Raw genomic sequence first — 115,343 nt, 5'->3', positions numbered from 1 at the left:
AACTGCTCCCAGTCAAAGTTTTTAGCACTTGGGATATGTCCTGCAACCTTATCCAGTGGCTCCACTTCCCCGCGATAGCGAGCTGCGGCACGGGCATCTAGCAATGTTGCTTGAACATCACCATCCACGATGGCTTTTACCGCCTCTCGCGGTGCATACAGGTGATCCTGCCAATCAAAATCAATGATCGTCGGTGCATATTTCACAATATCCTGCGTAAATGTTACTTTCTTCTCTAGAGCGCCCACGCCACCGTTGACAATCACAACATTCGGGAAGCCCGCATATGTTAGCATCCACCAAGCTCGCGGTGCGAAGGGTGATGCGCCCTGATCATAGACAACAATCTCATCCTCATAACGTAATCCTAGTCCTTGAAAAACAGACGCTAGCTTTTCCTTACTGGGCATCGGATGGCGACCATTGCTACTTTCCATATCCGATAAATCCTGCTCTAAGTCCATAAAAATAGCGCCAGGTGCATGTCCTTCTTCAAACAATAATTTGCCTGCTTCTTTGTTCTGCAAATCAAAGCGTGCATCCACAAAACGGACGCCATCAAGCTGAATTTCCTCAACTGTTTTGAATACTTTTCCCATTTGAATCACCTCATGCATATTGTAATTGTGCGTAAATTGATTTCCATGATGCTAAACGACTTTCCTCTTGAAGCACAAGTCGCTCTGTCGCGATTTGTTCTAATGCCTGATGGTAAATGTGCAGACGTAATCGCTCAGCTTCCTCACCGATATAGGTAATGGCCCATGTCATTAGCGAAACCTTTTGACCGTCTAAATAGTTTTGAGCATCTGGCTTCGTTAATGTTTCCAGCGCTTCACTTAACTTCATTTTTTCATTCTTCTCAAAGAAAGCCTTTTGATTGCGGAAGTGTGACTTCACTCCAGTATATTTCGCCATTTCTGCAAAAGGTCCTTCAAAATTAAGTAAATCGGGCTCAGATGATTCAAAGCCTAAAAATGAGAAGCTACGGTTTAATTCTTTCAGCTCACGTACTTCATCTTTAAAGCGTACTTGCAACTTCTTGCTAATGAACTGCGATAAACGGAAGTTCGTGACACGCATTTCCTGTGTAAAATCAAAACGAAGACTTTGCAGTACTTCTTTTAAGGCATGCTCTAATGCTTGCTGTGCTGGCATCGCCGCAAAGGTTGACGGATTGTAGCCTTCTTTAAAGAATTCCGGGTAGCGATAGTAGACACGCTGTAAGACGTAATACAGTAATTCATCTAATTCCTGCTTTGTCTCACTTTCCATCATGCTTGTATTCAGTGCACTAAATTTCGTTTTTATGTGCTGTTCAAGAGTTGTCAGTTCGGCTAATCGCTCATCCTTACGCTTTAAGTTATCTTCCGTTTGCGCAATTAAATCCCCTAAACGTTGTTCTGTTTTGTCGACTTCCTCCGCCAGAGCTTGCACTGCCAATGCACTCAGCTCATCATTTAAGAAGGTATGGAAATTCTCTTCAAATGGTGGCATGCCTGATGCAAAATCAGCACCCTCTACCTTTTCCTTCAGTGCCATCAAGCTGGACACGCCATATAGACGCGGGAAACGAATACCAAAACGTTGTAGCTCTGAACGTACATAGCCTTTGACATCCTCTTGCTCTTCTTCAGTTGTCGCCAAATCAATGGCATTGACAATAAAGAACATCTTATCTAGCTCAAAAGCATCCTTAACTCGCCCGAGCTGGATTAAAAACTCACGGTCAGCTTTGGCAAAGGCATGATTATAGTACGTAATAAATAAAATGGCATCTGCATTACGAATATATTCAAACGCAACGCCTGTATGACGTGCATTGATGGAATCTGCTCCTGGTGTATCCACTAACGTCACACCCATGCGTGTCAACGGACTATCATAATAGAAATCGATATTATCTACAAAGCAAGATTTGTTTTCTTGCGCAACAAATTTCTCAAATTCTTCGCGCTCGACACGTAACACTTTGCCAAGCTCCATTTTAAATGTAGGATAGCCTTCCTTATAAGCACGAATAAATGATTTATGGACGTTTAATCGTTCATCTGATAGTTGTACCGCAAGGCCTTCCTCTGCACGATTTAGGGCTTCATCTAGCGAAGCAACCGATAAGCCGATTGCAGCATATGAGCTTTGAATATCCTCTAACATTTGTGCCGCTGTTTTCAACTGCACATCTGCTGTTTCATGCGGATGTTCTGCTGTGACAGGGCGAATTTTATTGATGGCTGCTGTCGTTGGATTTGGTGATACTGGTAAAACCTTTGCACCCATTAATGCATTCGAGAAGGATGATTTCCCCGCACTAAACGCACCAAATAACGCAATGGTAAAGTCTTTCTTTTGTAAGCGTTCCACTTTATTTTCTAGATAACTTGCTACCTCAGCAAAGCCCTGTACCTCTTTGACTGCATTGGCCGTATGAAGTGCACGTTTAATTACACCATCGATTGGTAGGCTTGTAGCACTAACAACTTGCTGTATTTCTTCTTCCTGAAGTGCTACTTCTTTTGGTTTTAACATTGACTCATCAAATAAGCGGATTTCGGCTAATGCCTGTGCAAATGCTTTTTCCCAGAAAGCCAACTGGTTATTCGCTTCCTTACGAATTTCATTGCTTGCCTGATGCATGACGCCTGCACTATATTGTTGGTAACCTTCGATTTCTAATACCGCATTGATGGCATCTACTTTATCTTGCATGCCAGCCATTTTTAATTTTGCTGGTGCGGCAGTTTCAGTAGCGACCGCTTCTAACGTTGTAGCTTGCGTATCTTTCCACTTATCCGTTTCCTGAATATAATAGCGTTTAGTCGCCTCCGCTACACGGTTAGCAAAGTTCAACACGGCATCCCCTGTTAATAGCGCACCGATTTGCACTTGCTGTTCAATCAGCGAAAATGGCAAGTCAAACACATAGCCATCAATAGCCTCTGCACGCTCTTCACTTAAGGCGCCTACATCCTTTAACGCCTTTTTCATCAGTCCTTTTAAATGACCAGTTATTTGGGCATGTACGACTGTTTGATAGCTACTAAACGCTTCCTCTTTACGGCGATTGCGCTCTTCCTCGGTTTTTTTCTTCGCTGAAAATAAGCCTCCGACCTTAAAGCCTTCCTGCTTACTTTCTAGATAAAGACGTAATTTATCACGTAAATCTGCCGGCATAATCGCTGCATTCGCAAGTAACTCTTTGCGTTCTTCTTCAAACGTTTCATTCCATGCTTCAATGGAGAATAATTCAACCTGACGATTCAGCTTATTGTATTGTTCTAATATATCTTGATGGTTTGCCCAATCATCGGCGCTTAAAATGTCTTCATCTAAATCTAAACGATCTTGTCTTTCTTCTATTAAATAATTGTCATGCTCACTTTGCAATAAACGTAGCGTATTTGTTGCTGTTTGCACAAGTTGATCTTGCCAATCATTCATACTATCCATCACGATTTTCTTGACGGCTTCAAAATCATTATTTGGATGCTCAGGTTCTCTTAAAGACGTGAAAAATACACCCTTTGGCTCAACGCCCCATGCAGAAAAGGAGTGATGAACAGTGGCCTTAAACTCTTCAAAGCTTAATTCATTCTCTTTATGCTTATCAATCATATTGACGATTAAATAGACATTGGGATTGTATTTCATTAATTGCTTAGTAAATTGAAAGTTCAACTCGGATTGAACGTGATTGTAGTCCATTGTATAAAATACAATATCAGCAATATGAAGTGCTGATTCTGTAGACATGCGGTGGGCATCATCTGTTGAGTCAACACCTGGTGTATCCATAACGGTTACGCCACTTGGTAATGTCGAAGTGCTATGGCCAATCTCAATCTGTGATACCAAATCACCATTCTTGCTTAGCTCTTTTACCGTTTTAAAATCATAGCCTGCTTCAAATTTTACGGGCTTTTCATTATGCATGTAAACAATCGCATAATCTTCATCCGATTTATGGACCTTTACGATGTTGGCACTTGTCGGAATCGGACTGGAAGCCAATAAATCTTCGCCAGATAAGGCATTAATCATGCTCGATTTACCCGCAGAGAAATGGCCGGCAAAGCCAATGACATATTCTTTCTGCTGTAATTTTCGTGCAAAAAGCGATGTTTTCTCCATGCGCTCTGTATCACCATTATGCTGATATATTATGTATTGTAATGAAGCTTGCTTTAAAAGCCCCTCAAGTTGTTGATCAAATTCTTTCATAAAAACAGTAACTCCTTTACCCTTTAGTTATTCATATTTAGTATTCTACCTTATTCGACATTCAAAGTATAACACTAATTTACTTTAAAAAGCATATATATCAAGGTTTTAGACGCAATATTCGTCTTTCCTTTCATACAAGATACTGCATAAAAAAGTATGATTTGGCAGGTAAATCTTTAAAATTTTGATGCACAACCAATCATAATAAGAGTTTCCATCATACTCTAAGTTAATGAATATTTTTGTCCGATAGATTTGTTAGTGTATGACAGACTGATTCTCGCCCTTACTGGAGGAAGCTTCAAGGAAACTATACATTGTTGGCTTATCAATAAGAGGGAGGAAGTGATTAACCTATGAAAAAACAAAAAAGGCATATGAAAAGAGTGCGGGATTTAGAAGATCATTCATGTGAAGAGAGCATGCCTTGCATGCAGCGTATCATAGCAGTGAACGCTGCATGCATCAGCAACCCTCCCCCAGGGAATAACGCTGAGGGAAATATCATCCCCATCATAAATAGATACTTTTATATTCCAGAGGAAGATATTGATTTAACAAATGGCGTCACAATACCTGCGAATTTATTTTATGGGGATGATGGCAATCCAGTAACTGAATTTATGCTTTTTCGTCCAAATGGATATGTGAATCTTTACATCAATGCTGTTATGCAAGAAGGTGGGATTTACACAGTCACGACAGATTCCTTAACATTAAATCCTTATGCTACGACCATTTTTGCAGGGACTCCGATTATCTTGGAGTCCCTCGGATTCACAACGACATGATGGCTGCCGCTAGCATGAAAGGAGGTGAAAAAATGGCACTTTCCATAATTAATATTAATGTCAATGTGACTGGCACTTCGACAAGATTTTTTAATATATTAGCTACAACTTTAACAGTTGCTGACGGTACCACTATCCCTGCTACTGCCTTCCTAGATGATAGTGGGGTTGCCGCAACTGCTTTTCCAGTCGTAACGAATGGTTACTATAACTTCTATGTTAATGGTGTCTTACAAGAGGGCGAATCGTATACAATTTCTACAACCGAGTTAACCTTTAACGCGGTTACAGGCACTATTTCTGCTGGCACGCCATTGGTAGTTGAGGCTGTAGAATTTGTGACAACAACTTAACTGGCAAGCTTTATTAGGGTTTCGTTATGCTGTTTGATAACCATCATATAATGAAATCACTAAGATTCCTGCGCATTATTATTAGAAAATGATTCACACAAAACGACTGCGGAACTTGGACGTCCAGAAAGTGACCTCGGTTTTCTACAAACGGATAGATAAACAGAAATTAATCGCTGCCGCTAGAATCATCTTCGCGACAACAGTGTGAGTAGAACGAGCGATTGATGTAGGATAAGCTGGTCAGTGACCAAGGGACTGACCCGATATATAAGACAAAGGTAAACAATCATCCAACCAGTTGTCGGTATTGAACCGGCAACTGGTTATTTAGTTTCACTTGTATTCAAATATAGTTAGACGTTTGCTGTTGTAGTATTTCTTAAATCGACTAAGAAGAATGGTTCAGACTTTAGTGCAAGATAGGGCATTATCAGTGGCGTATGGTAACGTATTATGCTTATGAGCATGCCCTTTTTTGATAATGAATACGACTAATAGAATGTGTATACTGAACCTTGATTACTGTGCAGTGTACATTCTTCAGCTAAAGTTACAAGTTGAGATATGATATCTTGATATAAACTGAGCGTAGCGCCTTTTAGCATTTGTCAGGTTCGCTTACCTCAGTAATTCATTAAACGATATCGTTAGGTTGTTCCAGTTTGTTTTACTTTCACTTGATACGGCAACGATATTTTTGCATGATGTGTTACGGTTATTTATACAATAAAATCTGTAACTAAAATCATAATCAATGATACTAGCCAAGCTAAAGTTGTTGGTACAGACCATACCATAATTTGCTCTTTCGTATCTGTAATGCCAAGCGAACGGTTGACTACCCAGAATAATGTATCACTGAAGTATGAGAACACCATAGCGCCTAATGCAGCAGCTTGTGCAGCTAATACCATGTTAACATCTGGAATAGCCATTAAAATTGGTGCTGAAATTGAAGCGGCTGTTATCATAGCAACAGTACCACTTCCTTGAATCAATCGAACAAGTGAAGCGATAATGAATGGAATTAAGACAGCTGGCAATGGAAGAGAGGCTACTGAATTACCGATATAATCGCCAGCACCACTTTCACGTAATACGAAACCAAACGCTCCTCCCGCACCAGTAATTAATAATATAACCCCGGCACTATTCATACCTTCTTCCAAACGACCTAAAACTTCTTTACGATCCCATTGACTAGCTAATGTATAAATCGAAGCAATTACTGCTAAACCAACTGCAATAATTGGTTGACCTAAGAAGATTAAATAGTCAAAAATGCCACCGGTAATTTTAAAAGCTGATAACGTTGTATTTAAGAAAATTAACACGATTGGTAATAAGATTGGAAAAATTGAACGGAACAATGATGGTAATTCTTTATTACGCTCATCTGATAATTTAACAAAATCTTGATACGTATATTCTTCGTCTTGTCGAATCCAATCCGTCCCATCTTCGTTTGGAATTTGATTGATGCGCTTACCGAGCCATTTCCCATAGAAAATACCGACAAGCATTATTGGCACAGCAAAAATCAATCCATAAATAATCATTTGTCCAACATCAACATTGAAAATCCCTGCAACCCCTAATGGACCAGGTGTAGGGGGAACCGCATGGTGTGTTGCCGCTGCACCAATTGCTAATGGAATGCCGATAGCTACTACAGATTTACCAGTGTTTCGTGCGACAGATTTAATTAATGGTGTTAAAATAATAAATGTAGAATCTACGAAGATTGGGATTGCCACGATGTAGCCCGCCAAAGCCATCGCCCATTCTTCTTTTTTTCTACCAACAAAACGAATCAGTTCATAAGCTAATCGTTCTGCTGCTCCTGATACTTCTAAAATACGTCCCATCATTACGCCAAAACCAATAACGATACCTATTGAACCTAGCGTACTGCCAAATCCACTAACTATCGCATCTGAAACAGCTTTTGGTGCCATTCCACCAATAATTCCTGTAGTTGCCGCTGAAATAATTAATGCTAAAAAAACATGAATCTTTGTTTTCACAACTAGAAATACTAATAAGATTACGCCAATAATAAGACCTAGTAAAAGCGTTGTTTCTGTTGTCATATTGTAACCCCTTTCATTTTTATATAAGAAAAAAAGAGGAAAGGAATATTCCCTCATTTCTCTTTAATCAAAGTGATTGTCTTGTAAATTTCGGTGCATATTCAGCAGCAAGCTTGATGCATTCATACATACTTACTTCCGAAGCTATATTTTTCCAAGCAATATCAAATGCTGTTCCGTGATCTACGGATGTACGTAAAAACGGTAAGCCATTTGTAATTGAAATTGTACGGTGGAAGTCCGTCATTTTTGCAGCGATATGTCCTTGGTCGTGATATAAAGACAGAACAGCATCATAGCGACCATTTAGTGCCTGATAAAAAACAGAGTCTGCCGGAACAGGCCCAACGGCATCGATACCAGCAGCGACTGCTAATTCAATCCCTGGTTTGATTTCTTCTACTTCCTCCATTCCGAATAACCCCCCTTCACCAGCATGTGGGTTTAAGCCCGCTACTGCAAATTTACGACTTTCAACACCTAAACGTGCTAATGCTTTGTCACAACGCACTAAGTAATCGTATACACGTTCTTTTGTCATTTGTTTAATGGCATCCGCAACAGATAAATGACGTGTTAAGAAGAAAATACGCATCCCCTTTACTTGAAACATTGTTAGTGGATCTTTGGATTGTGCTAAGTCTTCCAGCATTTCTGTATGTCCGATATACTGCACTTTCCCAGCTTTTAATGATTCTTTATTAATCGGTGTAGTTGCTAAAGCTTTGACTTCACCATTCATTGCTAGTTCTACTGATTTTTTAATAAATTCAAAAGACGCCCTACCATTTTGAGCTGATACTTGACCCGGTTCAAATGCATCCATATCGACGTTGGCTAAATCGATGATGTCAATGGTACCGAATTGATATTTACCATCTAATGGTGTGGAAACCACATTGACTGATAATTGTACGCCCGTTACATCGATGGCTTTTTGAACAATGCCTGCATCACCGACTACTAATGGCTTGCACATTGTATAAATCTCTTCCTTTGCTAAAGATTTCACAGTAATTTCTGGCCCAATTCCTGCTGCATCGCCCATTGGAATAGCGATAATTTCTCTAATAGTTGTTGTCATATTGTTACTCGACCTTCTTCCTTGTTATTTATTAAATATTGAATGCACTCATCAATCGAATGCTTGTCACCCACTGTTCCGCCTTTTGTTACGACAGGAATCCCATCGAATGTACCACCGATAAATCGCCCAAATGCTGCCCGTGGTAGCACTTCGTCATATAGTTGAATCGCTTCTGCACCACTGATTGCACAAATAGCCGCTGTAACATCCCCGCCGCTAGAAAACGAACCGCTAATACGAGATTTCGCATGTTGTAGAACTTGATTTGTTATCATGGCTAAGCCCTCTGTAATCCGTTTTGCTACTATTTCTTCTGGGACATTTTGTTCCTTTGCAAGCGTCCATAAATCTAATTTTTCTGTTCGTGGTGAATAGGTCGTGATGATTAATACATCTTCACTAAATAGCTTTTCGAATGCTTCCGCTGTAGCACGTGCAATTTCCTCGTCCCAGCTAGATGAAACGGAGGCAAGTTGTTGAGGATTGACGTAAACTGGGTTGGCATTGCGTTTATCAATGACGTATTGTAACTGGTAACCTGTTAATGAGGTAATGCTTCCAACTGTCACGATAATTTTATTATTTTTGACAGATTGGGCGGTCTTGGCATAGCCGTATGCCGCTGTTAATGGCCCAGGATCGACCGGCATTACATCGAAATCTTTAATAGTCACCATTGCCTCAGCGATGACATCAATATCTTCATTCGATATAGCATCTATCACGATAATACGACTACCTTCTTCAATCTGTTGTACTAGTTGTTCACGTAATGCTAGTTGTCCTTGTAACACACATGATAAAGTAATATGTGTAACTTTATGATGGCTTTGCTTTTGTAAAATAGACGGTACATGGGAATCCGTAATTGGATTCATCGGGTCTTTTGCAACATCTGTTTTTTCAACAGGAACCCCATCTACTAGTAAATAACCACCTGTTACGGAACGACCAGAGTCCGGATACGTCACGATGACAACCGCAATTCGATTTGCTTTGATCTCTAATAATGCATCAATCTCACTCCCCAAATTTCCACGTACAGTACTATCAATTCGTTTCGCAATAACATCTGCTCCCCACATATCTAGCTGCTTTTGAACACGGAGGACGCGCTGTGCAGCAATTTGTGGTTGCACATAACGACTATCTGTATCGAAACATAGCGCATTAAGCGCGCTATTTTTAGGGATTTCTCCACCGAATACTACAGTAGCACTACGAAACGCCTTTTTTGATAAACACACGCCCGTTGCATTAGCTCCTGTTAGGTCATCTGCAATTACGCCGATTTTCATTAACTCACCTCTTCTATGAATATTGAATATTCCTTATAAAGCTCTTTGATATCCGCTGGCAAAAGATGATCCGTAATTATTCCCGTTACGCTGTCTACTTTAGCAATTTTTGCAAACGCTTTCTTTTCAAACTTACTAGAATCGACTACTAGATAAACTGATTCAGAAGCGTCAATAACACGCTTTTTCAAAGAAGCCTTTTCAAAGGTAGTCGACATGATTCCTAAATTGGCATGTACTGCATGTGCACCTATAAATGCGATATCTACATGAATATTTCGCAACATTTCATCAGCTGTTACCCCGAACACAGCGCCTACATTTTTTTGAACAATGCCACCGAGTAATACTAATTCGTGCTCACTATCCATCAATTCAGCAGCAATTATAATATCGTTCGTTACAATCGTTAGGGGTTGTCTTGATTTTAACTGGCGTGCAATTTCTAAATTGGTTGTGCCAGAATCTAAAAAAACTTTCATGTCTTCTTTAACAAGTGACACTGCTTTTTCTGCAATTTCTATTTTTTGTGAACGTGCTTCAGAAAGTTTTTGATTGTAACTTACTTCTGTCATAATAGTTTGAGCATGTGTTGCACCGCCATGTGTACGAATAAGCTTTTTATGTTTTTCAAGTTCATCTAAATCCCGACGAATTGTCATGGCAGAGACACCAAGCATCTCAACTAATTCTAAAATTTCTACCCTGCCTTTTTTCTGAATTTCATCAATAATTTTTTTCTTTCGTTTTAAAGGTGTCATAGTAGTTCCCTTTCTGTACCTAAAAATCATTTGTTCACTTTGAACAAATTATGCACTTTTCTGATAATTAAGTCAATAACTTTTTGTTTACTTTGAACATTTAAATGTTAGTTTTTATCATTGATTCATTTCATGCGGAGCATTAAAGAGCGGTTAATGGCTGGAATCACCACATTCGTGCGCTTGATTTTTTTCGCTTTGCTAAACAAAAGGAGGAATGTAATTGGTAGCATTTACAAGTTTTTTTGTGAAGAGGGTGACCAAATAGTATGGCTATATAGGGATTTTTCTGAATGGATGGGGCTTGGAATGGCGTAGGTGGAAAGATAGAGAAGAACGTAACACCACTAGCTGGCGCTTTACGAGACATTATAGATGAACAGCCATCGCACTGAAGGATATATTACCTTCAAAAGACTGATGGGATAACCCACTTTGGCTGTATGTATGCTTTATTGCAGAATTGCCAGAGACCTATCTTTATGTACCAATTAAAGTCGCAGAAGGCATTCTTGATATCATGGAAACTTCATCCCAAAATGCACAAAAAAACTGGATGCAATCAGCTATTATGAATACACATTTACATATAAGAAAGTAAATTGATGGACATTATCACTACTTTATTAAACAAATTTTACTTTATAGATACATAGATATAACAAGCCCCTCGCCCCTCAACAAGTGGTACGTGTTTTAGTAAACGGAACGATTTATAGATGAACATAAAAAAGAGAAGGCATTTAAAGACTAGTCCATGCATCACCACAGTGACTGCTAACACGATTGAAACCAAAGTCACCAATGGGACTGCCTTTTAACGCCTTCCATTCACCTGGGTGTTATTGCCCGTTTAAAAAAATAATCAAAGGAATAATTGGCATGGTGCCCGAAGTAAAAGTCGGCTGTTCATTCATTTTCCTCGATTACCACACCAATCAGCTTAGCTTAGGCGTCATTTTCTTTCTAAGTTGTCAAACTTACCTTACTTAACGATTCAGCTCATATATTTTTTTGGCAAAGGCGAGTGCATGTGGGCCGTCCCCGTGTATACACAGTGTTTGGGCGGAAATTTTGATTTTCTTTTGTTGCACAGACATTACCTCATTCGTTGTGAAAATACCTTTGACATGTACTAGCATTTCCGCCTCTGTGTGAATCAGCGCATTTGGTTCCAATCTACTCACTAATGTACCGTCATCATTGTAATTACGATCTGAAAAAGCTTCCTCGTACACCAGTAATCCTTGTTCTTTTGCAATAGTGGCCATCTTACTGCCAGACAAGCAATATAAAATATATGCTGGGTTTACGTCATATACCGCCTTGACAATCGCTGTTGCCTTTTCGAGATCATTTGCACTTTGATTATAAAGCGCCCCATGCGGCTTGACATGATGGAGTGTTCCATTTTCTACAGTAACAAAAGCTTGTAATGCCCCTATTTGATAGACGACCATATTGTAAATTTCCTGTGCACTAAAATCCCGATTACGCCGACCAAATCCTTCGACATCAGGATAACCTGGGTGTGCGCCAATATGGACATTTTTTCGGATGGCATTTCTTACAGTACGATGCATTATTGTATGATTACCAGCATGATAGCCACATGCAATATTAATGGACGTCACATAATCTAGAATTGCATCATCATTGTCTAATCTAAAAGCATCCGTGCTTTCACCCATATCACAATTTATATCAAATGGCATAGCTATCCCTCCGATAGTGCAAATTTCACAGTGTTAAACACACGCATTTGGGCAATTTTATGTAAGTCCTCTTCATGAATTGTAGCAATTATTGGATAGCCACCAACCGTTTGTGCATCTGCCATTAATACGATTGGCTCCCCATTTTGTGGCACTTGAATTGTTCCAAATTGTGTTGCCTCCGAAAGAATATCTTTCTTTTCCTTCAACTGCAGCACAGAACCTTTCAAGTAATAGCCCATCCGATTTCCCCCTGTCAATTGGAACGAATGCTGCAATAATTGCTGTTGACTTTCTTCGGTAAATAAATCAAAATGAGGGCCTTTAAAAACGCTTACTGTTATGGCGTCTTTAAATGTCGGACGAAATGGTGCATATAGACCCCTTGTAAATGGCATGGACGCAGATGACTCAGTTTCATGCCCATACAATATGCTACCTTTCCTTACCGAATCACCTATGGTCCCTAAGGGAAAACACGAATTACTGGCCAGTATTGGCGCTGTTTGAAATCCACCTTTAGGCGTTAGATACACGATTGACCCACAACTGACATTTTTTATCGTTAACCGATCTCCCTGTGCTAATTGAAAGGTCTTCCACATTTCGACAGGTACACCATTCACGCAACATTCGCTTTGTGCCCCTGTCAATACATAAGTACCTCCAGTTAATGCCTCAAATTCAAACCCACCAATAAATACTTCAAATGAAGTTTGGTTTTTGTCGTTATTTAAAATATAATGAGCTGCTTGGAATGATACTTTATCCATAGGTCCAGATCGAGGAATACCGTATGCCCGATAGCCGTATCTCCCTTGGTCTTGCATGCTACCATATACACCTTGCTTTTTCACTATAAGAAGTGGCTTCAACTGCTACACTCCTTTGCTCTTTATTTCACTATACTCCTGCTTTGTGATTTCATAAAACTGTACTTGATCCCCTAGAGAAAATAAAAAACTGTTCTTCTCGTGTACATCAAATAAAGTAAATGGTGTTTTGCCAATAATATTCCAACCACCTGGTGAATCGAGTGGATAAATCCCTGTCTGTGCACCACCAATGCCAACTGAGCTTGCTGATACTGATTTTCTTGGCTTCTTCAAGCGTGGTACAAACAATTGTTCATGTAAATCACCCAAATAAGGAAATCCCGGTAAAAATCCAATTAAATACACAAGGTATGCCTTAGACATGTGCATTACTTTTACCTCTTCATACGTTAAGCGCGTATAATCCATAACACGTTGCATATCTAAGGCAAATTCTTCATCATAGCAAATTGGAATTTGTAAATGGCGACTTGGTATTTCTTCGTTTGTTGTAGACATTTGCATAGCAAGCCATTGCTTTTGTAAACACTTTATATCAATTTTTTGATGGATATATGCCGTAACTGTGTGATAGCTAGCAACTGTTTCAACTAACTTGTGCTGTAGATTTTTTTGCAGAAACCAATTAAATTTTTGTACAGCTTGAAAATTTTCTTGGGATATTACTTCATTAAATGCAAAACGAACTGTGTATTGGCTAATCCACATAGTATGAGGGAAATTAATTATTCGCCGCACAAATTGCCTCTTTGATGCAGATTTCGATACTGGCGATTAAATCTTGGCTATTCCATCCTGGTATTTTGCCATGCTGAATGGCCAACTCAAAGGAAGCAGGAATATGGATGAATCCAGCGAGAACTCCTTCATGTTGCTGTGCGTAACGTAGCCCTTCATACATAATATTATTGCATAAATAGGTACCTGCTGTATTTGAAATTTCGGCAGGATAGCCTTCGTTGTGTAAGCGGTTCACCATGTTGCGGATAGGCAAATTCGTTAGATAGGCATCGACTCCACCGTCAAGAATGCTTTCATCCACTGGTGTATAACCATTATTATCAACCTCGCCATCTTTCACATTAATGGCAATTCGCTCTGGTGTAATCTTAAAACGTCCTCCAGCTAATCCTAATGAGATGATGATTTTAGGCTCTACTTCAGCAATATATTGTTGCAACTGCTGGGCAGATTGCTGAAAATCTACAGACAATATGCGTCCAGCAATCTCATAATCATCCATTACCTTTCCATCCAAAGCTTCTACAATTTGCATGGTTGGATTCATTGTATAGTCAAGAAATGGCACAAACCCTGTTATTAATATTTTTGTCATTTTATTCACCTAGATTTCTATTGGACGTTGTTTGATGATCCGCCCATTTTGATTTTGTTTATTGACTGGTGTCGAGACAGCTGCCTCGATAATTGCCTGATTGAATAACTTATGAGCCTGAATACATGAATTTAATTCCTCATCATACACAATTTCGTCTGCCACTTCTGATATTATATCAAGTGCCACCCATTGGGGGTAACGTAAAATACTTACAGAAGAGTATGTTGGTGTCACTTCCATCCCCCGGTGGAAATTAATATTGCCCATTTCTTCAATTGGGTATTTTTGAGGTTCCCACTTCGTACCATACTTATAATAACGATGACGCCAATAAGTATTTTCTTCAGCAAAGGTTGTGTCTTCAAAAATAGCATTCACTTTTTCAGCTACATGTTCTAAATTTTTTGCCTGAATCTCCCTTGTCCCACTATCTGCATAACGACCAATCCCATATATTTTTGCGCTTGGCAATGTATAGGAGACTGGAAAAATAGGTGGGCAAGCATAGCCAGCAAAAGGCTGTACCCATTCACGCGCAGGAATCCCATGATCATCTAGTACAATATCAGGTGCCCATTTTTTTAATATCATTGGTAAAACATTTGCCTCACCAAATACACTTTTTTGGAATTTCACATGCGCAAATTCTAATCCAACTGCATTGTATCTGGCTGCATGATGTTTCCATTTTGGATGCTCTTGTGTCAAAATCTTCATCAGCTCATAACCATCCGGGTTCGCTAGTGGAATCACAATCATATTGATTTTCTTTAAAATCTCTGGGTGCTGACGAATAACATCTTCCACTAGTTCTAATATAGCAGGTGTACTCGAAACTTCATTTGGATGATGCCCCGCTTCAAAAACAATCGTATGCTTGTCATTAGATTTCTTGAGCCCCGAAAAATAGTCACTAGTAATCGGTTCTGTCACTTCGATAAAGGGTATCAAGTTCCCTTTATACGACAAATCCGCAGTATTGATTTTGACTTCTGGCATGGTGTTATATCTACTTAATAGCTGAAAGTCATCTTTTATTTTGTGTTTTAATGGTTGTTCTACTTCAACAACTTGACGTTTTTGGCCAACGAGCATTTCAACACGGTCCATCCGTCCGTTATCATCAAATAGTATTCGCTTTGTTGTAGAGGCTATATATGCTTGTTCACGCCACTGATACAACTTTAGCAAGCTATTAATGGGCGCATAGATATCCTCCTGCATATGGATAAAAGGTACAACACCTCCTGGCGCCTTGTAAGGTCGATTCACTAGTCGGTCGCCCAATGCATAAAAATAGTCCAGCGTGTTGAAATATATATCCTCATACAACGCCTCAAAGGATGAATTTGCTTCTTGTTTAATAGAGAGTTCCTCTTCAATTCCAGAAGAGGTAAAGTCTATTTCAATTCGGTCAAAAAGCGGATACAGTTCCCCTTGACTGCTACTACTTTTATCAATAACTAATCGATCCACGACATGTGGTAAAAATCTATCTATATAGTATTTATAAAAGCGTTCTCGATCAGACAATATGGCTTTTTCTTGAATACAATCTTCCTCTTTAAATAATCTGTATCCTGCTGTAGTCGGATACGCTTTTTTATCTCCAGCTACATAATTCAATTCACTAATTAACGGGTTTAATACCGCTATCAATTGTTCATCTACATAGACACGATAAACGTGATGTTGTGTGGACGATAGTTCAAAATGAACATTCTCCTTCGGAACCCCATATTGCACTTCAATCAATTCGTCAATCGGATATAGTTCCATAATCCATCGATTGCGTAATTCTAAACCTTTTTGCTTGCTGCCATCCTTACAAACAATTTTCACCTGTGTAAAAGGTGTTTGAACTGACGGCAGTACTTCTTCTAATATCCAGTACAAGCCTGTTTTAAATGCCGAGCGCACATAGATAGTCTTTAGAGTGGGAAATTTATCAACTAAATCTAAACGATAGTTATCTCGTTTTTCTTTTGATGCCGTTATATATATTTCGGCATCTACTTCTAGTTGTGTTTCCATTTGTAATGCATTCATAATCGATGTAGCTTCTGATTCATCTTGCCACTTTTCTTCGTATAGCAGTTGAGCTTCATTAACTTGCTTGTCGTTTAATTCCCAAATACCAAGTAAACCACCTTCAGTGACGTGCTTTTCTTTTGTAATCGTATGAAGAACAGTTGGTAGACTTTCTTTCGTACCCATTATACGAATGGCGTTCGGAGCGACTAGTTCCATAATATTTTCGGTCCCTAGTTTAATGACAATGGACAAATTACGTTCTTCTTGCGTCACAACAGGAAAAGAAGCTGTCGTTGAATATAAGCCTAGTCGTAGCCCAAGATAACAAACTTCTTTCAAGAGTGCATGACTTTGCACTGCTTCTTGCAAATGCATTTGTACACTTAGATGTTGTAAAGGATGGGCCTCATCTTTTTCACCAGTACCATAAGCTGACCACAGATGACTTAAACTTTCATAATAGATAGCAGGAATCGTTTCACTTGTATCTGGCATACCCTCACACGCAACAGCGCTTAACAATGCCGATAATGACTCCTCTGTCTCATAATAAAAGATAAATGTTGAATTTTTTTTCATCACATATGTGGCATCATGGTGTTGAAAAATCATTGAGAAAGTTTGGTTGGCTGGTTGAAATAAATTAAAATCAAGTTCATTTGCTTCCAAGCCCAATCTCACACAAAAGTCGATTAATCCAACAGGTGCAAGATGAGACGGTAATTCAATATATAAGGAAGGTTTTTTTAACGGTTGATGCATACTAAATAAACTTGTGAAAATAGTTGTATTCATATTCATCACCTAAACTTTCATATTCGGATCTAAGCGGTCACGCAGCCAATCCCCTAATAAGTTAAAGCCTAATACTGTTAACATAATTGCAATACCTGGGAATACAGAAATCCACCATGCCGATGTCATATAGTTCCGACTATCGGCTAGCATGCCGCCCCATGAAGGTACAGTTGGTTCAACGCCTAATCCTAAAAATGTCAGGGAAGCCTCTAATAAAATAAACTCTGCAATACACATAGTAGCTAATACTAAAATAGAAGACGCAACATTTGGCAGAATATGCTTAACGATTATTTTGAAATGAGTTCCTCCAATAGCTTTCGCCGCTTGAATATACTCTTGTTCTTTTAAGGCCAAAATTTCTCCGCGTATTAATCGGGCAAAACTTACCCAATACGTAAGACCTAAAATAATAATGATTTTCTCAATGCCTGTACCAAATACACTCATAATAACAATCGCTAATAATATAAAAGGCAGCCCTAATTGAACTTCTGCCAAACGCATAATTAAATCATCCAACCATTTCCCAAAATAACCAGAAACAAGTCCTAAAACCGTACCTAACACAAGAGAAATGGCAACCCCGCAAATACCAACCAATAAAGAAATACGTGCCCCATAAATAATTCTACTCAACAAATCACGTCCTACTTGGTCTCCTCCAAGTAAATATTGTGATTCCCCTGTTTCATCCAACCATTTAGGCATATCTAGGCGTTGCCCTAAACTGGCAGCACCTGGATCATATGGCGCAATATATGGCGCAAAAATGGCACAAAATATGGCGGCTACTACTAGCACCAATCCGATCATCCCTGTCAAGTTCGCTTGGATATACTTTAAAATCTGCATCATTTTACTTGTCTTTTTAGCCGCTACTATTTCAGTCTCAATCGCCTGTGTCATTAATTGTCACCTCTTCCTGTCCGAATTTTCGGGTTAATCAATGAGTAGCATAAATCTACCATCAAATTGACCATGATCATTAATAATGCCAGAAGAATAATGCCACCTTGTACAACTGGATAATCCCGTTGATTGATGGAGTCAACAATTAAACGACCAATGCCTGGCCAAGAAAATACTTGCTCTACTATAACCGCACCACCTAATAGCCCACCAAACTGCAAACCAACAAATGTCACCGTTGGCAATAACGCATTCCGGAATGCATGCCTTACAATGACGAGCCATTCTCTAATTCCTTTAGATCTTGCTGTCGTGACATATTGCATTTTAAGTACCTCAAGCATCGATGATCGAATTAAACGCACTAAAATACCTGATAAAATAAGTCCTAATGCGATGGATGGCAATATCAACGAACTCAAGCCATCAAAACCTGATACAGGTAGCCATTTTAGCTGTACAGCAAAGATTAAAATTAACATAAAGGCTAACCAAAAGTTTGGAAATGAGATACCTAGTAGCGAGAAGATACGACCAAATATATCAATTGATTTTCCTTTATACACAGCTGATAGAATGCCAATAGGAACAGCGATTAATAACGCCACAGTCATACCACCTAAAGCAAGTGCAATCGTTGGCCATGCACGTTCTATCAGCATATCCAGAACGGGGCTATTGGAGCGATACGACGTACCAAAATCAAGCATGAATAAATCTTTCATAAAAATGATATATTGTTCCCACACCGGCTTATCTAAACCTAATTTAGCAGTTAACTCTTCTACGGCCTGCTGACTTGGTTCACCAGCACCGAACATAATACTTACTGGGTCTCCTGTTAAACGGATAGAGAAAAATATGATTAATGAAACGGCCATAATCACCAGCACCGTATGCGATAAACGTCTCAGTATATAGGAAAGCATAATTCCATCCTCCTAGTTTGAAATGAAAGAGATAGTATGCAAGCATACTATCTCATAACTTACTAATTACTCGACAGTAACCCCTTCAAATCTAAAGCGGCCATCATGTGGTGGTTGGAAATCTTTTACTCGCTTATTCACTCCGTATATTTCAACTTCTGAATATAAATTCACTTCTGCTGCATCTTCATATAATACGTCTGTCAGTTCTTTAAAGATTTTTTCACGTTCCGTACTATCATTCGTCGCACGTTCCGCAGTTAACAATTGTTCAACTTTATCGTTTTTATAAGTTGGATTCCAAAATTCTCCTTCGTGATACATTAAATAGGCAGTATTATCAAAGTCTAAAGTCCAACCACCCCAACCATTTTTATACATATGACCAGCGTCGCCTTTTGGTATTAATTCTGATTGGAAGGTTGTATTTTCTACACTATTAATAGATACTTTTAAGCCCACTTCTTGTAAATAGAAAGCGACTGCTTGTGCAATTTCTTTAAATGTTCCATCAGTACCCGGAATATAGAATTCTAATGTTGTTCCTTCAGCAACATTTGCCTCAGCAAGAAGTTTTTTTGCCTTTTCAGGATCATATGGATATGGTTGTAAATCTTTGTTATAGCCAAATGAAAGTTCACTTTGGAATGAGCTGATAAGTTTTCCATAACCACCTAAGATTTCTTTCACGATTGTTTCCTTATCAATGGCAAAGTTGATTGCTTGTCGAACTCGTACATCGTCTACAGGTGCTTTCGCTGTATCAAAGCGTATCGAGTATGCTGTAGGGGTAGGTACATCCATTAAAGTGATGAAGTCAGTACCTTCTGCGGTTGCTGCTTGAGCAACTTCTAAGCGTGTCATAATATCAATGTTACCTGTTTGTAATTCTGCTAATGCTGTCGCAGTTTCTGGAATGACTTTAAACGTTACTTTATCTAGCTTAATTGCGTCTTTATTCCAATAATCTGCATAACGCTCCACGACCACTTCTTTATCACGTTGGTAATCCGTCATCTTGAATGGACCTGTTCCGACAGGTTTCATATCAAAATTCTCTGCACTCTGTTCAGTAATGTATTTTGGTGGAACGATGACTGCACCGTAACCAGATAATTTCGTTAATAACACTGGGTCAATTGCCTTTAAATACATTGTTACTTCATAATCGCCAGTTACTTCTACACGATCAATCGATGTATAGTTTGAATATTGAGGCCCCTTTTGCCCCTCTTCACCAAGTAAACGGTCAAATGTAAATTTAACTGCTTCTGCGTTAAATGGTTCGCCATTGTGGAATGTAACGCCATTACGCAATTGGAATACGAGTGTCTTATCATCTACATATTCCCAAGACTCTGCTAAGCCGGGTTGAATTTCTAAGTCAAGTGAACGACTAACTAAACCTTCAAATACAGAAGTTCCAACCATACTCCAAGCCAATAGATATGTATCAATTGGATCCCAGTTTTGTGGATCTCCCGGAACACGAATGACTAATTCGTTGCCACGGGCTATTGCTGGATTTTCACCCTTCACTTTTCCATTATTTTTTTCTTTATTACCACTTTCTGATGTGTCACCACTACATGCTGTTAATACGAGCAGCATACATACAAGTAACAACGTGAACAATTTGTATTTTTTCATATACGACATCCCCTTTGTTGTTTGCTATTTATACACCATATGGATATGGCAACGAATAACCTAATTCAGCTGATATTGAAGCCGCTGTGGCCCAAAGCCCCTCTAAAAAACCATTTACTTTTTCTTTAGGTAATAGTGAATCTATTCCAGCGATACTGATGGAATATTCTACTTCACGATTGCTATTAAAAATTGGTACAGCTATTGAAATGGTGCCCTCTTCTAGTTCGGAAACACTGTAGGCATAGCCATTGTTTTTTCCAAATTCAATCAATTCATAGATTTCTTCGTCTGTTACCGGTGTTCCACTGGCATATTTTTTACGTGTTTTTTGTAAAACTTCTTGTATTTTTTCTTCTGATTGGAAAGATAAGATAATACGTGAACAAGCACCTGCGTACAGTGGCGCCCTTCTCCCTACTCTTGTATAAAGTAATACCGGTTTTAGACTTTCTATTTTTTCAATGTATAGACCATCTGTATCGTCCATCACGATTAACTGAACAGCTAAGTCAAATTTCTGCTGTAACATTTTCATATGTGGTATAGCAAGTGAACGAATTTCAATGGAATTAGCAGCAATAGCCCCCAATTCAATTAATTTATGTCCAAGAAAATAATGATCACTCAACACTAGTTGACCACCACTTTGAATATATGGGCGTTTTAACACCCCTAATTCTGTGAATGTCTTCAGAAATCTAAGTAAGGTAGGCTTTGGAATGTCTGTTTCATGTGCCAGTTCATCTAAACGCCAGGAAGGTTTTTCTTCCGTAAATAATGTCAAAATGTTAATGCCTTTTTCTATTGTTTTACTCATCATAATCGCTCCATTTTTTATTCATAAAGTAAGCAGGATACATCATGCTTCTCACCCATTCTTTTTAGGGTAGGAGGCGTCACTGTGCATATGTCCATACAATTAGGACATCTTGTATGGAATGTACATCCACTAGGTGGGTTTGCAGGATTTGGAACATCTCCTCTCAGGACAATCCGCTCTTTTTCTCTCGAAGGATGCGATTTTGGTAATGCCGATAGTAACGCTTTTGTATAGGGATGTTTTGGATTACTAAACAATTCATGCTTATCCGCTACTTCCACTAATTTCCCTAAGTACATAACACCAATACGATCACAAAAATGATGGACGACACTTAAATCATGTGAAATGAAGATATAGGTAAGATTCATTTCCTTCTTTAAGTCTTTCATGATGTTCAATACTTGAGATTGAATCGATACATCAAGTGCAGATACAGGCTCGTCCGCTATAATGAGCTTAGGATTTGAAACAAGTGCTCTCGCAATGCCTATTCGTTGTCTTTGACCACCTGAAAATTCATGTGGGAAACGATCTAATTGCTTTTGTGTCAGTCCCACCTGTTTAGCTACTTCATAAACTCGTTGTTTTCTTTCTTCTTTTGTACCAATCTTAAAATTAACCAATGGTTCTTCAATGATTTTATAGACCTTCATTCGAGGATTAAGGGAAGAAAAAGGATCTTGGAAAATAATTTGCATGTCTCGGCGTTTTTCACGTACCTTTTTCGGGCTTAGGTTTGCAATATTTTCTCCGTTTAATAAAATTTCGCCCTCTGTTGGTGTAAGTAATTGAATGAGTGTTTTTCCCATCGTAGACTTTCCACAGCCTGATTCACCAACTATGCCTAAAACCTCTCCTTCATTTACAGTAAATGAAATATCATCTACTGCTTTTAAATAATCTGCCCGTGATCCTTTTAAGTTGAAATATTTTTTCAAGTGTTTTACTTCTAATAATGGACTGACCATTTACATCCCCCCTTTTAATTCTCCGCTCTCATAAAGCCAGCAACGCACTGTACTGCCAATATTTGTTGTAAACAAACTTGGTTTATTCTTACATTTTCCTGTTGCATACTCACATCGATCGAAAAATCTACAACCTGCTGGCATATCCGCTGGGGCTGGTACAACTCCCTCAATTGAAGGTAAATACTCCTGCTCTGTCTCAATATCTGGCAATGAATTCAATAGACCCTGTGTATAAGGATGGAGAGGATGATTAAAAAGATCTAAAACAGTCGCTTCTTCAACTATTTCTCCTGCGTACATGACGATTACTCGTTCGCAAATTTCAGCAACGACGCCAAGATCATGCGTGATGATAATGATAGACATCTGTAATTTCTCTTGCAGGTCTTTCATCAATTCGAGAATTTGCGCCTGAATCGTCACGTCTAATGCAGTAGTAGGTTCATCTGCAATTAATATTTCTGGACCACATGCTAATGCCATGGCAATCATGACTCGTTGACGCATCCCACCTGATAATTGATGAGGATACTCATTCACTACTCTTTCTGGGCGAGGAATTCCAACAAGTTGAAGCATGTCAACAGCACGTTGAAGCGCCTCTTTTTTGGATATATGCTCATGACTAAGAATCATTTCAACTATTTGAGAACCAACTTTATAAACTGGATTTAACGAACTCATCGGTTCCTGGAAAATCATTGCTATTTTTTTCCCTCGAACGTTTCGCCATTCTTTTTTTGATTTTTTGTTAATTTGCATTTGGTCTATGTAAATGTCTCCATTTTGCCAATCCACTCCAGAAGGTAACAATCCCATTAGTGATAGCGACGTCATACTTTTACCACAGCCTGATTCGCCAACAATCCCTAAAGTTTTTCCTTTTTCAAGTTGTAATGACACGCCATTGACAATCGCTATGTCTTTTTTGTCTTGTTCAAATCCTATTTTCAAATCTTTGACTTCCAAAATGTTGACAGCCATTTTTAACCTCCGTTCCAATATGTGAAAAGCGATTCCATTTTTTAAAATTCTACATAAAAAAATAACCTATTTCAATAGTTTTCAGAAAAAAATAAATATTTAGTTTAATAAAATTATTCTATAAAAATAAATACTTTTTCTCTATTTTTCTTATTTTTTGTCGAATAAATAGGCTTTTGCAGATTTCCACTTTACATATAACCAAGGGATTTCGTTGATAAATCATTTTACAAATGTTGATTTTTTTGCACAAAAAAAGAGTATGACTCAAAAGAACTTTTGTGTCATACTCTCTTTATTAAAATAATAATCATTTTATATGGCAACAGCTAAAATACAAACTTTCCTATTTTATATGTGCAGTCGCTTGTTTCATGACGTATTTCCCCACGCCAATATAGATCGCCACTGTTACTCCAATGAATACGAATGTCATTGCTGACCGCTCCTTTTCTTATAGATACTTCAACTTAAAAACGAAAACTTTTGCACTATCTTATTGAATTTGAAAATCATTCTCACTAATATAATATAAATTTCAGCCTATTTCGTCAAGACATACTTTCATCTTACCCTTTTAACATGGTAAGATGTAGAAAAGTCGGAAAAAGGATGCGGTAATGATGAGTAATTCGAAGTACTTTCAAACTATTTTAAACGGGACAATCCATGCATTAAAATCGATACTACCCATGGATATCCAGGTGAAATCGCCAAGTATTATTTCTGAACCTTTTCAACAGCAACAAATGGGCGTATTAATTGGGCTTATTGGAGATTTAAAGGGCCGTGTTATCATTGATTCCTCTCCTGAAATATTCAGTGGCATTGGCAACACGATGTTTGGTATGCCTCTTGAAGGAGAAATGTTAGAATCCTTTACAGGTGAATTCGGAAACATGATTGCAGGTAACTTATGTACGGCTGTCGGACAACAAAACCTTGAAATTGATATTACGCCACCAACTGTAATGGTGGGAAACACGAAGTTATATGGGTTTGAGAAAGCCTTTGTCCTCCCTGTTACGATTCCAGACATTGGTGCACTAACGGTTCTATTAACCATTGAAGAAGAAGCATAACTAACTAGATTCTGATCTTGCAAACGATACATCTTATGCCATCGCATCAAACATTTATGCATAAAATTTGGCATTCGCCTACATAGGAGGGCAGCCCCTAGTGATACATACATCACTTAGGGGTTGCCCTCTTATTTTTGTGCAAACTACTGCTGAACGACCACGCACATCCATCTCAAAGCTATCAATCGTCGAACTACAAGATTAGGTCTCAATGCTCAGAACGTTTATTTATTTTTTTTATTGACACCTTTGAGCGAATGACTACTAAACTGTCTTTTTACCTATTGGTAAGATACCTTCTTTTGTTTTCGCTCTACATTTCACATTTTTTTCACACTTTGACCGAGAAAGTGTGATTTTTTTCACATCAAATCGACATAAATTTCTATATGATGACATTAAGAAAGTCCACTAAGAAAGCGTAGGAGGGAGCAACAATGGCAAATAAAAAGAAGTCAGAAGATAATCTTAAAGGTTCACTCTATGCAGTATTTGGAGTCGGCATCATTATTATTTTACTGTGGGTATACTGCTTCAATTTATTCATCGGCCGCTTTTAACTTATCACCGTAAATTACCTTTTTCATTCGGTGTTCAGTATGACAAAAGCAGTTAATTCACGTTAAAGTCTGTAAATATTTACCTATGTGTTTAGCCCCATGCCAAGCAGCGGGATGAACATTTCAGCAAGATGTCATTAATTTTAGAAAGAAGGGACAGAGATATATGCACTTACATAAGTATGAGAAATATTGGCTAGTGTTTGGCGTCACTACTTTAGTGGCATTTCTCGTTATTCTCGGCATTGGTGCATTCCATCAAGGCTCACATCCGAACAACGGTAAAAAAACACTAGATTACGAGAAAGCAAAAGAAATTGCACCATTTGATAACCCTGGTGTCCATAAAGTAGAGGGCAAGGATTGGGATTATGAAGTCGTTGTTTTAGCTTCTGCGTTCTATTACAATCCCCCTGAAATCGAAGTTCCACTTGGGGCAAAAGTGAAGTTTATCGGTACAAGTGAAGATGTAATGCACGGCTTTGAGGTTGCCGGCACAAATATTAATATGATGCTTGAACCTGGGTATATTTCCGAATATGTAACAGTAGTAAATAAAGTAGGAGAGTTTTTAATCGTCTGTAACGAGTACTGCGGTACAGGACATACGATGATGCACTCTATGCTAAAGGTGGTGGATCCAAATGAGTCTGAATAATAATTTGACAAAGGTGGATCGTCGTGACGCGAAGCTTGCAATGGCGCATATTTATGTCGCATTTATCGCATTATTATTAGGTGGCCTTGCAGGTTTATTACAAGTGTTTGTACGCTCTGGACAATTCACGTTACCAGCAGGTATTGGTTATTATCAAGTTTTAACAGTACACGGTGTGTTACTCGGTCTTATTTTAACAACGTACTTTATTTTTGGTTTCCAAATAGCCAGTGTAAGCCGTACTTCTGGCACGTTCTCAGCTGCTCAACGTCGTCTTGGCTGGATTGGATTCTGGTTAATGACGATTGGTACAGCTGCGGCAGCAACTATGGTGTTACTCAATAAAGCAACCGTTCTCTATACGTTCTATGCTCCTCTTCAAGCACACTGGATTTTCTACTTAGGCTTAACATTAGTCGTTGTAGGTTCTTGGGTTGGCGGTGCAGGTCAAATTTTACGTTATGCACAATGGCGTAAAGAAAATAAAGCAAGTGGGCAACCGAGTCCCCTACTATCATTTATGGTTGTTGTTAACAATCTGATGTGGTTTGTTGCCACGCTAGGTGTAGCCGTTTCTGTGTTATTCCAGCTACTGCCTTGGTCATTAGGTTTCATCGAACGTGTTGATGTAGCCTTATCTCGTACATTATTCTGGTATTTCGGGCATGCCCTTGTATACTTCTGGTTATTACCAGCTTATATGGTTTGGTATACGATGATTCCAAAGATTATTGGCGGGAAAATTTTCTCTGATTCTCTAGCTAGACTGGCATTTATTCTTTTCTTATTATTCTCTGTACCTGTTGGGATTCATCACCAATTAACTGAACCAGGTATTGATGGTACATGGAAATTCATTCAAGTTGTTTTAACATTTGCCGTTATTGTGCCATCCTTAATGACAGCCTTCTCCATGTTCGCTATGTTTGAATTACGTGGACGTGAATTAGGTGGAAAAGGTCTCTTCGGTTGGTTCAAAAAATTACCGTGGACTGATGTACGTTTCTTTGTACCTTTCATCGGTATGGTGTCGTTCATTCCTGGTGGTGCTGGCGGGATCGTCAATGCTTCTTATCAAATGAACCAATTAATCCATAACACCATTTGGGTAACGGGACATTTCCATTTAACAATCGCTACGGCTGTCGTGTTAACTTACTTCGGTGCTGCATTCTGGTTAATTCCGCATTTAACAGGTCGTACGCTCACAAAATCATTAAACAATCTTGGTAACTTCGCAGGGATTTTATGGGCAGTTGGTATGACAATCATGTCTTCTGCTATGCATATCGCAGGTCTTATCGGTGCACCTCGTCGTTCAGATTACTCTGAGTACGGTGGCGCCCAACAAGCATATGATTGGATTCCATATCAAATTGCACAAGCAGTTGGTGGTACAATTTTGTTCATCGCCATCCTAGTAATTATGTATATCGTTGTAAAACTAGCATGGTTCGCACCAAAAGGTGACGAAGAGTTCCCAGTAAGCGACGTACATGAGCACAGTGGCAAAACACCAGCCATTTTAGAAAACTTTAAACTATGGCTTGTTATTTTAGTCGCATTAATATTATTTGCTTACACAGTTCCACTGATTGATATTATTTCCAACTCACCTCCTGGCTCAAAAGGCTATAAACTTTGGTAACTCATGCATCCCGCATCTTCTTTATTAAAGCGATTTCTCTGTAATGAGAAATCGCTTTTTCTTTTAAAATAGAAGTATCTAGATGAACCCGTTGATTTCCGCTACGGCGGACGCTTTTCATAGGCTGGCTTCAGTCTCCTCGTTGCTATATCCTCTCGGAGCCTTTAGCTCTTGCGATTCCCGCAGGAAACTTTGCTCTGTAGCGAAAGGCGAATGGCGTCAGCTATAAATTAAAGGCGATGGATAGGATGACTGAAAATTTAAATCATGAACATCGTCAAAATAATAAACAAATTTAAGCGCGTCGCTAAGAAAACGCTAGATTGTGTTTTACACATTGCAAAAGAAGCATGGGATAACCCTCAAAGCTGGTCATGCAGATAATACTTACTTTTGCTTCAATGACTTTGAGAAACTTGCTAACTGAATATAGCGAAGTCCAGAAATGGTATAATAGTTGAATTCGTAGTAGCTCGTGGAATTTTAAGCGCAATGGAAAAGGCATTCAGAATATCATCATTCTGAATGCCTTTTATCGTCAAACTGAAGCGATTTCTCCGTAATAGAGATATCACTTTTTTATAGCTGATACAGTTTTGTATATTTGTCTTGTAAATAGTTTGCTAGATAGTGGCCATTCAAGCCTTCCCCTGTCGCCGCTTGGAGCAGCTCGAAAGGTTTTTTCAATGCACCATATTGATGGACCTTATCGCTTAGCCATTCACGAATAGGCAGTAGCTCGCCATTTGCTAGCAGGTCATCAAAGTTTGGAATATCCTTGTCCATCGCATGCTTCCACTGTGCCGCATAGATCAGACCTAAAGCATAAGATGGGAAATAACCAAACATGCCACCTGACCAGTGCATATCTTGCAGTACCCCTTGTGCATCTGTCTCAGGTCGAATACCTAAGTATTCCTCGTACTTAGCATTCCATACTTGCGGTAAATCTTTTGCTTGTAAATCACCATTGAACAAGTCGCGCTCAATCTCATAACGAATCATAATATGCAGCGCATACGTTAGCTCATCTGCTTCAATACGGATAAGTGACGGTTCCACCATATTAATGGCACGTAAGAAATCGGCTAATGCAACTTCACCAAATTGTGCGGGCGAATACTTTTGCAGACGCTCATAATTATGCTCCCAGAATTTTTCGTTTCGACCGACAAAGTTTTCATAAAACAATGATTGGGATTCGTGTATGCCCATTGATGTGCCTTGTGCTAATGGTAAACCATCAAGCTTGGCGTCAATATTTTGTTCATACATGGCATGTCCACACTCATGAATTGTACCAAATATCGCCGAACGGAAATCCGCTTCATCATATTTCGTAGTAATCCGGTTATCCCCATGATTTAAACCGATCATAAATGGATGGACACTTTCGTCTAAGCGACCCGCATCAAAATCATAGCCAAGTTGCGCTAAAATTTCTAGTGACAGCGCTCGTTGTTCCTCGCGCGGGAAATGCTTAAATAAAACGCTGGTATCTGGTTTATTTGATGATGCAGCAATTTTTTGTACCAGTGACACAATCGTTGTACGTAACTCGCCAAAAACGCGGTCTAAAATTTCCGTCGTCATTTCTGGCTCATATTGGTCCAGTAATGTGTTGTATGGCGAGCCATTTTTCATGCCCCAATAACCGATAAATTTCTTTTGCCAAGCGATGATTTCTTCGAGGTATGGTAAAAATAGCGCAAAATTATTTTCTGCTTTTGCCTCTTCCCAAACGGCTTCTGCTTTCGATTGCAAGATTACAAATTCCTTGTACTCATGTGCTGGAATTTTTTTATTATTGTCGTAGTTTTTGCGCACTTCCTCAACTAAGCGTAGTGTGACATAATCCAGCTCTTCCTTCTGCGCTTCAAGTACCGTAAGTAACTCCCCTAATACTTCACTCGTTTGCATGTCAAATAGTGAGGCAGATAGCGTCCCAATCACTTCTGAGCGCTGAGCGAGTCCCTTCTTAGGTGCCCCCGTGCGCATATCCCAATAAATTACACTGAGCGCTTCTTCATAATGTTCCATTTTCTTCACATAATCTATAAATCGTTGAACGGCCATGCCATCATCCCCCTTTTTCTCGCTATTATTTTATCATATTTTCGAAAATTTTGGATATTATGGACTTTTAAGTATTTAAAATATGTGCAATATCATTGTTGTGTGTTGATTTCCATGCTTGTTCACAGTTGATTTCGCACTATCCGAGCGGTGGTGGGACTTACCTGAGCGGTGGAACGCCTTACCTGAGCGCTCCCTCCACCTACCCGAGCGCTAGAGGTATTTCAATCACTCTTTTCAATTAATTTGAAAATGTTCAATTTTCATCCAGAGCTTTTCGAATATCATAATCATTTAGATTGATATCCAGAGCTATTCCTAGTGCCATCTTTGCTAGCTGCCCTCCAATAAAGGGGCCCATCGTCAATCCGGACGCACCAAGTCCGTTCGCCGTTATTAGACCATCCCAGCCAGGAATAGCCCCTATCACCGGTAGAAAACCAGGTGTAAAAGGACGAAAACCAACTCTTACCTCCTGAAAAATGCTATTTGCTAAATCAGGTGCTATATCTAACCCTTTATTCAGAATTTCTTGTATTCCTCCTGCTGTGATTCTTGTATCATAGCCTTCCATTTCATTTTCGTGAGTCGCTCCTATAACAATCTTCTGGTTATCAAAAGAAAGCAGGTATTGATCAGATGGCGGCATGACTACAGGCCAAGTGCCTGTGTCTTGTCTATCAGGTACTTGTAGATGCATAATTTGTGCTTTTTGAAAGCTAACTTTAAAGTGAATGCCTAATGGCTGCAGCAGTTGATTGGCCCAGGCACCTGCACAAACAACCACCATGTCAGACGAGAAGCTTGTATCACCGACAATTACTCCTGTAATTCGGTTCGACTGATATTGAAGCCTTGCATCCCCGTTTATCAGGACAGCCCCGTTCCTTTGGGCTGATCGAAGCAATGCATCGCGTAGCGCACGACCATCTACCCGTGCAGCACCGCTAATATGAACAGAATGATAATCTTCTGTTAACAAAGGAAAACGCTCATGGGTTTCTTTTTTATTAAGCTGGGTAATTTCACCGATTTCCGGTGCATCCACTTTTCGTAATTGTGCCCGCTCTCCCATCCTTTTTATTTTCTCCAAATCGTCATGAATACTAATTGCACCAACTTGAGCATAGCCTGTTTCTGCTTCACCCTCCCTTTCGAGCTCTTTAATCAACCCCGGGTAAAAACGTGCGCCGGCCTTAGCCAACTGGTACCATGCTTGATTGCGTCGCTGTGATAACCAAGGGCAAATAATACCAGCAGCGGCATCTGTAGCCTGTCCTTTATCTTTGCGATCTACAATTAGAACATCCGCACCCATCTTGGCTAACTGGTATGCTGTCGATGCCCCAAGAATTCCTGATCCAATAACAATGACTTTCTTCATGTTTACATCCCTTTCCTAAATCACTGTATCCATTATAACGAACTCCGCATGAAAGTATTGTCCTTACATTTACAATTAATATCTGTTAGGCAATCCTAAAACTCAAATCAGTACTTTTTAAACAGGCACCTTTTACTTTTCTACTCTCCTCTTTGCCAAACTTGGAGAAAATATATTTAATCAATTACTGCCGGCAGAATCTGTTCCTTAATCAGTGTCCATCTATCACGGGGATTCATGATGAAGGTAGAGGCGATGGCTACTACTAAGTCTTTTGCTGGGATGCAACAAATGACATGGCCACCATCACCTAGTGCTAAGTAGGCAGAAACACCGTCCTCCTCTCTTAACCACCAGAGATAGCCATAATTATTGGGATTCATCGCAGTGGATTCACTAATCCATGATGTCGGAATAATTTGTTGACTGTCCCACTGACCACCGTTCAAATAGAGCGTGCCAAAACGAGCCATATCACGTGCGCTGAGGGTAAGTCCCCATCCTCCAGTGGCATGGCCATTGGGGTCTTCCACCCAGCCTTTTACATTGTGTCCAAATAAATCTTCAAAGCCAAATGATGTCATGGCATACTGAGGGATTACTTTCATGCCAATAGCGCTGAATAGATGTTCATTGGCAAACGCTCGGGCATTCTTGCCTGTACTACGTGTGATAATCGCTGAAAGTAGATGTGCTCCTGATGTGGCATATTTAAACACACCGATTTTACCTTGTTCACCTAACATATCAAGAGTATATTTTACCCAATCTGCTTGTTGACACAACTTATCTAACGGCTCATGCCAGTCATCAAATGGATAGGGCGCAGTCATCGTCAGAAGGTGGCGTATAGTAATTTGATGTTTCTGCTTGTCAGCAGCATTAGCCACATATTCCGGGAAAAAATCTAGCACTTTCTGATCTACATTGTGAATATATCCTGCATGGATAGCAATACCGATGAGCGCTGATAGTATACTTTTTGTTACAGATGCCACATGATACGTGTCATCTGGACCAAAGCCATTATAGTATCTTTCATAAGCAATACTGCCATTTCTTACTACAACCATACCATTGATATTGCTGTACTCGGATTGTATCTTCTGTTCAAGCTCTGCAAGCTTTGCAGTGTCCATTTCCCCCATTTTAGGGTCTACGGCTTGCCATGTTGTAGTTGGCCCAACATTTTTTTGCATTTAGAAGTCCTCCTAAAGACGTTTTGGTTTTAATAGATTTTTTATGTTGTCGCTATTTTCTTTACAGGAAAATACACCTCGGTAATGATCTCCTCAGGAACAGTGACTTCATTAGGGTTGGTTATATACACTTCATACGGTGATTTCACCAATTCATAGCCCTCATTTGCTAGCCATTCCATCAAGTTTGCGTATACTGATGTCAATTCTGGATATGCCCCCTTTAAAACCGATTTCGCACAAAGGGTACCAGGCACATCTCTCGTTCCTGTTACAGCCTCCTTAATTGGGATTGCAAACTCTGTATCATTGCCGACAGGATTGAACTCTGGACTATGATAAAAAGTCATTGGCTTCCCAAGCAAGGTAAGTTTATCGATAGCAATCTTTTCATAGAGCTTGCTAAAATATGTCCCATATCCTGTCTCAAAGTCAGCACTCGTCATTCGTTGACGGCTATAAAGAAGAGTCATTGGCTGCGTTTCAACAAGCTGGACGTCAATTTTGTCAAGGTAAGACATAATGGGTATACCCTTCTCTAAATTGAGAATATCTGTGCTCATTTGTTTGACGGTATAGGCTAAGGCATTTAGCTTCTTCTGCATTGCATGTCTTTTGCAAGTAAAAGCCGCAGCAAGCTCCTCTTCTGCTTGATGTTCTTCCAGTTCCACAAGGGCTTTTATTTCCTCTAACGAAAAATGATAAGATTTTAAACGATTAATAAAGAGCATCTTTTTCAGTTGCTTGATGGCATAATACCGATAACCGTTGTCAGTATTAATGTCATCAGGCGTAATTAATCCAATTTCAGCATAATAGCGCAGTGTCTTAGTTGACACGCCGCAGATTTTTGAGAATTCTCCAATCGATAGCAAGCAGCCACCTCCATGTTCCGATGTTTATCAAAACCTTGTTCCATTCAGTTATACACCTTTCCCTTAGGGCAAAGTCAACTTCAATAATTTTGTTTAACGTAGGCTTGTACATAATTTTTAAATACGGTATTCCTTATTATAAGAAGCAAAATTGCAGGATGGATTTTTGCATTAGCTTTCACTTTCAGTAAATGTTTGAGCGGCTGATCTGAAACTCCTGCAAGCATGCGAGACAAATGAAACCACACACGAAACGTAAGCAAGGGAGGCTTGGCGTACGCCCATGCATAACGATGTATAGTTTTTTACTGACCGTCTATGGTGAGACCAAGCTTCTGCGTGAAGACAAAAAGAAGCGCCCTTCAACGCTTTCACGCTAGAAGAGAGCTTCTGATCTATATTAATTTTTGGGGGAATTCTAAACAAAATATGCAAATGGCGTTCAAGCGTAATTTCGATTGGTTTTGCAGTTCAAACATGTAGAGCAAAATCTTATAGTAGTATCTATATTTGGGGATAAATATAGATACTACTGGCTAAAGTAGGCTAGCTAGTGCCTTGCTCTGCCCTTATATATTTTGGCAAATGTTCAATACTTGATGTACCGCCTCTGCGGAATGATGCAGGGCTTGTTGTTCTTCTTTCGTTAGCTGTAATTCGATAACCGATTCGATGCCATTTCCGCCGAGAATTGTCGGTACACCTAAAAATAATTGGTGATAGCCGTACTCTCCTTCTAACAGGGCAATAGAAGGAATAATTTTCCGTTGATCTTTCATGATGATTTCCACCATTTGGGCACAGGCTGCGGCTGGCGCATAGTAGGCACTGCCGTTGCCAAGCAAACCAACGATTTCTCCGCCACCTTTTCGGGTGCGTTCCACTATTTGCTGTAATCTTTCTTGGGGAATCAGTTTTTCTAGTGGAATGCCTCCTGCATAAGAATAGCGAATGAGCGGCACCATTTCATCTCCATGTCCGCCTAATACGAAACCTGAGACATCCTCTGGTGCAATGTGTAACTCTTGTGCTACAAATGTGTTAAATCGGGCTGTATCCAAGACACCTGATTGGCCGATGACACGATTTTTCGGAAAACCAGTCTCTTTATAGCAAACATAAGTCATGGCATCTACAGGGTTGCTCAGTACGAGCACAATACTGTGTGGCGCATATCTTTTTATTTGCGCAGATACTTGTTTGATGATTTTCGCATTCGTTGTCACTAAATCATCCCGGCTCATGCCTGGTTTACGTGGAATGCCCGCTGTTATGACAACGATACTTGCACCTGCTATATCTTCGTAATTACTTGTTCCTGTTACCGAGACATTAAACTTTTCAATCGGTCCAGTTTGTAGTAAATCAAGCGCTTTTCCCTTGGTCGGATTGTCTGCTTCAGGAATATCTAACAGCACTACGTCGCCTAACTCTTTTTGTGCTAAAAATAAGCTTAACGTTGCTCCGGTATGACCAGCACCGATAACCGCAATTTTACTTTTTTGAAATGTCATACCGTTTCACCTCGGCCTTCATCAGCCACTGTTTCCGCTGTTTTTTTAGCGCGGGTTGGTAACGGTTTTTTCTTTGGTGGCTGTGGTCCATTGATCATCTGAAAAACATCATCATCTGGTCTAGGGATTACATGTGCACCTAGTAATTCACCAACACGCATTGCTGCCGCCTTACCAGCCTCGACAGCCGCCTGCACTGAGCCAACATCTCCTTTGACCACGATTGTTACAATGCCACCATCGACAAATTCCTGTTTCACAATGGTCACATCGGAAGACTTAATCATTGCATCGGCTGCTTCTAACGAGCCGATTAATCCTTTTGTTTCAATCATTCCAATTGCACTACTCATTTACTTCACCTCGCATAACTTCCGTAGAATCAATAATGCCAATAACGACTGCATCAATGGGCAATGGATTCTCTTTCATAATGTAGCGTGATGACCCACCACTTGTAATGAGCACATCATCTCCAACACCAGCCCCAATGCGGTCTGCTGCCACAATCTCAGTGCGAATCGGCTGTTGATTTGAGTCGATAGGTTGAATGATTAATAATTTTAAGCCATTTAACCCTTCTTCCTTCCTCGTCGCCCAAACACTGCCGATGACTCTTCCCATCTGCATGCCTTCACCCTCTTTACCCTAGGCTCGATTCTTCGCTTACCCAGTGCTAATCGTTAATGTTTTGTTTAACTCGCGTATTTTGTCATAGGCTAATGCTGTGACAATTGTCTTCTTTGAGACGATAATTTCTTGCGCATCTATTGCAAGTACTTCTCCTTGTGACAGCAACTTCTTGTCAAAATGGAAGATGGATTTTTCCTCAGTTAGCTTCACGACTGCTTGTCGTTCTATCGGTTGCAAGCTTTCTATAGCTGGGGCATTGACGATTTCAGCCTTGGCACCTTGTTGAATTAAACCCGCATTAGCTTCATCTGTATCAATATGCATTTCTAAGCGATAGCGCTCAGAAACACGAATAATGACATTCGATAAAATAATCGGTCTTATCCCTTCTACCTTGACCTGGACAGACTGCCCATCAGCAACTTGGAGTCGACTACTATCCTCTGGTGACATATGAATATGTGCTTGTGCAATAATCAGTCCTTCGGCAAGCGACACGCTACCCTTTGGTCCAATCAATGTAATCGGGCTAGAACCCTTTATATCTCCTGAAGTTCGCAAGGGTGGTTTGACGCCTATTTTCATGGCATCTGTCCAACTAATCTCTACTTGCGATAAGGCACGAGCTGGGCCTAAAATGCGTACCCTTTCTATAGAGCCCTTCGGACCTGCAATCAACACAGTTTCCTCCGCGGCAAACTGACCGGGCTGTGAAAGCTCGAATTTCGGCGTCAACTGATAGTTTTCACCAAATAACAGTTCCACCTCTGCTTGTGCTAAATGGACATGACGTGCCGATACACCAATCGGGATTTTTCCATCATGTTGCAAGGAAGGTTGACTTTTTAACACTTGCTGTAATACTTCTTCCACAATTTGTTGCACTAAATTTTCTTGCATCAGACCTCCTCCTTACGTCCATGATTTGATAATTTTTCCTTGTGCCTGCTGCTCAATAAAACCGGCATTGGCTTCATCTGTATCGATATGCATCTCTAAACTAAAATCTTCTGACACACGGACAACGACACCACGAAAAGTAACAGGTCGTTCACTCTCCACCTCAACAGCTACCCATTCATTATTTTCGACGTTTAATGCCAAAGCATCTGCTGGCTTCATATGAATATGCGCCTGTGCTATTATGACACCTTGCTGTATAGTCACTTCCTTATCTGCAACCATGATGTTAATGCTAGCAGAGTTTTCAATGTCACCTGATTGTCGCAACGGGGCTGATACTCCTAATTTCACAGCATCTGTTCGACTTACCTCTACCTGTGTTGCTGCTCTGACTGGTCCTAATACACGTACATTATGAATAACACCTTTTGGCCCCACGATGGACACCCGTTCTTTTGCTGCAAATTGGCCTGGTTGCGAAAGAGCAAAATCCCATGTTAATGTGGCATCGGGACCAAAAAGTGCCTGTAAATCTTCTTCACTTACATGTATATGACGAGCTGAAACGGCTACAGGGAATGTTTTTACCTCTGTTATCAAGCTAGCCACCTCTATATCTAGTAAACTTCTACATATTTATTAAGCTTCTGATTTTGGTAAGATTAACTCTAACTCGTTATGAGGACGTGGAATTACATGGACAGATAATAATTCTCCTACACGTCCTGCTGCTGCTGCACCTGCATCCGTAGCTGCTTTCACTGCCCCAACATCACCACGTACTAGTACTGTGACAATACCGCCACCAACATGGACTTTTCCTACTAAATTCACGCTTGCAGCTTTGACCATTGCATCTGCCGCTTCAATTGCTCCTACTAATCCTTTTGTTTCTACCATTCCTAATGCTGTACTCATTTGTCATTCCTCCAAGTAAATTAATTTTTTTGTAACACAATTTGTTTTAATACTTCATCTACGATTTGCTGAACCACTGCGTTATCCAAAGTCGGTTCTTGTGCCTTGATATTTTCTACTAGTGGTGTAATTTCGAACGCTGGTTTTGGTACTTCAACATCCTTAATGCCGTATGCCATGCGCTTGATATTCATTAAATGTCTAGCTGTAATGTTATCGGACGTTATATTGCCGCCAAATGTCCCACAGCCTAATGTGAAGGATGGAGCAAGGCCAGTCGTTCCTCCAACAGCACCGATGGATGAAAGCGTATTGACAACAATGCGTGACACAGGCAAATCAATGGCAAACTGCTCAGCTAAGGCTTCGTTTTCCGTATGAATTGCACAAGAATGTCCACGCCCACCAATATTCAATAAATCAATCATGACCTGTTTAGCCTCCGTACTTCCTTCTACTGTGTACAAGGCAAATATCGGAGAGAGCTTTTCAAGTGAAAATGGAATATTCTTCCCAATCATCGTTTCGACACCGACAAGTACTTTGGTGTCATCTGGCACCGTGATGCCAACCGAATCTGCTAAGCAGGATGCGGATTTCCCAACAATTTGTGGGTTGACTTTGCCGGGCACCGGTGAAATCATTTTCTCCATCTTCAATTTTTCTTCATCACTCAAAATATAAGCATGGTTTTTCTTTAACTCCGCCATGACTTGCTGTGCAATGCTGCGATCGACAATAATGGCCTGTTCTGTTGCACAAATGGTGCCATTATCAAATGACTTACTTTGTACAAGCTGACGCACGGCTTTTGCAATATTGGCGGATTTTTCGATATAGGCGGGCACATTGCCTGGACCTACCCCATAAGCGGGCTTGCCTGAGCTATAAGCCGCTTTCACCAACGCACCTCCACCAGTCGCTAATATTAAATGAATATTAGGATGCTTTAACAATTGCTGTGTTGCCTCCATCGACGACATCGTTAAACATTGCAGTAATCCTTCGGGTGCTCCTGCCTTTTCAGCAGCGATTCTACAAACATCCAAAGCTTCCTTCGTACATTTAACGGCATATGGGTGGGGACTTAACACAAGGCCATTTCTTGTTTTCAACGAAATAATCGTTTTAAAGATGGCTGTTGACGTCGGATTTGTCGTTGGCACAATGCCTGCAATAACCCCAAATGGGCTAGCAATTTCTGTAACTTTTTTCAGGCGATCGACACCAATAACCCCTACCGTCTTTAAATCTTTTATATCTTCATAAACATCTCTTGAAGCAACTTCATTTTTCATTTTCTTATGATTGGGTATGCCCATCCCTGTCTCTTGCACAGCCATTTTCGCCAATCGATCTGCCTCTTTAAAGGCTGCGTCTGCAACTGCCTTGACGATTGTATCTACTTGTTGCTGTGAAAATTGTAGGTAGGCAGCCTGTGCACTATTAGCACGGGTTACAGCATCTCTCATTTCTTGAATAGCTAATAAATCTTTATCTAATGTGGCCATAACGCCACCTCCTTTCTAAATCACTGGGTTTCTCGCCAAATTGTCAATGGCTTCCCTAAAAGCATCTGCTGCCGCTTGGCACGACGATTGACTACCACTTAATAAGCCACCACCAAAATTGGTTTCAGAAGGTGGGCCATAGAATACCTTGAGCTCTACATCTGCTGCCTTTAATGCGGCATCTAAGCCAACAACGGCTTCGAGCGGTGGTGCGATTAAGTAAGCAAGAGCTGTGCCCACTTTGACATTAGCCTGTTCAGCCAGATACGTTCCGCAACTCGCTACCGTATGCGCAAAAAGTGCATGCTGTTCATTGCCAAGAATCGCTTCAAAATACGTATCAAACTGTATTTTCTGCTGAATTGCCTCTAAACCACTGCGTATTTCATCTGGCGAGCTGCCTGCGATAATGCCAATCACTTCCCCAGATAACGGACCAGATGCATGCGCAGCACCTGCATAAAAGCTTTTCGCATAGACCACTTCGACATCTGCTTTTTTCGTTGCTTCGTCAAAGGCTACATAGCCAACATCATCAATGGTCAGCGTGACAATGCCAATGCTCGTGTGGTTCGGTTTTAAGGCTAATTGCTCGGCTAACTCGTTATTCACTCGAGGTATTATTTGCATGGCTAATAGTTGGGCCATTATTTTTTGAGGATTCAATGCGCATCACCTCTAACTTTCTTTTGCCACAAGACCAACACCACTTGCCTTGTACTGCAATATTTTTTCAACAACCGTTCCTAGATAAGCACCTGCCTCTAATGGCGGGATACCACCTTTATGGATGTTGGATATAACCATCCGATCTGCTTCTACTGTGCCAAATCTCGGCTTGTAGCAAAGATAGGCACTCATCGACTCAGCAGAGACAAGACCAGGCCGTTCGCCTATTAAATAAACAACTACCTCTGCTTGTAAAAGCTCGCCAATCTCATCCATTAGTGCCACTCGCCCTTTATCAATATAAAAGGTAGTTCCTATGTCAATATTTAAATTGCTTAAGCTCTGCTGTAAGGCTAAATAAACATCTTGGATATTGGCTTCAATTGCACTGGCACTTAAGCCATTCGAAATAATAATTTGGACTTGCGGATTATTTTGACATTTTGCTTGAATCAGTGCCTTTGATTCATCCGATAAACGGCGACCTAAATCCGGTCTTGTAATGTACTCCTCTTTGTCTGTTACTCTCGTTGTGACTTGGAAGACATTTAACTGCTTCAATAAATTGTCCGTCACTTCTCCATAGACCGCATCCACCGCAGCTGCATGATCGAGTCGAAACTTAAGCCATGTTTTCGTTTTAGGTCTAGTGCCTGCACGTCCAACCCCTATCCTTGCTGGTGTATGCTTTCTTGCGGCCTGTACACTTTCAGAGACGTTGTCATCTTCAAATTGAAATGTGGTGATAGGGGCTATACGGTCAGCCGGCTCACCAAAGCTTGGCTCATACGACTGTTGTGGCGTATGGGATGCATGGTTGTAAAGTTTAATCAATGTATCGTTAGGTGCTACAGTTGGCATTTCATGGGCAACATTGTCTGCATTCTCATCCAATTTACTTAGCGTTTCTTTTGATTTTTCGCTTGGCGTAACAGTATTTTTAGGAGCATCTGCTTTCGTACTCCCACCCATTTTTTCCATTACGAGTTGTGTTATCATCGATACTAATTGTTCATTCACGTTATTCACCTACCTTTCAAACAAAGATAAATCGCCTGCCCTCGCTGAAAGACGACCATTTTCATAAATCCCCATTTTTTCTAGCCACGCTAAATAGGCAGGGGTTGGCTTTTTGCCAAACGTTTGCAGCAATGTGGCTACATCGTGGAAGCTCATTGACTGGTAGTTCAGCATGACATCGTCTCCCATTGCCGCGGCAATGATAAAATTCACACCAGCCGCCGTTAGTAAAACGCTTAAATCCTCAATATCATTTTGGTCTGCTTTTATATGATTCGTATAACAAATATCGACGCCCATTGGGATGCCATGCATTTTGCCCATGAAATGATCTTCCAGACCAGCACGTATAACTTGCTTATTGTTGTATAAATACTCTGGGCCGATAAAACCAACAACCGTGTTGACGATATACGGATTAAAATGTCGGGCAAAGCCATAATTGCGTGATTCTAACGTGACTTGGTCAATGCCCATATGTGCTTCTGCGGAAAGCTCCGACCCCTGTCCCGTTTCAAAGTAAAATAAATTTGGCCCCGTACCAGTGCCTTGCTTTTTCACAAGCTCTTGTGCTTCTCTTATCATGTCAGCAGAAATACCGAACGAGCGATTCGCTATTTCTGTCCCAGCGATACTTTGGAAAATCATATCTGCTGGTGCCCCCTGCTTAATGGCCTTCATCTGTGTTGTAATATGTGCCAAGACACAGTTTTGCGTTGGAATCGACCAGTCATTGATGAAATCTTTCGTGGCATGCAAAACTTTTTTGACACTTTCTACTGAATCATCTACAGGGTTAATACCGATGACAGCATCGCCAATGCCATAAGACAAACCTTCTTTTAATGAGGCAATGATGCCATCAATATTGTCTGTCGGGTGATTTGGCTGTAAGCGGGAGGCCAGTGTACCCTTTTGTCCGATGGTACTATTACAGGTCGATAATATTTCTACTTTATTGGCCGCATGAACGAGATCTAAATTAGACATGAGCTTTGTCACAGCCGCAATAATTTCCGAATTCATGCCCTTACTTAAACGCTTTAACTCCCGATCACCTGTGTCATTCGACAAAATGTATTCTCGAAGTTGCTCAATGCTCCAGTTTTTAATTTCTCCATAGACTTGCTCATTGACGTCTTGTTCAATGATACGTGTAACTTCATCATTTTCTGGAGGAATTAGTGGATTTTCTCTAATGTCTTTTACTAATAGTTCACTTATTACTGCTTTTGCTGCAATTCGCTGTTGTACAGATTCGGCGGCGATCCCAGCTAGCTGATCGCCCGATTTTTCTTCGTTGGCCTTGGCCATGACATCTTTTAATGAATCAAAATTATATTTTTCTCCACCAAACATCATCGATAGTTTCACATTCATCCTCCTTTACTTTGAGTGGAATGCAAGTGTTTTGACAACAACAGGGACCACACCAGACGGTAGTACTTCCCCTATGTCGATATAATCACCTGTTTCTACTTTGATTTGATCGATGCAAATAATTGGGACAGTGCGATGAAGAGCTTGTATTGTTTGCCCTATGACCTTTGCATAATCTGATTGCATAACGATAATAATTGGCATTTCTTTGGAACTTCTTGCCGCTAATTGTTGCAAGATGACCTCACATAATCGATGGACATCTTGAAAACTTAAATAGGGTAAATGACTAAAATATAGGGCAAAAGGTGAGCGGTTCTCTTGTATTGAAAAAAGGGTGTCTGCTCTTTCTACAGCTGTTTTCACCACATGTTCAACCTCTTCCAATGGGCTATCCATATGGCAAGTAATAACAGGGACATTTTTTAATGGCAAAACATCGGCATTCACTTGAATCGTTGCACCACTAATTTCGGTTGTCTGTGTACATGCTCCGGTCACCGTTGCCCGTGACGTTTCCTGCGGTTTTAGCCATAAAAATGATTGTAGCTGCTCATGTTGCAACAGCATTTTCGCTAGTTTTTCGCCAATATCATCATACTGACGTTCACTACAATCATTTTCATAGAGACAAGCGGCAACCCCGCCGGAAAACATAATGGCATCTATCGGTTTATCCCAGTTGGGCAAATGCCCCAACAATAACGGATGCCGTTCATCTGTTAATTGCCCACTTAATGTCATTGCTAAAGTGTCTACCATTTCTTCCATACATCGAATGACACGCTTATCCTCTGCCGCATCACCAACGCTTAATGGATCGGGCCATATGTCCATTAATTTGCGAATGGGTGATGAAATCGATTGGACAACTCCATGATGAAATTCGATAAGTCGTCCACCGATATGTAATGTACATGTGCCAATGACTTCTCCAAATTGCATAACAGCAATATTTGCCGTCCCGCCACCGATATCAATATTGGCGATGACTTTCGCTGTATTCTTTGACTGCTGTAACGTGCCTGCACCTTTTGCTGCAATAATTCCTTCTAAATCAGGGCCAGCAGTGGCGACTAAAAAATGTCCCGCAGTGTTCGCGATAGCATGTATAACCTCGCTGGCATTTTGCTTTGTTGCGGATTCACCTGTGATAATAATTGCTCCGGTTGCAATATCTGCCGGTGCAATACCCGCCAGTTCATATTGCTGAAAAATAAACTGTTCTATTTTTTCCATATCAATTACTTCTTTGTTGATAAAGGGTGTTCTAATAATGGGACTTTGATGTAAAATCGTTTTTTCAATAATTTCTATTCGTGGCACATGTGTCAGTCCAGCTACGTTTTTTAGCAACAAACTACTGACAACCATCTTCGTTGTACTCGTTCCAATATCGATGCCTGCACTATAAATTTTCTCTGTCTTCAACTCACTTCACCTTCCATCCCCTATTGGCTATACATGAGATATGGACTATCACTATTGTTCACAAATTGGCGAATGTCTTCGTCACAATTGAGCTGAATCAGCGGTGCAATATACTCAATACCCAGCTTTTGCCATGCAGAGGTTTTTATGATAGGGCCATGTGTCATGACTTTTTTTAATAAGGTGGTGGCTCTCTCTACATCTGCAAGGGGTGCGTCAATTTTCGTAATGACGCCAATTTGTATTTTGGGAATCCCTAAGCTAAATTGCGGTGGGAAAACACTCCTTGATGACGTGGCATCTTGTAAATAGATGACATGTGTTACTTCGAGTGATGTCGCCATGATATTTCTGTAATACATTGGATTTTCAATATATTCTCCGGGTGTATCGACAATCCAGTCATCATAAACAAGTGCCTGTGTTTTATGGGCGAGTCCATCTTTCCCTAATAGTGCATTCATGAGCGTGGATTTCCCCGCCTGAACGCCGCCTATGATCATTACTCGATTTTTCATATGGCACATCCTAAGACTTCGTAATTTTTGATGGCGTATAGCCTAAGCTTTCCGATAAAAATCGATTTATCTCTAACATCGCCATTTCAACCTCAGACACACTACCCACAATAACCAGACTGCCAGTAAAACGATCTAAAAATCCTAGTCGTACATTTGCCGCCTTTGTCGCTAAATCACCCGCAATAATAACTGTTTCACTCGGTGTACAAGTCATAATACCTAGCGCACCCGCTTCTTGAATGCCCAGTTTTTGAAACATATCGGGATCAGGATTGGCGATTAGATGACTTAATGTTAGCTGTTTACCTGGAACGAACTCCTGAATAAAACGTTTTTTTTCTTCACTCACACATCATCACCTCTTCATCATTTTTGTCTTGCTATTCGGACTTTCGATCTGTTAAGTATTCGTCTGCTTTAATAATGCCCGCTTGACGATCCTCTTGTTCGAGCCTTAGGGCTGTTGGAACCGATAGTTTATAAGCTAGATAAATGGCAATAATACCTGCTAGTAGTTTCCCGGTAATAACCGGCAAGATAATCGTTGGTTGGAAATTCGCCGTAAACGATAAATGATCCCCTAGTAGGAAAGCCGCACAGACACCAAAGGCAATATTGATGACCTTATCTTTCGGTGGCATATCTCGAATAAGTGTGAACATCGCTAAAATATTGGCAATCGTCGCTAAAATACCAGCACTGCCTACAGAAGATAAACCTAATTTTTTACCAGCTGCTTCAAGCGGCACAGAAGCATATTTTCGAATTAAGTACACCATCGGGAACGCGCCCGCTAACATAATACCGATATACCCTGCTGTTTCTAATGCACGGAATTGATCGATTTCATCGGCCATGATTGGGTCAAAGCCCCACGCGCCAAAAATCTTAGTGAAAATGCCTGTGAAAATTTCCACGATGGAGAACACTAACACTAATTTAATCGCTGCATCCATCACACGTCCAAATAACATGAAACCTGTAATCATACCGTTTGGAATAAGCTTTAGACCAAGTGCAATCAACACGACAAATATAAACAGTGGCAATAAATTGATTAGTATTTGTAACACAGAGATGGCGAAAACATAGGTTGGAGCCTCTGTTGTACTAATTACTTCACGGACTTCCGTATTAAATAACACGATCATGATAGAAGAAATAAATGCACCAATCGGAATCGTTAATACACCAGCCATAATGCCTAGTGCCATATATTTATGATCACGCTTGTCCAACATCGCAAGCCCCATCGGAATAGAGAATACAATGGTTGCACCTGACATAAATCCGACAACCAAGGCCATAACCCAACCTTCATAGGATTCTTTCAAGGCATTGGCTAGCTGATAACCACCCATATCGGAGGCTAAAATAGTTGTTGCCGCAATGGCAGGATCTGCCCCAATCAACTCAAAAATAGGACTTATAAAATGACTAATAAACCAAGTTAAGTAAGGAATTGCAGCCATTATCCCTGCAGCTGGCACAAAAATATGGCCAACGGTATGGATGCCATTCATAAACTCTTTACCAATTCCATACTCTGCATCTCGAATTGCACCGATTGCCCCTAAAACAGCACAAATCATAATAATATAAACGATTACCGTTCCGATCATTGCCATCCTTCTAACCACCTCTCTTGTTTTTTATCTATATAAAAAAGACGCATTAAAGAAGAAATCTCTTTAAGCGTCTTTGCTTTAACTATTTACTTGTAGGGTATTTATATATCTCTCGGCAATGCGTACCATTTCCTGTTGCGTTTGCATACTCTCATTACGAATTTTCTTATAGGCCTCGTCCTCACTGAGGTTTTCTGCCTCCATCAGCAAGCCCTTTGCCCGTTCTATGATCTTTCGTTTCTCTATTTCGGTTTGAATATGCAACAATTCACCGTTTAAACGGTTGAATTTCTCAATTTGGTGAAAAGCAACCTCCAGCGCCGGAAGTACATTCTTCTCAGAAAACGGTTTCATGACATAACCAAGGATATTGTCTTGTTTCATGTAGAGTAATAATTCTTTTTCACTGTAGGCTGATATAAAAAGCACTGGTATACCGAGTTGCTGTTCAATGATTTTACTAGCTTTTAATCCATCCAGCTTCGGCATTTTAATGTCCATTAAGATTAGATGTGGCTTATAAGTAAAGGCCAGCTCTATCGCGGACTCTCCATTATTTGCCTGTGCTACGACCTCATAGCCATTATCTTCTAGCATAAATTTCAAGTCAATCGCAATGAGTGATTCATCTTCGACAATCATAACTTTCCTAGTCATTTACGATAAATACCTCCTCACTTACAGGAAACTGAATCTGAGTATGCGTACCTCTTTCACTAGGGACAATTGTAAATGTGCCTGCTAAATCATATTCAACGAGCCTTGTGATAATCTCCATTCCAAACGATGCTTTCACTTCCTGCATTCCAACGCCGTTGTCAGAAATATGGAGTGAAATAGTGGATTCGTTGTGAAAAAATTGAATGTCGATTATTCCTTCTGTACGACCAACAAATGCATATTTTAGTGCATTCTGTAGTAACTCACAGATGATGAGCGCAAGCGATACTGCTTTTTTGGAATGGCAAAATAATTGAATGTTTTCGTGATGAAAGGCTAATTGTATGGATGGTGAACTTGCTGTGCCAACCATTTTATGCCCAATCTTTTTAGACAATGCGATAACATCAACTTTTTCTTCCGCATTATCTTCATTTTCTAAAATAAGTTCATAGACAGATGAAATGCTATAAATTCGATTTAATGCCTCTTGAAACGCCGTGACATTTGATGCTGACAATTCATTACGCATTTGCAAGCGCAATAAACTCGTAACTGTTTGCAAATTATTTTTCACACGGTGGTGAATTTCTCGAATCGCAAACGTTTTCATCGTCAGTTCATTTTCTTTCAGCTTAAGCTCTGTAAGATCTTGAATGATGAGCAGTGTTACTTTGTCATTTTGATTGCGGATAGGTATTTTTTTTACGATAAAGGATTTACGGTCAAAGGTAATTTCTAAAAAAAATACATCATCACCTTCAGCATAGACCTCTTGTAAAAAAGGTAAAATCTTATCTAATGCAATCTGCTCAAAGGATTCTAATCCTGAAAGTTCGGATATAAAACGATAGCCGGCAGGATTGGTATAGATCACTTTGTTTTCATGATTTGTTAAAATAATCGATTCCACTAGCAAATCGGAAACAACTGGAATTGGCTGTAGATTTGGTGCTACGATATGCTCGATTAATGCAAATGGCATATTTTGAAAATCGTCTGGTTGTGTGAGCGTTTCCACTTGTTTTTCTTGAATCAACACAGCAATCACTTGCTGTAGCTCATTAAAGATTGGGATGACGTTTTGCTCAACCGTTAAGCCTTCCTGTGTAATAGCTCGTGGAATAGACGATTTTTCTCTATTTTTAAAAGCAGAAAAGACAGCTGGCTCAAAACTTTCAAAAACAAATTTTCCAATAACGGTTTTTTCATATAAACCATGTTGTTTCTTGGGGTAGGCCTCTGCCACGACAATTGCATGCGGTAAATTTTCCATCATGCAATCTATGAACATATAACAATCTGTCAATTCAGCATAGTACGATAGTGTAGCTTCAATCTCTATTAACTTCTCTATATCTGTTGCTGATAAGTTTGTATATTTTCTACACAATGATTGAATGTTCGACAGGTTTAAAACCCCCTATCACAAAAATAACCAACATTTAATTTGATTATTATAAATTTTCTTGTCATTATTATAAACCTTTTGCAAAAATATTTTCAATAAAAAAAATAATTTCTTTTACTAAAATAGATGCATTACTAAGGACTATATAGCTTAAAAGAGAAATATTCAACACTTTTTTAATCGAACCGTATATTTTTGCAACATTTTATTATTTTAATATAAAAAAAGTGATTCTGTGAAATTCACAAAATCACTTTTCCATGTTATTTAATTTCTGGACTTACAGCTAAAATATTCTCAAAAGATTGACGTTGTTTTGCTTCTTGTTCGTTCAGCAAAATATGAATATCTCCATGGTCATTGGACGTACGAATTAAACGCCCCATCCCTTGTTGTAATCGCAGTTGCATAAATGGTAATTCGACCTCTTCAAAAGCGTTTTCTGCAAAAGTACGCTTGGCATCAAATAATGGGTCATGTGGTGGGAATGGCAAATCATAAATAATGACGCGTGTTAGTGCTTCCTCCGGTAGGTCCAACCCTTCCCATAAATGATATGAGCATAATGTTCTAACAGTACCTTCTTGGAAATCGCGGACAATTGCAGAGAGCTCACGATCCCCTTCAAAAGCTATATACATTCGTTCCATAATTGGTAATTGTGCCTTAAAATCTAACATTGCCTGCTTTGATTTAAAGAGAATTAACGTTTTTTCACCATCTTTTAAAAGCTTTTGCACGCGTTCTGCTTTCTCCTGCTGAGATAGCTCGTGCAAGTAAATTTTCATCACTTCTTCATAGTCAAACGGTGAAGGAACAGAGAATGATTGGTAATTTCGGATTCCTAAACTATAGGCAATATAAGAAAAATCTTTATTCACCGATAATGTTGCAGAAGAAAATACGATTGGTAACTTTTTCGAGAATAGCTTTTCTTCTAAAACTTCGGTAATCAGACGTGGCATAATAACGAGTGTTTCTTCCCCATCTGTTTCCTCAAGCCAATCAACTGCATCACCTTGCGCTGTGAAAATGCGCAGGGATGCTTCGTATTGCTCTAGATATTCCTCTGCCATATTTAACTCATACTCTGGAATCATATACATTTCTGATTCAAAGACAAATTCTTCAAGTAATACTTCTACATCGGCAATTAATTGCTTGCCGTATGTTAATAGTGTCGCAGATTTATTGATACGTTTGCGCTCTTCTTCCGATGCTACGATATCGTCACGTAGCTGGTCGAAAAATAGTTCGTGATCGTCTTGTAATTTTTCCATTGCATACAATGTACGCTCACGCACACCATCTACCATTAAGCGCTCCAATAGTTGCACAATTGTTGTGGCCTGCACTTTATATGTCATAGCTTTTTGAGCAGCATATTCCAATAAATGGCCTTCATCTAGCACCATCATGGAAACTTCAGGTAGTAAAGCTAGCTGCCCTTCACGTTCACGTGATTCCTTTGTTGCTAAGTGTTCCATTAGGAAGTCTTGTGAGCAAATAATAAGATCTGTTGATTTACGATAATGTGCACGGTGAAGCGTTTGACCACATCGATTTCGCAGATCACAAACTGAACATTGCATAATCGAGTTATAATTTACTTTTTGCCAATCCTCGTCACTAACCGTTGGATAATCACTGCGATCTCCGTATGGTTGCACAGCAATCATCGAGCCTTGTGCGTACACGCCATCAGGAATCGAGAACGCAATATCATCAATCCATTCGTCCGTTTCCACCTTTTCGGCTTCCTCAAAACGTTTTAAACACAAATATTGGTCACGAGATTTTGCTAAGCGCACATCGATATCCAATCCGAGTGTTTTTTGTAATTTATAAATATCGCCGCCCTCTTTAACAAGCTGGTCGATTAATGTTTCATCTGCACAGGCAATCAGTGCCGGTTTTCCTGTATAACGTGCATACGATACAGCTGGCAGTAAATAAGCGATTGTTTTTCCTGTCCCTACGCCGGCTTCAGCAAATAGCACGCTTTTCTCTTTTAAGGCCTGCTCAATTTGATAGGCCATGAAAATTTGCTCATCACGGCATTCAAAGCCCTTTTCTGGTAGTTCATCATAAAGGACATCTCCCATCCAGTCACCTAGTGACTCGAAAAATGAGCGATCCTTCGTTAATACAAATGGTAAAGATTTACGCAATTGACGTTCCCCCTCTTACAATCTGCTCCTATTATACGCGACGAAACGGAAGATAAGAAAAAATCTCACCTTCCGTTAGCTACATAGTCACTCTTTTTTTGACTTTTGTCCCCAGAATTGATAATAATTCGTTTCGATAAAGCCATTGAATAATTTACGTTTCTTCGTCGATTGGCGACCATATAATTCTTCAAAGTTTTTCATTGAGGACAACATGTACACAGACCAAGTTGGGTAATTTTTCATGACCTGACCTAAATCGCGAATCACTTGTTCCACAACTTCAACATCACCAATACGCTCTCCATATGGTGGATTACCTATCATAACACCGTCTGTTAGCTGGGAAGTAAAATCACGTGCTTGCATTTGCTTGAACGTAATAATGTCGCCAAAGCCTGCTTCTAGTGCATTTTCTTGGGCAATGCTCACCATGCGATGGTCAATGTCCGAACCGATAATTTCAAGTGGTTGGTCATAATTCGCTAGGCTATCTGCCTCATCACGTGCCGCATCCCAAATTTTAGCCTTCATCCATGGCCAGTCTTCTGAGATGAATTCACGGTTATAGCCTGGTGCAATATTTTGTCCGAACATTGCTGCTTCTAAAGTAATTGTCCCTGAGCCGCAAAATGGATCAACAAAAGGACGATTTGGATTCCATTTTGAAATTTGAACAAGAGCCGCCGCTAATGTTTCTTTCAGCGGTGCTTCCCCTTGTACTTGACGGTAGCCACGTTTATGTAAGCCAGCGCCAGATGTATCAAGTGTCAGTGTAGCCACATCTTTCAAAATTGAAACTTCAATTTTATAAGTCGCACCAGATTCATCTAAAAATCCAAGACGTTTATAATGCTGTTTCATGCGTTCAACAATTGCTTTTTTTGTAATAGCTTGACAATCTGGTACACTAAATAATTTTGATTTTACTGATTTCCCGGATACCGGAAACGCCGCATCCACGGGTAAATATTTTTCCCAAGGTAGTGCTTTTACACTTTCAAACAATTGCTCGAAAGATGTTGCAGGGAATTGTCCCACAACGATTTTCACACGATCAGCCACGCGCAACCATAAGTTTGTGCGGGCAATGGCCGTTTCATCACCTTCAAAATAAACCTTGCCATTGTCGACTGTCGTTTCATATCCTAATGCCTGTACTTCTTGTGCCACAATGGCCTCTAAGCCCATTGCTGAAGTTGCTACTAATTTATAATTTGCCATACATTATTTCCTTCCTTGATGTTCAATTTCCCAAAACTCAATAAATTCGAGTAATTCGTCGAGTGGTAATGGTTTACTGTAATAATAGCCCTGAATAATATCACAGTTCATTTTACGTAGTATATCCACTTGTTGTGCTTGTTCTACACCTTCAGCGACAACTTTCATTTTTAAGCGATGCGACATTTGAATAATCGCATCCACGACTGCTTGTTTTTCATCCAGTGAGGATATGTGTTGAATAAAACTACGATCAATTTTTAAGCAATCGAGTGGGAATCGAACTAAATAACTTAATGATGAATAGCCTGTACCAAAATCGTCGATTGAGATTTTAAAGCCTAGCTGTTTGAGACGTACGAGCTTACTGACCGTTTCAGTCGCACTGTTCATCACGGTACGCTCCGTAACCTCAATTTCAAAGTTATTAGCTGGCGTGTTATAACGTTCTAATATTACTTGAATGGACTCTAAAAAGTTCGACTGTTTGAAATGAATGCTTGATATATTAATCGCAATTGGAATTTTCAGACCGAATTGCTGCAATTTTATAACTGCTTCACAAGCTTTTTCGATGATTATTTCACTTAATGGAATGATTAAGCCGGTTTCCTCTGCATATGGAATAAATTCTGCCGGCGATACAAAACCAAGGCTCTCATTATTCCAACGCACCAGTGCCTCTAAGCCTTGAATTTGTTCATTGTCCATTTCAATTTTCGGCTGGAAATACAGCTCAAATTCACGCTCATCTATGGCTTTCCGTAACTCAGAATCTAACAATAGTACACGCTGTGAATCTGTTTGCAGCTCATCAAAGTAAAACGAATAGCCATTACGTCCATTCTTTTTTGAATATGTCATCGCTTTATCCGCGCAGTGCGTTAGCTGTTCAGTTGATTCGCCATCAACCGGGTACATGCTAATACCAATGCTCGTTGAGATAAAAATATTTTGGCCATTGATGTCCATCGGCTGTTCAATCACTTGAATAATTTGCTCTGCAAACTTTGCTGCTTCTCGAACATTTTTCACATTCGTTAATGTAATGATGAACTCATCCCCGCCGTACCTTGCAATGATATCTTTATTTTTTAGCAATGTTTGCAGACGTGTTGCTATTTCAATAAGGATAGTGTCGCCCACTGCATGTCCTAATGTATCATTAATTTGTTTAAATCTGTCCAGATCCAGAAAATAGACCGCATGTTGTACTGAATGAGAAATAGCGGAAGTCGATTCTAACAGACTATCCATTCTCTCAATATAAGCAAATCGATTTGATACATCTGTTAAGGAGTCTGTTAACAAACGTTTTTCTAGTTCATTTTCTACTATTTTTCTTTCAGACAAATCTGTGAAGATGCCACAGTAATTTGAAATCTCTCCCGCATCATTGGTGACACCAACAATGGTTAACCATTCAGGATATACGTCTCCAGTTTTACGGCGATTCCATATTTCACCCTGCCAAATTCCTTCTTGTCGTATCTTTTCCCACATATTTAAATAAAAAGGTAATTCATGCACACCCGACTGTAATACTGCCGGTGTTTTCCCGATTACTTCATCTCGCTTGTAGCCTGTAACGAATTCAAACGCGGGATTCACCATCTCTATTTTTTTATGTTTATCCGTAATCATGATGCCTTCAGATACATTTTCGAAGATTTTCGTAATTAAGGCAGTAGGATATTTGGAAATCGAATTTAGCTTCTCCAGACTATTCCAATTGTTCACTTCGTTCATGTTTCCGCTCCATCCTATCTCTCTATACTACCCTCATTTTTATAAGAAAAGCGCACTTGCTGCTCCACACACTCGTTGTCAAAAAGTAATGTCCAGGCAACCATTCTTCTGCGTGAAGGCGTAACAAGAGCAGCAACGGCCACAAGTTTTTTTGTGCAACAATTAAGGACAAAGGCATAGCCAACTCTTGTTAGCCTGTCCTTGAACGGGTGGTGGAAAATACCTAAACAGTGAATATAAGTTTATACTTTCTTAATTAGTTCAAAATAAAAGCTCTCCACCAAATTGGAGAGCGCTTGTTATTCATAGATAAGCATCAAAAAATTCAGTAAGCCATGTTTTGTTCCCGAGTACTCAAACAGCTTGCGCCTCGTACGACCGGGCAGTAATCATCTATCTACAGAGCGAACTCTGTCCCTCTATCCGTTAAATTCCTTCAAGAGAGTGCCCCTACCATAATTTGGGTTTCTCACTCGTGGGGTTTACCTCGTTCCACCTTGCATGTTTCCAAGCAAGCTTCGTCACTGTGGCACTTTCAGGAAGTTTCAACCATATCCTAAGGACTTAGGTCTTCCTTCCGCCGTCAGCCTTAAGCTGCCTTACCTTATTTTTTCAGTAAGCACGAACACTACGGACATCTCAGTACCGTGTGAGCATGGACTTTCCTCTACGACGTCTAGCGTCGCAGCGATTACTCGAATTTCATGATGATAGGAAAGATTATACTAGAGTTTTATGATAAATACAATGTAATTGATAAAAATTATTCGTATAACTTACTACCAAATACATGTTTTTCTAAATTCGAAAGACGTTTTAAAATATCAAAGTTTGTCGTACCTGCCGCTGAAACTGCAGGTTGAGGTTGTCTTTTTGGTGTGTTTTCAATATCTTCTTTAAGTTGTTTATTCTCTTCTCTTAGTTGGGCCACTACTTTTTCAAACGTTTCATAATCTTGAATAATTTCATCAAGAAATGAATCGACTTCTTCTACATTGTAGCCTTTAAAGTTTTTCTTAAATTCCTTTTCAAGAATCATTTTTGACGTTAATTTAATGTCCATTCACATCGCCCTTCCTCACACTACATACACGAATTTATTATAGCATATTTCATAACATTATATCGTCTGCAAACATCAATTGTAAGGCTAAACTTGTCGTTTCTTGCGCTTACCCGGGAAATTATTTCTTATTTCCTAATCTTCGCAATCTATTTTCCCAAGTAATTTCCCATTTTTCCTTCTGTTCTATTCGCCATTCCTCAGTCTTATTAATCAGTTGTATGCCTTCTAGTGTATAAATAAGGGCCTGCTGGTAATCTTTGAATTGATGTTCATAGATTATCGCTAACTGTTCGAGTGCCTGCAATTTTTTTCTTGGCTCAATAAAATGCAATGAAGCCACAAAAGCATCAATGGCTTCATTGAAATTTTTATTTTTTTTATGCTGCATAGCTAAGTAAAATTGAGCATTTCCCGCATCAAGTGCATCGAACCGTGTGGTTACCTTTTCTAAAACCTTCACACTTTGTGTGCTTTCCTTTAAATCTGCATACCATTTCCCTATATTGGTGTAGGTCTTTGCAGATTCCTCGCTCGCCTCTTCAAACAACAAGTTAGTAGAGTGTACATATAAGGTAATGAGCGAAAGTAAGTCCCATTCGTTGTGCAGTAGAACCTTCATCAGGGCATCTGGTACGCCACTTTTCACAGCATCTAAGTAAATAATCGGCGCTAAGAAGCCGGGAATGTCCCCTACGCGTGTAAAACCAAGCTTCTCTTCTTCTACAGATTTTAACTTCATACGTTCCATATCATTTTTCCATAAACGCTTCGAGCTATGCAGCAAATCAATGTGACGTTGAGTGCGTAATTTCGGTAATTGTTTTTGATTGAGCGTCCAGCGAGCTTCAAGTTGTGGCCAATCAAAGCTCTTGCCATTGTAAGTAATCATGGTCGCCGTTTTTTGCCAGAGCTTGGACTCAAATAGCAAAGCTACCTCATGACCAGGGTCTGCAAGAACATATTGCGTTAAGACAAAATCCTCGTCTGTTACTTCTAAAAAGCCTAGGAGGAAAATTTGTGTACCCACACCTTTTAAACCCGTAGTTTCTGTATCAAAAAACAACACCTTTTCATCCATCTCTAATGCATAGGGATGCTCAAATTCAGCTGACTGCCATTTTACTAACGCATCGAAAAAGCTCTGCAATTGATAGTGACCATGCTGATAAGTGAATGGATAATGCACCTGTCGTTTAAATACTATGCCATAGTCATTATCGATACGCGTCAATCCTGCATTTTCCCAGCGCTGTGTATAGCTAGGGACGGTGGGCTTTTGAAAAGCTGGTTTTTCCTCTACTTTGACTGGTTTTTGCGCTTTTTTACCGAGCATTTTTTTCATTTGTAAGATTTTATTTTCATAAGACATCGACTTCACTCATTTTCTGGCATTAAATTATTGTAGTACGCTTCCTGTTATGTGTTGCAGGTTATCTTGTGCTTTCGTAAGGATGACACAGCCTACTCCACAAGCACAGTCCTCTCTATGATACGTTTCTGTGCTGACAACAATAACCAAGAACTGCTTGTAAATATGGCTTCTGGTAGGTATTAATTGGAACCTAAACACATGTTACCGTGTGTGCCCAATCGACTGTTATTAAACAACCTACATAGCTTCAATTTTGAATAGGCTGTTGTCTTTACCACAAGTATACCCCATCCTCCCCTAACCTTTAATACCTTTATGTTAAACCATTCCCCAGAAAATGACGAAAGTTTGGCAAAGGACGAACAAATGAATGGGATTTATTTCCTTGCAAGGAAAAGAAAAGCGTGAATGCGCATGCATGTTTAAAACTTTACACAAACAAAAACTGCAAGCGATTTTACCAAACACTTGCAGCTCTCTGTGCTATTCACCTAATTCATTCGATTAACTCTTATTGCCAGACGAGTTGCCATGTCACTCCGAATTGATCCGTGACCCATGCCACTTTACGGAATTGCATCACAGCCTCAGGTCCCATCATAACAGAGCCTTCCTTGGCAAGCCCGCTAAAAACAGCATCAAATTCTGCTTCGCTTTGACAGTGCATAAAAAATGACGTCGCCCAACTAAAATCCGGAGCAGGGTTGGCAGATGGCATATCCATAAACATAAATTGCTTACCCATCAAGGAAAGAGTACCATTTAATACCTTGCCCTCATCGCCGTAAGGCTGTCCCTTTTCATAACGCACAAGCGACGTAATTTTTGCGCGAGGCACAACAGAGACATAGAAATTCAGTGCTTCCTCCGCATTGCCTGTGAAGGACAGGAATGGGAATATTTTTTGATCATTCATTTGAAAAACCTCCTTTTTCTCCTGTCTCAAAAAGTCCCATGCTTTTTATGATAAGCTTCTCACCAGCAGTGATGGAAATATAGCGATACTTCGCCTTTCCAGAGTGGTGATTTGAGCTACCCGAGCGCTTCTCCGTCTGACCTGAGCGGTGGCTTCGACTTCCCGAGCGCTTTTCCGTCTGATTTGAGCGTTTGTTTGATCTGTTTTGGAAAGAGCTAGAGTTTGTCTTTTTCACTTGTATCCTTATGGCAGAAAGGATTTCCACCTTATCTTGTCATATTGCAAAGACTATTATTTTTATGATAGCATAGCCATTATGGCATGTACTAAAATATCCATTTTTATATAATTTTACAATCCAAATTTTAAACAAAATATCAACTGGAAGTGAATGGAATGCTAAAAGTTAACCGAGACGATAAAAATCCTATATGGCAACAATTACTTGACCAAGCTATACATAACATTACAACGGGAAAATGGCCTCCAGGCGAGTTACTGCCCCCCTCTCGAGAGCTCGCCTTATTAGTCGGTGTTTCGCGTTCAACAATTCAAATTGTTTATGAGGAATTATTCAGTCGTGGTTACACCGTTACAAATTGGCGTGGTGGCACAAGGGTTAGTGAATGGGGATATCAAACCAACTCGTCAGAGCAGATTACGCCGCAAGGACCATCCACGCCAGAGATACCTTTATTAAACACGGCGGTTGACCAGTTGAACAGTTGGTTTAGAGGCAAAGAAAAGCAACACGTAGAATTTGATTTTAGCCCCCATGAGCCGTATTTAGACGAGCATTTTCGTAAACTTTGGCGACAATCTTTTTTACAGGCATCAGCCGAAGCAGATCTGGTCGATTGGGGTTATGGTAACGCCTATGGTTTCATACCACTCCGAGAGCAGATTCAGCGTTACTTAACATTCGAAAGAGGCATTCATGTAGATATTGACCAAATTATCTTAACTTCCGGTGCACAGCATAGCATAGACTTAATTGCTCAAGCACTTTTACATGAAGGAGATACGGTTTCTGTTGAGGATCCTGGATTTCCCGCTGCCTGGATGACCATGAACTATCGGCGCATGCATGTTGTGCCTGTGCCTGTTGATGAGTACGGATTACAAGTAGATCGCATTCCTCCACAATCCAAACTTACGTTTATTACTCCTTCGCATCAATGTGCAGTTGGTGTCATTATGTCTGAACCACGCAGGCAACAATTGCTACAAAAGTCTGCGCAAGATCAATTTTGGATTGTAGAAGATGATTATGATGGCGAATTTAGGTATCGTGGCGGTCCGCTTCCAACCTTGTTTAGCCAGCAACCTCAAAACACATTATATATGATGAGTTTTTCCAAAATGGTTGCGCCCGGCATACGAATTTCGGCAATCGTTGGTCCAAAAAAGGCCATCCGCCAACTTGCTCAAGTACAAGAACTCACCTATCGGCATCTTCCGATTATGGAGCAATTAACGCTTGCCCATTTTATTGAGCACGGCCATTTTATGCGCCATATGAGGAGAGTAAGAAATGTCTATCGACGCAGACATGAAGCTATGACGAAGGCTATCATTGCAACTGGACTAGCCCAGCGTTTCAAACTAAGTGGCATTGAAACGGGCTTGCATATGCTTCTTGAAGCAGAAGAATCGTTTGATGAAGAAGCAATGACGAACCTAGCACTGGAAAAAGGAATCCGTGTTTATCCGCTGAGCAATTATTGTTTGAACAGTCATCGTAAAGGATGGGTACTGGGATTTGCTAAAATGGATGAGGCAGCAATTGAAGCAGGCATTTTGCGACTTGCGGGGATACTTTTATAAGACCAATCACGCTCACCAACTTTATCGTTGCTTAACAAAAAACAGGGCTGCCTCAAAGGAAAAACACAACTTTCAACAGTCCATAATTAACCTTATACAGTTATTATAGACAATCCACTTACTAGAAAACTATATTTCTCACACCATTGCATAAGCGCTCGCCCTGCTGTTCGTTGCTGTTGTGACCTTTAAAAAGGTGACATTTTCATGTTTTAGCATCCACAAAAGCCACTGTCCCTGTGTGACCAAGGTTAGTGGCTTTTAACTAGAATTGGTTGATTATTCATACCAAATTCTGCACATATTTATTTCCCCATATTTTTTCCAATAGGCCTCCTCCAATCAATGTCCAATCGATTGGCGAGATCTAATACATTGTAAATCACATCGCACAGCTCCAAGCCTATGTTTTCCTTTGCTAAACCCACTTTTCCCTCTGTTGGATGAAAAGAAATACTTAAAATTTCTTTAGCTAGTTCGCCAACCTCAGTCACTAAATACAATGTTCTCGTGTGAATTGTAGTAACATGGAACCCTTTTCTTCACTAAACTGTTTGACATATTTTTGCATGCTTGAAATATCCATACATTACTCCCCGACTTGCTTTCTATTAATAGCTTTGTCAACGCTTGATCAACTGCCACCCCCAAGGGCACACCGGCACAAGTTAGTGAAATGGAGGGCATCCATGGACCGAATAACGTTGCAATCGAGCATTGATTTTTTGCTTTTCATGACGATTTCAACCGTATTTCTATGCTGATACACTCGAACGTCTACTTGTTCAGCAACACACCACCAAGTGCCACATAGTCGGAAAGCTCCATTGCTCCTTTTCGGCTGTAAAATAACACAGACATTCCTAACAATAAACATAAAAGTGTGATATCTGTTGCCGTATCACATTTTTAAGAAAGCTCAGGTTTGAACATTTGCCCTACTTCGATTGGATTTTCCTTCGCAGTAATGTGTTGTGGATCGATGCGGTAAACTTGAACTGGACCACCGAAAACTGCTGATCGATATTTGTTTACGTGTTGCTCGGATAACGGACGATTATAATAACCAGGCACATACTTGTACATCATTTCTTGCAGCATGTGTGTTGCCTCATCCAGATCGACGATGGGTTGTGCCTTGCCAAAAACCATGACACTCATATAGGCGGTGTCCGTCTTCGCTGGTACTGGATTCGTAATCGTTCCATACTCTTCACACACGGTAAAACAGACCTCTGGATTGTCATCCATCACCTGATTTCGTCTCCCGCCAGTGGCGCCATGAAAATACAGCACCCCGTTTGTCCACACGAAATTAAGCGGCACAACATAGGGCAAATGTCCATCAACCATGCCAAGATGACCAATTCGCGCTTGCTGCAAAAATGTATCAATTTTGCTCTTGTCCAACACTTCTCTTACCTTGTAACGTACTTCAACCATTGTTATCACTCCTCTATGTAGTATTGTGTAAGTGTATCAACCACTGGCTTGAATATAAATGTCCAAAACTACCAACATGAGGCAATCCATATTTCCATTGAAGCAGTGCTTCTCGATGTCCATTAATAGGACTAAAGACAACAGAAGGACTCACCAATCGGTAAGTCCTGCTAAGCATTAAATATGGAATTTCAAATGATCTTTGACATCCACAACTTGTGGTTCGTATCAAACGACTAATTCTAAAGTTGCCCTAGTTTTCGATTCCTAAACATCCCAACATTTATAAAAAATGGTATAGTGTAAGCATTAAACACAGATTACAAAGAAGGTGTGATTCATCAGTGGTTTTTCATTCAAAAGGGGACGTTTTCCTTTTAACACTTATATTTTTAGTGATATTTATAACGGGGGCTATACCAATGCTAGCCATTTATAAGGAAGCATCATTATCAATGATAATGATTATATCTGCTATCTTTATTATGTCCTTAGGTTGTATAGTGTGGTATGGAACTTCTAGACAACGCCGCAAAATGGGTATGGGGCTAGCCGATCTCTCATACCACCGTAAGATTGTTCCGTATACGCCCGTTCAATCTATGTATTAAAATTATGCTATTCTTAATCATAAATTCCCATTAAAATGCAATGTATAAATAAAATATAATTCATTAAGGAGTACGGCAACATGGATTCATTTTTAATAAATAACAAAATATGTAGTGTTAATATCGTTCCTTATGAAGACAAATGCGGACTAAGAGACGATGGAACTTACTTAATTTGTTATAGTGGATGGAGATTCCATTTTCACTACGATGATAAAGAAATACTAGACGCTACTATATCTGAAGAAGGACCCTATATAATAAGATTCGGAAGCTCTCCATTTCCTACTTTCGGTAAAGATATAGAAATAGTAAAAGAATACTTACAGGAAAAACACGGAATAAGAGATTTTCTATATTATGACCCAGACAGAGATGAAGATAGTTATGTAAATTTTTAATCTTAAATTAGAAAATGACCAAGACTGCAATTAAGCTATCTTGGTCTTAAAGAGGTAGAGTGAACTGCTCTATCTTTTTTGTGTCCTCTCACAAGCCCACAGTCACACTAAAACACCTTGAAGCTTCTGAGCGGGATTTAGAAAAACTAACAGGGTTTAACCGTAAAATGTTATATACACTTATCAAAAAAGAGGGCTTGAAGGATTAGCCCTAGACTTTTCCTCTCAAACCCTCTTTGGTATCTCGTGTTAAATATGAAGAAGCTTGACTACTTTTTGTTTTAAATTACCGAAAGAATCTTGCGCTCCGATACAGGATGGACAGCCTGATTCACAAGGACAATTTGCCACATGATGCTGTGTCTTTACTAGAAGCTCTTCCCACAATTCGTAGACCTTCTCACTTAAACCGATACCGCCTGGGTACTTATCATAGACAAAAAACGTCGGTTGCTCGTTGTGGGTTGCCTTTACTTGTGGCACGACTGCTACATCACTGCTATCACATTGGATGAATAAGGGGATAAATGCATTCATTGCATAGGCAGCTCCTGTCATAGCATCTGTTAACTCTTCCTCTGACCACTTTTCGGGCGCTGCAAACGATAACCACGACGAACTGGTATGCATTTCATCTGGTGGTAAATGAATAGGACCTGAGCCAATATTGTCGTGTGTGCCAAAACGAATCTTTTTGAAAATCGTAGCTTGGGCTACTAAGCCGACATCACCGAAACCAATTGCCCCTCCGTCGTAAGTTCGGTTACGATCCTCTTCTAACACTTTCATCTCTACCGCTAGATTAGCATCTGTATAGTAATCGACATCGACCTCACGCACAAACGCCTTCTTTTCTTCCCAGTCTAGCTTCTCGACTTGAAATTGAATCCCTTGATGCAAATAGATGGCTTCCTCATGTAGCAAGGTCATTGCGCTATGACGGTCCATTTCTCCAATCACCTTGGTCTGAGCAGGTACTGTCATATCAATAATGACGACATTTTCCTGCGAGGCAGAACGGAGACTAATATCGTGTGCTGGGAAACGATCACTCATCCAATGCCACTTGTCACTTGTTTTAAAAACAACGCCTTCTTCCGCTAAATAGTCGAGCAATTCTTGAATATCATATTCACCGTACATATCTTGTGTGGTAAACGGCAGTTCAAAGGCCGCACATTTTAAATGGTCCATCAAAATCAACATATTTTCAGGATAAATGCGCGCCTCCTCAGGAGCACTGCCAAGTAAAAATAACGGATGATTTACGACATACTGATCAAGTGCTGTAGATTGCGCCACGTAGATAATAAGCGCCTCATCCTGACGACGCCCTGCACGTCCTGCTTGTTGCCATGCACTCGCAATATTCCCCGGGTAACCCGTCATGATACAAGCCTGTAATTGACCTATATCGACCCCTAGTTCTAATGCGTTTGTACTGACTACTGTTTGAATCGTTCCATCACGCAGTCCACGTTCAATAACACGTCGCTCCGAAGGTAAATAGCCCCCTCGATAGCCACGCACAGATTCATCTAACAATTTATCACGTGTCAGTTCCTTTAAATAGGTAACAATCATTTCCACACGTACTCGGCTTTTAGCAAAAATGATAGTTTGAATGCCTGCTGTATAAAGCCTTTTTGCCACATCACTTACTTCCAATACCGCACTGCGTCGCACACCAAAAGTTTTATGGACAATGGGCGGATTGTAAAACAGGAATGTTTTCTTGCCTACAGGTGCTCCTGAATCGGCGATTAAGCTATGTCTTTCATTCGTTAAATTTTCTGCGAGCTCTTGTGGATTTTTAATGGTCGCCGACGTACAAATAAAAACAGGCTTACTCCCATAAAATTCACAAATACGTTTGAGTCTTCGAATAACATGCGCAACATGTGAACCAAATACACCCTTATATGTATGCAACTCATCGATGACGATAAACTGTAAATTTTCAAAGAGTGACACCCATTTCGTATGATGTGGCAAAATGCCTGAATGCAGCATATCAGGATTTGTCATCACAATATGGCCTGCCTTACGCACCTTCTGGCGAATACCAGGGGCTGTATCCCCATCATACGTATAACTTAAAATGTCCTCTCCACTCTGCTCAATCAGGTCATTTAAATCATTTTTCTGATCCTGTGCTAAAGCTTTGGTCGGAAATAAATAGATTGCACGGGCATTTCGATCCTCTAAAATCTTTTGTAAAACAGGTAGATGATAGCAATAGGATTTACCCGAAGCTGTTGGTGTAACAGCGGTAAACGATTGCCCACTTGTCGCCAAGTCAAATGCTTCACGTTGATGGGTATACAATTGGTGAATGCCACGTGTATGCAATGCTTTGACAAGTGACGGATGCAAATTTGCTGGGAACGGAGCAAGCTTTGCATCGCGGCCTTCTAACGTTTGCCAATGTATGATGCGTTCTTTTAATTCCTCATCGTAACGCCATTCATTCAAGAGCGCACTAATCGTCCGTTTTTTCGATAGCATCGGAATGCTCCTCCTTCACTAAGCGATAAAAATTTTTCAGTGTATAGGAAGCCGAATGGGTGGCATCTAAAAAACGTTTTTTACTTGTTTCTTTATAAAAAGATTGCACAACAAATTGCTCCATCGATTCAACCGCTGAAGCAATTTGTTGTGTATGCATATATTTCGGCCGATTTTTTTGTATCCACGTATTTGCCTGCTGTTGCCAATCCTTCAACAATTGATGGATCACATCAGCATGTGGCTTAACCTCTGCAAAAAAATCTGGCGCACGATCCTCCTCACGCATTTGCCAAAAGCGTGAAACACATTTATCACATTCATCTATTAATATGGAAGTTTGCTGTATCAATAACAATTCCGCACCTCATTTATTTTTAATCTTATGAGGATAGTGTACCAAAGTCTATCATTTTTCACTACTAATAGGCGAACAAGCATTCTTTACTTGCCAGTTCTTTTCTGCTAAGCTTACTTTCTGGCTTACAGATTTGAGCTGCATAAAAAATTGCAGGCTATGTGCATTGTCTTCCAATGACACTCTCGTTAAAAGTAATTGATTGACTAGATCCAGCTGCGCAACTAATTGTTTTATCTTATTCAATACAACGCCTCCTTTTACTTTACTTATGTATTCCTCGCATGTATAAAATTACCTTCATGCGTGACAAAATAAGCGTAAGTTAGCTGAAAGAAGAAGTATTTCGATAAATATTTTTAATGCTCAATGACAATGAACAACTTTGCTTCAAAATAGTACCAATTTCAAGGGACACTGGCCTATTCCTCTCGTAATGAAACTGGAGATTTATCGGAGATGTTGACGGATGTCATAGCGAAATTTCGCTGCTCTACAAGCGCATTTTCGACTTCTAACGGCGATTTTACTATTATCCTGGCATCGACTACACAGACAATTTACCTTAGGTTTTAATATTTTTAGCCCCCACCTTTCATCATGTAATTGATGGCTAGTCAACCACTAATTGGCATAGGAAAACCACATCTTTCTCACTACTGATGGAAGTGGAGAACTTCTACTGAATCATGGTAAACTATTGTGTATAATAGCAGTATTATAGAGGGTGATTCTAAATGACAATTCGTTATCCAAATGGGAAATTGTATACCCCTGCCTTATCTGTAGCAAAAGCTGAGAAACAGGGAAAAACGAAAGATTTCTCCTTTAGTAATCGCGGTAAAACGTTAGAGGATGAAATTAATGAAGCAAACGACTATTATTTAGAAAGGCGGCTTGCCATCATTCATAAGAAACCTGTTCCCGTGCAAATCGTCAAAGTAGAGTACCCATCGCGAAGCGCTGCAGTCATTAAGGAAGCTTATTTTCGAACGCCCTCTACAACAGACTATAATGGTGTTTGGAATGGGCATTATATTGATTTTGATGCAAAGGAAACAGCCTCAAAAACAAGTTTTCCGTTAAAAAATATACACACACATCAAATGACACATATGCAGCAAGTGACGGAACAAAATGGTGTGGCATTTATAATCATTCGTTTTTCAGCCTTTGAACGTTACTTTATAGTGCCATACGAAGTTTTACAAAAGGCCTGGCAAGCGATGGCCCATGGTGAACGTAAATCGATACCCTTTTCGACAATCGAAAAAGAAGCCTATGAAATTCCAACAAGCTATTATCCACGTATCGATTATTTACCCGTTCTCCAACAGCTCATCGTTGCAAAAAGTCATGGCTTTGAAAGTGAGGAGATAGTAGAATGACTGAACGTCGTCAAACACGCGGTGAGCATCAAAAAGCTCGCGCTCAAAAAAATAAAAAGAAAGCACCAAAATCAACATCACCATCATCGGTCAAAACATGGGTAAAGCGTATTTTCTTAACCTTGGTAGCCATTGGGGTTGTAGGATTTATAGGTGGCGCTGGATTATTTGCCTATTACGCCAGCACAGCTCCAGAACTAAATGAAGAATTATTGAAAGACCCTGTTTCTTCCGAATTCTACGATAAAAACGGTGAAATTTTTGCGACAATCGGGGCAGAAAACCGGAAATATATAAAATACGAAGATATTCCTGAGGATATGGTCAATGCCATCCTTGCCACAGAAGATGTTCGCTTCTTCCAGCATCATGGGATGGATTTTTATCGTCTCGGTGGTGCCATTCTTGCCAACTTCCGTGATGGCTTTGGGGCACAAGGGGCATCGACATTAACACAGCAAGTTGTCAAAAACTCATTTTTACAAAACGAGAAAAAATTAAAACGTAAGGCACAAGAAGCTTGGCTAGCTTTCCAGCTTGAGCGTAAATATTCAAAAGAAGAAATTTTTGAAATGTACTTTAACAAAATGCTGATGTCTGGTCGAATCTACGGTTTTGGTACAGCATCACAATATTTCTACGGTAAAGAGCTAAGTGAATTATCGCTGGATGAAGAAGCATTACTGGCAGGTATGGTGCAACGACCAAATGCCTACAATCCATTGAAAAATCCAGATCTTGCTGAGAAGCGTCGTAATATCGTGTTAGGTTTAATGTTACAACACGGTAAAATTTCCAAGGCTGAAATGGAAGAAGCAAAGGCTGTGGATGTAACAGCAGGTCTAGCTGATGACGCAACACGCCAATCATTTGCAGGCTCTAAATATGATGCTTTCTTAGATATCGTCATTAATGAACTTGAGAAAAATGATGATGGCACAGCCATGGCAGAGGGCATTAAAGTTTATACAACACTTGACCCGAATGCTCAGAAAATTGTAGAAAACATTATGAATGATGACGCTAACTTCCCTACTGAAAACATTGAGTCAGGTATAGCTGTCGTTGATACAAAAACGGGTCAAATCCAAGCAGTTGGCGGCGGACGCAATTACGGTGCTGAACGTGGCTTCAACTATGCGGATGACTTAACAATGAATCATCCAGGTTCTACGATGAAACCACTACTTGATTACGGTCCGGCAATCGAATATTTAAAATGGTCAACAGGTCAAACACTTGTCGATGAGCGCATGAATTATACAGGTTCTAAACAAACCATCACAAACTGGGATGGTAAATACATGGGTGCAATGACAGCACGTAAAGCTTTATATGCTTCTCGTAACGTGCCAGCAGTAAAAGCATTGCAGGAAGTTGGCGCAGATAAGGCGAAAGAATTTATTGGTCGCCTAGGTGTCGAAGCGAAAAATGTTTATGAGGCCGATGCAATCGGTGGTGGTGATATTACCATGTCCCCTATCCAAATGGCAGCTTCGTATGCAGCCTTTGGCAATAACGGTGTGTATACAGACCCATACGCAATTACAAAAATTGTTTACCGTGATGGAAAATCTTCAAAAGACTATACACCTGAATCGAATGTTGCGATGAGTGACTATACAGCTTATATGGTCACAGATATGCTACGTGATGTTGTGGGCAACAAACCTGATGCTTCAGGTAAAGCTGCCAATGTTCCAGGCTTAGATATTGCTGGTAAAACAGGTACAACAAACTATTCAACCGATGAGTTTAACAAATATAATTTACCAAATACGAGTGTGCCCGATTCTTGGTTTGCCGGGTATACTACCAATTACTCTATCGCTATTTGGAGCGGTTATGAAAAACGTTCTGATCCAATTACGACATGGGATGAACGTCGATTACCACAAGAGTTATTTAAAAATATTATGAAAGACCTTTCCGCAAATGTGGAGACAGCTCGTTTCACGAAACCAAGTTCTGTAGTAGAAGCTACCATTGAAGTCGGGTCAAACCCACTGAAATTAGCGAGTGATTTTACACCGAGCGATCGACGTCAAACGGAATTATTCGTTCGAGGTACAGAACCTACTGAGGTTTCTAACGAATACGAGGCACCTGAACTATCTACGCCTTATAATGTAAGTGCAAACTTAGATTTAGGTGGTCAATCGATCAACATCGGATGGGAACATGATGCATTGTTAGATCCAGAAACAAATGAGCCACTGCCGACTACATTTGAAGTATCTGCTACACTTGAGGGTGGAGAAACCATTTCTCTAGGTACTACTGATAGTAAAGGCTTAACGGTCTCCAACACACTGGCGGACGGCAATTACGTCATTTCTGTAGTAGCCATTTTTGATGGAACGCGCAGTGAACCAGGTACCACGTCCTTCCAAGTAACAAGTATGCCTGATGAGGATTTAGAGACAGAGAATCCAGATGAACCAGACATTGAGAACCCAACGCCACCAGACCAAGGTGACAATAACGGCAACCATAATGGCAACGGCAACGATGGAAACAACGGAAATAATGGCAATAACGGCAACGGTAACGGAAATGGCAATAATGACAACACCGGCAATAACAACGGTGGCCAAACGCCAACTCCGCCAACCGAACCTACAACGCCTGATGGTGAAGTCGAAAGCACCGAATAAATGGAAAAAGCAGAGAAGCTCGAAGCTTCTCTGCTTTTTTATGTTCTATACGGTTGCGTGTTGCTTGGTTCTATCCGTCAGTTTGACGGTTCTATCCACGTTTTCGAGCGTTCTATCCGCCAGTTCGACGGTGCGACTACAACACTTCTATCCGCCAGTTCGACGGTGGCGACTACAACACTTCTATCCGCCACTTCGACACTGCTATTTGTTTACCCTAACGTTTTGCTGCTTGTAGCCGTAAGCGTGCTGTGCGCTTTTTTGTTTCTTTAAATAATTCATCTAATTGCCGGTAACAGGCATATTGGCCTGGTTTTGCTTGAATAAAGCTTAAGCGCTCCATGCCGTTAATTGGCATGACCTCTTCACCGGCCTCCTGCATTAAACGTTCAAATAGTGCAATGCCCTGCTCCATCAAGCCCTTTGCAGTGCCGTTGCGCCTATCATGCGCAACATGGATTTGTCCTTCTAGCGCTATCCATTCAGCAAACCATGCCTCGACCTTGTCTTGTGCTATTGCCTCTACATTCACGCTTCCTTCACCAGCCCTTTTTTCAATCGCTTTTGACCTTCGCGGCACTCGCCCAATAATGGACATGTATGGCAGCCGGGATTTTGTGCCTTACAATGATAACGTCCGAAGAAAATCAGCTGATGATGGGTTTTCGACCATTTATCCATCGGCGTTTTTTTCATAATTGTTTCCTCAACCTCTAGCACGGAATCCTTCCAGCGGCACAATCCTAATCGCTTAGAAACGCGCTCCACATGAGTATCCACAGCAAGTGCAGGTACATCAAAGGCTACGGACAACACTACATTGGCAGTTTTACGACCTACACCTGGCAATGTCACTAATGCTTCTCGGCTTGCAGGGATTTCCCCACCGTATTCAACAAGCAGACGTTCACACAGTGCTTGAATATTTTTTGCCTTATTGCGATATAAGCCGATCGAGCGAATATCCTGTTGTAGCTCCTCTAAAGGTACGGCTAAATAGTCCTCTGGCTTTTTATATTTTTGAAACAAGGTTTTCGTTACTTTATTGACAAGTACATCCGTACACTGTGCGGATAATAAGGTTGCAATTGTTAGCTCAAATGGATTGTCATGAACAAGCTCACAATGTGCCTCGGGAAACATTCGGTCCATCTCTGCTAGACAATGCTCCCATTGTTTTTTCGTTAACATGCCTCGAAGCCCCCTATTCTCTTTCTTCTAACCAATTATAAAAAGCTACTTTGTTTGTCGACTGTATCTCTTGCTGTGTTGAACGGGCTGGTGGTCTGTTAAAGCTTTGCTTTTCACGGAACTGTTCCCCCTGCTTTTGTGCCGCTTGTGGCGTGTTAATATTTTTCTTTTTCCACTCCAATAAAATACGGTCAATATATCGAATACTCAGTTTGCTAGCAAACACCGCTTCCTTGAGCGCCTCTTTAATAAGTGCTGGACTGTGTTTATCTTCATCTAGCCAAGAACCGATTTTTTCAAGCTCTAAAGGAGATAAAAGACGCCCCATTTCCTCTTCGAACAAACGGAATAACTCGCCTTCTTCTTGTTGAAGGGTAGTCGCTGATTTTTTTTGTTCCCTCATTTCAATGATTTGCATGATACGCTCCCACAGTGGGTAGACCGAATATTTTTCGTATATTTTGCCACCTGCATCAACATCACGTGTAATTTCGAGGAAGCCCTTTTGCATCAAGCGCTGTAGGCGTGATGAAATGGCATCACTAGGCATTGTTAGGCGACTCATCAAATCATTGGGTGTAGGAAATTCATTGCCCTCGATATGAAAAGCAAGCAAATGCACGACAATCAGGGCCTCTTCATCCTCTATGTTTAACTCCTTATAAAACTGAAAAAATAGCTGAGGAATTTGAATCGTTCTCTGCTCAGTCCACGTACGGAGTCGATTATTATTTGTGCTCATGTAGACATGACTCCTTCTTTCTAGTTAAGTAGAAAAGCCGCGTAGACATTTCACTACGCGACTTTTAAATTGTTTTAAGTTTGTTACCGACCGGTTATGGATATAGACGGTTTAATAAACGTGGGAATGGAATTGTTTCACGGATATGCTCCGTACCTGAAATCCATGCCACAGTACGTTCTAATCCTAGACCAAAGCCCGAGTGTGGCACAGAGCCTTGTTTACGCAGCTCTAAGTACCAAGCATAAGCATCTAATGATAAATTATGTTCTTCAAGTCGAGATTTCAATAAATCGTAATCATGGATACGCTCTGAACCACCGATGATTTCACCGTAGCCTTCAGGTGCGATTAAATCTGCACATAATACGACGTCGTCACGATCTGGGTGTGGTTGCATATAGAACGGTTTGATGCCTACTGGGTAGCATGTGATGAATACAGGCTTATCAAAAGAATTGGCAATAGCCGTTTCATGTGGTGCACCGAAGTCATCGCCCCACTCAATATCGTCAAAACCTTGTTCGTGTAATAGTTTAATGGCATCATCGTAAGAAATACGAGGGAATGGCGCTTTGATATTTTCGAGTGTCGATGTATCACGGCCAAGTCGTTCCAATTCTAATTTGCAGTTTGCCAAAACAGATTGCACGATATGCTCTACATATTGTTCTTGTACTTCTAAATTTTCTTCAAACTCCACAAATGCCATTTCCGGCTCAATCATCCAAAATTCGATTAAGTGACGACGTGTTTTAGACTTTTCAGCACGGAATGTTGGACCGAATGAGAATACTTTTCCTAACGCCATCGCAGCCGCTTCCATGTAAAGCTGACCTGATTGAGATAGGTAGGCATCTTCATCGAAATATTTTGTCGCAAAGAGCTCAGAAGTACCTTCAGGAGCTGAACCAGTCAAAATTGGTGGGTCCATTTTTGTAAAGCCATTGTTGTTGAAAAACTCGTATGTGGCACGGATGATTTCATTACGAATTTTCATAACCGCGTGTTGCTTACGCGAACGCAACCATAAGTGACGGTTATCCATTAAAAACTCAGGACCGTGCTCTTTTGGCGTGATTGGGAAATCTGTTGCCGCATGTAAAACCTCAATACCTGTTACAGCAAGTTCACAGCCAAAGCTTGAACGCTCATCTGCTTTCACCTCGCCAGTAACATACATAGAAGTTTCTTGTGTCATTCCTTTGGCAATGGCAAAAATTTCTTCGCCTACCTCTTCCTTAACAACTACACCCTGCACAAAGCCTGAGCCATCGCGTAACTGTAAGAAGGCAATTTTACCACTTGAACGTTTGTTAGATAACCAAGCACCTAGCTTGACTGTTTGACCGATATGCTGTGGCATATCTTGAATCATAATTTTTTTCATAGATATCCTCCAAAGTTGGTTAGAAGGATTAGTCTTGCCATTTTGATTTTACAAATGCATCAATTCGACGGACTGCCTCTTCTAATAATTCTAAAGATGTAGCATAAGATAATCGCATTGTAGTTGGTGTACCAAAACCAGAACCCGGAATTACCGCTACGTTTGCTTGTGTTAAAATATCCGCAGCAAATGCATCTACTGAATCATAGCCAGTATGAGCCATAGCTTCTGCAACGTCTGGCAATAGGTAGAATGCACCTTGTGGTTTTAAGACATTAAAGCCAGGAATTGCACTTAGCTGTGGATAGATTTTCTCAAGACGTGATTCGAATGCTTGACGCATTTCTTCTACAGTGTTTTGAGGTCCGTTATAAGCTTCCACTGTTGCATATTGTGCAGTTGTCGTTGCGTTTGATGTAGAGTGTGAAGCAAGGTCAGTCATTGGTTTAATAATGTCTGCATTACCTGCTGCATACCCAATACGCCAGCCTGTCATCGAATGCGATTTTGCTACACCATTTACTACGATTGTACGTGCTTTCACTGCTTCAGATAATTCAGCAATTGAAAAATGCTCTATACCATTGTATACAAGCTTCTCATAAATTTCATCTGACACGATTAAAATATCTTTTTCTTCTGCAACAGCAGCCAATTCTGCTAGCTCTTCACGAGAATAAATCATACCAGAAGGATTACTTGGCGAGTTAATGATGACTGCTTTTGTTTTATCTGTTATAGCCGCACGTAATTGAGCTGCAGTAATTTTATAGTGTTGTTCACGCGTACCTTCCACATAAACTGGTACACCGCCTGCCAATTTTACTTGCTCAGGGTAAGAAACCCAATATGGGATTGGGATAATCACTTCATCGCCTTCGTTTAAAATAACTTGGAATAACGTGTACAAAATATGTTTTGCACCAACGCCTACGATGATTTCATTCGGATTGTATGTAAGGCTGTTGTCGCGTTGTAGTTTGTCAATGATTGCTTTTTTAAGCACTGGTAGACCGCCAGCTGGTGTATATTTTGTGAGGCCCTTTTCCATTGACTCAATGGCAGCGTCTAAAATATTACGAGGTGTGTTGAAATCTGGCTCACCAGCTCCTAAACCAATTACGTCGATGCCTTGTTCTTTTAATTCTTTCGCTTTCGCAGTAATTGCTAAAGTTGAAGATGGTGTTAAAGTATTTACACGGTTTGCTAATAGTTTTTTCATACGGAATCTACTCCTCTTATAAGTTCTTAATGCGCTTCACCCAGTCGCCGTCCTCAAACAAAATATAGACATAGTTGAGCTTATCGTGGTTATTGACGTACGTAATTTCCCAAACAACCCCGGGCTCCTCATAACCTAATTTCATATGTAGAACCTTTTGTACATTTCCTTCATCTTTAAAAACCGATAATGCTTGTTTTTCCGTAATGCCATCTTTCAAAAACACTTCCTGAATGGAATCCTCTTCTAGATTCGTCGGAACAAAGACGGCCTTTTTTTCACCATTTTCGTCTACCCCGAACACAGTGACATACGAATTTTTGCCATTATATGTGTAGGACTCCGAAACAACTGCGAGGGCTTTGGCTTCGAGCGCCAACTGTTCAGCCTGCTCTTCAATTGAACGGAACGGAGCCTCGGCTTTCCAGAGTACTAAAATACTTATTACAAGTGACAAGGAAACCATAAAGACAGAAATGAAAATCAGCCAGTTTTTCATCTATTCACCTTATGTCCCACACCTAGTATACTCCTCACTAAGAATGCATGATGTTTTTGTGTGTCTATAACTGCATTTACTTTCATTTTGCTTACCATTTTTGTCAACCTGCTTTCTTTCCTCATACCACAACATTATACACCAATTATGCGCTGTCGTGTTTCCTAATTTTATATATTGTACGTTGATAGAACAACGTTTTCAAATGATTCGAGCAACCAATTTAATTTTCCGCTTTTTTACGAAAAAAGATAGCCCTGTTACGTAAAAAATTCCTATTCACCTTTGCAAATAGGAATGTAAAATCAATGATCCGATCGTTAGCCTCATTCCATTCATAGCTCACTAATAACATAGGTCGCCCGTCCATCATTTTTGGCTCTATACAAGCTTCGATCGGCTAGCTCAAATTGATTTTTAAAGTCATAATTTTTTTGATCATTGATACAAGCGCCCATGCTTACCTTGATAGGATAACGTTCATTTTCGTAATCAAGCGCTAATGTCAAAATATAAGCATGCAAATCCATCACAAGCCTGTTTATAGCTGCCCCATCTTTGTTGCGGATGCAGATGATGAATTCGTCGCCACCATAGCGAATAATCTCGGCATCCTGCTGCAGTAAAAAATCTCTTAAGCCTGAGGCAAGAAGCTGTAAAATCATATCGCCAAATAAATGGCCATGCCGATCATTATATGTTTTAAAATAGTCGATATCGAGTACGATGATCCCTACAAAGAGTTGGCAATTTTGCGCTCCTTGTATCCATTCTTGTAAATCAGAATCTATAAAGTGGCGGTTCAGCACCCCTGTTAATGGATCATATAGCGCCTTTTTCTCCAACTTTTCCTTTTGTTGATTAAACTCTAAATACATCACCTGTTGAAGCAAATTATCGGCACTCATTTTTTCCGTAAGGTCGATATAAGCTCGTTGCACTTCAAAAATTTCATCACGGCGATCTAATTCATAGAGCACATGTAAAAGCATGCGCATCACTTTCTTTAATATGGGTTTATCGCCATAAGATTGCGCAAGCTCAATCGCTTGCTGATAATAGACCACTGCCTCTTCAAGTTTGTGCTGTTTTTCATATAAAAAGCCATAGCCAAACAAAGCTGCTACCTTTTCACGTTTATGATTATGAACAAGCACGGAACTCAGCGAACTATCTAGCAATGCTTGGGCAGTGTCAAAATCCCCTTCCCAAATATAAACGTCCGCTATGTTATTATTGATGCGAATTTCTTGTAATTTCGCCAATTCTGGTTCGACCTTAACCAATTCTTTATTGTATGCAATCGCTAAAAGTCCTGCTTGCATCGCCTCGCTGTAACTTCCCTTTTCCACTTCAAGATAACAGAGATTATTATGACAACGTACAAGCATGACTAAATCCTTTAGCTCCGTAGCATACTCAATTGATTTTTTGGTCATTTCCACCGTCTTCTCGTGAACACCCACCAAATCATATATTAACGACATCACGAGGTAAAAATGCATGATATCTTTTGCTGTGCCATACTTTTGACAACATCCTTCGTACTCATCAATGAGATTCACCATACTTAATGTGTCACCAAAAGCATGATGAATTAATATTTTTTGATAGTATAAATCCAACCCATGGCCATAATTACCATTCTCTATAGCAACCAATAAACCTTGTTTTGCAAGAACTAAGGCTTCTGACAAAAGTCCTTTCGTGCGCATTTCCATGATCGTTTTATTTAATTCATCTAATGTTAATTCCAACTAATCACCACTTCTCTATGCCTAGAATTTTCTTTATTTCTACTACATCTTAGCGTAGTGAATAAGCTATCTATCAATTATAAGCCAAGTCGATATCCTCGTCCTTCTTTTCTAAGACATCCCATAAATTACCGCTCACCGTCACCAGATGATAGCTCGGTACAGTTTCTGCAATATGTGTGGTAGGGCATCAAAGCTTTGTACTTGATGAAAAATAACATCAGCAAGCTGATTGCCAACGTGAAAAGTCACTCCATTGTCATCTTGCGGATTTACGAAAAATTGCCTGCTCATTGCCCACCCCTTCTTAGTACGAAAGAAACGTTCCCTCTCGACAAATAGTTCCCAATCCATTATAAGAATTTTTGCACTTCGATATTTTTTTATATATTAGCACAATTACTTCCATTTTTGTCCTAGTTTCTTATTATTTTCACCCATATGATGTAATGGATTGTGTATTTATCTATGTAAAAAAATAAGGGACGTGATGACTTGTACAGAAAAGTGAATCCTTCTGATCCAGCTTCTATTCCTAAATTTGTAGATGAGCTACCGAAGCCAGCGATTGCGAAACCAAAATACTGTAGTGGCCAACCAAGGAGAGAGTATTATGAATTACAGATGATGGCAGCCGAGCATCGTTTCCATAAGCGTTTTCCACTGTCAACCATATGGGGATATAACGGACTCTATCCTGGGCCAACCATCGAGGCTTCAAAAGACAAAACCATCTATGTTAAATATAAAAACCAACTACCGAACAAACATTTTTTACCAGTAGATGTCACCCTTCATGCCGCTAATGATTCACAGGAGGTAAGAACTGTTACTCATTTACATGGGGCAAATGTAGATTGGGAAAGTGATGGACATTCAGAAGCTTGGTACACGAAAGATTTTATTCACACAGGACCCAAATTTACGAAAGAAATACATGAATATACCAATCATCAACCCGGAACAACGATGTGGTATCATGACCATGCGATGGCATTAACGCGATTAAATGTGTATGCAGGGCTTGCTGGTTTTTACTTGCTTCGAGATACACTAGAAGAACGCTCCAACTTACCTTGTGGGGATTATGAATTCCCGCTATTAATCCAAGATAAAACGTTTAATCAAGACGGCTCTCTGTTTTATCCCGACGCGCCAACATTCCCTGTTCCCGTAGACCCTTCGATTACACCAGGATTTGTCGGTAATACAATTGTTGTCAATGGTAAGGTCTGGCCTTACTTAAATGTCGAGCCTCGGAAATACAGATTTCGTTTACTTAACGGTGCCAATAGAAGAGGCTTTGTCATCAGCCTTTCAAATGAACAGTCAATGATTCAACTCGGTACGGATGGTGGCTTTTTAACAGCCCCTCGTGAAATTCAGTTTGTCGAGTTATTACCTGCAGAGCGCACAGACGTCGTCATTGATTTTACAGATTGTGCAGGACAGGAAATTACATTACTCAATACTGATACAGATTTTATAGATGAGCATACAAGTATGATTATGAAATTTAATGTTAATCTCCCACTGCAATGTGAGGATACCAGTGATATACCCGAGAGGCTGGCTGTATCGATGGATTTGCATCCGCATCATGCGCATATCGAGCGTAACCTGCCACTTAGCGCTACTACAGATGATTTTGGCAGGCCAATGTTATTACTAAATAATCGCATGTACCATGACCCTGCTACTGAAAAGCCAGCACGAGACACTATTGAAGTATGGAATTTTATTAATACCACGCCCTTTATCCATCCTATTCATATCCATCTCATTCAATTTAAAATTCTAGAACGACGGCCCTTTGATGTTGAACTATACCAAAGCGAAGGCAAGCTTGAATTTACAGGACCTCCTGAAGAGCCTCATGACTATGAGCAAGGTTGGAAAGATACCGTAAAAGCTGACGCAGGCAAAGTAACAAAAATTATTATGCACTGGAAAGATCATATCGGGCATTACATGTGGCATTGCCATTTCCTTGAACACGAGGACCATGATATGATGCGTCCAATACTTGTCATGAAAGATGTTCACCCTGTTCAACAGCCCCATGCCGAAACACAGCATACTTCGGAACAACATCAAAGCACGACTACTGTCACAAACACCCCCCAGCAAGCAACCCCACTATTAAATAATACGCACAACATCGCGTCCTCAACCAAACAAACACAACACTCTGCTGAAGTGCATTCTGCAATGCAAGACGATGATGTCCTACATGAAGATGACGTGCAAGATACGGATGCTCAAGAAGATGATCAGGTTCGTCCTCTAACCCAACCGATGCTCCCGTCCAACAGGCCCCGTCCTCGTCCGAGGCCCAATAGAAGGCGCAGAAGACGACGTTAATAACAGAAAATACGATTTTTTTCATTACAAACAAATAACAACCACCTATATTTAGTGTAGGATACTTTCACTACTACTATATATAGGTGGTTTTTTGATGTGCTTAATGCTATACGGCTACCCTCTGTTTTAGCAGCAACTTTGCAGGCTGTGTCACCAGCATAATGGTCGTTCCTAACTGATTGATATCTGTTAAAATATTCATCACGTCAATTGTTGCTTTTGTATTTAAAGCACCGGTTAGTTCATCGCCAAAGAGAATCACAGGGTTGTTAATAAGAACTCGGCAAATGGTGATTCTAGTAATTTGCCGCCTGATGCCATGAAGAAATAATTCCGCAACACTCATCATCAATTCAGTGGCTCATTTGCCGATGACTACTCATGGTTTTTGCTAAATAAGCTAATAAAAGGATGGTATCAAAAATATTTAGGTTTATTAGTAAATGGCTTTATATGGAACGCTCCAAAATAAGAACCTTAATTTCATTAAATGTAATAAATATATCTAACTATCAATAAAATATTATTTACTCATTCTATACAAGTACTTTTTATAAGTATAAATCTCTATAACCTAAACAATATATACATATAAATACCTCTTCTTCATTGAAAATACTACCATTTATTCTTTTTTTGGTATATTATATATTTTGTTTCCTTTTGTTGAATAAATTGATTAAATTAGGTGATTGCATGAAACAACATTTTCAATATCTGTTCTTTTGCCATAGGATTCCTAGTCGCTCCTTTTTTTATAAAGGGGTTCAATTTCCTATCTGTGCTCGCTGTACGGGAATTTGTGTAGGATATATCATTGGCATTTTCATCGTAGGTTTCTACTCCCTTCCCCCTTTTGTATATGCCCTTATCTTAACAATTCCAATGATTATTGATGGGACAGGACAATTATTTAGAAAGTGGATTAGCAATAATCTTCGGCGTCTTTTGACAGGTATACTCGGTGGTATAGGCATCGTATATATCTTTATACATGGCGTTCTATTATTTTGGGATCTAACAATTTATTTTTACAACATAGGAAAATATATAGGTTCATTATTTTTTAGTTAAGGAGCAATCAAAATGTATTGTACATACTGTGCAACTACTCTATCAGACCAATTAGAAATTTGTCCAACATGTGGTGTTCGAAATTTCACAGTACATAATCACTGTCATAACTGTGGTAGTGACACTAATGCTATTCAAGAAATGTGTACTACATGTGGAATTATTTTAAAAAATACCAGAAAATCTACAGAGAACTTTCATCCCATGATTCCTACATTACTTACATTATTAATACCTGGGGTTGGTCAAATCATTAATAAGCAAGTAGGAAAAGGATTTCTTCTTTTGATTATTTTTGCACTTTCAGTTTTTATTCCATTTGGAATTGGACTCGTTATCGTTGGTTTACTAATAATAATTGATGCTTATTTAGTCGGGAAAAAGCACTACGAGGGAAAACTAGTAGGAAAATGGCAGTTTTTTTAATTATCTTTAGGAGGAATAATTATGTTTTGTCCACACTGTGGTGAGGAAATTGCAGTACAAGCAGAAATTTGTCCAAAATGTGGTGTTCGTGTACATAAAACACAACCAGAAGTTGACGAAGCCAATGTTGCGATTAACATCCTTTCCGTTTGTTGTACCCCACTTATAGGGTTTATTATGTATTTTTTATGGAAGGACAATAAGCCTAAAGCGGCGAAATCAGCTTTAGTATGGGCGCTGGTCGCGATTGCTTTATACATAGTCTTAATAGTCGGCTTTGGCGTACTAGGATTTTTACTTGATGATGGCTATTAACAATTAGTATCAATTAGTTACAACATAAAAGGCAAAAATTATTATTTAGTTTTGCCTCAAATTGAAGACAAAAGGTTTCGGGAATGCTGGACAATCCCGAAACCTTTTGATTTTTTGTTCAAATGCGAGTTAGTCTATTTTTCTGTAAGTTTTTCACCATAATTGCACGACATACCCCTGATTTGCGTATCGAGAGGGAAAAGTTGTGAGATTCCTGTGGAGGACCGAGCTAGCTGCCCCCACGGAAAGCGAGTGGCTTTTTCCTTTTTCATTTCATATTCAGTTCATAAACTAGTGTTATAGTAATGACATAGCAGTACTAAACATTTCTTTACGAAAATTGAGGAGGATTTTGAACAATGAAAGCAATAAAAAAGGAAGCTAAATCGACAGATTGGCGACGTTTTATACGACTTATAAAACAAGCAGAACCCCCAACACTGCTATTAATCGTTGCCTTATGTATGAGCTTAGCGACGACCGGCGTGGGCTTTATCGTGCCATTATTTACAAAAAAACTGGTGGATGGCTTTTCATTGGAATCCCTTGATTATTGGCAAATCATTTCATTAGGTGTTGCCTTTATCGCCCAGGCCATCGCGAGTGGGCTTTCAATCTATTTTTTAAACCGTGTTGGTCATCAAGTTGTAGCAAAATTGAGAGATCAATTATGGAGAAAACTACTGCACTTACCTATCCCTTACTATGATAATCATGATACAGGGGAGACGTTAAGTCGCGTCACAAATGATACAGCAGTGGTTAAGGATCTTATTACTGAACATCTTGCGAACTGTTTAACAGGCGTTATTTCCATTATAGGTTCCGTCATCATTCTATTATTCTTAGATTGGAAAATGACAGTAGTCATGCTAATTGCTGTGCCGGTAGCAATGATTATTTTAATGTTATTAGGAAAACGCATGTTTGTGATTTCAAAAGGGATGCAAGACGAAACGGCGAAATTTACAGCGGTCTTAAATCAAGTTTTACCGGAAACACGTTTAGTGAAGGCATCTAATGCCGAAACCATTGAATATCAACGTGGTAAAAAAGGCATTACCAATTTATTTAACTTTGGCTTAAAAGAAGCAAAAATCCATGCACTCATTTCACCGTTAATTTCCTTTGTGCTGATGTCTGTACTCGTTGCGATCATCGGCTATGGTGGTGTGCGTGTTTCTTCTGGTGAGCTCACAGCTGGCGACATGGTAGCGTTTATTTTATATTTAATTCAAATCATCATGCCAATGACGCAATTAACAATGTTCTTCACACAATTGCAAAAAGCGATGGGTGCCACAGAACGCATTAGCGCTTTACTTGAACACGAAGAAGAAGATATTTATGAGGGGCAACAATTAGCGACAGTCAAGGACCCGATTCATGTGAAAAATGTAGACTTTGCTTATGGTGAGGAAGCCATATTATCTGCTATCAATTTCACCATTGCGCCAGGTAAAGTAACAGCTATTGTTGGGCCTAGTGGCGGAGGAAAGACGACGACTTTCTCCCTATTAGAACGATATTATCGCCCTACTAAAGGAATCATTACCCTTGGAGACACACCGATTGAAACTTTCTCCTTACATTCTTGGAGAAGCCTTATTGGGTATGTCGCACAAGAAAGTGCACTGATTTCTGGAACAATTCGCGAAAATATTTGCTATGGCATTGGCCGAGAAGTGCCAGATGATGAACTGCACAAAGTGACAAAAATGGCCTATGCTGATCACTTTATTAATGAACTGCCCGATAAATTCGAGACAGAAGTCGGCGAACGCGGCATAAAGCTTTCTGGTGGACAACGACAACGCATTGCCATCGCACGCGCATTATTGCGTGATCCACAAATTTTAATGTTAGATGAAGCAACCTCAAGTCTTGATAGTAAATCAGAAATTTATGTTCAAAAAGCGTTGGATAATTTAATGCAAGGCAGAACAACAGTTGTTATTGCGCACCGCCTCTCTACTGTAGTGGATGCCGATCAAATACTATTTGTTGAGAAAGGCCATATTACTGGTAGTGGCACCCATGAAACGTTATTTGAAACACACGATATGTACAGAGAGTTTGCCAAACAGCAATTACGTATTAAAGAGTAAAGTTGAAGGGATTTGTGATCATGACAAAACTATTAGTTGTGGATGATGATGATCATATTAGAGAATTAGTCAAAGTATTTTTACAGCATGAAGGCTTAGAGGTTGTTGAAGCAATGGACGGTGTAGATGCATTGTCCAAACTTAATACAGAAAAAGTGGATATGGTCATCATGGATATTATGATGCCGAACATGGACGGTTGGGAATTATGTAAGGAAATACGACAGTATCATCATGACTTACCCATCCTGATGCTAACGGCAAAAGGAGAAACCGCACAGAAGGTGAAAGGTTTTAACCTTGGCACAGACGATTACCTCGTGAAGCCATTTGAGCCAGCTGAGTTAATCGTTCGCGTAAAATCCATTCTAAAGCGCTATCATATTTCCTTATCACAAACTGTGGAAATTGGCAACGTTAAAATGAATCGTAATACGTACGAACTCGTGTATGATGGCGAGCATATTACACTGCGCTTAAAGGAATTCGAGCTTTTATTTACATTAGCAAGTTACACGGGGAAAACATTCTCGCGTGAACAGTTAATAGAAGAAATTTGGGGCTATGACTATGAAGGTGATGAACGGACCGTGGATGTTCACATTAAAAGACTGCGTGAACGGTTTCCAGAAGAAAACAGCGGGTTCACTATACGAACGATTCGAGGTCTAGGTTATCGATTGGAATTGCACGCATGAAAAATGGGAAATTTGTCCTCAGACTACTCATGGTACTAACTGTCTTTTTAGTGGCAAATATAATATTTGCGTTTATTGCCTTTCATATCACTTCTTGGATTTATAGTTGGTTAGGGAAACATCCCCATGGATTTTGGCAACAATTCAATACAGTCATCGCTGTATTTGTGCTGTTCGCCTGCTCAGCCGCCATCATTTTTTTACTAGGTTTAAAAAAACAACGTAACTATTGGGACACCATTGTCGATGCGATTGGGCGCATTGCTAAAGGCGATTTTAGTGTTCAATTAGATCTCAAATCAGATGAGGATAACGATCATTTTGGTCAACTCATTAGTGGTATTAACAATATGGCGGTGGAATTGGGTGAATTAGAGCGCATGCGGCAAGAATTTATCTCAAATGTTTCGCATGAAATTCAATCACCCCTCACCTCTATTAACGGCTTTGCCAAGGCTTTGAAAAACATCGACTTATCGGAGGACAAACGGCATCACTATTTAGAAATCATCGAGATGGAAAGTCATCGGTTATCGAAAATTAGTGATAATTTACTAAAGCTGACTTCCTTAGAATCTCAGCACTACCCGTTCGAACCGAAGCTTTATCGGCTAGATAAGCAATTACGGAATGTTGTATTATCGCTTGAACCTAATTGGTTAGAGAAAAATATTGACATGGATATTCAATTGAAGCACCTTTCGTTTATCGCGGATGAAGATTTAATGAATCAAGTTTGGATGAATTTACTCAGCAATAGCATTAAATTTACACCACATGCTGGCAAGATTAGGCTTACGATGACTTCACAACACGATACAGTGACCGTTGTCATTACTGATAACGGCATCGGACTAACCGAAGAACAACAAAAGCATATTTTTGAACGTTTTTATAAAGCAGATCAATCGCGGGTTGCTACAAATGGTGGCAGTGGTCTCGGATTATCCATTGTAAAAAAAATACTCGATATGCATCACGGGAGCATTACTGTTGAAAGTAAGCTTGCTGAACATACAACCTTTACAATTACACTGCCCCTTCAAAGTTAACATGAACATGAAAGCAGACGTTGCGACATTCTTTTGGCATCGTCTGCTTTTGTCATCACTTACTAGGAAGCTACTTTGCTAAAATACTGATAGATTTTGTCTAATTTTTTGTGTTGCCCTCCCTTTTTACTCTCCATATTGCCAAATTCAAAGAACTTCACTTTCTTAATCCCTACGAAATTAAATAAAGCCTTTCTCATCAAAACTTTATGGGCATTATTTAGCCATAACAGTGGATATTTTGTAGGGCCCTTCATCGTCGATATACAAACGACTGATTTTCCTTTTAGCAGCCCCTCCGGTAGTAGTCCTTTTTTATCTCTGTAAGCAAAATTGGCCGCAAATAATTGATCTATATAGCCAAGCAGCATCGCTGGCGGTCTTCCCCACCATATTGGATACACAAAGACAATTTTGTCAGCCCACGTAAGTTGGTCTCTATATTTTGCTAGCTTAGGATCTCGATACATATCACGACGACGCTTATGTTCATTAAATTGTAAAATCGGATCAAAGTTTTCTTCGTACAAATCCAAGACTTGTAATTCACTTATGTACGGATTTTCGTTACAACCTTTCATAACCTCCTGCAAAAAGGCAAAGTTTAAACTTTTATGATTAGGATACGTGTAAATAATTAATGTTTTCATAATAGCCTCCATTACTTATCATTTGATAAGTAAATAATACCCTCCTTTTATTTAGTTGTCAAATGATAATTGTTTTACGATAAGTTATTTGTTATCTTGTCAATAGAGGTGAGATTTATGGACAAGAGTGCATTATTCAATCAATTTGTCACGTTTACAACAGCCGTACATGAAATAACACATGACTTAACACAAAACGTTAACATCGACACCGTTACGCCTGTTCAATATAAAATTCTGGAATATATAAAAGTGAGCCAGCCTGTCACACCTACTGAAATTAGTGATTGCCAACATATATCATTACCTAATACAAGCCGTGAACTCAAAAAACTACAAGAAAAAAATCTAATCGAAAAAATTACTGATACCGAGGACCGCAGAAAACAATCTATTTGTCTTTCGAAGGATGGAGAACATATGATGAATGAGGCTTTTGCCTGTGTTGAAGTACGTTTTCAACAGCTCATGCAAAATGTCACAGAGGAAGATTTAGCAGAAATTCAACATGCTTTAAATGTGCTACAAAGTAAGGTATTCAATCGTCAAAAATAGACCACAATGCCTCAAAATTATCGTTAAAAAAATTAAAAGAATCCATTTTGAAAAATCACAGTGGATTCTTTTATGTTATCGTTGAATAAGACCATTGATGTTCACTGCGGGCGGAACCAAGCCGCTTCCATCCTTTTGCTCAGTCCAGGACTCAACTGTCCCGCTCTTCCCGCTACGTTCCACTCACGCTTTCGTAGCCAATAGGATTCGGAAGCGTTGCCCCTTCCGTTCCAAACCACTGACTACGTACATATCACTCAATACAAAACATCCAGATCTATCGTATCGAATTCACAATACTTTTACGGTCAGATGCCTTGATGACAAAACAGCTTCTTAATTTACATCGCCTAAATAAATCGGAGACTTTTGATTATTAACATGCTGTATTATGCACTTTCTCAGTTCTTTAGGATAGATCCGATATTGCAGTAAATCATGAATAGGTAACCATTCTACCCCAACCTGATGGCTATCTGGATTTGTTGGTATTTTGGTATGGTCCCTGTCATCAATTAGGTTGCACAGAAAATAATACTCAACTTGGTGCACATCAAAATCAAAGGAAGCATGCTCGTGGTTTTTTCCTATATAATCCCGAATATGAAGTAGCTCACCCATTGCTACTTCCTGTCCTATTTCTTCCACACATTCTCTTACTAATGCCTGTGGAATGGTTTCGCCATGTTCTTGTCCTCCCCCAGGAAAAAGATAAAAATACCCCTCATTATCCTGATTTTTTGTTAATAATATTTTACCTTCTCCACTAATGATAATAGCCTTGGCTGAGTTTCTAATCGTCATTGTTTGTCCTCCGTTATTTGCTACATTTCTTAAAACCACATTATTTTTAGTTAATTCTTTTTTTTTTCATCTAAGTGATTGAGCAACAAGCTGATTGACAAAATCTTCTTTGCCCTTCTGATAGAGATGTGTATCTTCCGGATACTGATTGGCAAGTTTAATTTTTAAATTACCGTATTCTTTTGCTATGTCAGGGTTATTGAATAAGTATGCTTTAAAGTTTAGATGCTTTTCAATATTCTCATGCCCCTGTTGATAAATATGTACATGATGCGTCCTTTTATCTAGGCCTTTAGGGAAGTATCTTCTACCAGCTATTCCGTTTTCCGCTCTTGCGACATACCCTATTGATTGCATTTTATCAGTGTATTCATCCACATTTTCAATTTTTTTACTACGATTAATATATCTATTATTGGTTTTGCGTACCCAATGCATTGAACTGCTGTACTACCTATATGAAATATCTCAAGCAATTCATTGTGAAATATCTCTTTTAGTATTTTCGCCTTCTTGATTGTAGGATTCTTCCCAATTTTTTGTCCAAGGAACAATTTCAGTCTTTCTCAAATTCTCAACCCTCCTAGGTAATAATGATTGGTTTTTTATATTCACATAGAAATCGTTCTACACCTGGATACTTCTCTCCTAGACTCGTTATCGTAAAACCGTAGTTTCGATAGAATGCTATGGCATCATGATCCGTCTCTGCAGAAATCAGTGAATATTTATCAGAAATAGAATGTATCATTTTGCTGCCAATACCATATCCTCTTCGATTGGCAAATACTGCAATGTGTTTAATTTCGCACGCAATTAAACTTATTTGTTCAATCCCGATACATCCCACTATCTCTCCTGCAATGTCAAAACTATATAATGTTCGATTTGATGAAGTTACATATTTTTCATATTCTTGCTCAACTTTATGATGTGAGGTCGCAAGAGATAGCAGGTTGCTTATGGACCGAGGAATTGTTTCGGCATTAACTTTTTTCATCATCAACAATCATCACCTTTTTCCAAAATTAACGGTCAGTAATTTATCTGTTCCGAAAGCGAAGCGTCAGGTACAAGACGCCCACCTCAAGTAGAAAGATGAGAACGAGTCAACTAGGTGGGCGATGAACGGACCGTAAAAGCTCGATTGGTTCAACTAACCATCAGTGGAGGATGAAGCAAACCCCCACTGATGGAAGTTTCACTTTATCAATCTTCAATATGCTGTAGGAATAACAACTGCCTTACACGCTCTTTCATAAAATTCTAGCGGACCTGCCCCTCCAATAATGGCATATTCATAGCCGATTTCCTGCATATCTTTTAAACAATGATGCAGCAAAGAATAGCCGATTCCTTTCACTCTATTAGAGTGTGAGACGCCCATCGGACCGAAATAGCCTTTTCTATTTTTATATACACCAAAAGCGGCAAATCCTACTATTTCATCTTTACTATCAAATGCTATATAGATAGAAGGTTCATCTAGCAAAAATGCACTTCTAATCGTTTCTGACCATTGTTTTGAAAATTGATGTTCCACAAAATGAAGAAGGTCGTTTGCATCGTGCGCATTTACTTTACGAATGAAGTTCGAATGCACTTGAGGAAATTGATATTGGTCAAGGTAAGCAATCATATCTCGGGAGGCCGTCCCAAGGCTTAATAATATTTTCTTATCTTCATCTGAAACATAATGGTCAAGCATGTGAGTCGTCAATAATGCTTTGAGTAAGTGTCCTTCATTCATGTAGACTTGCTTATATTTTTTCATATATTGAAAAGCCACTTCCAAGACGGTTAACACATCTTCCGTTACTGGAACAGAGAAAAATTCACTTGTTGCGGTATGTTGATTTAAATCTGTACACAGCTCCTCTGCCAAAACCCTCAAAGAAGCTACCTCTAAGGTGCTCTTCCATGATATTTCTCCAAGTGCTCCACCTTTTTCTGCTAAACAAGCAATCAGAAAATGAACCGGCTGTAACACTTTATATGTTGACAGTTCCGCTTCATTTTCTGCGTTTGACATGATGCTGATCATACGATTTGTTACCTTAACAATTGATTGCTGCAATTTCATGTCACTCCTCAGAAAATCTTGCCAATTATTTTTTAAAACCACAAATTAACCTATATTTTCAAACTTCTGTTATTTCTTCTACAACACTGTTCATGATACGATAAGTAATAGATAAATAATCATTTAATACCATCTTAGTTTTATTTTAACATCACTGAATCGTTCGTTAAACAAGCAAAAGCATATGTATTTATTTCAAATAATTACGTGAGAGTCGTCACCCAATTAGTGCTTCATTAATAGTCTAAGGATGTAGAGAAGGAGGAGACTCAAGTGGATGCAGTTTTAGAAAAGCACTGGCTAGACAAACATGTAGAAACGCTTCCGTTATGGCAACAGACCGCTTATAAAGCCTTCTCTGCCATGGTTGCAGATGATGCCAATACGTTCCCTTGTATCCCAGCCAGAAAGGGCTATTTATCGAATGAACTGCGATATGGTTTTGTTGGCGATCCACGCGAGGTTCATTCCGCAAAAGAACTAGCAGCATGCCTAAAGGCGTACAATTCATGTGCTCGAACCTCGGGGAAATATACTTCATTGGCGGTATTTTTTGAAACGCCTGAAGAGTTGCTTAACGACTATGAGGTAGAGGATTATCGGCAATTATTTTGGTCAGTTTTAAACAATTTAACGATATATGATGATGTGGATTGGCCAGTAGATATTCCGTCAGACCCGTCCAATTATCAATGGGAATTTTGTTTTGATGGGGAGCCTTATTTTGTATTCTGCGCTACACCAGCACATCACTTGCGAAAAAGTCGTTATTTTCCAACACTGTTTATGGCATTTCAACCCCGCTGGGTATTTGCGGACATGAACGACGCGACTGTCTTTGGTCGCAATTTAAAAAAATTGATACGTAAGCGCATTGATGCCTATGATGCCATTCCAGGTCATCCCGATTTAAAATGGTATGGGCAAGCGGACAACCACGAATGGAAACAGTATTTTATCAGTGATGATGACCGTAGTCCAGCTACATGTCCATTTTTCAAGATGTATCAGAATCTCAAGTTTCCACCACAAGAGTAACAGCTGTCATCATATACGCTGATGCTTACGCCATTTTTTCATCATCAATAGTGTCGCAATAGCGATTATGACTATAAACAGCAGGCTCACATAAAAGCCGAGTCTGCTTGTTTTCTCACCTAACGTGCCAGATACAGTGAACACAATCAAACCCATACCTATGCCATTTTTCACGTGTTGCGCTGTCGTTAAATCCATAAGCTTTGCATACGTCACTAAAATAAAGAGCCAATTATAAATTAACATCAAGCCCGCAGCTGTAATCAAATACTCAAATATCTTTTCCGGTATTAAAAACCCAATTACAATCGTGATGATCAAACCACTTGCCAAAAAGAGCAATGCAGGCAACGGCACGTTCATCTTGCCTTTTTTCGCTAGACAAGCTGGAGCATCTCGATCTTCTGCAAGAGTCGTTATGATCGTCAAGACAGCATACAAGGACGCAACCATAGTGGAGAAACCTGCAATAATTAGAATGCCATTAATAATATCCGTTACATATGGGATGTGAAAATTTTCAAGCGCAGAAATAAAGGGACTTTTATCGACATGAAAATCTCCCCAAGGAACAAGCATAAGTGCCAAGGCAATGGCCATGACATAAATTGTGGTAAGTACGACAATCATTACTTTTCCAGCTTTAGGTGCTTGCTTTGGATCTTTTAAATCAATGACTAATAAACCCATTACTTCAATACCACCAAATGCATAAAATGCATACAATAGGCCTAGCCATATGCCTGTCACTCCTTTAGCAAAAAAACTCCGATAGTTTTCTATAAAAGCATCCGTGTGTCTTGCTTCACCATTGAGACCTTTAAACACAAGCATGATGAATGAACATAACAATGGCAGCGGTTTTCAGCACGCCAAAGATATGTTGGAAATTTTCGAAACCCTTCATCCCCGTAAGAATGACCAACAAACCAAGCACCGCATAAATGGACGTCGCAATCCATAATGGCAGTGATGGAAACCAAAATCGTGTAAAGATTCCTAATGCCATTAACTGGCTACCCATTATCAGCATTTCTGACATCAAATAGACCCATCCATTGCTAAAACCAGCCCACTTGCCAAAGGCCTGTTTGGCATAGGTACGGAATGAGCCCTTCTCTGGATTGTCAACAGACATCATTACTAGTGCATCATAAACGAAATAGGTACCTATTGCCGCTACTAAAAAAGAAATTAACACCGCTGGACCACTTTTCTCAATAGCCATACTCGTCCCAAGAAAAAAGCCTGTCCCTAATGTACAGCCCACTCCGAGAAGGGAAAGTTGCCACCATGACATACGACCTTTGCTTGTTTTCGATGTCATTCGAATCACTCCGATGCCTGTAAAATGAATTACTTTTTCCGTACTAACGGCAATGTCATACAGCGAATACCCCCGCCGCCTTTTTCAAGTTCTGTCACATCTATTTCGATGATGTTCTTCTTTTGTAATAGAGGATGATTTTTAAATGGTTGTTTCGTAGCCTTCTTACTAATTAACAATGTTTCTGGATTCAGGTTTAGAAAGTTAATATCAGGAATCGTATTATATTTATCGAGCCAATAGACGTCAAAGCCGTGGCGTTTTAGAAAAGTGGCTGTCATGTCAAAACGCGTTGATTGTGGCGTTAATACATGTACAGGGAAATAACGCATAAAGCTCTTGGCCATTACTAAGTCCTTATGTGCCACATTACAGTTCATATCCAAATGAAGGGTATCCGATTGCCGAGGTAAGTCAATAATTGCGATTTCAGAAAAGCCTGCCTTAAAGATGTCCTCCTTTACACACTCCACACCTTCTATTGTTGTGCGTACGCCAATATTAATAAGCACAGCGTCTTTATTGAGAATCAGAACATCCCCAAACTCCAATGCTGTTCGCGGGTCTTTGATGTGTCTATAGCTTTTAGGGAACCATTTTTCGAGGAGTTCATGGGCTTGTACATATTCCGGGCGTCTCATCGAAATGCCCGCAGCTCCAGGTAATATCACCTTGCCAAAGACACAGGCAAGATCACGCACAAAATATCGATGAAGGAGCTGTTCACTTAATTGTTGTGCCTGTGCTGGTAGCTCCTGCGCATAATCAATAACTGTAACCCCTGCATTTTCTAAGACATCTTTAAATGCTAGAAAATTTTCCAAGGCTCTGGCATGATGAACAGCTGCGCTCCATTGCACATTCTCAGCCGTTTTTAAATCTGGCACATCCCATTTAGAGGGTGCACAAAGCATTACAACCTCAAGTTCCTCGTGTTCTGACCAACAATTCGGTTGAAATGAGTACATAGTGAATTCTCCCCTTTTTCACGTCTTCTATTTAGGCTTACCATCGCCAAAAGGATTATACGGAGCTTGTTGCAAGAAGTCGCAAAAAAGCACATCAAAAAGATGATGTGCCCTCAAGTAAAATATTCTAATTTCGCATGAGGAAAAAATTTTTGCATATAACCGTACAGATGCTCTTTGATATCTTGTTCTTCCTCTTTTTGATAAATATATTTGCCAATCCCATATTTGCCCCACTTATACCTTCGTACTGTCTCATCCAATTCTAGCTTGGTCATCGGGTAATTTTTTTCAATCACCCTTTTAGCAGGCTTCGTAAATCGATGTTGAATAAATTCAAACGTAATATCCTGTCGTGCATCTTGAGGTAATTCTGCATCCAGCCGCTCAAACATATGATAATAGCCTTGTTCCCAACCTTCATGAAGATAAATCGGCGCTACGATAAAACCAAGTGGATAACCAGCCCTCGCCACTTTGCCCGCCGCCTCAATTCGCTTGTCTAACGGTGAAGTGCCCGGCTCAAAATTTTTAATGACATAATCGGCATTGACACTAAAACGAAATCGGGTCTTACCATTATGCTTGGCATCTAACAAATGATCGACATGATGAAATTTCGTCACGAAGCGTAATTGACCCAACTCACGTTGGCCAAAATGTTCAATCGCCCTTTTTAATGTATGGGTTAAGTGATCTATTCCTACAATATCAGACGTACAAGATGCTTCAAATCGTGTAATTTCAGGTGCTCGCTCTGCCATATAATGGTCAGCCGCTTGCAGAATTTCATCGACATTGACATATGTGCGGATATACGGCTTACTCCCCATCGTTGTCTGCAAATAACAATAATGACAATGCCCCATACACCCTGTCGCAAAAGGAATGGCATATTCCGCTGAAGGTTTGGAGGTATCGAATTTCAACGTTTTTCGAATGCCCACAACCAGTGTGGACTTAGCAATGCGATACTTTTGCAAATCATTATCACCCGGCAGATTGCGTACCTGATTATGAGAAGTCGTATAGCGAATTTCCACACCCATGTCCTCGAATTTGTCTTTCAGCGCTTGACCGAGCGGATAATCTAATGCATCCGGCTCAAAATACACAAGCTGAGGTGTAAATGGCTTTTTCATGTATACCCTCCATCAATGAAAATACTGATGATACGCCTGTTCCGCATCCATTTCGCTTGCAAATACTACAAAATCAGTCGTTAGAGGATAGTACGTTTCAAACAGAAAAAGCGCTAATTCATTTGGATTTTCCGGATTTTTCACGACAGCTGCTTCCTGTATATTCGCTACATCTTGAATATGTGGATTCCGATAAAAAATATAGACAATATCCCCTGCATTATACTGTTGTTGCATTTTTTCACCTTCCCCGCATCTTTCCTGTTAGTTTGGCTAAAAAATCATAAATTTATGTAGTGTTTTTGGAGAAACATAAATTATTAAAATTGTTACCTGTGGCTAGATATTGCCACTTTATCCTTCCATTTGCACGAGGTTTCACAATTATCGTTTATTACATAGATTAGAGCCCTAGATGTAATACGAATATTACGTGATTCCACTAGCAAACTGACACCTATTTTTTTCAATAAATTGATACTTTTAAATAGGCCAAGCGTTAGCTATGATTAGCAGTGCATGCAGATTTGATGTACATAGTAGAGGTTTCTACGGAAAAGGAAATTCCTTACAACTATTGCTTGATACCATTAAAAAGAAAAATAAGAAAGGTCTATGACTATGCAAAAAACAACGACTTATTCACACTCAAACACTTTTGATTTAATCCTATCCGCAATGTTAATTGCACTCGTATTCGTTGCAACTCTCACTTTAAATATCAAACTACCAATCACAGCAAATGGTGGGTTGGTTCATCTTGGAACGGCCATGCTCTTTATGTCATCGATTCTTTTTGGTCCTAAAAAGGGCGCACTTGCGGGTGCTATCGGTATGGGCTTATTTGACTTAATATCTGGTTGGACATTATGGGCGCCAATCACCTTTATTGCTCGTGGCTTGCAAGGATATATAGTAGGAAAAATCGCTTGGTCGAACGGACGTAAAGGGAACAGTATTGCGTTCAATCTACTGGCTACCATCATGTCAATTCCATTTATGGTAGCCATTTATTACGTAGGTGAAGGGATTCTATATGCGAATTGGCTTGCGCCAATGGCCTCCATTCCTGGAGACCTCATTCAAAATGCGTTGGGCATCTTTGTAGCCATTCCAGTTTGTGTTTTACTGAGAAAAGTTTCTATTTTCAAATAAGTACTTAATTGCAGCTGTAGTCACACGCAAAAATTATCAACCGTCTAATGAAAAAAAAATCCGCGCCACCTGGGCATAGAATTTGTGACGAAAGTACAAACGTCAGCCACAGGCAGGAAGCGGATTTTTTGCAGACTTTTATTGTAAAATTTAACTCACAGCCCTGGCATAAATACGTGCTGAAAAACTGCACGGCATTTGACAGAGCAAATGAAAAAAACAGTAGACAACCTCGTAACATGTCGAGATTGTCTACTGTCTAGCACATTCGCATGAATAAAGGTGCTTTATATTATTTCGATAAATCGATTTTTTTATTTAATAAATAAATAGTCACACCACCAACAGTCATTGACAATAACTCACCAATCCCCACCGTAAACCAAGTTGCCCAAAACGGAAGGTCATAGAGCAATGTTAATTGACCTGCTACGGTAAACATTGATAGCGCAAAAATCAATGCGGTCACAACCATTTTCAATATATCATTTGTGATATTTTTTGTTACTTTGCGGCACAGCATTAATACAAGAAATGTCGCAATCCCACCAATAGGTACATCCAATATCCAAGTTGGTGACATGAAATTTGCCAAGATTACGCCTATTGTCACTGCTACTACATAACGTTTGTTGTACAATGCCAGATAGTTGAACATCTCCGACAGACGTAGCTGAACAGCCCCAAAACTAATGACTGACAATACAACCGTTACAGCCACATACAGAGCCGCAACCAATGCTGTCTTAGTGAGCTCACTGACAGACGTACGGGATGAGTCTTTTAAAATAGATGTATTCAATTTTATTCTCCTTTGTAAAATAGCTAATCTGCTATTTTAGTCATAACTACGACCAAAGGAAGAGAGCCTATTCGCCCTATCTGAAGTGTCGTAGTGCAAGCTAAATTTTGCTTACTTGCGTATTATAGCAGAAGAATTTATGATTGAACAATTTATTTTGTAAGCCAACCACCATCAAGCGGTATGATGGCCCCATGCATATAATTAGCTGCCTGACTAGCTAAATAGAGTGTTAAACTCGCCACTTCACTTGGTTGTGCCCAGCGACCTGCTGGTGTTTCATTGGCAACCCATTTTGCCATTTCGCCATCCCCTTCAAAATCCGCCTTGTTCATCGGTGTTTGAATGGCACCAGGTGCAATGGCATTGGCACGAATTCCTTCACGGCAATAATCTAAATCTACCTGTTTTGTATAGCCAACAATCGCATGTTTGGAGGCGGTATACGCTGCACCACCACCGCCAGCGACAAGCCCTGCAATAGATGCCATATTTACGATGACACCTGCTTTACGTTGTACCATATGGGGTAATATTGTATTCGTCACAAAATAAGTACCCTTTACATTGGTATTCATGATTTTATCCCAAAGTATTTCATCTGTATCAAGCGTTTTTGCGAAGCCATCTAACAAGCCTGCGGTATTTAGCAAAATATCCACGTGCTTATAGGTGGCTATCACTGCTTCATATGCTTGTTGTACATCGTCCTTACAGCTTACACTGCCCACCCTATAAGTAAAACGTTCAGGATATTGTCGACGCAAATTCAATAACCCTTGCTCATCCAAATCAAAACCGAATACATTGGCCCCATTTTCTAAAAAGGCAATAGCTTGAGCCTGACCAATACCTGACGCAGCACCTGTTACAAATACCGTTTTGCCCGTATACTCTTCAAACTTCATCACTTCACTCCTAATTTATATACTCAACTCTTCTTGTGTAACAGAAAGAAGCCATCTCCAATAACGATTGAGATGGCTTCTGTACCTACTATTCTACAATTATCCAATCTTCCGCTAACAAATCGCAAACAGTTGGTGTGAACATTGTATAGCCCTCACCACGTACATTAATTAAAAAATAGGGATTCAAATTCTCGCCATCATGTTTGCTTTGCCCAACAAGCTTCACATACAATTCAGCGCCGCCCCAGCCGTCACGAATACTTTTCTCGCCCGCCTTTAAACGTGGCAATACCTCTTCAAACGTCATCTATACTCATCCTTTTTTCTGTCATTGCAAGATTTCGATACGGAAAAAAGTATACTGGATATTTGCCATGTTTACAACTGCAGTGTTGTAAACTCCCAAAAATCCTGCAGAAATACAATTACCCGTATATTAACGCTCGGGTGGCGGCAGTCAACGTTCGGGTAGTAGCAACTTTCGTCAGGTGACTACATCCTCCGCTTGGGTGGACCTGCTTTTCGCTCAGGTAATAGCATCCTCCGCTCGGGTAGATTAGCTTTTCGCTCAAGCAGAAGCATTCAACGCTCGGGTACCTCACCAGATTGTTCAGGTGTCTACGTTTCATCGTAGCCCTTCTGCCAACAAATGAAAAATAGAACCTTCCATCCAAACAGGATGAAAGGTTCTTTATTCTTATTTGATTAGTTATTGTTTAAACCAAGCACTTGTGCTGTAGAAGTATGAACTTCTTCTAGAAGCTCTGGGTTTTCTACTAATTTGATGCCATAAGAAGGAATCATTTCTTTTAGTTTTGGTTCCCACTCTTTTACTTGTTGAGGGAAGCACTTGTTAATGACTTCAATCATTACTGGAACGGCAGTTGACGCACCTGGCGAAGCACCTAGTAAGGCCGCGATGGAACCATCTGCTGCACTAACTACTTCTGTCCCAAATTGAAGCGTTCCTTTACCACCAGCTTCAGTATCTTTGATAACTTGTACACGTTGACCCGCAACGACAATATCCCAATCCTCGCTCTTCGCTGTCGGGATAAAGTCACGCAACTCTTCCATACGTTGATCTTTCGATAACATCAGTTGTTGGATAAGATACTTTGTTAAGCCCATTTCTTTTACGCCTGCCGCCAATAATGTTGTAATATTATGCGGTTTTACAGAAGCAAATAAATCCATATTCGAGCCTGTTTTTAAGAACTTCGGTGAGAAGCCCGCGAACGGACCAAATAGTAACGATTTTTTGTTGTCGATGAATCGTGTGTCCAGATGCGGCACAGACATTGGTGGCGCGCCAACCGCAGCTTTGCCGTATACTTTGGCATGATGCTGCTCGACAATCTCTTGATTGTTACATACCATAAATAAACCACTAATTGGGAATCCACCGATATGTTTGCCTTCAGGAATACCTGATTTTTGTAATAACTCTAAGCTTCCGCCGCCTGCTCCAAGGAAGACGAATTTCGCCGTATGATATTCCATTCTACAGCCATCGATATCATGTACTTTTAACTCCCATGAGCCGTCTTTCGTACGTTTAATGCTTTCGACACTATGTTTGTAGTTGATATCAACATCTTGCGTTTTTAAATGGTCAAATAACATGCGCGTTAAAGCCCCAAAGTTGACATCTGTACCTGTGTCAATTTTTGTTGCCGCAATCGCTTCATCCGCTGGACGGTCTTCCATAATAAGCGGAATCCATTCCATCAGTTTCTCTGGGTTATCGGAAAATTCCATCCCTTTGAACAGCGGATTATTAGCCATTGTTTCAAAACGTTTTTTCAAATACGCGACATTTTTCTCGCCTCTTACCATACTCATATGTGGTAATGGCATGATAAAATCTTGTGGGTTTTGGATGAGCTTGCGATTAACAAGATATGACCAAAACTGCATAGAAACCTGGAACTGTTCATTCACGTTGATGGCTTTGCTAATATCAATAGAGCCATCTGGTTTTTCAGAAGTGTAGTTAAGCTCACACAATGCTGCATGCCCTGTTCCCGCATTATTCCATTCGTTCGAGCTTTCTTCTCCGGCGTTTGCAAGTTTCTCAAACACAGTAATATTCCAATCTGGTGCTAATTCTTTGAGCATTGTTCCCAAAGTCGCACTCATGATTCCGGCACCAATTAAGATGACGTCTGATTTAATTTGTTTGCTACTCATTTTTATCTTCCTTATATATTAAGATTTGCAGAAAGGATGTAGACGCTCCTGTTTGGGTGTCACAATAAGACAAGATGCGACTTAGGAACACAACTTTTCTGTATCAATTATAACCTTATTGCAGTATATCACATTTAATTATAGATTAAAATATCTACTATCTATACGATAGTTATAAGCTATTTAGAACTAGGGGGAAATCGAGCATTCTTTCTACAAGACCTAGCACATTCCTGTATTTCTCAACATTTCATAAGTTACCATCGAGCAAATTTTTGTCGTTTCTTGTAATATGGTGCAGCGCATAAAAAATTATGTATAAAAGACAAACACACTCATCTTTTTCTTCCATTAAAATACAAGCATTTAAGCCATGTTTTTAATATACACCACCCTTCACTATTTAATCTTTTACTTCACTTTTTTCGGCAAACTTTCAGATGAGTCCATTGCAGTATTCATAAAATTCTCTGTCCATATTTCAGATAATTGTTCATTTCTGTTACAAGACGAATCATTTTACTGAATCTCTTTCACCTCCAATTTTTGCTCAACGTAAATTTTACCATATAATCATAAACTTTTATTAGAATATTTTATATTGTCAAAAAATTTAAAAAGAGGTGAAATTCACCTCTTCCCATTAATCGCTATTGCTTAGTCATGCTCGGCTCGTATTTCTTCCAATCTTCACTTCCAAGTAATGATAGCTGTATGTCCCTCTCACTCAAGCCTTTTAACAGGTTCGCTTTGGTCCTAATAGCTAGAAACTGAAACACTGGTTATTCGTTCATGATCTTCTTCATTTGCACTTGTTCTGTTGTCACTTCCAGCCCGTTTTCTAACAAATAATTTGTTACTGGATTACTAGCTAGAAAATTTACAGTCGCTATTTTTACGGGCTGATTAGTAATGCTATCTAGGAAGTACGGAATATAGTCTACACTACCTTGCCCAAGCACTTCGAGCTGATACAATACTAAACGCTCTAATTGACCGTCTTTAGCCCATAGTGATCGATACAGCATGTAACCCACCGCTTCATTTTCTAGGTTATAAAATACTTTAGCCTGTCCTTGCTTGTTACTGTGCCAACTACATTGCCATGGTACTTCTTGTTGATAAAAAGAAAGGTTTGAAAGCTGCTCTGGGTGTAATGTTTCTATCTGCATCTGTATGGGTTCCGTTACTTTGGTTTTAAACTCGCCACTTAGAAACAGCAAGCGATTCGCTATACGATAGCCATATTTTTCGTAGAGGGCAATTGCCTTACTATTATCAGTTATCGCTTCAAGTGTTGCTATTTCAACGCTTTCTCTTGCATAAACGGCCAATGTTTCTTCCATTAAAGCACGTGAAATGCCTGTTCCTCGATAGTCTGATGAGATACCTGTTCCACCATTCCATGATGTTTTTCTTCCATTTAAATGTCTAACACCATTCAAGACAATGCCGACAGGCTCATTACCATCAAACGCAACAAGGGAAAGCTTCGGAGACAGGCCTTCTCCTACGAGTCGGTTTAAAAACATCTCTTCGTCCATGGTAATCTGCACAAAATAACCTTCAAACCCTTTATTCCAAGCTTTTAAAACGTCCTCCAATGTACATTGTGATACGGTTTTTATTTCCATGTTGTCCCTCGATTCTCCTGAAGTTTCTGTTACTCACTGCTCGCTAGCTGTGCTAAATCTGCTAATGCCAACTGTTGCACGATTTCATAGCCATGTCCTTGCCCTTGAGGCTTTACAATCACGGTTCCTAAGTTTGAAATTTTGCCAAGCCCTATACCCGCGGGAAAGCTATGCGCAATAATCACTTTGTTCGTCCCCTGAGGTGGTTTTAATGCCAACACTGCCCGCAAATCCGTTAAGATTTTATGTTGTTCAGCGTTGGAAATATTTCCACCTAATTTAAAAATGTTATACCAAAAAGCATCAATTTGAACATTGATGTTGGGAAATGCTAACTGTGCCGTTTCGATTGTTCTACAAAAAGGGCTTGCAACAATTGGTGAGCTGATTGGTATTTGCAAATAGCGCAACATTTGTCCGTAATAGATTGCTTCACTTCGACCAAGCTCCGACAAATTTCTTTGCGTATTACAATTTTGAAAATTAAAATATGGCTGATCAGTCCCAACCTTTGCTTCTCCATGCCTTGCATATAAAATGAATCCGCCCTCTTTCAGTAAAGCCAGTAACGACTTTTCCAAATCCAACTTCCCTCCCCAATATTACCATTTAGACTACTACTAATGTATGAACCTTATTGTCTATAATGAATTTTTCTAAAGAAAAATTTATTGAAAAAAGCTTCCTAAACTTGTCTAGGAAGCTTGTGTTCTCTATTTACTTTAAAGGGATTTTGACAATGGCTGTCGTCTCTAATTCTTTTGTCGATTCAATTGAAATTCCCCCATGATATTTATTGACAATCTCTTTCACAATAAATAAACCTTGTCCTCTTATTTTTCCTTGCTGCGCTTTTTTAGTTGAATACCCTTGTCTAAATATATGGTCACACTCTATGATAGTCGGTCCTGTATTCTTAACCTTAAAGGCATACTGTGCTTCATCAGCCATACAACAAATTGTTATTTTACGTTGACCTTCCGGTAATTCTAATGTTGCATCAATCGCATTATCAATTAAGTTCGATAGTATTTTGATTAAATCTGTCGTCTTAATTTTATTAAACGCATCCTGAGAAACCGTAAAATCCATATAAATATTATGATTTTGTGCAGCTAGCTTTTTTGTCTGTAATAAGATAGACAGACCTGGATTATCTATATTTAACTTGAGCGTCTTTATGGCTTGAACTTCTTTTGAAAGAGAAGCTAGATATTGTTGTGCCTGATCGGGTTTCCCTAATTGAAGAAAACCATGTAAAACTTGAATATGATTGGTGAAATCATGTCTCAAAGACGACACCGAAGTGATTAATGTCTTAATTTCTGTTTGATATGTATCCTCCGTTACCTCTACTTCCTTTGCCACTTCTTTTTGATACCATCTCTGTAAAAAATAGAAGGAAGCGATTACGACTAATATAATGACACCATTAAAGATAAAGTTAAAAATATTATCTTTCAGAATTTTACCTTTGATACCATTCAGTGTATCCGCACTAATATCGATACCAAGGTAGGCAATAATCTTTCCATACTCATCTATTATTGGTGCGCCAACAGAAAGATAAGAACCATAAACTGAATCCTCAATGACACCTGTTACATATGTATGCCCCTCATAAGCTTGTCTGACTTGTTTTTCGGGTACAGTGCAAAGCTCACCTATGTCAAAACCATATGTTTGCTCCGGTGGTAGCCCAACTACCATTGCTGTTGACACTGTTGGGTTATCTATTTCCAAAGTATAGACAAATAAAGCGCCTAGCTTTTCTCTTGCATCATTTAAACTGTTTCTTAGTTTCCAATAATGTTCGTTCTTCACAGGGTCTTCTAGAAATTGCTTATATTCTTCTATATCAATCGACGAAGCAATGGAGATTGCCGCTTCAAGACTTTGGTTTGCGATAGACTCTTCCACCGTCTTTTTCAATTTTAAATAAGAAGTAAAGACATTTAAGCTTGTAAATAATAATAATAAGACTAATGATAATACTATAATTAATTTAATTTTACGTTTTTTCATGCAAACTGGTACTTCCTCATCTATTGATTTACCTAACTATTTCTGAATATACATGCCAGAAATATCTTCTCAACAATAATATTATACTATAATAAATCCCAAATTAACTTGCTGTTTTCTAAAGACATACCTTTATATCCTACTTTAAACTAGTGACAAAATCAATTTGTTATCAAATAGACAATAATTCATGCTCAAGACACAGAAATCCATACCAAAAAGAGAATAGTATCAAAACTATCATACCATTCTCTCATACATAAAGTGTAATTATTCTCAATAAATATCAAATATTAACTTTCTTTATAAATAATACCACTATCTTTTCAGGAAAGAGCCCTTTATTTTCTATATATTTTTTTCGTGACAATCACTATTCCCACGTTTACTTCTAATTTATGAGGGGAATAAACGACTGTTTTATAATTTTCGAAAAATATCGAAGACTGTCCATGCGTAACCCATCACGTAGCTAGAAGGTCAATAGAGACGCATGAGCGTGAACGAGCACGACAAAAATATAAAGGTAGCATATATGGCAATCAAACCATTGTAAAAACGTATGTTTGTATGTAATGTAAAAGCAGGATTTCCCTATAAAAAAAGGAAAAGCACGAGACCTAGCAGGAAGCGTTAGCGACCATGCGGCTCGTGCCTTACCCACGGAGAAAACAGCGGATTTCTACAAAAAATGTTGAAAGGAGCTGTTTTGAGCCCCTTTCCACCTGACCAAATCATTGAATTTAAGGTAAATCACAAACCGTGGTAATCATCATCATTGTTGTACAGAGCAAATTCACTATTCTTTTGTTCGGAATGTTTTACAGCACGTGTCAGACGATTGGTTTGCTTCTTCAGATTTGAACTGTAAATCAAAATCCGAAGCAAACTCTGTGTTATGTTTGCTGTCTAACTTGTAATCCATATCAATTTCAATTGCTTCCGCTCCGCAAATGTTTCCCTTGGCATGGAAAACACAATTTGAAACAGTACAGTTCACTTCTACATTTGGCATAGCTCTCCACCTCTTTCATGAAATAGGTCATGAAAAGTACAGAAAAGGCCTTTCCTTGCCTCATCCATACTCCTCAATACGTAGGTTGTCCATTTCATTTTTTTTTACAAGTGTAGCAGTAAATTAAAAATGAACAACCTGCACATCACTGAAATTGATAGGTATTTGCACCAATCATATTGAAGTGAAGCACTTGTTCAATGGTTGAAAAAGTAAAAGACCAGGCACTCGAATCCTGGTCTTAAAACGAAACCATGTATTAGTTCTTACTTGGTGCCCGTGTCTTATCTTGTGGATTTAAAAATTCAGGCCGTTTACTATATCCTTTTGGTGTTGCACGTACTAGAGATTTTTTAATATCTTGCCAATTAAACTCTGCTGCAATATTTAAGTATGGTACACCCAATACTCGAATATTTGCCGCATAAAGAATAATGAAGAACAGTGACATAAAGAAACCAAATAAACCCAAAAAGGCAGAGGCTATCACAATAATTAATCGGAAAATACTCATTGCCGTTACAAAGGATTGATTGACAAGTGTAAAGGCTGCAATACTTGAAATCGCAATTACTACAACCATGGAAGGGCTAGTGACCCCTGCTTTAATAGCAGCATCGCCAATTATTAATCCCCCCACAACACTCATTGTTCCACTGATGACAGATGGAAGACGTAAGTTAGCTTCACGGAATAATTCAAACATAAATAACATAAGTAGTATCTCTATAACGGTTGGAAATGGCAGTCCTGTTCTCGATTGAACAATAGTAGCTAACAGTAGCACCGGTAATTGCTCTTGATGAAATGTTGACAGGGCAAGCCAAAAACCTGGCATCAGTATACTGATTAAAATCGCTACTATGCGTAGCAATCTTTCCAAAGAGCTCACTACGATTGGATAATCATTATCTTCACCTATTTTAAATAGTAATAACATATTGGCAGGCGTAATGATGGCATATGACACGCCATCAATCAGAATGACAATCCGCCCTCGCGATAAAGCTTGCAATGCGAAGTCAGGGCGACCCGTATAGTCATGTCTCGGAAAAACTTTATCGTTTTTTTCAAGCCTTTCCATCAACAAATCTCCACTAAACACAACATCTATATCCACTTGGTTTAATTGATTTTTTATTATGCCCAGCATATTTTTATTTGCTATATCCTCAAAATATAAAACAGCAACTGTTGTTTTGGAACGCTTGCCAATTTCCATCGTCTCCACGCTCAATGAATTTGTAGGTATTCGTTTCCGTATTAAGGCAATATTAATAAAAACATCTTCAATGAAATCATCTCTCGGCCCTTTAACAATTAATTCAAGTCTTGTTTCTTCAGGTTTTCGATTTGGTTTATCGGCAATATTACTTGAAAACAGAAAGTTTTCTTTTTCAAAGTAAAGTAAAACATGGCCCGTATACACAAGTGTAATGGCATCCTCTTTGGTCTTTACTTTTTGAAGATTAGGAATGTGTAAATCCTTTAGAATGTTGTCTTCTTGCAATTCCGCTGATATATCTTCGAACAGAGATTGGAGTCTTTGAACTATGACGCTATTCAGTAGCTGCTGATCGATCATCGAATCACATGTAATAAAATGTACTTTGTGTTGATTGAAGTTATATTGTTCAAAAAGTACATCCGCAGAACGTTGAAACAGTTCTTTCAATGTTTTTATAGTGATTACCTGTTCCATTGATGTTCGTCATCTCCTACTTAGCCAGAAGTTAGTGCATAAATGAAAAGAGTATACATTTATACACTTACAAATATTTTTCCCATGAAATTTAATACTATGCAATAAAACGAAACATTCATCCATGGGATTTCCGGCGTTTAGGACATATTTGTAATACTATTTACGATTGGGTTCCCCCGATCATTTTTTTCAAATTCGCCATTTCAATAGCGGACATTGCTGCATCATAACCTTTATTACCCGATTTAGTACCAGCACGTTCGATTGCTTGCTCGATATTTTCAGTTGTCACAATTCCAAAAATAACTGGAACATTTGTGGAAAGCGATACGCTCGCAATACCTTTGGCAGATTCGTTACACACATAGTCATAATGTGTTGTAGAGCCACGAATGACTGTTCCTAACCCGATGATGGCATCATATTTCTTAGTGTCTGCTAGTTGTTTAGCAATAAATGGCACTTCAAATGCACCTGGCACCCATGCAACATCTATCAAATCTTCAGGTACGCCATGACGTTTTAGCCCATCCATTGCGCCATCTAATAATTTACTTGTAATAAATTCATTGAATCGCCCTACTACTACTGCGATTTTTAAGTCTGTGCCGATTAATTGTGCTTCAAAAGTTTTTCCCATCATTGTTGCCCCTCTTCTAAACTGTTATTGTATTTGCTACACTTATTTGTTTGCGTCGATATGTCGCTAAAGCCTCAATTGAAATCATTTTCAAATGATGTTTTTTTGCATAGTGAACGAGGTCGTTAAAACGCAGCATTTCGCCATTATCCCCCATGATTTCACAGATAATGCCTACTTGAATACTGTTGCACAGTCTCGCTAAATCGATAGTAGCCTCGGTATGTCCTCTGCGTTCTAAGACACCATTGTCTTTCGCAATTAGCGGGAAAACATGCCCCGGTCTACGAAAATCAGCGGCTTGCGTTTGAGGTTCAAGCATTTTTTGAATGGTCATTGCCCGTTCATAGGCACTAATGCCGGTTGTTGTATTCTTGTAATCAATGCTAACGGTGAATGCTGTTTGATGATTATCAGTATTGTTGACCACCATTGGTTGCAACGCTAATTTTTGAGCGACTTGCTGTGAAACTGGCGTACAAATGAGCCCTCTACCATATGTCGCCATAAAGTTTATGGTTTCAGGCGTCATAAACTCCGCAAGTGCCAGTAGGTCCCCTTCATTTTCACGATCTTCATCATCCACCACGACAATCATTTTGCCTTGTTTTAAATCCTCTAATGCTTCTTCAATTGAATGTAACAATTGATCGCCTCCTAAAATCCATGTTTCGCTAAATACTCGCGCGTTATTGCGGATGTTGCCTGACCACGCTGTAGCTGATGAATAATGTATTTACCAACCAAATCGGTCTCTATATTGACGGATGCACCAACATTTTTCATACCTAAAATCGTTTCCTTGTACGTATGAGGAATTAGTGAAACGGTGACACTGTTCTGTTCAACATGAAAGAGCGTCAAACTCGTACCGTCGATTGTAATAGAGCCCTTTGGTATACAATAGCTCGACAATTCCTGCGAGAGTGCAATATCAATGTAAACGGCATTTGCCATCGGTCGCTTGCATAAAATTTTTCCCACACCATCAACATGCCCAGACACAAAATGACCACCAAAACGCCCATCTGCCGGCATGGCCCGCTCTAAATTCACCGCATCGCCAACTGTGAGCTGTACTAAGTTTGTAGCTTTCACCGTTTCAGGCATCACGTCCATCGTCAGCTCTTGCTCATTAAATTGCGTCACCGTTAAACAGACACCATTGACCGCAATACTATCACCAAGCCTCACATCATCTACTATCTTTGGAGAAATAACTGTTATTTTCATACTTTGCTTATTGTTTTGCAAGGTTTTAATGACGCCAACATCCTCTATAATCCCTGTAAACATTTTGTCACCCACCTTCTCTTCTATAATTCGATGATTCGATTGCTATCCGTCACTTCAGCGGTTCTATCCGTCACTTCGATAGTCCTATCAGCCAATCCTTCTAAAAAAACAAAAAACCCCTTTCAAGTAAGGGGTTTGGGAGATTTAATACGATAAGACGTCAACAAATAAACCTAAGAAATATCACAATTTTTAATAGGTTGCCATCTCATTGTTCTTCTCCCATCCAGACTATAACTGTCGGTTTTGGATTTGCACCAAATCAGCTTGCGCTCACGGACTTTGAATTGCTTCATCACCGCCGATTGGGAATTTCACCCGACCCCGAAGAACATTTCACGCTATTTAATTTTAGCTAACTACTATCGTTCCTGTTAGTAGGAACAAAAAAACTCCCCAACGAAGATGATGGGAAGTGAATTTATAAAAGCGTACGCAAATAGACCTTATAAACTCATACGAATTTAAAAAGCTTACACTTTTACCCTTCTCCCATCCAGACTATAACTGTCGGTTTTGGATTTGCACCAAATCAGCTTGCGCTCACGGACTTTGAATTGCTTCATCACCGCCGATTGGGAATTTCACCCTACCCCGAAGAATATTTTTATTTAGCTAGTTCTTACGATAACACTATTTTATTTTAATATCTACATTTCACCAAAAATTTTTTAGCTAACAGTGCTATTACATTTAAAACGGCTTGGTCATAAGTGAAGACAAAAACAGCCACATCCCTGGTCAAAAGAAAGCGCAAAGCGATCCTTCCCCAAAGATGTGACTGACTAACAATTAGCTAACCGAGGAGTAGCTCAGTTACTTGATTTATAAAGTAAAACAGGATTTTACACCGTTAAACTGCCATCTACTGTGATCACGGCCCCAGCCATGAAGCTTGATTTATCAGAAGCTAGGAATAATACAGCTTCTGCCACTTCTTCTGGCTCACCATGACGCCCCATGCGTACACGCGACATTTCTTCTGGCACATACCCTGATTTTTCAAGTGTTTCACCAACGCTTTTGAACAGTGGTGTAACGATTCCTCCAGGACATACGGCATTAATACGAATACCCTTATTGGCGAATTCTATCGCTGCCCCCTTCGTTAAGCCGATGACAGCATGTTTACTAGCAGAATAAACAGCGATACTGTGCTCTGGACGAATTCCAGCAGAAGAAGCCGTATTTATAATTGCTCCTTTTCCTTGCTTTTCCATTACAGGAATGACATATTTCATACCAAGGAAAATTCCTTTCACATTAATATCCATAATCCGATCATACTCTTCCATTTCAACAGTGGTGAAGGGTGCAAACTTTTGGATAATGCCTGCGTTATTGAAAAATACATCAATACGACCATAAGTATCCACAGTTTGATTTACATAATTTTCAACATCTTCTACCTTTGAAACATCCGCTTTGATAAACAGACCTTCTCCACCATGATTACGAATCAGCGCAAGCGTTTCTTCCCCTGTCACTTCGTTAAAATCAACTACTACGACTTTGTAGCCATGTTCGGCAAATTTAATACTAGTAGCTCTTCCAATTCCACTACCTGCTCCAGTAATTACAACAATTCGATTTTCATTAGACATATCTATATTCCTCTTTTCATATGGTTTTTGTTTTTAAATCTATATTACTATGGCCACTATTTTGAATTTGGAGGCCCTCTCGGCATATTCAGCATATTGTTAATTGTTCAGCAATAGCGACTGTTTGTCATTTTGTGATTTAGCACTCACATAGTCATCATAATTACCATTAAATACAATGACTCCAGTTGCCTGTAATTCCAACATTTTATTGGCCAATTTATTAAGAAAATAACGATCATGTGATATAAAAAATAGTGTGCCCTCATAATTTAATAGTGCTTGTTCTAATACCTCTTTACTATACAAATCTAAATGATTTGTTGGTTCGTCCATCATGAGCACATTCGCTTTTTGCAACATCAACTTAGCTAACGCCACACGTGCTTTTTCACCACCGCTCAGCGATGCTATTTTTTTAAAGACATCCTCACTAGTAAACAAGAAATTCCCAAGTACCGAACGAATACTGGCTTCTTCGATATGGGGAAACCTACTCCAAACCTCATTTAAGACCGTATTATCTGGATGTAACGTGGCTTGTTCCTGATCATAATAGCCAATCGATACACCATGCCCCCACTCAATAACACCACTGTCTGGTTGATAGTCCTTTAGTAAAGTCTTCAACAGTGTTGACTTTCCAATTCCATTTGGACCTATTAATGCTACCTTGTCACCCCGCTGTAGCTGGAAATTTATATGTTGCATGAGCGACTTTTGCTCATAATTTTCTCTAAAGGAGATGCTGATATCGCGAACCTGTAACACATCTTTATGGGATGTTTTCTCCAACGGGAAGGACAACTGTAGCAGTTTTAGGTTTTTGAGTGGTTGCTCTAATCGCTTCACTCTCTCAAGCTGCTTACGCTTATTTTTTGCACTTTTAGAAGACGTTGCCATTGTAATATTACGTCGGATGTAATCTTCCATTTTTCCAATTTGTTGCTGCTGTAAGTCATATTTTTTTGCGTGAATCGCACGATTTTTCACTTTACTCTCCACATATTTCGAGTAATTACCTGTATATCGCCTCGCTTCTGTTCGTTCAATTTCATAAATCACGTTAACAAGGGTATCTAAAAAGTAGCGATCATGTGAAACGACTAGAATAGCGCCTGGATATGAACGTAAATAGCCTTCTAACCAAGTTAAAGTAGTAAAATCCAAATGGTTAGTCGGCTCATCCAGCATCAGTAAATCTGGTTGCTGCAGCAAAATTTTAGCGAGTGCAAGTCTCGTTTTCTGGCCGCCACTTAACTTATGAATCTGGGTATTCATGGATCTATTTTGAAAGCCCATGCCACTTAACATACGCCTGATTTTCCCTTCTATTTCATATCCACCTTGTTCCATGAACCATTGTGATTTTGTTGCATAGCGATTCATTATGTCGTCAAACTTTACGGCGTTACCCTCCAAAGAAGGATCACTCATAGTCTTTTCCAACTGTCGCAGCTGTTTCTCAACTTCGAGCAACTCGGCAAAGACATTTAACATTTCACACCAAATAGTATTGTCCATTTGTAGTCCACTATGTTGACGCAAATAGCCAATTTTCATTGCTTTCCCAATACTGATTTCCCCTTGATCAGAGGGTGTATCGCCAGCAATAATTTTTAGTAAGGTTGATTTACCCGCTCCATTGACACCAACAAGACCAATTTTTTCCCCTCGTTCTATTTTCATTGAAATATTGGACAAAATCGTTTCGCCCAAGTAACTTTTACAAATTCCTTTTAAGTGCAGTAACATCTTTATCACTCTTTCCTTATAAAAATTCATCCGTTCTTTCTCCAAGCTCTCAAGCTCAAAAAATAAAAGGACATATAAGGTTACACATCTCTTTTCCACTCCTTTAAAACACAAAAAGACGCCGAATATCGGCGCCTTCAAATTGCTTAAACTATATAAAGTATGGGCAGTAAACTTACAATAGCACGCAACAAGGCGCCGTACAGAACCGGCGCCTTGTTGTGTAAATATTGATTCACATATGTCTATGCTACAAATGCTAAATCATGAAGGCAAAGTGCTTCGGTAACTGTTTTCGATATGAAATTTGCTTAAAAAAGGGCAGACTTCTCCCTTAGCAAGCAAATTCACTGAATACAGGCATAATTTTACTTCTTTTTCCATCAGACCATTTCTGAATACAGTTTCCATCGCTTTTGCCTCCTTTCGAACGTTAATAGTATTTACTAATCTAACATATGTCTATAAAAAAAACAATCTACCAACTATCGTTTGTCGGTATGGTACTATCGGGCACTAGCGAATATACTACAAAATTGTTCGTTTCCGTAAGTTACTCAAATGGCATCGCACTACTGCCTTGTCCGTATCGTACGCAATGTGACTCCATCGGAAATCCCGCTAACTAGATACTAGAAACCGAAGGGGCTAGTTGATACGACCGCATTTTCAGTGCCTGCTTATAATGCTTTTTCCCTCCTCAACATCATCCCATTATTCGACCGTTTAGCTATTGGTCTGTAAAGATGTAAAAATGCGATAGGGATACACCTTTACCGAATTAATCTTTAAGCATATAAATAAGAAAGCTTGCATCATACTAGTAAGCATGTAATTCTAGACGAGAGGATGACCATTTATTTCACGGAATACGTAACATATTTAGCTAAAAAACGTCTCTACAACTAAATCACAAAGGAGAAAATTTTAAAAAATGAAACATATAATATTTGATTTCGATGGCACGCTAGCAGACTCTACTGCTGTGTTCGCCTCTGCATGGAATATCATCGCAAAAAAATATCAATACCGAGAAATTCAATTGGAAGAAATAGAATCATTGAAGAAATTGTCCATCGCGGAGCGCAGCAAGTTATTTAACTTTCCAATGTATAAGCTACCAACGATACTCCCCCAATTTTACCGTTACTATCGGCAGTCACTAAAGGATGTCATACTTATTGATGGTATGAAAAATGTGCTAAAGGAAATTGTCAACAAGGGCTATACAATTGCCATTATCTCCTCTAATTCTAAAGATAATATTTTAGAGTTTTTAAAGATGAACGGTATCGATAATATCTCAAATGTATTGTGTTCGAGTCGCATCTTTGGCAAAGATAAAATTATAAAAAAATACATCAAAGAGGCGAATTTAAAAACATCAGATGTTTTATATATTGGGGATGAGCATCGTGATATAGTCGCTTGTAAAAAAGTTGGCATTCCAATTATTTGGGTTAGTTGGGGATATGATTCCATTGAAGTAGTGCAATCAGAGAAACCTGATTACCAAGTATTTTCTCCAGTTGAAATATTAGATATCGTCTAAAGTTAGTTTCTATTTTATTTCACCTAAAACTATCAAAAGGATAATAGTGAATAGTACTAATTCTCTATTATCCTTGTATAAACAATATTATTATTTAACTTCACTAATATGCATGAGCTTTTCAGCAGCTGTATTGATGCCTATATAGGCGGCATTTAATTCGTGCATGCTTGCAGAAAATTGCTGTGTAAAAACAGTAATCTGATTCGCCGATTCATTGACCTTATCAATAGATTGTTTTATGCTTCCTAGCTGATTTGTAATACTATCGGCACTTTCCGTGCTGCTTTGTGACATTTTTTGAATTTCTGAGGCTACTACTGCAAAGCCCCTTCCGTGCTCACCCGAACGAGCAGCTTCGATCGATGCGTTTAATCCGAGAATTTTTGATTTCATCGCCAAATCTTTTACTAAATCGACGATGGAATTTATTTGTTGGATATCACCAGTCATAGACTCCGAGAACTTAGACAGCTCCGCCAAACGATTGGACACGTCTACACTTGCAGCTGTTAACTCTTCATTTGTTGCAGTCATCTCTTCCACAGAACTTGATAACTCGCTTGCTAATAAACGCATATTATCCATTTTTTCATTCGACATTACTGCACTGACAACACCAATTACTTTTCCGTCATCAAAAATGGGTTGTGCAATAGAAATATATGCTACACCAAATCCTTCTGGTCCTCGCTCTTCTCTTATATATTTCCCCGTAGAAAGTGCCTTTTCTGTCGTCGTTCCATGATACTTCTCTATGCGTTCACCAACAGTAATCTTCAAATCCACTTGTTTCCCTGGTTTGTATGCTAGGATTTTCTCTTTATCTGCCACAATAACACAAGTATCTTCTGGATATGTCGCCTGGTAAAGATCAATAACATCGATTGCTGCCTGTAATTTCGAATGCATGCGTTATCCCTCTTTATCTGATATTTTTATTTAAAGCATTCCAGTTTGCATAGGAGGGTTCATCCCTTTATCGCTAACTGTGTGGTACGCATCAATTATCCGTGAAAGTGGTTGTAAAACGCCGCATTCAATCAAATAATCGTTAAGTCTCACAGCTGTAAAATCGACCTATATTATACTAAAATACCTCAATTTAACTATATCATGGTCAAACAAAAAAGACACCTTCGACAGCAGTGTCTTCCACCAGCAACTAAGGATTTTTCAAAAATTCTTCATATTTCTGCGAGGTTCTAACTTCCACCGTAAGAAAATCTTTCCCATAGAGCGTTGTGATTAAAAACGGCACATCACTGGTGTTTTGAAACCGGAAATCTAATCCTCCATAGGACACAGTAGCATCTCTTCCTTTTGGTACATACCCTATATCTAAGGAATGATGATGTCGTTCTACAAATTTTACAGGAATTTGATCAACCGCATTAAAAAGCGTCGAGGATGTTTGGCAAATGCCTCCTCCAATACCCATAACCACTTTCTTATTGATGATTTCAGGTGCAGGTTGATAGCCATTTGCTTCGTCTCTTGGACCGACCACCGTATTAAAGGAGAAGTAATCGCCACTGCCGACAATGACATTATTTATGGCCTTTGCAGAAAGTTCAATATTCTTGTTCCTACCTACATCTGAGGAATTGAAGTACGTGGTAAAGGATGCAACAACTACATCTTCTAAATAAGGAATATCCGCTAGATAATATCCACTTTCCGAAACATATAGCGGCATTTCCACATTTCCGCCGCTTGCTGATACAGCCATTACCTTTTCCACCAATTCACTTTCCTTCAAAAGCACCTGTGGATTTCCTTTAATGATGTGACCATTAGCACCAATTCGATCGAGTACCATTCGCTTATCATAGCCCGCTTCTGTCTCAGTCCCTCTTGCAAGCTCTTTCGCTAGTTGTTCAATCTTCTTTTTATACGTTGCAACATCTTCCTTATAACCTAAATCTTTCGGTGATAAGGTTTGTATGATATCCATTGTATTGGGGTCAACAATATTTACGACTACAGGCGCTGTTTCTTGCGTTTCCTTTTGCTCGGCAGTAACTGGCTCCTGTAAGCCATCGAGTTGTTGCTGTAATTCTTTTTCTTTCTCCGATCTCCCCTGACAACCCGCCAAACCAATGACACATACAAGGCACATTGTAGCTATCCACTTTCTTTTCACGTTCTAAACACCTACCTCTACGGTACTTCTACAGAGACATCTTATTCATGTATTGATAGTAGTGTGTTTATTTTCAGTGATTTTTATTTATATTTACCTATATTGCATTTTTTCGGCTTGTTCACTTTCTATTGCTTCAAGAACAAGTAACCGCAATCGTATAGGGATCGCAATATTTTAAACGTTCGTTATTTTCTTACTTTATTGACACATCTGCAAGTGTGGCAATGTAATCATTACTCCAATGCGTAATTGGAACGTCTTGGATGGTACTCGTTCCATTTGTTGTTATTCCAAATGCACGTACTAGTATTTTCGCAACTGTGCACGTGTTATATTGGCATTTGGATTAAATGCACCATTTGACCCGTCCACAATGCCTGCTTGCTGAGTATTAGCAGGTGATAGCATGAATGCCGATATGGCGTTACAGGCTACGAAAACAAAACAGCCTTTTTGGATGCTCGTTTACGCACGATTATTATTATTGAAGGAACAACATGAAGATGCCTTAACAATTTGTTATTCAAGTAAAAACAAAGGCACAACAGGATACACAAATTGCCACTATTATTGAAGCAACTGTTCTTGAGACACTATGTCATCTTAAACTTGGCAACACCGATTTGGCATTAGATATTTTACGTGAAGCATTGGCACAAGGAGCACCCTATTATTATATTCGGACCTTTTTAGATGAAAAAGAGATTCAGCCTCTTTTAAACAGCTATTTTAACATGTTACAAGATAATCGAATGACCAAATGGCAACCTCTTTCCCTGTATTATTTGCAGCATCTGCAAGTCGAGGACACAGGTAGCAGTGAATTAGACCATTGACAACACCACATGAACAAGAAGTGTTTGATTTATTAGCTGACGGTGAAACGAACCGTGAAATCGCGCAAAGGCTGAATTTATCAGAGGGGACAGTCCGTGTTTACTTATCAACCATTTATAGTAAACTCGGTATCAATTCAAGAGCAAAGGCAATTCTTATAAAGAAAAATAAAATCCAGTGAAACATGAACAAAGTACTTGGACGTTGCTACTTTCACAAAGAGATGCTCCGTTAAAATGACGCTCGTTATATGTAAATGCTACAACCTGTCCTCGTGTTATTAGCACAGTGCACCAAAGTTGTCGTTATACTCAAGCTATCGCAATCTAGTTAGAGCTGAAATACGTTTTCTGTACATTCCAAACAGGTATGTTTCGGTAAATCAGTTGTTTGGCGATGATAGGATTGTGAGCTTTCACTCAATTGCGTTTCTAAAATGAACAAAGGCTGTTCCACTATCAGTATATACTGACAGTGGAACAGCCCTTGTTCTATTATTTTTGCACAAACATTTGTGTCCAGTAGTTACCTTCTGCAACATACCCTACACCAATATGTGTAAAGTTTTTACTCATAATATTCGCTCGATGTCCTTCGCTATTCATCCATGCTGTCACAACTTCTGCTGCTGAGCGTTGACCTTTGGCAATATTTTCACCTGCAGATTTATACGTAACACCAAAGTTTTCCATCATAGTAAATGGTGTACCATAAGTAGGACTTGTGTGGTCAAAGTATTTTTTGTCTAGCATATCTTGCGACTTGTATTGCGCTACTCTTGAAAGCTCCCAATCTTCTTTCATCGGTGATAGACCCGCTTTTTCGCGTTCAGCATTGACAAGTTTAACAACTTCTTGTTCTACCGTTGCTTGCTCTTTTGTTGGAATATTAATTTTTTGTCCTGGGTTAATTTGATCTGGATTTGCCAGTTGTGGATTCGCATCAATTAGCTCCTGTACACCTGTTTGGTTTTTCACGGCAATTTGCCAAAGAGTATCTCCTGATACTACTGTATATGAATCGGCTGCCATTGCGCTAATTGGTACTAATAAAGATACTGATAATACTGAGGCCATTGCCACTTTTTTTACTTTTTTAAACATCAAATCATTCCTTCCTGATTGCTCTATATTCATGGTAAATAGTTTCAAAGAATTATTCATCACTAAATATATGGAAGGATTTTTACAATTGTATGACAAGACGCACATTGGGATGCAAGATGCCTTTCATAGCGCTTTTTTGACTGTTTTACTTAGTAATAATTTCGCAATCTATTTGTAATAGGAATAAATTACCACAAACCTTTTTAGCAACCTACTAGTTTTCATGCTGAAAATATAACAATACATTTAATTTCAATTATTGATATTACCGATTGTTAGATGAACTAATCGAACTTTACGGTAGTTGATCAGTCCCCTTAGCTGACTCGTTGGCATCCCAACTGGTGGTAAGGCGTTTACCGAAAAATAAAAAAATCACACTCAATGAATAGAAGCGTGATTTTCATACTGTTAGTTCTCCTGGTTCATCGGCAACGAATGGGCCATTAATTATCTGCCGTCACCAGCCAAAATAAATAATTAGCCTCTTCTAAAATTTATCTTTCTACGATAAACCCTATAGAGCAAAACAATATAGAGCCAATCAACGATAAATGTAGCGATTGACATAATGGTTATCAATGGCGTTCTAAAATAGATAAAGAACGCCACAGAAGCAAACAAGGTCCCAATCATTTTACAAACAGCAATGAACATTGATTGACCGTCAGTGTTCCCTCTCCAAAATAATAACGAGATAAACAACCCAGACATCATCAGATTTTGCGAAAATGCGGCGTATTTCCCTTCTATATCATTTAGTTCCTGTGTCATTACTAGGATAATTAGAAAGCTTACACTCAGTGTGATCAGGAAAGACGCATAAAAAAGTTTTGGGGACATGATTTTTTTATATTCCTTAGGACCATATTTTAAATACTGTAGCAAAATAACCATGTCGAGTAAAAACCACAGAAAAGTAATGATTTTTTGTAAATCATTTTGCGGATAAATAAAGGTGAAGATGAATTCCCACGATATATTCGCACAAAGCGCAACCATCGGCATGCCATATTTCTTATCTTGAAAGCCACGTTTTATAATGAGTATGTATGTAATAATCCAAAATAGCCCCATGCCTAATTGGCAAATCAATAGAAAGTAATGCTGATTCATATACACGCTCCCTTGTTACATATTTAAAAACAATGTCTTCTTCGATACTATATGACCAGAAAATTATCAATTATGTCTTTTTCAAGTCGTTCCATTTTTAATTGTAGGCGCCAATTGTAGAAATTGTTGCACCTGTTTTTTTCTATATAGTATGCAAACCTAAGAAAAAAAATCGTCCATAGCATAAGCTATACTTTGGCAATTCAATCATATATAGTAAGACGGGGTGAAGATATGACAACTAAAATTTATTTCGACAACGAGAAATTCATAGCAGGAACTACCTTGAAGGATGCTACGCAGCAAGAACAAAACAATATGGCACTACATGTCTGCAAAAGTACAGATGATGTGCTTAAGAATCGAATGAAGTTAGCAGCGACATTGCATTGCGACGTGCGTGATTTTATCTGTACTGAGCAAACACATAGCGCAAATTTCCAGCGGGTCACAGCTATCGATAAAGGGCGAGGAGCTTTACAAAATGATACAGCCATAGCCAATACCGATGCTCTCTATACATTCGAGCCGAATCTGTTACTTTGCAGTTTTACGGCCGATTGTGTACCCGTAATTTTCTATAATGAGGTGAAGGGCCTTGTCGGGGTTATTCATTCTGGTTGGCAAGGAACGGTCAAGGAAATAACATTACAACTGTTTCAGCACTTAATTCAACAGGAGCAATGCCTACCACAAGATTTTCATGTACAAATTGGCATGGCACTCAGCCAGCAGAAATTCGAGGTGGATGTGGATGTATATGAGAAATTTAAGAACCTCGGCTATGCAGAAGAATTTATGTATTACAATGCACAAACTAATAAATACCACATTGATAATCAACTAACGGTGAAAAAACAGTGTGAACTAGCGGGGATTCCGACCGCGCACATTACCATTGATCCAACCTGTACGTATGTTAACGCAGATGGCTTTTCCTATCGCCAAGACAAACAAGCAGGAAGACATTTAAGCTTTATTATGCAAAAAACATAGCAAACCAAAAGTAACACCTATAAGCTTTGAAAGCATACTCATCGCACAAAAAAGGCAATTTGTCACGCTACTAAGAATGATAAATTGCCTTTACAATATGTTGGTTGATTTTATAGCTGTATAGCCTTCCCGTTTCTCTATGTTTTAAAAAAACGACTGTCTTTTTTATGAATCACGTCCAAAATGGCTATTCTACTATTACTCCCATTTGCAAAGGCGTGATTATTATCTTTAAATGCAATATTCTGTTCCTTGGCCTGCTCATAGCGATATTAAATATTTTTGATGGTTTCGCTACACATTATGGGCTAATGCTAAATAAAATTGAAGAATTAAATCCAATCATGGATGTATTGTGGGTTCTTAGCCCCACATTGTTTTTAGTAGTGAAAATTATGCTGTCGTATTCCATTACTGCACTTTCCTTTTTGGTTTATCGAAAGAGCGGTGAACGATTCAAAAATC

General features: G+C 39.4%; 110 protein-coding genes, 1 other RNA gene, 2 pseudogenes and 2 riboswitches (2 of these 115 running past the window's edge). Of the genes and pseudogenes, 26 read left to right on the top strand and 87 right to left on the bottom strand.

What is annotated here, in order from left to right; translation table 11 throughout:
* Together C9J31_RS08645 and C9J31_RS08640 are read right to left on the bottom strand one after the other, a co-directional pair.
* A protein-coding gene (locus C9J31_RS08645) for a sulfurtransferase (protein WP_107948150.1) crosses the window boundary here: on the bottom strand, positions 1 to 599 show its 5' portion. Its footprint begins 211 nt before the window's first position; the window shows 599 of its 810 coding nt (coding positions 1-599); it begins with the start codon at positions 597 to 599; its stop codon lies off the left edge, out of view.
* A 10-nt stretch (positions 600 to 609) separates the two neighbouring features.
* Positions 610 to 4,221, bottom strand: a complete 3,612-nt coding sequence (locus tag C9J31_RS08640; protein WP_107948152.1) for a dynamin family protein — start codon at positions 4,219 to 4,221, stop codon at positions 610 to 612.
* 359 nt (positions 4,222 to 4,580) lie between these two features.
* Between C9J31_RS08640 and C9J31_RS08635 the strand changes: the two genes are divergently transcribed.
* A complete protein-coding gene (locus C9J31_RS08635) occupies positions 4,581 to 5,015 on the top strand; it encodes a DUF4183 domain-containing protein (protein ID WP_244854894.1) in 435 nt (144 codons plus the stop codon).
* A gap of 32 nt (positions 5,016 to 5,047) precedes the next feature.
* Positions 5,048 to 5,368 carry a DUF4183 domain-containing protein gene (locus C9J31_RS08630; RefSeq protein WP_107948154.1) on the top strand — a complete coding sequence of 107 codons (321 nt, stop codon included), beginning with the start codon at positions 5,048 to 5,050 and terminating at the stop codon, positions 5,366 to 5,368.
* Between the two features lie 722 nt (positions 5,369 to 6,090).
* On the opposite strand, the gene C9J31_RS08625 is transcribed toward C9J31_RS08630, so the two are convergent.
* The 15 genes from C9J31_RS08625 to C9J31_RS08555 all read right to left on the bottom strand — a co-directional run bounded on the left by C9J31_RS08625 (position 6,091) and on the right by C9J31_RS08555 (position 23,604).
* Complete coding sequence (locus C9J31_RS08625; protein WP_107948156.1) at positions 6,091 to 7,464, bottom strand: GntP family permease; 1,374 nt, start codon at positions 7,462 to 7,464, stop codon at positions 6,091 to 6,093.
* A 67-nt stretch (positions 7,465 to 7,531) separates the two neighbouring features.
* Entirely contained in the window at positions 7,532 to 8,548 is a 1,017-nt protein-coding gene (pdxA, locus tag C9J31_RS08620) for a 4-hydroxythreonine-4-phosphate dehydrogenase PdxA (RefSeq protein WP_107924273.1), read from the bottom strand.
* Positions 8,545 to 9,849 carry a four-carbon acid sugar kinase family protein gene (locus C9J31_RS08615; RefSeq protein ID WP_107948157.1) on the bottom strand — a complete coding sequence of 435 codons (1,305 nt, stop codon included), beginning with the start codon at positions 9,847 to 9,849 and terminating at the stop codon, positions 8,545 to 8,547. Before C9J31_RS08615 ends, pdxA begins: the two co-directional genes overlap by 4 nt.
* Positions 9,849 to 10,610, bottom strand: coding sequence for a DeoR/GlpR family DNA-binding transcription regulator (locus C9J31_RS08610; protein WP_107948159.1), 762 nt, complete (start codon positions 10,608 to 10,610; stop codon positions 9,849 to 9,851). Before C9J31_RS08610 ends, C9J31_RS08615 begins: the two co-directional genes overlap by 1 nt.
* Positions 10,611 to 11,599: 989 nt before the next feature.
* On the bottom strand, positions 11,600 to 12,325 hold the full coding sequence (locus C9J31_RS08605; protein WP_107948161.1) for a 5-oxoprolinase subunit PxpA: 726 nt from the start codon (positions 12,323 to 12,325) through the stop codon (positions 11,600 to 11,602).
* Positions 12,326 to 12,327: 2 nt separating this feature from the next.
* Positions 12,328 to 13,200, bottom strand: a complete 873-nt coding sequence (locus tag C9J31_RS08600) for a 5-oxoprolinase subunit C family protein (RefSeq protein ID WP_107948163.1) — start codon at positions 13,198 to 13,200, stop codon at positions 12,328 to 12,330.
* Positions 13,201 to 13,203: 3 nt separating this feature from the next.
* On the bottom strand, positions 13,204 to 13,899 hold the full coding sequence (gene pxpB / locus C9J31_RS08595) for a 5-oxoprolinase subunit PxpB (RefSeq protein WP_107924268.1): 696 nt from the start codon (positions 13,897 to 13,899) through the stop codon (positions 13,204 to 13,206).
* Entirely contained in the window at positions 13,883 to 14,497 is a 615-nt protein-coding gene (locus tag C9J31_RS08590; RefSeq protein ID WP_107948165.1) for a pyroglutamyl-peptidase I, read from the bottom strand. Before C9J31_RS08590 ends, pxpB begins: the two co-directional genes overlap by 17 nt.
* A 9-nt stretch (positions 14,498 to 14,506) precedes the next feature.
* Positions 14,507 to 17,329: a M14 family metallopeptidase gene (locus tag C9J31_RS08585; RefSeq protein ID WP_107948166.1), complete on the bottom strand. Its 2,823-nt coding sequence runs from the start codon at positions 17,327 to 17,329 to the stop codon at positions 14,507 to 14,509.
* Positions 17,330 to 17,338: 9 nt separating this feature from the next.
* Positions 17,339 to 18,241: an ABC transporter permease gene (locus C9J31_RS08580; RefSeq protein ID WP_107948168.1), complete on the bottom strand. Its 903-nt coding sequence runs from the start codon at positions 18,239 to 18,241 to the stop codon at positions 17,339 to 17,341.
* Positions 18,241 to 19,173 carry a nickel ABC transporter permease gene (nikB, locus tag C9J31_RS08575; protein ID WP_054767547.1) on the bottom strand — a complete coding sequence of 311 codons (933 nt, stop codon included), beginning with the start codon at positions 19,171 to 19,173 and terminating at the stop codon, positions 18,241 to 18,243. Before nikB ends, C9J31_RS08580 begins: the two co-directional genes overlap by 1 nt.
* Positions 19,174 to 19,239: 66 nt before the next feature.
* Entirely contained in the window at positions 19,240 to 20,823 is a 1,584-nt protein-coding gene (locus C9J31_RS08570) for an ABC transporter substrate-binding protein (RefSeq protein ID WP_107948170.1), read from the bottom strand.
* Between the two features lie 28 nt (positions 20,824 to 20,851).
* The gene (locus tag C9J31_RS08565; RefSeq protein ID WP_107924264.1) at positions 20,852 to 21,643 is read right to left on the bottom strand and encodes an IclR family transcriptional regulator; all 792 of its coding nucleotides are present in this window, start codon (positions 21,641 to 21,643) and stop codon (positions 20,852 to 20,854) included.
* A gap of 17 nt (positions 21,644 to 21,660) precedes the next feature.
* A complete protein-coding gene (locus C9J31_RS08560) occupies positions 21,661 to 22,617 on the bottom strand; it encodes an ABC transporter ATP-binding protein (protein ID WP_107948172.1) in 957 nt (318 codons plus the stop codon).
* Entirely contained in the window at positions 22,618 to 23,604 is a 987-nt protein-coding gene (locus tag C9J31_RS08555) for an ABC transporter ATP-binding protein (RefSeq protein WP_107948174.1), read from the bottom strand.
* 623 nt (positions 23,605 to 24,227) lie between these two features.
* On the opposite strand from C9J31_RS08555, the gene C9J31_RS08550 reads away from it, so the two are divergent.
* The 4 genes from C9J31_RS08550 (at position 24,228) to C9J31_RS08540 (ending at position 27,555) form a co-directional block, all read left to right on the top strand.
* A complete protein-coding gene (locus C9J31_RS08550; protein ID WP_054767581.1) occupies positions 24,228 to 24,686 on the top strand; it encodes a chemotaxis protein CheX in 459 nt (152 codons plus the stop codon).
* A 440-nt stretch (positions 24,687 to 25,126) separates the two neighbouring features.
* Entirely contained in the window at positions 25,127 to 25,249 is a 123-nt protein-coding gene (locus tag C9J31_RS23955) for a hypothetical protein (protein WP_268807919.1), read from the top strand.
* A 166-nt stretch (positions 25,250 to 25,415) separates the two neighbouring features.
* The gene (locus C9J31_RS08545) at positions 25,416 to 25,907 is read left to right on the top strand and encodes a cupredoxin domain-containing protein (RefSeq protein WP_107948175.1); all 492 of its coding nucleotides are present in this window, start codon (positions 25,416 to 25,418) and stop codon (positions 25,905 to 25,907) included.
* A complete protein-coding gene (locus C9J31_RS08540; RefSeq protein ID WP_107948177.1) occupies positions 25,894 to 27,555 on the top strand; it encodes a b(o/a)3-type cytochrome-c oxidase subunit 1 in 1,662 nt (553 codons plus the stop codon). Before C9J31_RS08545 ends, C9J31_RS08540 begins: the two co-directional genes overlap by 14 nt.
* 579 nt (positions 27,556 to 28,134) lie before the next feature.
* Here the strand turns inward: C9J31_RS08540 and C9J31_RS08535 are convergent.
* The 27 genes from C9J31_RS08535 to C9J31_RS08405 all read right to left on the bottom strand — a co-directional run bounded on the left by C9J31_RS08535 (position 28,135) and on the right by C9J31_RS08405 (position 55,786).
* Complete coding sequence (locus tag C9J31_RS08535; RefSeq protein WP_107948179.1) at positions 28,135 to 29,631, bottom strand: carboxypeptidase M32; 1,497 nt, start codon at positions 29,629 to 29,631, stop codon at positions 28,135 to 28,137.
* 256 nt (positions 29,632 to 29,887) lie between these two features.
* Positions 29,888 to 31,015, bottom strand: a complete 1,128-nt coding sequence (locus tag C9J31_RS08530) for an NAD(P)/FAD-dependent oxidoreductase (protein WP_107948181.1) — start codon at positions 31,013 to 31,015, stop codon at positions 29,888 to 29,890.
* A 176-nt stretch (positions 31,016 to 31,191) separates the two neighbouring features.
* Complete coding sequence (locus C9J31_RS08525) at positions 31,192 to 32,214, bottom strand: serine hydrolase domain-containing protein (RefSeq protein ID WP_107948183.1); 1,023 nt, start codon at positions 32,212 to 32,214, stop codon at positions 31,192 to 31,194.
* 41 nt (positions 32,215 to 32,255) lie between these two features.
* Positions 32,256 to 33,089, bottom strand: a complete 834-nt coding sequence (locus C9J31_RS08520) for a MerR family transcriptional regulator (RefSeq protein ID WP_107948185.1) — start codon at positions 33,087 to 33,089, stop codon at positions 32,256 to 32,258.
* Positions 33,090 to 33,658: 569 nt separating this feature from the next.
* Positions 33,659 to 34,603, bottom strand: a complete 945-nt coding sequence (gene mdh / locus C9J31_RS08515) for a malate dehydrogenase (protein WP_107948187.1) — start codon at positions 34,601 to 34,603, stop codon at positions 33,659 to 33,661.
* Positions 34,600 to 34,956 (bottom strand): BMC domain-containing protein, encoded by a 357-nt coding sequence (locus C9J31_RS08510; protein WP_107924257.1) that lies wholly within the window; start codon positions 34,954 to 34,956, stop codon positions 34,600 to 34,602. The genes mdh and C9J31_RS08510 overlap by 4 nt, the downstream gene beginning before the upstream one ends.
* On the bottom strand, positions 34,949 to 35,233 hold the full coding sequence (locus C9J31_RS08505) for a EutN/CcmL family microcompartment protein (RefSeq protein ID WP_054767543.1): 285 nt from the start codon (positions 35,231 to 35,233) through the stop codon (positions 34,949 to 34,951). Before C9J31_RS08505 ends, C9J31_RS08510 begins: the two co-directional genes overlap by 8 nt.
* Before the next feature lie 36 nt (positions 35,234 to 35,269).
* Positions 35,270 to 36,136, bottom strand: coding sequence for a phosphate propanoyltransferase (locus tag C9J31_RS08500; RefSeq protein WP_107948189.1), 867 nt, complete (start codon positions 36,134 to 36,136; stop codon positions 35,270 to 35,272).
* A gap of 12 nt (positions 36,137 to 36,148) precedes the next feature.
* Complete coding sequence (pduL, locus tag C9J31_RS08495) at positions 36,149 to 36,739, bottom strand: phosphate propanoyltransferase (RefSeq protein WP_107948191.1); 591 nt, start codon at positions 36,737 to 36,739, stop codon at positions 36,149 to 36,151.
* Between the two features lie 39 nt (positions 36,740 to 36,778).
* The gene (locus tag C9J31_RS08490; RefSeq protein ID WP_010858947.1) at positions 36,779 to 37,057 is read right to left on the bottom strand and encodes a BMC domain-containing protein; all 279 of its coding nucleotides are present in this window, start codon (positions 37,055 to 37,057) and stop codon (positions 36,779 to 36,781) included.
* A gap of 20 nt (positions 37,058 to 37,077) precedes the next feature.
* Entirely contained in the window at positions 37,078 to 38,568 is a 1,491-nt protein-coding gene (locus C9J31_RS08485) for an aldehyde dehydrogenase family protein (RefSeq protein WP_107948193.1), read from the bottom strand.
* A 15-nt stretch (positions 38,569 to 38,583) separates the two neighbouring features.
* Entirely contained in the window at positions 38,584 to 39,234 is a 651-nt protein-coding gene (gene eutL / locus C9J31_RS08480) for an ethanolamine utilization microcompartment protein EutL (protein WP_107924254.1), read from the bottom strand.
* A 12-nt stretch (positions 39,235 to 39,246) separates the two neighbouring features.
* Entirely contained in the window at positions 39,247 to 40,257 is a 1,011-nt protein-coding gene (eutC, locus tag C9J31_RS08475; protein WP_107948195.1) for an ethanolamine ammonia-lyase subunit EutC, read from the bottom strand.
* A 9-nt stretch (positions 40,258 to 40,266) separates the two neighbouring features.
* A complete protein-coding gene (locus C9J31_RS08470) occupies positions 40,267 to 41,637 on the bottom strand; it encodes an ethanolamine ammonia-lyase subunit EutB (RefSeq protein WP_107948197.1) in 1,371 nt (456 codons plus the stop codon).
* 6 nt (positions 41,638 to 41,643) lie between these two features.
* Entirely contained in the window at positions 41,644 to 43,068 is a 1,425-nt protein-coding gene (locus tag C9J31_RS08465) for an ethanolamine ammonia-lyase reactivating factor EutA (RefSeq protein WP_107948199.1), read from the bottom strand.
* Positions 43,069 to 43,088: 20 nt separating this feature from the next.
* Positions 43,089 to 43,586, bottom strand: a complete 498-nt coding sequence (locus C9J31_RS08460; protein ID WP_107948201.1) for a EutP/PduV family microcompartment system protein — start codon at positions 43,584 to 43,586, stop codon at positions 43,089 to 43,091.
* Positions 43,587 to 43,596: 10 nt separating this feature from the next.
* Positions 43,597 to 43,938, bottom strand: a complete 342-nt coding sequence (gene eutS, locus C9J31_RS08455) for an ethanolamine utilization microcompartment protein EutS (protein ID WP_107924249.1) — start codon at positions 43,936 to 43,938, stop codon at positions 43,597 to 43,599.
* 31 nt (positions 43,939 to 43,969) lie between these two features.
* Positions 43,970 to 45,217, bottom strand: coding sequence for an ethanolamine utilization protein EutH (gene eutH / locus C9J31_RS08450; RefSeq protein WP_107924248.1), 1,248 nt, complete (start codon positions 45,215 to 45,217; stop codon positions 43,970 to 43,972).
* A 78-nt stretch (positions 45,218 to 45,295) separates the two neighbouring features.
* Positions 45,296 to 45,874 carry an ANTAR domain-containing response regulator gene (locus C9J31_RS08445; protein WP_054767538.1) on the bottom strand — a complete coding sequence of 193 codons (579 nt, stop codon included), beginning with the start codon at positions 45,872 to 45,874 and terminating at the stop codon, positions 45,296 to 45,298.
* Positions 45,867 to 47,270 (bottom strand): histidine kinase N-terminal domain-containing protein, encoded by a 1,404-nt coding sequence (locus C9J31_RS08440; RefSeq protein ID WP_107948202.1) that lies wholly within the window; start codon positions 47,268 to 47,270, stop codon positions 45,867 to 45,869. Before C9J31_RS08440 ends, C9J31_RS08445 begins: the two co-directional genes overlap by 8 nt.
* 281 nt (positions 47,271 to 47,551) lie before the next feature.
* Complete coding sequence (locus C9J31_RS08435; protein ID WP_107924246.1) at positions 47,552 to 49,459, bottom strand: ATP-dependent DNA helicase; 1,908 nt, start codon at positions 49,457 to 49,459, stop codon at positions 47,552 to 47,554.
* Between the two features lie 87 nt (positions 49,460 to 49,546).
* Positions 49,547 to 50,683 carry a THUMP domain-containing class I SAM-dependent RNA methyltransferase gene (locus tag C9J31_RS08430; protein WP_107948204.1) on the bottom strand — a complete coding sequence of 379 codons (1,137 nt, stop codon included), beginning with the start codon at positions 50,681 to 50,683 and terminating at the stop codon, positions 49,547 to 49,549.
* Between the two features lie 3 nt (positions 50,684 to 50,686).
* Positions 50,687 to 52,432: a GGDEF domain-containing phosphodiesterase gene (locus C9J31_RS08425; protein ID WP_107948206.1), complete on the bottom strand. Its 1,746-nt coding sequence runs from the start codon at positions 52,430 to 52,432 to the stop codon at positions 50,687 to 50,689.
* A 324-nt stretch (positions 52,433 to 52,756) separates the two neighbouring features.
* Positions 52,757 to 53,135: RNase P RNA component class B (gene rnpB / locus C9J31_RS08420), an RNA gene on the bottom strand.
* Between the two features lie 60 nt (positions 53,136 to 53,195).
* Positions 53,196 to 53,495 (bottom strand): cell division regulator GpsB, encoded by a 300-nt coding sequence (gpsB, locus tag C9J31_RS08415; protein WP_054767537.1) that lies wholly within the window; start codon positions 53,493 to 53,495, stop codon positions 53,196 to 53,198.
* A 121-nt stretch (positions 53,496 to 53,616) separates the two neighbouring features.
* Positions 53,617 to 54,867 carry a ribonuclease H-like domain-containing protein gene (locus C9J31_RS08410; RefSeq protein ID WP_107948208.1) on the bottom strand — a complete coding sequence of 417 codons (1,251 nt, stop codon included), beginning with the start codon at positions 54,865 to 54,867 and terminating at the stop codon, positions 53,617 to 53,619.
* 514 nt (positions 54,868 to 55,381) lie between these two features.
* Positions 55,382 to 55,786, bottom strand: a complete 405-nt coding sequence (locus C9J31_RS08405) for a VOC family protein (RefSeq protein WP_107948210.1) — start codon at positions 55,784 to 55,786, stop codon at positions 55,382 to 55,384.
* Positions 55,787 to 56,182: 396 nt separating this feature from the next.
* Here C9J31_RS08405 and pdxR point away from each other — a divergent pair, with 396 nt between their 5' ends.
* Positions 56,183 to 57,613: a MocR-like pyridoxine biosynthesis transcription factor PdxR gene (gene pdxR / locus C9J31_RS08400; protein ID WP_107948213.1), complete on the top strand. Its 1,431-nt coding sequence runs from the start codon at positions 56,183 to 56,185 to the stop codon at positions 57,611 to 57,613.
* A 305-nt stretch (positions 57,614 to 57,918) separates the two neighbouring features.
* Here pdxR and C9J31_RS24245 read toward each other — a convergent pair whose 3' ends face one another.
* Complete coding sequence (locus tag C9J31_RS24245; RefSeq protein WP_235616242.1) at positions 57,919 to 58,107, bottom strand: MazG-like family protein; 189 nt, start codon at positions 58,105 to 58,107, stop codon at positions 57,919 to 57,921.
* A 415-nt stretch (positions 58,108 to 58,522) separates the two neighbouring features.
* The gene (locus C9J31_RS08390; RefSeq protein ID WP_054767535.1) at positions 58,523 to 59,056 is read right to left on the bottom strand and encodes a pyridoxamine 5'-phosphate oxidase family protein; all 534 of its coding nucleotides are present in this window, start codon (positions 59,054 to 59,056) and stop codon (positions 58,523 to 58,525) included.
* Between the two features lie 691 nt (positions 59,057 to 59,747).
* Between C9J31_RS08390 and C9J31_RS08385 the strand changes: the two genes are divergently transcribed.
* On the top strand, positions 59,748 to 60,068 hold the full coding sequence (locus C9J31_RS08385) for a hypothetical protein (protein ID WP_107948217.1): 321 nt from the start codon (positions 59,748 to 59,750) through the stop codon (positions 60,066 to 60,068).
* A gap of 249 nt (positions 60,069 to 60,317) precedes the next feature.
* On the opposite strand, the gene C9J31_RS08380 is transcribed toward C9J31_RS08385, so the two are convergent.
* Genes C9J31_RS08380 through C9J31_RS08370 form a run of 3 tightly spaced genes read right to left on the bottom strand, consistent with a single transcriptional unit; the run spans position 60,318 to position 63,180 of the window.
* The gene (locus C9J31_RS08380; RefSeq protein WP_107948219.1) at positions 60,318 to 62,576 is read right to left on the bottom strand and encodes a DEAD/DEAH box helicase; all 2,259 of its coding nucleotides are present in this window, start codon (positions 62,574 to 62,576) and stop codon (positions 60,318 to 60,320) included.
* On the bottom strand, positions 62,551 to 62,934 hold the full coding sequence (locus tag C9J31_RS08375; protein WP_107924238.1) for a YppE family protein: 384 nt from the start codon (positions 62,932 to 62,934) through the stop codon (positions 62,551 to 62,553). Before C9J31_RS08375 ends, C9J31_RS08380 begins: the two co-directional genes overlap by 26 nt.
* A gap of 51 nt (positions 62,935 to 62,985) precedes the next feature.
* Positions 62,986 to 63,180 (bottom strand): endonuclease, encoded by a 195-nt coding sequence (locus tag C9J31_RS08370; protein WP_107924237.1) that lies wholly within the window; start codon positions 63,178 to 63,180, stop codon positions 62,986 to 62,988.
* 491 nt (positions 63,181 to 63,671) lie between these two features.
* Between C9J31_RS08370 and recU the strand changes: the two genes are divergently transcribed.
* The gene (recU, locus tag C9J31_RS08365) at positions 63,672 to 64,322 is read left to right on the top strand and encodes a Holliday junction resolvase RecU (protein WP_107948221.1); all 651 of its coding nucleotides are present in this window, start codon (positions 63,672 to 63,674) and stop codon (positions 64,320 to 64,322) included.
* A complete protein-coding gene (locus C9J31_RS08360) occupies positions 64,319 to 66,979 on the top strand; it encodes a transglycosylase domain-containing protein (protein WP_107924235.1) in 2,661 nt (886 codons plus the stop codon). Before recU ends, C9J31_RS08360 begins: the two co-directional genes overlap by 4 nt.
* A gap of 217 nt (positions 66,980 to 67,196) precedes the next feature.
* Here the strand turns inward: C9J31_RS08360 and C9J31_RS08355 are convergent, their stop codons facing one another.
* The 8 genes from C9J31_RS08355 to C9J31_RS08320 form a co-directional block, all read right to left on the bottom strand.
* Complete coding sequence (locus tag C9J31_RS08355) at positions 67,197 to 67,511, bottom strand: YpoC family protein (protein ID WP_107924234.1); 315 nt, start codon at positions 67,509 to 67,511, stop codon at positions 67,197 to 67,199.
* The gene (gene nth, locus C9J31_RS08350) at positions 67,508 to 68,170 is read right to left on the bottom strand and encodes an endonuclease III (RefSeq protein WP_107948223.1); all 663 of its coding nucleotides are present in this window, start codon (positions 68,168 to 68,170) and stop codon (positions 67,508 to 67,510) included. The genes C9J31_RS08355 and nth overlap by 4 nt, the downstream gene beginning before the upstream one ends.
* A 13-nt stretch (positions 68,171 to 68,183) precedes the next feature.
* A complete protein-coding gene (locus C9J31_RS08345) occupies positions 68,184 to 68,912 on the bottom strand; it encodes a DnaD domain-containing protein (protein WP_107924232.1) in 729 nt (242 codons plus the stop codon).
* 94 nt (positions 68,913 to 69,006) lie between these two features.
* Positions 69,007 to 70,302, bottom strand: coding sequence for an asparagine--tRNA ligase (gene asnS, locus C9J31_RS08340; RefSeq protein WP_107948225.1), 1,296 nt, complete (start codon positions 70,300 to 70,302; stop codon positions 69,007 to 69,009).
* A gap of 28 nt (positions 70,303 to 70,330) precedes the next feature.
* Positions 70,331 to 71,524, bottom strand: coding sequence for a pyridoxal phosphate-dependent aminotransferase (locus tag C9J31_RS08335; protein WP_107948227.1), 1,194 nt, complete (start codon positions 71,522 to 71,524; stop codon positions 70,331 to 70,333).
* A gap of 16 nt (positions 71,525 to 71,540) precedes the next feature.
* A complete protein-coding gene (locus C9J31_RS08330; protein ID WP_107924229.1) occupies positions 71,541 to 72,023 on the bottom strand; it encodes a cell wall elongation regulator TseB-like domain-containing protein in 483 nt (160 codons plus the stop codon).
* Between the two features lie 335 nt (positions 72,024 to 72,358).
* Positions 72,359 to 73,780, bottom strand: a complete 1,422-nt coding sequence (locus C9J31_RS08325) for a tetratricopeptide repeat-containing diguanylate cyclase (RefSeq protein ID WP_107948229.1) — start codon at positions 73,778 to 73,780, stop codon at positions 72,359 to 72,361.
* 141 nt (positions 73,781 to 73,921) lie between these two features.
* On the bottom strand, positions 73,922 to 74,074 hold the full coding sequence (locus C9J31_RS08320) for a hypothetical protein (RefSeq protein WP_193766992.1): 153 nt from the start codon (positions 74,072 to 74,074) through the stop codon (positions 73,922 to 73,924).
* A 201-nt stretch (positions 74,075 to 74,275) separates the two neighbouring features.
* On the opposite strand from C9J31_RS08320, the gene C9J31_RS08315 reads away from it, so the two are divergent.
* Positions 74,276 to 76,144: a multicopper oxidase family protein gene (locus C9J31_RS08315; protein WP_107948231.1), complete on the top strand. Its 1,869-nt coding sequence runs from the start codon at positions 74,276 to 74,278 to the stop codon at positions 76,142 to 76,144.
* A gap of 109 nt (positions 76,145 to 76,253) precedes the next feature.
* On the opposite strand, the gene C9J31_RS08310 is transcribed toward C9J31_RS08315, so the two are convergent.
* Positions 76,254 to 76,499 carry a P-loop NTPase family protein gene (locus C9J31_RS08310; protein ID WP_153062512.1) on the bottom strand — a complete coding sequence of 82 codons (246 nt, stop codon included), beginning with the start codon at positions 76,497 to 76,499 and terminating at the stop codon, positions 76,254 to 76,256.
* 344 nt (positions 76,500 to 76,843) lie between these two features.
* Between C9J31_RS08310 and C9J31_RS24240 the strand changes: the two genes are divergently transcribed.
* From C9J31_RS24240 to C9J31_RS08280, 6 genes are all read left to right on the top strand, one after another.
* Positions 76,844 to 77,221, top strand: a complete 378-nt coding sequence (locus tag C9J31_RS24240) for a DUF2085 domain-containing protein (RefSeq protein ID WP_202973810.1) — start codon at positions 76,844 to 76,846, stop codon at positions 77,219 to 77,221.
* Positions 77,222 to 77,233: 12 nt separating this feature from the next.
* The gene (locus C9J31_RS08300) at positions 77,234 to 77,647 is read left to right on the top strand and encodes a zinc ribbon domain-containing protein (protein WP_107948236.1); all 414 of its coding nucleotides are present in this window, start codon (positions 77,234 to 77,236) and stop codon (positions 77,645 to 77,647) included.
* 21 nt (positions 77,648 to 77,668) lie between these two features.
* On the top strand, positions 77,669 to 77,962 hold the full coding sequence (locus C9J31_RS08295; RefSeq protein WP_107948237.1) for a zinc-ribbon domain-containing protein: 294 nt from the start codon (positions 77,669 to 77,671) through the stop codon (positions 77,960 to 77,962).
* Between the two features lie 359 nt (positions 77,963 to 78,321).
* Entirely contained in the window at positions 78,322 to 80,070 is a 1,749-nt protein-coding gene (locus C9J31_RS08290; RefSeq protein WP_107948239.1) for an ABC transporter ATP-binding protein, read from the top strand.
* Positions 80,071 to 80,087: 17 nt separating this feature from the next.
* On the top strand, positions 80,088 to 80,768 hold the full coding sequence (locus tag C9J31_RS08285; RefSeq protein ID WP_238602027.1) for a response regulator transcription factor: 681 nt from the start codon (positions 80,088 to 80,090) through the stop codon (positions 80,766 to 80,768).
* On the top strand, positions 80,765 to 81,820 hold the full coding sequence (locus C9J31_RS08280) for a HAMP domain-containing sensor histidine kinase (protein WP_107948243.1): 1,056 nt from the start codon (positions 80,765 to 80,767) through the stop codon (positions 81,818 to 81,820). The genes C9J31_RS08285 and C9J31_RS08280 overlap by 4 nt, the downstream gene beginning before the upstream one ends.
* A gap of 62 nt (positions 81,821 to 81,882) precedes the next feature.
* Here the strand turns inward: C9J31_RS08280 and C9J31_RS08275 are convergent, their stop codons facing one another.
* A complete protein-coding gene (locus C9J31_RS08275; RefSeq protein ID WP_107948281.1) occupies positions 81,883 to 82,470 on the bottom strand; it encodes an NAD(P)H-dependent oxidoreductase in 588 nt (195 codons plus the stop codon).
* Between the two features lie 117 nt (positions 82,471 to 82,587).
* Between C9J31_RS08275 and C9J31_RS08270 the strand changes: the two genes are divergently transcribed.
* Complete coding sequence (locus tag C9J31_RS08270) at positions 82,588 to 83,025, top strand: MarR family winged helix-turn-helix transcriptional regulator (protein ID WP_107948245.1); 438 nt, start codon at positions 82,588 to 82,590, stop codon at positions 83,023 to 83,025.
* Positions 83,026 to 83,361: 336 nt separating this feature from the next.
* Here C9J31_RS08270 and C9J31_RS08265 read toward each other — a convergent pair whose 3' ends face one another.
* From C9J31_RS08265 to C9J31_RS08250, 4 genes and pseudogenes are all read right to left on the bottom strand, one after another.
* Positions 83,362 to 83,829, bottom strand: a complete 468-nt coding sequence (locus C9J31_RS08265; RefSeq protein WP_010858903.1) for an NUDIX domain-containing protein — start codon at positions 83,827 to 83,829, stop codon at positions 83,362 to 83,364.
* Between the two features lie 66 nt (positions 83,830 to 83,895).
* Positions 83,896 to 84,305: pseudogene (locus C9J31_RS08260) on the bottom strand (GrpB family protein).
* Between the two features lie 107 nt (positions 84,306 to 84,412).
* Positions 84,413 to 84,832 carry a GNAT family N-acetyltransferase gene (locus tag C9J31_RS08255; RefSeq protein WP_238602010.1) on the bottom strand — a complete coding sequence of 140 codons (420 nt, stop codon included), beginning with the start codon at positions 84,830 to 84,832 and terminating at the stop codon, positions 84,413 to 84,415.
* 213 nt (positions 84,833 to 85,045) lie between these two features.
* Positions 85,046 to 85,912 carry a GNAT family N-acetyltransferase gene (locus C9J31_RS08250; protein WP_238602009.1) on the bottom strand — a complete coding sequence of 289 codons (867 nt, stop codon included), beginning with the start codon at positions 85,910 to 85,912 and terminating at the stop codon, positions 85,046 to 85,048.
* A gap of 273 nt (positions 85,913 to 86,185) precedes the next feature.
* Between C9J31_RS08250 and C9J31_RS08245 the strand changes: the two genes are divergently transcribed.
* Positions 86,186 to 86,950, top strand: coding sequence for a YqcI/YcgG family protein (locus C9J31_RS08245; RefSeq protein WP_238602008.1), 765 nt, complete (start codon positions 86,186 to 86,188; stop codon positions 86,948 to 86,950).
* A 9-nt stretch (positions 86,951 to 86,959) separates the two neighbouring features.
* Here C9J31_RS08245 and C9J31_RS08240 read toward each other — a convergent pair.
* The 4 genes and pseudogenes from C9J31_RS08240 to C9J31_RS08225 all read right to left on the bottom strand — a co-directional run bounded on the left by C9J31_RS08240 (position 86,960) and on the right by C9J31_RS08225 (position 90,624).
* Positions 86,960 to 88,283, bottom strand: a pseudogene (locus tag C9J31_RS08240) (amino acid permease).
* A 23-nt stretch (positions 88,284 to 88,306) separates the two neighbouring features.
* On the bottom strand, positions 88,307 to 89,245 hold the full coding sequence (locus C9J31_RS08235; RefSeq protein WP_107948246.1) for an arginine deiminase family protein: 939 nt from the start codon (positions 89,243 to 89,245) through the stop codon (positions 88,307 to 88,309).
* A gap of 113 nt (positions 89,246 to 89,358) precedes the next feature.
* Positions 89,359 to 90,387 (bottom strand): spore photoproduct lyase, encoded by a 1,029-nt coding sequence (gene splB / locus C9J31_RS08230; RefSeq protein ID WP_107948248.1) that lies wholly within the window; start codon positions 90,385 to 90,387, stop codon positions 89,359 to 89,361.
* A gap of 12 nt (positions 90,388 to 90,399) precedes the next feature.
* Entirely contained in the window at positions 90,400 to 90,624 is a 225-nt protein-coding gene (locus tag C9J31_RS08225) for a transcriptional regulator SplA domain-containing protein (protein ID WP_107924219.1), read from the bottom strand.
* Between the two features lie 384 nt (positions 90,625 to 91,008).
* Here C9J31_RS08225 and C9J31_RS08220 point away from each other — a divergent pair, with 384 nt between their 5' ends.
* Positions 91,009 to 91,542 carry an ECF transporter S component gene (locus tag C9J31_RS08220; protein WP_107948250.1) on the top strand — a complete coding sequence of 178 codons (534 nt, stop codon included), beginning with the start codon at positions 91,009 to 91,011 and terminating at the stop codon, positions 91,540 to 91,542.
* Between the two features lie 292 nt (positions 91,543 to 91,834).
* Here the strand turns inward: C9J31_RS08220 and C9J31_RS08215 are convergent, their stop codons facing one another.
* The 15 genes from C9J31_RS08215 to C9J31_RS08145 all read right to left on the bottom strand — a co-directional run bounded on the left by C9J31_RS08215 (position 91,835) and on the right by C9J31_RS08145 (position 107,533).
* Positions 91,835 to 92,344 carry a QueT transporter family protein gene (locus tag C9J31_RS08215; protein WP_107948251.1) on the bottom strand — a complete coding sequence of 170 codons (510 nt, stop codon included), beginning with the start codon at positions 92,342 to 92,344 and terminating at the stop codon, positions 91,835 to 91,837.
* Positions 92,345 to 92,496: 152 nt separating this feature from the next.
* Positions 92,497 to 93,252: a 3-oxoacyl-ACP reductase gene (locus tag C9J31_RS08210; protein WP_107948253.1), complete on the bottom strand. Its 756-nt coding sequence runs from the start codon at positions 93,250 to 93,252 to the stop codon at positions 92,497 to 92,499.
* 88 nt (positions 93,253 to 93,340) lie between these two features.
* The gene (locus C9J31_RS08205; RefSeq protein ID WP_107948255.1) at positions 93,341 to 93,562 is read right to left on the bottom strand and encodes a DUF2829 domain-containing protein; all 222 of its coding nucleotides are present in this window, start codon (positions 93,560 to 93,562) and stop codon (positions 93,341 to 93,343) included.
* Positions 93,563 to 93,960: 398 nt separating this feature from the next.
* Complete coding sequence (locus C9J31_RS08200) at positions 93,961 to 95,448, bottom strand: malate:quinone oxidoreductase (RefSeq protein ID WP_211634934.1); 1,488 nt, start codon at positions 95,446 to 95,448, stop codon at positions 93,961 to 93,963.
* 782 nt (positions 95,449 to 96,230) lie between these two features.
* Positions 96,231 to 97,082, bottom strand: coding sequence for a GNAT family N-acetyltransferase (locus tag C9J31_RS08195; RefSeq protein WP_107951430.1), 852 nt, complete (start codon positions 97,080 to 97,082; stop codon positions 96,231 to 96,233).
* A gap of 29 nt (positions 97,083 to 97,111) precedes the next feature.
* Entirely contained in the window at positions 97,112 to 97,663 is a 552-nt protein-coding gene (locus C9J31_RS08190) for a histidine phosphatase family protein (protein ID WP_107951431.1), read from the bottom strand.
* A gap of 136 nt (positions 97,664 to 97,799) precedes the next feature.
* Positions 97,800 to 99,107, bottom strand: coding sequence for a Spo0B domain-containing protein (locus tag C9J31_RS08185; protein ID WP_107951432.1), 1,308 nt, complete (start codon positions 99,105 to 99,107; stop codon positions 97,800 to 97,802).
* 799 nt (positions 99,108 to 99,906) lie between these two features.
* Positions 99,907 to 100,122 carry a DUF1540 domain-containing protein gene (locus tag C9J31_RS08180; RefSeq protein WP_054769961.1) on the bottom strand — a complete coding sequence of 72 codons (216 nt, stop codon included), beginning with the start codon at positions 100,120 to 100,122 and terminating at the stop codon, positions 99,907 to 99,909.
* A 259-nt stretch (positions 100,123 to 100,381) separates the two neighbouring features.
* A complete protein-coding gene (locus C9J31_RS08175) occupies positions 100,382 to 101,824 on the bottom strand; it encodes a spore germination protein (protein WP_107926893.1) in 1,443 nt (480 codons plus the stop codon).
* A gap of 163 nt (positions 101,825 to 101,987) precedes the next feature.
* Positions 101,988 to 102,467, bottom strand: a complete 480-nt coding sequence (gene ribH, locus C9J31_RS08170) for a 6,7-dimethyl-8-ribityllumazine synthase (RefSeq protein ID WP_107926901.1) — start codon at positions 102,465 to 102,467, stop codon at positions 101,988 to 101,990.
* 16 nt (positions 102,468 to 102,483) lie between these two features.
* The gene (gene ribB / locus C9J31_RS08165) at positions 102,484 to 103,113 is read right to left on the bottom strand and encodes a 3,4-dihydroxy-2-butanone-4-phosphate synthase (protein WP_107951433.1); all 630 of its coding nucleotides are present in this window, start codon (positions 103,111 to 103,113) and stop codon (positions 102,484 to 102,486) included.
* 11 nt (positions 103,114 to 103,124) lie between these two features.
* Entirely contained in the window at positions 103,125 to 103,763 is a 639-nt protein-coding gene (gene ribE / locus C9J31_RS08160; RefSeq protein ID WP_107951434.1) for a riboflavin synthase, read from the bottom strand.
* A gap of 210 nt (positions 103,764 to 103,973) precedes the next feature.
* Positions 103,974 to 104,099: riboswitch (FMN riboswitch) on the bottom strand.
* Between the two features lie 144 nt (positions 104,100 to 104,243).
* Positions 104,244 to 104,369, bottom strand: a riboswitch (FMN riboswitch).
* A gap of 239 nt (positions 104,370 to 104,608) precedes the next feature.
* The gene (locus C9J31_RS08155; RefSeq protein ID WP_107951435.1) at positions 104,609 to 105,367 is read right to left on the bottom strand and encodes an SDR family NAD(P)-dependent oxidoreductase; all 759 of its coding nucleotides are present in this window, start codon (positions 105,365 to 105,367) and stop codon (positions 104,609 to 104,611) included.
* 99 nt (positions 105,368 to 105,466) lie between these two features.
* The gene (locus tag C9J31_RS08150) at positions 105,467 to 107,122 is read right to left on the bottom strand and encodes an ABC-F family ATP-binding cassette domain-containing protein (protein WP_107951463.1); all 1,656 of its coding nucleotides are present in this window, start codon (positions 107,120 to 107,122) and stop codon (positions 105,467 to 105,469) included.
* A gap of 264 nt (positions 107,123 to 107,386) precedes the next feature.
* Complete coding sequence (locus C9J31_RS08145; protein ID WP_167396037.1) at positions 107,387 to 107,533, bottom strand: hypothetical protein; 147 nt, start codon at positions 107,531 to 107,533, stop codon at positions 107,387 to 107,389.
* Positions 107,534 to 108,056: 523 nt separating this feature from the next.
* Between C9J31_RS08145 and C9J31_RS08140 the strand changes: the two genes are divergently transcribed.
* Positions 108,057 to 108,674 carry an HAD-IA family hydrolase gene (locus C9J31_RS08140; protein ID WP_107926897.1) on the top strand — a complete coding sequence of 206 codons (618 nt, stop codon included), beginning with the start codon at positions 108,057 to 108,059 and terminating at the stop codon, positions 108,672 to 108,674.
* 90 nt (positions 108,675 to 108,764) lie between these two features.
* Here the strand turns inward: C9J31_RS08140 and C9J31_RS08135 are convergent, their stop codons facing one another.
* The 3 genes from C9J31_RS08135 to C9J31_RS24235 form a co-directional block, all read right to left on the bottom strand.
* Positions 108,765 to 109,586 (bottom strand): methyl-accepting chemotaxis protein, encoded by an 822-nt coding sequence (locus tag C9J31_RS08135; RefSeq protein ID WP_107951436.1) that lies wholly within the window; start codon positions 109,584 to 109,586, stop codon positions 108,765 to 108,767.
* A 253-nt stretch (positions 109,587 to 109,839) separates the two neighbouring features.
* Positions 109,840 to 110,820: a VanW family protein gene (locus tag C9J31_RS08130; protein WP_107951437.1), complete on the bottom strand. Its 981-nt coding sequence runs from the start codon at positions 110,818 to 110,820 to the stop codon at positions 109,840 to 109,842.
* Positions 110,821 to 111,126: 306 nt separating this feature from the next.
* A complete protein-coding gene (locus C9J31_RS24235; RefSeq protein ID WP_107951438.1) occupies positions 111,127 to 111,231 on the bottom strand; it encodes an S-layer homology domain-containing protein in 105 nt (34 codons plus the stop codon).
* Between C9J31_RS24235 and C9J31_RS08120 the strand changes: the two genes are divergently transcribed.
* The 3 genes from C9J31_RS08120 to C9J31_RS08110 are packed head-to-tail and all read left to right on the top strand — an operon-like array spanning position 111,230 to position 111,841.
* Complete coding sequence (locus tag C9J31_RS08120) at positions 111,230 to 111,397, top strand: hypothetical protein (RefSeq protein WP_193767180.1); 168 nt, start codon at positions 111,230 to 111,232, stop codon at positions 111,395 to 111,397. The genes C9J31_RS24235 and C9J31_RS08120 overlap by 2 nt on opposite strands.
* 49 nt (positions 111,398 to 111,446) lie before the next feature.
* Entirely contained in the window at positions 111,447 to 111,659 is a 213-nt protein-coding gene (locus C9J31_RS08115) for a hypothetical protein (protein ID WP_107951439.1), read from the top strand.
* Positions 111,656 to 111,841, top strand: a complete 186-nt coding sequence (locus tag C9J31_RS08110; RefSeq protein ID WP_193767181.1) for a response regulator transcription factor — start codon at positions 111,656 to 111,658, stop codon at positions 111,839 to 111,841. The genes C9J31_RS08115 and C9J31_RS08110 overlap by 4 nt, the downstream gene beginning before the upstream one ends.
* Before the next feature lie 313 nt (positions 111,842 to 112,154).
* On the opposite strand, the gene safA is transcribed toward C9J31_RS08110, so the two are convergent.
* Positions 112,155 to 112,763, bottom strand: coding sequence for a SafA/ExsA family spore coat assembly protein (gene safA, locus C9J31_RS08105; protein WP_107951441.1), 609 nt, complete (start codon positions 112,761 to 112,763; stop codon positions 112,155 to 112,157).
* Between the two features lie 483 nt (positions 112,764 to 113,246).
* Positions 113,247 to 113,882 carry a transmembrane-type terpene cyclase gene (locus C9J31_RS08100; RefSeq protein ID WP_107951442.1) on the bottom strand — a complete coding sequence of 212 codons (636 nt, stop codon included), beginning with the start codon at positions 113,880 to 113,882 and terminating at the stop codon, positions 113,247 to 113,249.
* Between the two features lie 234 nt (positions 113,883 to 114,116).
* On the opposite strand from C9J31_RS08100, the gene pgeF reads away from it, so the two are divergent.
* Together pgeF and C9J31_RS08090 are read left to right on the top strand one after the other, a co-directional pair.
* Positions 114,117 to 114,878, top strand: a complete 762-nt coding sequence (gene pgeF / locus C9J31_RS08095) for a peptidoglycan editing factor PgeF (protein WP_107951443.1) — start codon at positions 114,117 to 114,119, stop codon at positions 114,876 to 114,878.
* Positions 114,879 to 115,045: 167 nt separating this feature from the next.
* Positions 115,046 to 115,343 carry the 5' portion of a DUF5658 family protein gene (locus C9J31_RS08090; RefSeq protein ID WP_153062546.1) on the top strand. The gene runs 83 nt beyond the window's last position, so only the first 298 of its 381 coding nucleotides appear in the window; its start codon is at positions 115,046 to 115,048; its stop codon lies off the right edge, out of view.

Source organism: Lysinibacillus parviboronicapiens (genome assembly GCF_003049605.2).
Classification (GTDB): domain Bacteria; phylum Bacillota; class Bacilli; order Bacillales_A; family Planococcaceae; genus Lysinibacillus; species Lysinibacillus parviboronicapiens.
Note: the sequence above shows the minus strand (reverse complement) of the source record. Positions and strands in the feature narration are given on the sequence as shown.

Excerpts from the sequence above, each read along its gene's own strand:
- gpsB (WP_054767537.1), bottom strand. The coding sequence starts at position 53,495 with ATGGACATTAAATTAACGTCAAAAATGATTCTTGAAAAGGAATTTAAG.
- C9J31_RS08530 (WP_107948181.1), bottom strand. The coding sequence starts at position 31,015 with ATGAAGAAAGTCATTGTTATTGGATCAGGAATTCTTGGGGCATCGACA.
- pgeF (WP_107951443.1), top strand. The coding sequence starts at position 114,117 with ATGACAACTAAAATTTATTTCGACAACGAGAAATTCATAGCAGGAACT.
- asnS (WP_107948225.1), bottom strand. The coding sequence starts at position 70,302 with ATGAAAAAAATTATGATTCAAGATATGCCACAGCATATCGGTCAAACA.
- C9J31_RS08590 (WP_107948165.1), bottom strand. The coding sequence starts at position 14,497 with ATGACAAAAATATTAATAACAGGGTTTGTGCCATTTCTTGACTATACA.
- nikB (WP_054767547.1), bottom strand. The coding sequence starts at position 19,173 with ATGCTTTCCTATATACTGAGACGTTTATCGCATACGGTGCTGGTGATT.
- C9J31_RS08265 (WP_010858903.1), bottom strand. The coding sequence starts at position 83,829 with ATGACGATTAGAAACTCAGCCAAGGCTATTATCATTAGTGGAGAAGGT.
- C9J31_RS08135 (WP_107951436.1), bottom strand. The coding sequence starts at position 109,586 with ATGCATTCGAAATTACAGGCAGCAATCGATGTTATTGATCTTTACCAG.
- C9J31_RS08295 (WP_107948237.1), top strand. The coding sequence starts at position 77,669 with ATGTTTTGTCCACACTGTGGTGAGGAAATTGCAGTACAAGCAGAAATT.
- C9J31_RS08360 (WP_107924235.1), top strand. The coding sequence starts at position 64,319 with ATGACTGAACGTCGTCAAACACGCGGTGAGCATCAAAAAGCTCGCGCT.
- C9J31_RS08580 (WP_107948168.1), bottom strand. The coding sequence starts at position 18,241 with ATGACACAGGCGATTGAGACTGAAATAGTAGCGGCTAAAAAGACAAGT.
- C9J31_RS08425 (WP_107948206.1), bottom strand. The coding sequence starts at position 52,432 with ATGAACGAAGTGAACAATTGGAATAGTCTGGAGAAGCTAAATTCGATT.
- C9J31_RS08145 (WP_167396037.1), bottom strand. The coding sequence starts at position 107,533 with ATGGAAACTGTATTCAGAAATGGTCTGATGGAAAAAGAAGTAAAATTA.
- C9J31_RS08155 (WP_107951435.1), bottom strand. The coding sequence starts at position 105,367 with ATGTCTAATGAAAATCGAATTGTTGTAATTACTGGAGCAGGTAGTGGA.
- C9J31_RS08625 (WP_107948156.1), bottom strand. The coding sequence starts at position 7,464 with ATGACAACAGAAACAACGCTTTTACTAGGTCTTATTATTGGCGTAATC.
- C9J31_RS08210 (WP_107948253.1), bottom strand. The coding sequence starts at position 93,252 with ATGAAGTTTGAAGAGTATACGGGCAAAACGGTATTTGTAACAGGTGCT.
- C9J31_RS08525 (WP_107948183.1), bottom strand. The coding sequence starts at position 32,214 with ATGCAAAAAAATGTTGGGCCAACTACAACATGGCAAGCCGTAGACCCT.
- C9J31_RS08300 (WP_107948236.1), top strand. The coding sequence starts at position 77,234 with ATGTATTGTACATACTGTGCAACTACTCTATCAGACCAATTAGAAATT.
- C9J31_RS08195 (WP_107951430.1), bottom strand. The coding sequence starts at position 97,082 with ATGGAAATAAAAACCGTATCACAATGTACATTGGAGGACGTTTTAAAA.
- C9J31_RS08630 (WP_107948154.1), top strand. The coding sequence starts at position 5,048 with ATGGCACTTTCCATAATTAATATTAATGTCAATGTGACTGGCACTTCG.
- C9J31_RS08280 (WP_107948243.1), top strand. The coding sequence starts at position 80,765 with ATGAAAAATGGGAAATTTGTCCTCAGACTACTCATGGTACTAACTGTC.
- C9J31_RS08460 (WP_107948201.1), bottom strand. The coding sequence starts at position 43,586 with ATGAAAAATCGAGTAATGATCATAGGCGGCGTTCAGGCGGGGAAATCC.
- C9J31_RS24235 (WP_107951438.1), bottom strand. The coding sequence starts at position 111,231 with ATGCTATCACCTGCTAATACTCAGCAAGCAGGCATTGTGGACGGGTCA.
- C9J31_RS08380 (WP_107948219.1), bottom strand. The coding sequence starts at position 62,576 with ATGCTATCGAAAAAACGGACGATTAGTGCGCTCTTGAATGAATGGCGT.
- C9J31_RS08510 (WP_107924257.1), bottom strand. The coding sequence starts at position 34,956 with ATGAGTAGTGCAATTGGAATGATTGAAACAAAAGGATTAATCGGCTCG.
- C9J31_RS08545 (WP_107948175.1), top strand. The coding sequence starts at position 25,416 with ATGCACTTACATAAGTATGAGAAATATTGGCTAGTGTTTGGCGTCACT.
- pdxR (WP_107948213.1), top strand. The coding sequence starts at position 56,183 with ATGCTAAAAGTTAACCGAGACGATAAAAATCCTATATGGCAACAATTA.
- mdh (WP_107948187.1), bottom strand. The coding sequence starts at position 34,603 with ATGACATTTCAAAAAAGTAAAATTGCGGTTATCGGTGCTGGTCATACC.
- C9J31_RS08255 (WP_238602010.1), bottom strand. The coding sequence starts at position 84,832 with ATGATGAAAAAAGTTAATGCCGAAACAATTCCTCGGTCCATAAGCAAC.
- C9J31_RS08505 (WP_054767543.1), bottom strand. The coding sequence starts at position 35,233 with ATGCAGATGGGAAGAGTCATCGGCAGTGTTTGGGCGACGAGGAAGGAA.
- nth (WP_107948223.1), bottom strand. The coding sequence starts at position 68,170 with ATGTTAACGAAAAAACAATGGGAGCATTGTCTAGCAGAGATGGACCGA.
- C9J31_RS08150 (WP_107951463.1), bottom strand. The coding sequence starts at position 107,122 with ATGTTACTGCACTTAAAAGGAATTTGTAAAAGTTACTTGGGCGAAACG.
- C9J31_RS24240 (WP_202973810.1), top strand. The coding sequence starts at position 76,844 with ATGAAACAACATTTTCAATATCTGTTCTTTTGCCATAGGATTCCTAGT.
- C9J31_RS08235 (WP_107948246.1), bottom strand. The coding sequence starts at position 89,245 with ATGTACTCATTTCAACCGAATTGTTGGTCAGAACACGAGGAACTTGAG.
- ribE (WP_107951434.1), bottom strand. The coding sequence starts at position 103,763 with ATGTTTACAGGGATTATAGAGGATGTTGGCGTCATTAAAACCTTGCAA.
- C9J31_RS08185 (WP_107951432.1), bottom strand. The coding sequence starts at position 99,107 with ATGAAAAAACGTAAAATTAAATTAATTATAGTATTATCATTAGTCTTA.
- C9J31_RS08345 (WP_107924232.1), bottom strand. The coding sequence starts at position 68,912 with ATGAGCACAAATAATAATCGACTCCGTACGTGGACTGAGCAGAGAACG.
- C9J31_RS08120 (WP_193767180.1), top strand. The coding sequence starts at position 111,230 with ATGAATGCCGATATGGCGTTACAGGCTACGAAAACAAAACAGCCTTTT.
- C9J31_RS08390 (WP_054767535.1), bottom strand. The coding sequence starts at position 59,056 with ATGGTTGAAGTACGTTACAAGGTAAGAGAAGTGTTGGACAAGAGCAAA.
- C9J31_RS08270 (WP_107948245.1), top strand. The coding sequence starts at position 82,588 with ATGGACAAGAGTGCATTATTCAATCAATTTGTCACGTTTACAACAGCC.
- C9J31_RS08290 (WP_107948239.1), top strand. The coding sequence starts at position 78,322 with ATGAAAGCAATAAAAAAGGAAGCTAAATCGACAGATTGGCGACGTTTT.
- C9J31_RS08605 (WP_107948161.1), bottom strand. The coding sequence starts at position 12,325 with ATGCCATTTGATATAAATTGTGATATGGGTGAAAGCACGGATGCTTTT.
- C9J31_RS08275 (WP_107948281.1), bottom strand. The coding sequence starts at position 82,470 with ATGAAAACATTAATTATTTACACGTATCCTAATCATAAAAGTTTAAAC.
- C9J31_RS08560 (WP_107948172.1), bottom strand. The coding sequence starts at position 22,617 with ATGGTCAGTCCATTATTAGAAGTAAAACACTTGAAAAAATATTTCAAC.
- C9J31_RS08635 (WP_244854894.1), top strand. The coding sequence starts at position 4,581 with ATGAAAAAACAAAAAAGGCATATGAAAAGAGTGCGGGATTTAGAAGAT.
- C9J31_RS08140 (WP_107926897.1), top strand. The coding sequence starts at position 108,057 with ATGAAACATATAATATTTGATTTCGATGGCACGCTAGCAGACTCTACT.
- C9J31_RS08205 (WP_107948255.1), bottom strand. The coding sequence starts at position 93,562 with ATGACGTTTGAAGAGGTATTGCCACGTTTAAAGGCGGGCGAGAAAAGT.
- C9J31_RS08490 (WP_010858947.1), bottom strand. The coding sequence starts at position 37,057 with ATGAGTACAGCATTAGGAATGGTAGAAACAAAAGGATTAGTAGGAGCA.
- C9J31_RS08250 (WP_238602009.1), bottom strand. The coding sequence starts at position 85,912 with ATGAAATTGCAGCAATCAATTGTTAAGGTAACAAATCGTATGATCAGC.
- ribH (WP_107926901.1), bottom strand. The coding sequence starts at position 102,467 with ATGGGAAAAACTTTTGAAGCACAATTAATCGGCACAGACTTAAAAATC.
- eutH (WP_107924248.1), bottom strand. The coding sequence starts at position 45,217 with ATGGCAATGATCGGAACGGTAATCGTTTATATTATTATGATTTGTGCT.
- C9J31_RS08405 (WP_107948210.1), bottom strand. The coding sequence starts at position 55,786 with ATGAATGATCAAAAAATATTCCCATTCCTGTCCTTCACAGGCAATGCG.
- C9J31_RS08445 (WP_054767538.1), bottom strand. The coding sequence starts at position 45,874 with ATGACTAGGAAAGTTATGATTGTCGAAGATGAATCACTCATTGCGATT.
- C9J31_RS08385 (WP_107948217.1), top strand. The coding sequence starts at position 59,748 with ATGGATTCATTTTTAATAAATAACAAAATATGTAGTGTTAATATCGTT.
- C9J31_RS08500 (WP_107948189.1), bottom strand. The coding sequence starts at position 36,136 with ATGCAAGAAAATTTAGTGCAACAAATTGTGGAAGAAGTATTACAGCAA.
- C9J31_RS23955 (WP_268807919.1), top strand. The coding sequence starts at position 25,127 with ATGGCAAATAAAAAGAAGTCAGAAGATAATCTTAAAGGTTCACTCTAT.
- C9J31_RS08180 (WP_054769961.1), bottom strand. The coding sequence starts at position 100,122 with ATGCCAAATGTAGAAGTGAACTGTACTGTTTCAAATTGTGTTTTCCAT.
- C9J31_RS08550 (WP_054767581.1), top strand. The coding sequence starts at position 24,228 with ATGAGTAATTCGAAGTACTTTCAAACTATTTTAAACGGGACAATCCAT.
- C9J31_RS08640 (WP_107948152.1), bottom strand. The coding sequence starts at position 4,221 with ATGAAAGAATTTGATCAACAACTTGAGGGGCTTTTAAAGCAAGCTTCA.
- splB (WP_107948248.1), bottom strand. The coding sequence starts at position 90,387 with ATGAAAAAGCCATTTACACCTCAGCTTGTGTATTTTGAGCCGGATGCA.
- C9J31_RS08540 (WP_107948177.1), top strand. The coding sequence starts at position 25,894 with ATGAGTCTGAATAATAATTTGACAAAGGTGGATCGTCGTGACGCGAAG.
- C9J31_RS08330 (WP_107924229.1), bottom strand. The coding sequence starts at position 72,023 with ATGAAAAACTGGCTGATTTTCATTTCTGTCTTTATGGTTTCCTTGTCA.
- C9J31_RS08335 (WP_107948227.1), bottom strand. The coding sequence starts at position 71,524 with ATGAAAAAACTATTAGCAAACCGTGTAAATACTTTAACACCATCTTCA.
- C9J31_RS08100 (WP_107951442.1), bottom strand. The coding sequence starts at position 113,882 with ATGAATCAGCATTACTTTCTATTGATTTGCCAATTAGGCATGGGGCTA.
- C9J31_RS08410 (WP_107948208.1), bottom strand. The coding sequence starts at position 54,867 with ATGTCTTATGAAAATAAAATCTTACAAATGAAAAAAATGCTCGGTAAA.
- C9J31_RS08225 (WP_107924219.1), bottom strand. The coding sequence starts at position 90,624 with ATGCAACAACAGTATAATGCAGGGGATATTGTCTATATTTTTTATCGG.
- pdxA (WP_107924273.1), bottom strand. The coding sequence starts at position 8,548 with ATGACAACAACTATTAGAGAAATTATCGCTATTCCAATGGGCGATGCA.
- recU (WP_107948221.1), top strand. The coding sequence starts at position 63,672 with ATGACAATTCGTTATCCAAATGGGAAATTGTATACCCCTGCCTTATCT.
- C9J31_RS08200 (WP_211634934.1), bottom strand. The coding sequence starts at position 95,448 with ATGAGTAGCAAACAAATTAAATCAGACGTCATCTTAATTGGTGCCGGA.
- C9J31_RS08470 (WP_107948197.1), bottom strand. The coding sequence starts at position 41,637 with ATGAATGTGAAACTATCGATGATGTTTGGTGGAGAAAAATATAATTTT.
- C9J31_RS08555 (WP_107948174.1), bottom strand. The coding sequence starts at position 23,604 with ATGGCTGTCAACATTTTGGAAGTCAAAGATTTGAAAATAGGATTTGAA.
- C9J31_RS08585 (WP_107948166.1), bottom strand. The coding sequence starts at position 17,329 with ATGAATACAACTATTTTCACAAGTTTATTTAGTATGCATCAACCGTTA.
- C9J31_RS08320 (WP_193766992.1), bottom strand. The coding sequence starts at position 74,074 with ATGAGCAGGCAATTTTTCGTAAATCCGCAAGATGACAATGGAGTGACT.
- C9J31_RS08565 (WP_107924264.1), bottom strand. The coding sequence starts at position 21,643 with ATGAGTAAAACAATAGAAAAAGGCATTAACATTTTGACATTATTTACG.
- safA (WP_107951441.1), bottom strand. The coding sequence starts at position 112,763 with ATGTTTAAAAAAGTAAAAAAAGTGGCAATGGCCTCAGTATTATCAGTA.
- C9J31_RS08615 (WP_107948157.1), bottom strand. The coding sequence starts at position 9,849 with ATGAAAATCGGCGTAATTGCAGATGACCTAACAGGAGCTAATGCAACG.
- C9J31_RS08610 (WP_107948159.1), bottom strand. The coding sequence starts at position 10,610 with ATGACACCTTTAAAACGAAAGAAAAAAATTATTGATGAAATTCAGAAA.
- C9J31_RS08220 (WP_107948250.1), top strand. The coding sequence starts at position 91,009 with ATGCAAAAAACAACGACTTATTCACACTCAAACACTTTTGATTTAATC.
- C9J31_RS08430 (WP_107948204.1), bottom strand. The coding sequence starts at position 50,683 with ATGGCAAATTATAAATTAGTAGCAACTTCAGCAATGGGCTTAGAGGCC.
- C9J31_RS08175 (WP_107926893.1), bottom strand. The coding sequence starts at position 101,824 with ATGGAACAGGTAATCACTATAAAAACATTGAAAGAACTGTTTCAACGT.
- C9J31_RS08570 (WP_107948170.1), bottom strand. The coding sequence starts at position 20,823 with ATGAAAAAATACAAATTGTTCACGTTGTTACTTGTATGTATGCTGCTC.
- C9J31_RS08485 (WP_107948193.1), bottom strand. The coding sequence starts at position 38,568 with ATGGCCACATTAGATAAAGATTTATTAGCTATTCAAGAAATGAGAGAT.
- C9J31_RS08535 (WP_107948179.1), bottom strand. The coding sequence starts at position 29,631 with ATGGCCGTTCAACGATTTATAGATTATGTGAAGAAAATGGAACATTAT.